This is a genomic window from Streptomyces sp. NPDC101219 (genome assembly GCF_044767675.1).
In the GTDB taxonomy this organism is placed as follows: Bacteria; Actinomycetota; Actinomycetes; order Streptomycetales; family Streptomycetaceae; genus Streptomyces.
The window spans coordinates 497,034-609,619 of the sequence record NZ_JBIWOK010000002.1; the positions used below are offsets into that span (position 1 = coordinate 497,034).

Annotated in this window: 107 protein-coding genes (2 of these 107 cut by a window edge); 30 read left to right on the forward strand and 77 right to left on the reverse strand. The window is 72.1% G+C overall.

The features are described 5' to 3' along the window. The 12 genes in view from nuoL to ACIRPP_RS05585 are tightly spaced (at most 14 nt apart) and all read right to left on the reverse strand, a layout consistent with a single transcriptional unit that may run on beyond the window. A protein-coding gene (gene nuoL / locus ACIRPP_RS05530; protein ID WP_403638162.1) for an NADH-quinone oxidoreductase subunit L crosses the window boundary here: on the reverse strand, positions 1-978 show its 5' end (the start). 987 nt of this gene lie to the left of the window's left edge; 978 of the gene's 1,965 nt are visible here — the first part of the coding sequence; its start codon is at positions 976-978; its stop codon lies beyond the left edge, outside the window. Positions 979-992: 14 nt separating this feature from the next. Beyond that, entirely contained in the window at positions 993-1,292 is a 300-nt protein-coding gene (nuoK, locus tag ACIRPP_RS05535) for an NADH-quinone oxidoreductase subunit NuoK (RefSeq protein WP_003974374.1), read from the reverse strand. Next, positions 1,289-2,128 carry an NADH-quinone oxidoreductase subunit J gene (locus ACIRPP_RS05540; protein ID WP_403638163.1) on the reverse strand — a complete coding sequence of 280 codons (840 nt, stop codon included), beginning with the start codon at positions 2,126-2,128 and terminating at the stop codon, positions 1,289-1,291. Before ACIRPP_RS05540 ends, nuoK begins: the two co-directional genes overlap by 4 nt. Next, complete coding sequence (gene nuoI / locus ACIRPP_RS05545) at positions 2,125-2,766, reverse strand: NADH-quinone oxidoreductase subunit NuoI (RefSeq protein WP_164336000.1); 642 nt, start codon at positions 2,764-2,766, stop codon at positions 2,125-2,127. The genes ACIRPP_RS05540 and nuoI overlap by 4 nt, the downstream gene beginning before the upstream one ends. Next, positions 2,759-4,135, reverse strand: a complete 1,377-nt coding sequence (gene nuoH / locus ACIRPP_RS05550) for an NADH-quinone oxidoreductase subunit NuoH (RefSeq protein ID WP_403638164.1) — start codon at positions 4,133-4,135, stop codon at positions 2,759-2,761. Before nuoH ends, nuoI begins: the two co-directional genes overlap by 8 nt. After that, the gene (locus ACIRPP_RS05555) at positions 4,132-6,663 is read right to left on the reverse strand and encodes an NADH-quinone oxidoreductase subunit G (RefSeq protein ID WP_403638165.1); all 2,532 of its coding nucleotides are present in this window, start codon (positions 6,661-6,663) and stop codon (positions 4,132-4,134) included. The genes nuoH and ACIRPP_RS05555 overlap by 4 nt, the downstream gene beginning before the upstream one ends. Continuing rightward, positions 6,660-8,006, reverse strand: a complete 1,347-nt coding sequence (nuoF, locus tag ACIRPP_RS05560; RefSeq protein WP_403638166.1) for an NADH-quinone oxidoreductase subunit NuoF — start codon at positions 8,004-8,006, stop codon at positions 6,660-6,662. Before nuoF ends, ACIRPP_RS05555 begins: the two co-directional genes overlap by 4 nt. After that, the gene (gene nuoE / locus ACIRPP_RS05565; protein ID WP_403638167.1) at positions 8,006-8,866 is read right to left on the reverse strand and encodes an NADH-quinone oxidoreductase subunit NuoE; all 861 of its coding nucleotides are present in this window, start codon (positions 8,864-8,866) and stop codon (positions 8,006-8,008) included. The genes nuoF and nuoE overlap by 1 nt, the downstream gene beginning before the upstream one ends. Continuing rightward, entirely contained in the window at positions 8,863-10,194 is a 1,332-nt protein-coding gene (locus tag ACIRPP_RS05570) for an NADH-quinone oxidoreductase subunit D (protein ID WP_403638168.1), read from the reverse strand. Before ACIRPP_RS05570 ends, nuoE begins: the two co-directional genes overlap by 4 nt. Beyond that, positions 10,191-10,940: an NADH-quinone oxidoreductase subunit C gene (locus ACIRPP_RS05575; RefSeq protein ID WP_403638169.1), complete on the reverse strand. Its 750-nt coding sequence runs from the start codon at positions 10,938-10,940 to the stop codon at positions 10,191-10,193. The genes ACIRPP_RS05570 and ACIRPP_RS05575 overlap by 4 nt, the downstream gene beginning before the upstream one ends. After that, the gene (locus tag ACIRPP_RS05580) at positions 10,937-11,491 is read right to left on the reverse strand and encodes an NADH-quinone oxidoreductase subunit B family protein (protein ID WP_030565381.1); all 555 of its coding nucleotides are present in this window, start codon (positions 11,489-11,491) and stop codon (positions 10,937-10,939) included. Before ACIRPP_RS05580 ends, ACIRPP_RS05575 begins: the two co-directional genes overlap by 4 nt. 10 nt (positions 11,492-11,501) lie before the next feature. Then, entirely contained in the window at positions 11,502-11,861 is a 360-nt protein-coding gene (locus ACIRPP_RS05585) for an NADH-quinone oxidoreductase subunit A (protein WP_164337649.1), read from the reverse strand. A 733-nt stretch (positions 11,862-12,594) separates the two neighbouring features. On the opposite strand from ACIRPP_RS05585, the gene ACIRPP_RS05590 reads away from it, so the two are divergent. After that, entirely contained in the window at positions 12,595-13,431 is an 837-nt protein-coding gene (locus tag ACIRPP_RS05590) for a C40 family peptidase (protein WP_403638170.1), read from the forward strand. 243 nt (positions 13,432-13,674) lie between these two features. Here ACIRPP_RS05590 and ACIRPP_RS05595 read toward each other — a convergent pair whose 3' ends face one another. Together ACIRPP_RS05595 and ACIRPP_RS05600 are read right to left on the reverse strand one after the other, a co-directional pair. Next, positions 13,675-15,354, reverse strand: a complete 1,680-nt coding sequence (locus ACIRPP_RS05595; protein WP_403638171.1) for a hypothetical protein — start codon at positions 15,352-15,354, stop codon at positions 13,675-13,677. 184 nt (positions 15,355-15,538) lie between these two features. Continuing rightward, complete coding sequence (locus tag ACIRPP_RS05600; RefSeq protein ID WP_403638172.1) at positions 15,539-16,873, reverse strand: geranylgeranyl reductase family protein; 1,335 nt, start codon at positions 16,871-16,873, stop codon at positions 15,539-15,541. A gap of 48 nt (positions 16,874-16,921) precedes the next feature. On the opposite strand from ACIRPP_RS05600, the gene ACIRPP_RS05605 reads away from it, so the two are divergent. Both ACIRPP_RS05605 and ACIRPP_RS05610 read left to right on the forward strand, forming a co-directional pair. Continuing rightward, on the forward strand, positions 16,922-17,428 hold the full coding sequence (locus ACIRPP_RS05605) for a GNAT family N-acetyltransferase (protein ID WP_403638173.1): 507 nt from the start codon (positions 16,922-16,924) through the stop codon (positions 17,426-17,428). Between the two features lie 185 nt (positions 17,429-17,613). After that, the gene (locus ACIRPP_RS05610; RefSeq protein WP_403638358.1) at positions 17,614-17,934 is read left to right on the forward strand and encodes a PASTA domain protein; all 321 of its coding nucleotides are present in this window, start codon (positions 17,614-17,616) and stop codon (positions 17,932-17,934) included. Here the strand turns inward: ACIRPP_RS05610 and ACIRPP_RS05615 are convergent. The 7 genes from ACIRPP_RS05615 to ACIRPP_RS05645 all read right to left on the reverse strand — a co-directional run bounded on the left by ACIRPP_RS05615 (position 17,921) and on the right by ACIRPP_RS05645 (position 24,726). Further along, a complete protein-coding gene (locus ACIRPP_RS05615) occupies positions 17,921-18,616 on the reverse strand; it encodes a demethylmenaquinone methyltransferase (RefSeq protein ID WP_164343523.1) in 696 nt (231 codons plus the stop codon). The genes ACIRPP_RS05610 and ACIRPP_RS05615 overlap by 14 nt on opposite strands. Before the next feature lie 55 nt (positions 18,617-18,671). Further along, complete coding sequence (locus ACIRPP_RS05620; protein WP_403638174.1) at positions 18,672-19,313, reverse strand: hypothetical protein; 642 nt, start codon at positions 19,311-19,313, stop codon at positions 18,672-18,674. Between the two features lie 6 nt (positions 19,314-19,319). Beyond that, entirely contained in the window at positions 19,320-20,519 is a 1,200-nt protein-coding gene (gene mqnC, locus ACIRPP_RS05625; protein WP_403638175.1) for a cyclic dehypoxanthinyl futalosine synthase, read from the reverse strand. A 69-nt stretch (positions 20,520-20,588) separates the two neighbouring features. Beyond that, on the reverse strand, positions 20,589-21,323 hold the full coding sequence (locus tag ACIRPP_RS05630) for a prepilin peptidase (protein ID WP_403638176.1): 735 nt from the start codon (positions 21,321-21,323) through the stop codon (positions 20,589-20,591). 153 nt (positions 21,324-21,476) lie between these two features. Beyond that, a complete protein-coding gene (locus ACIRPP_RS05635) occupies positions 21,477-21,707 on the reverse strand; it encodes a hypothetical protein (RefSeq protein ID WP_164351646.1) in 231 nt (76 codons plus the stop codon). A gap of 333 nt (positions 21,708-22,040) precedes the next feature. Then, a complete protein-coding gene (locus tag ACIRPP_RS05640) occupies positions 22,041-23,804 on the reverse strand; it encodes a protein kinase (RefSeq protein WP_403638177.1) in 1,764 nt (587 codons plus the stop codon). A 73-nt stretch (positions 23,805-23,877) separates the two neighbouring features. Next, positions 23,878-24,726 (reverse strand): menaquinone biosynthetic enzyme MqnA/MqnD family protein, encoded by an 849-nt coding sequence (locus tag ACIRPP_RS05645; protein ID WP_164335468.1) that lies wholly within the window; start codon positions 24,724-24,726, stop codon positions 23,878-23,880. 369 nt (positions 24,727-25,095) lie between these two features. Between ACIRPP_RS05645 and ACIRPP_RS05650 the strand changes: the two genes are divergently transcribed. Beyond that, complete coding sequence (locus ACIRPP_RS05650) at positions 25,096-25,299, forward strand: cold-shock protein (protein WP_006133199.1); 204 nt, start codon at positions 25,096-25,098, stop codon at positions 25,297-25,299. Between the two features lie 266 nt (positions 25,300-25,565). Here the strand turns inward: ACIRPP_RS05650 and ACIRPP_RS05655 are convergent, their stop codons facing one another. Further along, positions 25,566-27,527: an AMP-dependent synthetase/ligase gene (locus ACIRPP_RS05655; RefSeq protein WP_403638178.1), complete on the reverse strand. Its 1,962-nt coding sequence runs from the start codon at positions 27,525-27,527 to the stop codon at positions 25,566-25,568. Positions 27,528-27,726: 199 nt separating this feature from the next. Beyond that, on the reverse strand, positions 27,727-29,022 hold the full coding sequence (locus ACIRPP_RS05660; RefSeq protein WP_403638179.1) for an acetyl-CoA C-acetyltransferase: 1,296 nt from the start codon (positions 29,020-29,022) through the stop codon (positions 27,727-27,729). Between the two features lie 109 nt (positions 29,023-29,131). On the opposite strand from ACIRPP_RS05660, the gene ACIRPP_RS05665 reads away from it, so the two are divergent. Beyond that, on the forward strand, positions 29,132-30,475 hold the full coding sequence (locus tag ACIRPP_RS05665) for a 3-oxoacyl-ACP reductase (protein ID WP_403638180.1): 1,344 nt from the start codon (positions 29,132-29,134) through the stop codon (positions 30,473-30,475). A gap of 5 nt (positions 30,476-30,480) precedes the next feature. Further along, positions 30,481-31,353 (forward strand): MaoC family dehydratase, encoded by an 873-nt coding sequence (locus ACIRPP_RS05670; protein WP_403638181.1) that lies wholly within the window; start codon positions 30,481-30,483, stop codon positions 31,351-31,353. Here the strand turns inward: ACIRPP_RS05670 and ACIRPP_RS05675 are convergent. The 9 genes from ACIRPP_RS05675 to ACIRPP_RS05715 form a co-directional block, all read right to left on the reverse strand. Further along, positions 31,323-32,057, reverse strand: coding sequence for a TetR/AcrR family transcriptional regulator (locus tag ACIRPP_RS05675; RefSeq protein WP_403638182.1), 735 nt, complete (start codon positions 32,055-32,057; stop codon positions 31,323-31,325). The two genes, ACIRPP_RS05670 and ACIRPP_RS05675, sit on opposite strands and share 31 nt — an antisense overlap. A 133-nt stretch (positions 32,058-32,190) precedes the next feature. Then, positions 32,191-33,513 carry a dicarboxylate/amino acid:cation symporter gene (locus ACIRPP_RS05680; RefSeq protein ID WP_403638183.1) on the reverse strand — a complete coding sequence of 441 codons (1,323 nt, stop codon included), beginning with the start codon at positions 33,511-33,513 and terminating at the stop codon, positions 32,191-32,193. 56 nt (positions 33,514-33,569) lie between these two features. Continuing rightward, a complete protein-coding gene (locus tag ACIRPP_RS05685) occupies positions 33,570-33,671 on the reverse strand; it encodes a putative leader peptide (RefSeq protein WP_341483685.1) in 102 nt (33 codons plus the stop codon). A gap of 190 nt (positions 33,672-33,861) precedes the next feature. Continuing rightward, entirely contained in the window at positions 33,862-34,167 is a 306-nt protein-coding gene (locus ACIRPP_RS05690; protein WP_403638184.1) for a DUF4229 domain-containing protein, read from the reverse strand. Positions 34,168-34,275: 108 nt separating this feature from the next. Beyond that, positions 34,276-34,800, reverse strand: coding sequence for a GNAT family N-acetyltransferase (locus ACIRPP_RS05695; RefSeq protein ID WP_403638185.1), 525 nt, complete (start codon positions 34,798-34,800; stop codon positions 34,276-34,278). A gap of 16 nt (positions 34,801-34,816) precedes the next feature. Next, positions 34,817-35,455 (reverse strand): UdgX family uracil-DNA binding protein, encoded by a 639-nt coding sequence (locus ACIRPP_RS05700; protein WP_164344795.1) that lies wholly within the window; start codon positions 35,453-35,455, stop codon positions 34,817-34,819. Positions 35,456-35,835: 380 nt separating this feature from the next. Beyond that, positions 35,836-36,999: an aminofutalosine synthase MqnE gene (mqnE, locus tag ACIRPP_RS05705; protein ID WP_403638186.1), complete on the reverse strand. Its 1,164-nt coding sequence runs from the start codon at positions 36,997-36,999 to the stop codon at positions 35,836-35,838. 94 nt (positions 37,000-37,093) lie between these two features. Beyond that, entirely contained in the window at positions 37,094-37,552 is a 459-nt protein-coding gene (locus ACIRPP_RS05710; protein ID WP_164338539.1) for an Lrp/AsnC family transcriptional regulator, read from the reverse strand. A gap of 106 nt (positions 37,553-37,658) precedes the next feature. After that, entirely contained in the window at positions 37,659-38,342 is a 684-nt protein-coding gene (locus ACIRPP_RS05715; RefSeq protein ID WP_403638187.1) for a UbiX family flavin prenyltransferase, read from the reverse strand. 99 nt (positions 38,343-38,441) lie between these two features. On the opposite strand from ACIRPP_RS05715, the gene ACIRPP_RS05720 reads away from it, so the two are divergent. Then, on the forward strand, positions 38,442-39,047 hold the full coding sequence (locus ACIRPP_RS05720; RefSeq protein ID WP_403638188.1) for a rhomboid family intramembrane serine protease: 606 nt from the start codon (positions 38,442-38,444) through the stop codon (positions 39,045-39,047). An 88-nt stretch (positions 39,048-39,135) separates the two neighbouring features. On the opposite strand, the gene mqnP is transcribed toward ACIRPP_RS05720, so the two are convergent. Continuing rightward, complete coding sequence (gene mqnP / locus ACIRPP_RS05725) at positions 39,136-40,041, reverse strand: menaquinone biosynthesis prenyltransferase MqnP (protein WP_403638189.1); 906 nt, start codon at positions 40,039-40,041, stop codon at positions 39,136-39,138. Further along, positions 40,038-41,495, reverse strand: a complete 1,458-nt coding sequence (locus tag ACIRPP_RS05730) for a menaquinone biosynthesis decarboxylase (protein ID WP_403638190.1) — start codon at positions 41,493-41,495, stop codon at positions 40,038-40,040. The genes mqnP and ACIRPP_RS05730 overlap by 4 nt, the downstream gene beginning before the upstream one ends. An 86-nt stretch (positions 41,496-41,581) precedes the next feature. On the opposite strand from ACIRPP_RS05730, the gene ACIRPP_RS05735 reads away from it, so the two are divergent. Beyond that, positions 41,582-41,932, forward strand: a complete 351-nt coding sequence (locus tag ACIRPP_RS05735; protein WP_403638192.1) for a PLD nuclease N-terminal domain-containing protein — start codon at positions 41,582-41,584, stop codon at positions 41,930-41,932. A 214-nt stretch (positions 41,933-42,146) separates the two neighbouring features. Here ACIRPP_RS05735 and ACIRPP_RS05740 read toward each other — a convergent pair whose 3' ends face one another. The 8 genes from ACIRPP_RS05740 to hemL form a co-directional block, all read right to left on the reverse strand. After that, on the reverse strand, positions 42,147-42,914 hold the full coding sequence (locus ACIRPP_RS05740; protein WP_403638194.1) for a CDP-alcohol phosphatidyltransferase family protein: 768 nt from the start codon (positions 42,912-42,914) through the stop codon (positions 42,147-42,149). Positions 42,915-43,090: 176 nt separating this feature from the next. Further along, the gene (gene ccsB / locus ACIRPP_RS05745; protein ID WP_403638360.1) at positions 43,091-44,164 is read right to left on the reverse strand and encodes a c-type cytochrome biogenesis protein CcsB; all 1,074 of its coding nucleotides are present in this window, start codon (positions 44,162-44,164) and stop codon (positions 43,091-43,093) included. Positions 44,165-44,238: 74 nt separating this feature from the next. Beyond that, complete coding sequence (locus ACIRPP_RS05750; protein WP_403638196.1) at positions 44,239-46,062, reverse strand: cytochrome c biogenesis protein ResB; 1,824 nt, start codon at positions 46,060-46,062, stop codon at positions 44,239-44,241. 3 nt (positions 46,063-46,065) lie between these two features. Further along, a complete protein-coding gene (locus tag ACIRPP_RS05755) occupies positions 46,066-46,839 on the reverse strand; it encodes a cytochrome c biogenesis CcdA family protein (protein WP_403638198.1) in 774 nt (257 codons plus the stop codon). Position 46,840: 1 nt separating this feature from the next. Then, entirely contained in the window at positions 46,841-47,476 is a 636-nt protein-coding gene (locus tag ACIRPP_RS05760; protein WP_403638200.1) for a TlpA family protein disulfide reductase, read from the reverse strand. Positions 47,477-47,541: 65 nt separating this feature from the next. Continuing rightward, a complete protein-coding gene (locus tag ACIRPP_RS05765) occupies positions 47,542-48,840 on the reverse strand; it encodes a polysaccharide deacetylase family protein (protein WP_403638202.1) in 1,299 nt (432 codons plus the stop codon). A 375-nt stretch (positions 48,841-49,215) separates the two neighbouring features. Beyond that, complete coding sequence (locus ACIRPP_RS05770) at positions 49,216-49,863, reverse strand: histidine phosphatase family protein (protein ID WP_403638362.1); 648 nt, start codon at positions 49,861-49,863, stop codon at positions 49,216-49,218. Between the two features lie 53 nt (positions 49,864-49,916). After that, a complete protein-coding gene (gene hemL / locus ACIRPP_RS05775; RefSeq protein ID WP_403638204.1) occupies positions 49,917-51,233 on the reverse strand; it encodes a glutamate-1-semialdehyde 2,1-aminomutase in 1,317 nt (438 codons plus the stop codon). A gap of 327 nt (positions 51,234-51,560) precedes the next feature. Between hemL and ACIRPP_RS05780 the strand changes: the two genes are divergently transcribed. Both ACIRPP_RS05780 and ACIRPP_RS05785 read left to right on the forward strand, forming a co-directional pair. Continuing rightward, a complete protein-coding gene (locus ACIRPP_RS05780) occupies positions 51,561-52,190 on the forward strand; it encodes a hypothetical protein (protein WP_403638206.1) in 630 nt (209 codons plus the stop codon). A gap of 297 nt (positions 52,191-52,487) precedes the next feature. After that, the gene (locus ACIRPP_RS05785; protein WP_403638208.1) at positions 52,488-53,018 is read left to right on the forward strand and encodes a GNAT family N-acetyltransferase; all 531 of its coding nucleotides are present in this window, start codon (positions 52,488-52,490) and stop codon (positions 53,016-53,018) included. Positions 53,019-53,182: 164 nt separating this feature from the next. On the opposite strand, the gene ACIRPP_RS05790 is transcribed toward ACIRPP_RS05785, so the two are convergent. Further along, positions 53,183-54,580, reverse strand: coding sequence for an NAD(P)-binding domain-containing protein (locus tag ACIRPP_RS05790; RefSeq protein WP_403638209.1), 1,398 nt, complete (start codon positions 54,578-54,580; stop codon positions 53,183-53,185). A gap of 131 nt (positions 54,581-54,711) precedes the next feature. Here ACIRPP_RS05790 and ACIRPP_RS05795 point away from each other — a divergent pair, with 131 nt between their 5' ends. Then, positions 54,712-55,077 (forward strand): ArsR/SmtB family transcription factor, encoded by a 366-nt coding sequence (locus ACIRPP_RS05795; protein ID WP_403638211.1) that lies wholly within the window; start codon positions 54,712-54,714, stop codon positions 55,075-55,077. 112 nt (positions 55,078-55,189) lie between these two features. Continuing rightward, positions 55,190-56,149: a Rieske 2Fe-2S domain-containing protein gene (locus ACIRPP_RS05800; protein WP_403638213.1), complete on the forward strand. Its 960-nt coding sequence runs from the start codon at positions 55,190-55,192 to the stop codon at positions 56,147-56,149. A 28-nt stretch (positions 56,150-56,177) separates the two neighbouring features. Here ACIRPP_RS05800 and ACIRPP_RS05805 read toward each other — a convergent pair whose 3' ends face one another. Continuing rightward, positions 56,178-57,071 (reverse strand): virginiamycin B lyase, encoded by an 894-nt coding sequence (locus ACIRPP_RS05805; protein ID WP_403638215.1) that lies wholly within the window; start codon positions 57,069-57,071, stop codon positions 56,178-56,180. Between the two features lie 447 nt (positions 57,072-57,518). On the opposite strand from ACIRPP_RS05805, the gene ACIRPP_RS05810 reads away from it, so the two are divergent. After that, a complete protein-coding gene (locus ACIRPP_RS05810; protein ID WP_403638216.1) occupies positions 57,519-58,718 on the forward strand; it encodes a hypothetical protein in 1,200 nt (399 codons plus the stop codon). 9 nt (positions 58,719-58,727) lie between these two features. Further along, on the forward strand, positions 58,728-59,318 hold the full coding sequence (locus ACIRPP_RS05815) for a hemerythrin domain-containing protein (protein WP_403638218.1): 591 nt from the start codon (positions 58,728-58,730) through the stop codon (positions 59,316-59,318). Between the two features lie 131 nt (positions 59,319-59,449). Here the strand turns inward: ACIRPP_RS05815 and ACIRPP_RS05820 are convergent, their stop codons facing one another. Next, complete coding sequence (locus ACIRPP_RS05820; RefSeq protein ID WP_403638219.1) at positions 59,450-59,860, reverse strand: MerR family transcriptional regulator; 411 nt, start codon at positions 59,858-59,860, stop codon at positions 59,450-59,452. A 440-nt stretch (positions 59,861-60,300) separates the two neighbouring features. On the opposite strand from ACIRPP_RS05820, the gene ACIRPP_RS05825 reads away from it, so the two are divergent. Both ACIRPP_RS05825 and ACIRPP_RS05830 read left to right on the forward strand, forming a co-directional pair. Continuing rightward, the gene (locus ACIRPP_RS05825; protein WP_403638221.1) at positions 60,301-61,806 is read left to right on the forward strand and encodes a SulP family inorganic anion transporter; all 1,506 of its coding nucleotides are present in this window, start codon (positions 60,301-60,303) and stop codon (positions 61,804-61,806) included. Positions 61,807-62,038: 232 nt separating this feature from the next. Further along, a complete protein-coding gene (locus ACIRPP_RS05830) occupies positions 62,039-62,569 on the forward strand; it encodes a DUF4396 domain-containing protein (RefSeq protein ID WP_403638223.1) in 531 nt (176 codons plus the stop codon). Positions 62,570-62,617: 48 nt separating this feature from the next. Here ACIRPP_RS05830 and ACIRPP_RS05835 read toward each other — a convergent pair whose 3' ends face one another. Together ACIRPP_RS05835 and ACIRPP_RS05840 are read right to left on the reverse strand one after the other, a co-directional pair. Further along, complete coding sequence (locus ACIRPP_RS05835; protein WP_192232887.1) at positions 62,618-63,271, reverse strand: response regulator; 654 nt, start codon at positions 63,269-63,271, stop codon at positions 62,618-62,620. A gap of 182 nt (positions 63,272-63,453) precedes the next feature. Continuing rightward, on the reverse strand, positions 63,454-65,142 hold the full coding sequence (locus ACIRPP_RS05840) for a sensor histidine kinase (protein WP_403638364.1): 1,689 nt from the start codon (positions 65,140-65,142) through the stop codon (positions 63,454-63,456). A 346-nt stretch (positions 65,143-65,488) separates the two neighbouring features. Between ACIRPP_RS05840 and ACIRPP_RS05845 the strand changes: the two genes are divergently transcribed. Next, positions 65,489-67,303 carry a serine/threonine-protein kinase gene (locus ACIRPP_RS05845; protein ID WP_403638225.1) on the forward strand — a complete coding sequence of 605 codons (1,815 nt, stop codon included), beginning with the start codon at positions 65,489-65,491 and terminating at the stop codon, positions 67,301-67,303. Positions 67,304-67,560: 257 nt separating this feature from the next. On the opposite strand, the gene ACIRPP_RS05850 is transcribed toward ACIRPP_RS05845, so the two are convergent. The 8 genes from ACIRPP_RS05850 to ACIRPP_RS05885 all read right to left on the reverse strand — a co-directional run bounded on the left by ACIRPP_RS05850 (position 67,561) and on the right by ACIRPP_RS05885 (position 74,802). Beyond that, complete coding sequence (locus ACIRPP_RS05850) at positions 67,561-68,307, reverse strand: class I SAM-dependent DNA methyltransferase (RefSeq protein ID WP_403638227.1); 747 nt, start codon at positions 68,305-68,307, stop codon at positions 67,561-67,563. Positions 68,308-68,366: 59 nt separating this feature from the next. Then, entirely contained in the window at positions 68,367-68,822 is a 456-nt protein-coding gene (locus ACIRPP_RS05855) for an SRPBCC domain-containing protein (protein WP_403638229.1), read from the reverse strand. A gap of 265 nt (positions 68,823-69,087) precedes the next feature. After that, entirely contained in the window at positions 69,088-70,521 is a 1,434-nt protein-coding gene (locus tag ACIRPP_RS05860; protein WP_403638366.1) for a sensor histidine kinase, read from the reverse strand. Positions 70,522-70,917: 396 nt separating this feature from the next. After that, a complete protein-coding gene (locus ACIRPP_RS05865; protein WP_403638231.1) occupies positions 70,918-71,661 on the reverse strand; it encodes a response regulator transcription factor in 744 nt (247 codons plus the stop codon). 75 nt (positions 71,662-71,736) lie between these two features. Then, the gene (locus ACIRPP_RS05870) at positions 71,737-72,402 is read right to left on the reverse strand and encodes an FMN reductase (protein ID WP_403638233.1); all 666 of its coding nucleotides are present in this window, start codon (positions 72,400-72,402) and stop codon (positions 71,737-71,739) included. Further along, positions 72,399-73,484 carry an LLM class flavin-dependent oxidoreductase gene (locus ACIRPP_RS05875; protein ID WP_403638235.1) on the reverse strand — a complete coding sequence of 362 codons (1,086 nt, stop codon included), beginning with the start codon at positions 73,482-73,484 and terminating at the stop codon, positions 72,399-72,401. The genes ACIRPP_RS05870 and ACIRPP_RS05875 overlap by 4 nt, the downstream gene beginning before the upstream one ends. 260 nt (positions 73,485-73,744) lie before the next feature. Further along, on the reverse strand, positions 73,745-74,230 hold the full coding sequence (locus ACIRPP_RS05880) for a MarR family winged helix-turn-helix transcriptional regulator (RefSeq protein ID WP_403638237.1): 486 nt from the start codon (positions 74,228-74,230) through the stop codon (positions 73,745-73,747). 17 nt (positions 74,231-74,247) lie between these two features. Further along, a complete protein-coding gene (locus ACIRPP_RS05885) occupies positions 74,248-74,802 on the reverse strand; it encodes a hypothetical protein (protein ID WP_403638239.1) in 555 nt (184 codons plus the stop codon). A gap of 151 nt (positions 74,803-74,953) precedes the next feature. Between ACIRPP_RS05885 and ACIRPP_RS05890 the strand changes: the two genes are divergently transcribed. After that, entirely contained in the window at positions 74,954-75,292 is a 339-nt protein-coding gene (locus ACIRPP_RS05890; RefSeq protein WP_403638241.1) for a YnfA family protein, read from the forward strand. Positions 75,293-75,436: 144 nt separating this feature from the next. Then, positions 75,437-76,219, forward strand: coding sequence for an SDR family NAD(P)-dependent oxidoreductase (locus ACIRPP_RS05895; RefSeq protein WP_164332925.1), 783 nt, complete (start codon positions 75,437-75,439; stop codon positions 76,217-76,219). A gap of 112 nt (positions 76,220-76,331) precedes the next feature. Here ACIRPP_RS05895 and ACIRPP_RS05900 read toward each other — a convergent pair whose 3' ends face one another. Next, positions 76,332-77,525, reverse strand: a complete 1,194-nt coding sequence (locus ACIRPP_RS05900) for an RtcB family protein (RefSeq protein WP_403638243.1) — start codon at positions 77,523-77,525, stop codon at positions 76,332-76,334. 214 nt (positions 77,526-77,739) lie between these two features. On the opposite strand from ACIRPP_RS05900, the gene ACIRPP_RS05905 reads away from it, so the two are divergent. The 3 genes from ACIRPP_RS05905 (at position 77,740) to ACIRPP_RS05915 (ending at position 81,099) form a co-directional block, all read left to right on the forward strand. Next, positions 77,740-78,567, forward strand: coding sequence for a DUF3558 domain-containing protein (locus ACIRPP_RS05905; RefSeq protein ID WP_403638244.1), 828 nt, complete (start codon positions 77,740-77,742; stop codon positions 78,565-78,567). Between the two features lie 120 nt (positions 78,568-78,687). Then, positions 78,688-79,548, forward strand: coding sequence for a DUF3558 domain-containing protein (locus ACIRPP_RS05910; protein ID WP_403638246.1), 861 nt, complete (start codon positions 78,688-78,690; stop codon positions 79,546-79,548). Between the two features lie 102 nt (positions 79,549-79,650). Then, positions 79,651-81,099: a DUF2637 domain-containing protein gene (locus ACIRPP_RS05915; protein ID WP_403638248.1), complete on the forward strand. Its 1,449-nt coding sequence runs from the start codon at positions 79,651-79,653 to the stop codon at positions 81,097-81,099. Positions 81,100-81,207: 108 nt separating this feature from the next. Here the strand turns inward: ACIRPP_RS05915 and lysS are convergent, their stop codons facing one another. Beyond that, positions 81,208-82,950 (reverse strand): lysine--tRNA ligase, encoded by a 1,743-nt coding sequence (gene lysS, locus ACIRPP_RS05920; protein ID WP_403638250.1) that lies wholly within the window; start codon positions 82,948-82,950, stop codon positions 81,208-81,210. Positions 82,951-83,187: 237 nt separating this feature from the next. Between lysS and argS the strand changes: the two genes are divergently transcribed. Next, complete coding sequence (argS, locus tag ACIRPP_RS05925; protein ID WP_403638252.1) at positions 83,188-84,945, forward strand: arginine--tRNA ligase; 1,758 nt, start codon at positions 83,188-83,190, stop codon at positions 84,943-84,945. 201 nt (positions 84,946-85,146) lie between these two features. Here the strand turns inward: argS and ACIRPP_RS05930 are convergent, their stop codons facing one another. After that, a complete protein-coding gene (locus tag ACIRPP_RS05930; RefSeq protein WP_403638254.1) occupies positions 85,147-86,523 on the reverse strand; it encodes a helix-turn-helix domain-containing protein in 1,377 nt (458 codons plus the stop codon). Between the two features lie 213 nt (positions 86,524-86,736). On the opposite strand from ACIRPP_RS05930, the gene ACIRPP_RS05935 reads away from it, so the two are divergent. Beyond that, positions 86,737-87,468, forward strand: a complete 732-nt coding sequence (locus ACIRPP_RS05935; RefSeq protein WP_403638256.1) for a DUF4232 domain-containing protein — start codon at positions 86,737-86,739, stop codon at positions 87,466-87,468. A gap of 21 nt (positions 87,469-87,489) precedes the next feature. Here the strand turns inward: ACIRPP_RS05935 and hemB are convergent, their stop codons facing one another. The 5 genes from hemB to ACIRPP_RS05960 form a co-directional block, all read right to left on the reverse strand. Then, positions 87,490-88,494: a porphobilinogen synthase gene (hemB, locus tag ACIRPP_RS05940; protein WP_403638258.1), complete on the reverse strand. Its 1,005-nt coding sequence runs from the start codon at positions 88,492-88,494 to the stop codon at positions 87,490-87,492. A gap of 1,033 nt (positions 88,495-89,527) precedes the next feature. After that, complete coding sequence (locus tag ACIRPP_RS05945) at positions 89,528-90,499, reverse strand: hypothetical protein (protein ID WP_403638260.1); 972 nt, start codon at positions 90,497-90,499, stop codon at positions 89,528-89,530. A 415-nt stretch (positions 90,500-90,914) separates the two neighbouring features. Beyond that, entirely contained in the window at positions 90,915-91,160 is a 246-nt protein-coding gene (locus tag ACIRPP_RS05950) for a hypothetical protein (RefSeq protein ID WP_403638262.1), read from the reverse strand. Between the two features lie 86 nt (positions 91,161-91,246). Then, entirely contained in the window at positions 91,247-92,131 is an 885-nt protein-coding gene (locus ACIRPP_RS05955; RefSeq protein WP_403638263.1) for a DNA-processing protein DprA, read from the reverse strand. 68 nt (positions 92,132-92,199) lie between these two features. Further along, positions 92,200-93,234 carry a helix-turn-helix domain-containing protein gene (locus ACIRPP_RS05960; RefSeq protein WP_403638265.1) on the reverse strand — a complete coding sequence of 345 codons (1,035 nt, stop codon included), beginning with the start codon at positions 93,232-93,234 and terminating at the stop codon, positions 92,200-92,202. A 357-nt stretch (positions 93,235-93,591) separates the two neighbouring features. Between ACIRPP_RS05960 and ACIRPP_RS05965 the strand changes: the two genes are divergently transcribed. After that, positions 93,592-94,122: an SMI1/KNR4 family protein gene (locus tag ACIRPP_RS05965; protein WP_403638266.1), complete on the forward strand. Its 531-nt coding sequence runs from the start codon at positions 93,592-93,594 to the stop codon at positions 94,120-94,122. 2 nt (positions 94,123-94,124) lie between these two features. Here the strand turns inward: ACIRPP_RS05965 and ACIRPP_RS05970 are convergent, their stop codons facing one another. Both ACIRPP_RS05970 and tgmC read right to left on the reverse strand, forming a co-directional pair. Next, positions 94,125-94,556, reverse strand: a complete 432-nt coding sequence (locus tag ACIRPP_RS05970; protein ID WP_403638268.1) for an ATP-binding protein — start codon at positions 94,554-94,556, stop codon at positions 94,125-94,127. 87 nt (positions 94,557-94,643) lie between these two features. Continuing rightward, on the reverse strand, positions 94,644-95,843 hold the full coding sequence (gene tgmC, locus ACIRPP_RS05975; RefSeq protein WP_403638270.1) for an ATP-grasp peptide maturase system methyltransferase: 1,200 nt from the start codon (positions 95,841-95,843) through the stop codon (positions 94,644-94,646). Between the two features lie 288 nt (positions 95,844-96,131). Between tgmC and ACIRPP_RS05980 the strand changes: the two genes are divergently transcribed. Beyond that, positions 96,132-96,965, forward strand: a complete 834-nt coding sequence (locus ACIRPP_RS05980) for a helix-turn-helix domain-containing protein (protein ID WP_403638272.1) — start codon at positions 96,132-96,134, stop codon at positions 96,963-96,965. Then, positions 96,962-97,162, forward strand: coding sequence for a DUF397 domain-containing protein (locus ACIRPP_RS05985; protein ID WP_403638274.1), 201 nt, complete (start codon positions 96,962-96,964; stop codon positions 97,160-97,162). Before ACIRPP_RS05980 ends, ACIRPP_RS05985 begins: the two co-directional genes overlap by 4 nt. A 337-nt stretch (positions 97,163-97,499) precedes the next feature. On the opposite strand, the gene ACIRPP_RS05990 is transcribed toward ACIRPP_RS05985, so the two are convergent. The 6 genes from ACIRPP_RS05990 to ACIRPP_RS06015 form a co-directional block, all read right to left on the reverse strand. Further along, a complete protein-coding gene (locus ACIRPP_RS05990) occupies positions 97,500-98,207 on the reverse strand; it encodes a class I SAM-dependent methyltransferase (protein ID WP_403638276.1) in 708 nt (235 codons plus the stop codon). Between the two features lie 263 nt (positions 98,208-98,470). Next, positions 98,471-100,186 carry a uroporphyrinogen-III synthase gene (locus ACIRPP_RS05995; RefSeq protein ID WP_403638277.1) on the reverse strand — a complete coding sequence of 572 codons (1,716 nt, stop codon included), beginning with the start codon at positions 100,184-100,186 and terminating at the stop codon, positions 98,471-98,473. Continuing rightward, positions 100,183-101,142, reverse strand: a complete 960-nt coding sequence (gene hemC / locus ACIRPP_RS06000) for a hydroxymethylbilane synthase (RefSeq protein ID WP_403638279.1) — start codon at positions 101,140-101,142, stop codon at positions 100,183-100,185. Before hemC ends, ACIRPP_RS05995 begins: the two co-directional genes overlap by 4 nt. After that, on the reverse strand, positions 101,135-102,841 hold the full coding sequence (locus tag ACIRPP_RS06005) for a glutamyl-tRNA reductase (RefSeq protein ID WP_403638281.1): 1,707 nt from the start codon (positions 102,839-102,841) through the stop codon (positions 101,135-101,137). The genes hemC and ACIRPP_RS06005 overlap by 8 nt, the downstream gene beginning before the upstream one ends. Then, complete coding sequence (locus ACIRPP_RS06010) at positions 102,838-103,599, reverse strand: redox-sensing transcriptional repressor Rex (protein WP_164344849.1); 762 nt, start codon at positions 103,597-103,599, stop codon at positions 102,838-102,840. The genes ACIRPP_RS06005 and ACIRPP_RS06010 overlap by 4 nt, the downstream gene beginning before the upstream one ends. A 289-nt stretch (positions 103,600-103,888) precedes the next feature. Beyond that, complete coding sequence (locus ACIRPP_RS06015) at positions 103,889-104,167, reverse strand: glutaredoxin family protein (RefSeq protein ID WP_403638283.1); 279 nt, start codon at positions 104,165-104,167, stop codon at positions 103,889-103,891. A 117-nt stretch (positions 104,168-104,284) separates the two neighbouring features. On the opposite strand from ACIRPP_RS06015, the gene ACIRPP_RS06020 reads away from it, so the two are divergent. The 3 genes from ACIRPP_RS06020 (at position 104,285) to ACIRPP_RS06030 (ending at position 107,960) form a co-directional block, all read left to right on the forward strand. After that, a complete protein-coding gene (locus ACIRPP_RS06020; protein WP_164344846.1) occupies positions 104,285-105,196 on the forward strand; it encodes an HAD family phosphatase in 912 nt (303 codons plus the stop codon). Between the two features lie 451 nt (positions 105,197-105,647). Continuing rightward, complete coding sequence (locus tag ACIRPP_RS06025) at positions 105,648-106,478, forward strand: ECF subfamily RNA polymerase sigma factor, BldN family (RefSeq protein WP_403638285.1); 831 nt, start codon at positions 105,648-105,650, stop codon at positions 106,476-106,478. 234 nt (positions 106,479-106,712) lie between these two features. Next, entirely contained in the window at positions 106,713-107,960 is a 1,248-nt protein-coding gene (locus ACIRPP_RS06030) for a DUF5667 domain-containing protein (RefSeq protein WP_403638287.1), read from the forward strand. A 164-nt stretch (positions 107,961-108,124) separates the two neighbouring features. Here the strand turns inward: ACIRPP_RS06030 and ACIRPP_RS06035 are convergent, their stop codons facing one another. From ACIRPP_RS06035 to ACIRPP_RS06060, 6 genes are all read right to left on the reverse strand, one after another. Next, positions 108,125-109,183 carry a lysophospholipid acyltransferase family protein gene (locus ACIRPP_RS06035; RefSeq protein WP_403638288.1) on the reverse strand — a complete coding sequence of 353 codons (1,059 nt, stop codon included), beginning with the start codon at positions 109,181-109,183 and terminating at the stop codon, positions 108,125-108,127. Positions 109,184-109,197: 14 nt separating this feature from the next. Further along, complete coding sequence (locus ACIRPP_RS06040; RefSeq protein WP_403638290.1) at positions 109,198-110,259, reverse strand: NAD-dependent epimerase/dehydratase family protein; 1,062 nt, start codon at positions 110,257-110,259, stop codon at positions 109,198-109,200. Positions 110,260-110,513: 254 nt separating this feature from the next. Further along, on the reverse strand, positions 110,514-110,612 hold the full coding sequence (locus ACIRPP_RS06045; protein ID WP_003948845.1) for a 30S ribosomal protein bS22: 99 nt from the start codon (positions 110,610-110,612) through the stop codon (positions 110,514-110,516). Positions 110,613-110,766: 154 nt separating this feature from the next. After that, positions 110,767-110,979 (reverse strand): helix-turn-helix domain-containing protein, encoded by a 213-nt coding sequence (locus ACIRPP_RS06050; protein WP_157842153.1) that lies wholly within the window; start codon positions 110,977-110,979, stop codon positions 110,767-110,769. A 129-nt stretch (positions 110,980-111,108) separates the two neighbouring features. Beyond that, positions 111,109-111,924 (reverse strand): phosphatase, encoded by an 816-nt coding sequence (locus ACIRPP_RS06055; protein ID WP_403638292.1) that lies wholly within the window; start codon positions 111,922-111,924, stop codon positions 111,109-111,111. A 171-nt stretch (positions 111,925-112,095) separates the two neighbouring features. Next, a protein-coding gene (locus ACIRPP_RS06060; protein ID WP_403638293.1) for an acetoin utilization protein AcuC crosses the window boundary here: on the reverse strand, positions 112,096-112,586 show its 3' end. The gene runs 682 nt beyond the window's last position; only the last 491 of its 1,173 coding nucleotides appear in the window; its start codon lies beyond the right edge, outside the window; the stop codon is at positions 112,096-112,098.

A 112,586-nucleotide genomic window follows, 5' to 3' on the forward strand; every position in this document is an offset into this window, starting at 1 on the left:
CAGGACCATGTAGCCGATCTGCGACATGGTCGAGCCGGCCAGCGCCTTCTTGATGTCGTCCTTGGCGCAACCGACGATCGCACCGAACAGCAGCGTGACCGCGCCGACGATGGTAACGACGAGCTGCGCGTCCGGGGCGCCGTTGAAGATGGCCCCGGAGCGGACGATCAGGTAGACGCCCGCGGTCACCATGGTCGCGGCGTGGATGAGGGCGGAGACCGGGGTCGGGCCCTCCATCGCGTCGCCGAGCCAGGACTGCAGCGGCACCTGGGCGGACTTGCCGCAGGCGGCCAGCAGCAGCATCAGGCCGATCGCGGTGAGCTTGCCCTCACCGGCGGCCGAGGCGAGCCCCGGCTCCCCCTCGGAGCCGAGCACCGGCCCGAAGGCGAAGGTGTCGAACCAGGCGAACATCATCATGATCGCGATGGACAGGCCGATGTCGCCGACCCGGTTGACCAGGAAGGCCTTCTTGGCGGCGGTCGCCGCGCTGGGCTTGTGCTGCCAGAAGCCGATCAGCAGGTAGGAGGCGAGACCGACGCCCTCCCAGCCGAAGTACAGCAGCAGGTAGTTGTCGGCGAGGACCAGCAGGAGCATCGCCGCGAGGAAGAGGTTCAGGAAGCCGAAGAAGCGGCGGCGCCGCTCGTCGTGCTCCATGTACCCGACGGAGTAGAGGTGGATCAGCGAGCCGACGCCGGTGATCAGCAGGACGAACGTCATCGACAGCTGGTCGAGCCGGAAGGCGATGTCGGCCTGGAAGCCCTCCACCGGGATCCAGCTGAACAGGTGCTGGGTGACGGTGCGGTCGGCCGCGTCCCGGCCCAGCAGGTCGGTGAACAGCACCAGGCCGACCACGAAGGAGACGCCGGCCAGGGCCGTGCCGATCCAGTGGCCGACGGCGTCCAGTCTGCGGCCGCCGCACAGCAGGACCGCCGCTCCGAGCAGGGGCGCCGCCACCAGCAGCGCAATCAGGTTCTCCACGATTCAGCAGCCCCTCACAGCTTCATCAGGCTGGCGTCGTCGACCGAGGCCGAGTGGCGGGAACGGAACAGGGACACGATGATCGCCAGCCCGACCACGACCTCCGCGGCGGCGACGACCATCGTGAAGAAGGCGATGATCTGGCCGTCGAGGTTGCCGTGCATCCGGGAGAAGGCGACGAAGGCGAGGTTGCAGGCGTTGAGCATGAGCTCGATGCACATGAACACCACGATCGCGTTGCGCCTGATCAGTACGCCGGTGGCGCCGATCGTGAAGAGCAGAGCGGCGAGGTAGAGGTAGTTGACCGGGTTCACTTCTGCCCCTCCTCGGTCCCCTTGAACGGTCCGGCTTCGATCGCCGTGCGGCCCAGGCGCTCCTCCGCGCGCTGCTCCAGCGCCCGCAGGTCGTTCATCGCCTCCTGCGACACGTCACGGATCTGGCCCCGCTCGCGGAGCGTGGCGCTGACCGTGAGGTCGGAGGGCGTGCCGTCGGGCAGCAGGCCGGCGATGTCCACGGCGTTGTGCCGCGCGTACACGCCGGGGGCGGGCAGCGGCGGCAGGTACGTGCCCTCGCGGACCCGCTGCTCGGCCAGCTCCCGCTGGGTCCTGGCGCGCTCGGTGCGCTCCCGGTGGGTGAGCACCATGGCGCCGACGGCGGCCGTGATCAGCAGGGCGCCGGTGATCTCGAAGGCGAACACGTAGCGGGTGAACAGGAGGGTGGCGATGCCCTCCACGTTGCCGCCCGCGTTCGCCGCGCCGATGCCGTTGAACTCGGTGAGGGAGGCGTTGCCGATGCCGCCGACCAGCAGGATGCCGAAGCCGGCCATGCACAGCAGGGCCAGCCAGCGCTGGCCCTTGATGGTCTCCTTCAGGGAGTCCGCCGCGGTGACGCCGACCAGCATCACCACGAACAGGAACAGCATCATGACCGCGCCGGTGTAGACGACGATCTGCACGACGCCCAGGAAGTAGGCGCCGTTGGCGAGGTAGAACACCGCCAGGATGATCATCGTGCCGGCGAGGCACAGCGCGCTGTGCACGGCCCGCTTCATGAAGACGGTGCACAGGGCGCCGATCACCGCGATCGTGCCCAGGATCCAGAACTGGACGGCCTCGCCGGTGGAGGTGGTGTAGGCGGCGAGCTGGGTCATCGGCCGATCACCTGCTCCGACGCCGGTTCGTCCGGGCCGAAGGTCGAGTCGGCCTCCTGGACGACCTCCCCCTTCGAGTGGGCGACCTGGCGCTCCGTGCCGGGGGCGGCCTCGGTCACCAGGCCCCGGTAGTAGTCCTGTTCGTCGGTGCCCGGGTACATGGCGTGCGGGCTGTCCACCATGCCCTCCTCCAGACCGGCGAGCAGCTGCTCCTTGGTGTAGATGAGGTTGGCGCGGCTGGAGTCGGCCAGCTCGAACTCGTTGGTCATCGTGAGCGCGCGCGTGGGGCACGCCTCGATGCACAGCCCGCACAGGATGCAGCGGGCGTAGTTGATCTGGTAGACGCGGCCGTACCGCTCGCCGGGCGAGTAGCGCTCCTCCTCGGTGTTGTCCGCGCCCTCCACGTAGATCGCGTCGGCGGGACAGGCCCAGGCACACAGCTCGCAGCCGACGCACTTCTCCAGGCCGTCCGGATGACGGTTGAGCTGGTGCCGTCCGTGGAAGCGCGGAGCGGTGGTCTTCTGCTGCTCGGGGTACTGCTCGGTGAGCCGCTTCTTGAACATGGCCTTGAAGGTCACGCCGAAGCCGGCCACGGGGTTCAGGAAACCGGGCTTGGTCTCCTTGGGCTCCTCAGCCATCGGACGCCTCCTTTCCATCCGTAGATCCGCCCAGAGATTCGTCACTCTGAGTGTCGGGCCCACCACTGACAATCAGTTCCCGTTCCCGGCGGGGACGGCGGCGGGGCACCGGCGGCAGTTCCTGTCCGGGCAGCGGGGGCACGGGGAATCCGCCCGCCATCGGGTCGAACGCGGCCGGGGGTTCGGCGGCGGCCTGTTCCGCCCGCTTGGCCTTGTCGCGGAACAGGTCCGCGACGAAGGAGAGCAGCAGCAGGGCGAGGACCGCGCCGCCGATGTAGAGGGCGATGTCGCTGAAGCCGACGTTCTCGTTGCGCAGGGCGCGGACGGTGGCGACGAGCATCAGCCAGGCCAGGGCGACCGGGATGAGCACCTTCCAGCCCAGCTTCATCAGCTGGTCGTAGCGCACCCGCGGGAGCGTGCCGCGCAGCCAGACGAAGCAGAACAGCAGCATCTGGACCTTGAGGACGAACCAGAGCAGCGGCCACCAGCCGTGGTTGGCGCCCTCCCAGAAGGTGCTGATGGGCCAGGGGGCCCGCCAGCCGCCCAGGAAGAGCGTGGTCGCCACGGCCGAGACGGTCACCATGTTGATGTACTCGGCGAGCATGAACATCGCGAACTTGATCGACGAGTACTCGGTGTTGAAGCCGCCGACCAGGTCGCCCTCGGACTCCGGCATGTCGAACGGGGCGCGGTTGGTCTCCCCGACCATCGTGACGATGTAGATGATGAAGGAGATGGGCAGCAGCAGGATGTACCAGCGGTCGGTCTGCTGCTCCACGATCTGCGAGGTCGACATCGACCCCGAGTAGAGGAACACGGAGGCGAAGGCGAGACCCATCGCGATCTCGTAGGAGATCATCTGCGCGCACGAGCGCAGACCGCCCAGCAGCGGGTACGTGGAGCCGGAGCTCCAGCCCGCCAGCATGATGCCGTAGATGCCGATCGAGGCGACCGCGAGGATGTAGAGCATCGCGATCGGCAGGTCGGTGAGCTGCATCGTGGTGCGCTGGCCGAAGATGGAGATCTCGTTGCCGGCCGGCCCGAAGGGGATCACGGCGATCGCCATGAAGGCCGGGATGGCGGCCACGATCGGCGCCAGGATGTAGACCGCCTTGTCGGCGCGCTTGACGACGACGTCTTCCTTCAGCATCAGCTTCACGCCGTCGGCCAGCGACTGGAGCATGCCCCAGGGGCCGTTCCGGTTGGGGCCGATGCGCAGCTGCATCCAGGCGACGAACTTGCGCTCCATCACGATGGCGATCAGCACCGTCACCATCAGGAACGCGAAGCAGAACACCGCCTTGACGACGACCAGCCACCAGGGGTCGCGGCCGAACATCGAGAGGTCTTCGGCGGAGAGGTACATCATGCCTCCACCTCCTGGGGGGCCTCGCCGGCGCCGGTCGCCGGGCCGATGCGGACGAGGGATCCGGGCAGCGCCCCGGTGTCGGAGGCGACGCCGCCGCCGGCCGAGTTCAGCGGGAGCCACACCACGCGGTCCGGCATCTCGGTCACGGCCAGCGGCAGGGCGACCGTCCCGGCGGTGCCGGTGACCGCGAGCAGGTCGCCGTCCTTGACGCCCGCCTCGGCGGCCGTGGCGGCCGACACCCGGGCGAGTGCGGCGTGCCGGGTGCCGGCGAGCGCCTCGTCGCCCTGCTGGAGCAGGCCCTGGTCGAGCAGCAACCGGTGCCCGGCCAGCACCGCCTCGCCGGCGGCGGGCCGCGGCAGCGCGCTCGCGGTCTCCTCCGGGTCGGCGGCCCACGGGCCGTCCCAGGTGCCCAGCCGGTCCAGCTCCGCGCGCAAGGTGCGCAGGTCGGGCAGTCCGAGGTGGACGTCCATGGCGTCGGCCAGCATCTGCAGCACCCGTGCGTCGGTCGGCGCGGGACGGCGGGTCATCTGGTCGGGCTTGATCGACGCCTCGAACAGGCGCGCCCGGCCCTCCCAGTTGAGGAAGGTGCCGTCCTTCTCGACGACCGGGGCGACCGGCAGCACCACGTCGGCGAGCGCGGTGACCTCACCGGGACGCAGCTCCAGGGAGACCACGAAGCCCGCCTCGGCGAGCGCGGCCCGCGCGCGGGCCGGGTCGGGGAGGTCGGCGACCTCGACGCCGGCCACCAGGAGGGCCTGCAACTGGCCGCCCGCGGCGGCCTCGACGATCCCGCCGGTGTCCCGCCCGAAGCGGTGCGGGAGCTCGGCGACGCCCCAGGCGGCGGCGACCTGCTCCCGCGCGCGCGGATCGGTGGCCGGGCGCCCGCCCGGCAGCAGGGTGGGCAGGGCGCCCGCCTCGACCGCGCCCCGTTCCCCGGCGCGGCGCGGGATCCACGCCAGCCGGGCCCCGGTCGCGGTGGCGATCCGCACGGCGGCGGTGAAGCCGCCCGCGACGCCCGCGAGCCGCTCGCCGACGACGATCACCGCACCGTCGGCGCGCAGCGCCTCGGCCGCGGCGGCTCCGTCGCCCTCCAGGCCGACCCCGCTCGCGAGGGCGTCCAGCCACTCGGTCTCGGTGCCGGGTGCGGCGGGCAGCAGCGTGCCGCCCGCCTTCTCCAGCCCGCGGGTGGCGTGGGTGGCCAGCGCGAAGGTGCGCTGGCCGTGCTTGCGCCACGCCTTGCGCAGCCGCAGGAAGACGCCGGGCGCCTCCTCCTCGGACTCGAAGCCGACCAGCAGGACGGCCGGGGCCTTCTCCAGCGCCGTGTAGGTGACGCCCGTGCCTCCCCCGGACTCCGTCCGGGAGGTGCCCCCGAGGTCGTGGCCGCGGCCGGCGACCCGGGCGGCCAGGAAGTCGGCCTCCTCGCTGCTGTGCGCCCGCGCCCGGAAGTCGATGTCGTTGGTGTCCAGGGCCACGCGCGCGAACTTGCTGTACGCGTAGGCGTCCTCGACGGTGAGCCGGCCGCCGGTCAGGACACCGGTGCGGCCCCGGGAGGCGAGCAGGCCCTGGGCCGCGATCTGCAGCGCCTCGGGCCAGGAGGCGGGCTCCAGTTCGCCCTCGGCGTTGCGCACCAGCGGGGTGTCGAGCCGGTCGCGCTGCTGCGCGTACCGGAACCCGAAGCGCCCCTTGTCGCAGATCCACTCCTCGTTGACCTCGGGGTCGTTGCCCGCGAGGCGCCGCATGACCTTGCCGCGCCGGTGGTCGGTGCGGGTGGCGCAGCCGCCGGAGCAGTGCTCGCACACCGACGGCGAGGAGACCAGGTCGAAGGGGCGGGAGCGGAACCGGTAGGCGGCCGAGGTGAGCGCGCCGACCGGGCAGATCTGGATGGTGTTGCCGGAGAAGTACGACTCGAAGGGGTCGCCCTCGCCGGTGCCGACCTGCTGGAGGGCGCCCCGCTCCAGCAGTTCGATCATCGGGTCGCCCGCGACCTGCACGGAGAACCGGGTGCAGCGGGCGCACAGCACGCACCGCTCCCGGTCGAGCAGGACCTGGGTGGAGATCGGGACGGGCTTCTCGTAGGTGCGCTTGGTGCCCTCGAAGCGGGAGTCGGCGTGCCCGTGCGACATGGACTGGTTCTGCAGCGGGCACTCGCCGCCCTTGTCGCAGACCGGGCAGTCCAGGGGGTGGTTGATGAGCAGGAACTCCAGCATCCCCTTCTGCGCCTTCTCGGCGACCGGGGACGTGAGCTGGGTCTTCACCACCATCCCGTCGGTGCAGGTGATGGTGCAGGAGGCCATCGGCTTGCGCTGGCCCTCCACCTCGACGATGCACTGGCGGCAGGCGCCGACCGGGTCGAGGAGGGGGTGGTCGCAGAACCGGGGGATCTCGATGCCGAGCTGTTCGGCGGCCCGGATGACCAGGGTGCCCTTGGGCACGCTGATCTCGACGCCGTCGATGGTCAGCGTCACCAGGTCCTCGGGCGGGACCGCCGCCTCTCCCCCGCCGGAGGGAGCGTTGGTGGTCACAGTCATGCGTGCACCTCCGTACGGTCGGCCCAGGCCGTCGACTTGGCCGGGTCGAAGGGGCAGCCACGGCCCGTGATGTGCTGCTCGTACTCCTCGCGGAAGTACTTCAGCGAGGAGAAGATCGGCGAGGCGGCGCCGTCGCCGAGGGCGCAGAACGCCTTGCCGTTGATGTTGTCGGCGATGTCGTTCAGCTTGTCCAGGTCGGACATCCGGCCCTTGCCGGCCTCGATGTCCCGCATCAGCTGCACCAGCCAGTACGTGCCCTCGCGGCAGGGCGTGCACTTGCCGCAGGACTCGTGGGCGTAGAACTCCGTCCAGCGGGTCACGGCGCGGACCACGCAGGTGGTCTCGTCGAAGCACTGGAGCGCCTTGGTGCCGAGCATGGATCCCGCCGCGCCCACGCCCTCGTAGTCCAGGGGGACGTCGAGGTGTTCGTCGGTGAGCAGCGGTGTGGAGGAGCCGCCCGGGGTCCAGAACTTCAGCCGGTGGCCCGGGCGCATGCCGCCGCTCATCTCCAGCAGCTGGCGCAGGGTGATGCCGAGCGGCGCCTCGTACTGGCCGGGCTGGGCGACGTGGCCGCTGAGGGAGTAGAGCGTGAAGCCGGGGGACTTCTCGCTGCCCATGGAGCGGAACCAGTCCTTGCCCCGGTTCATGATGGCGGGAACCGAGGCGATCGATTCGACGTTGTTCACCACGGTGGGGCACGCGTACAGGCCCGCGACCGCGGGGAAGGGAGGACGCAGCCGCGGCTGGCCGCGGCGGCCCTCCAGCGAGTCGAGCAGTGCGGTCTCCTCACCGCAGATGTACGCGCCCGCTCCGGCGTGCACGGTCAGTTCGAGGTCGAGTCCGCTGCCCAGGATGTTCTCGCCGACGAAGCCGGCCTCCCGCGCCTCGCGCACGGCCTCGTGCAGCCGCCGCAGCACAGGCACGACCTCGCCCCGGAGGTAGATGAAGGCGTGCGACGACCGGATGGCGTAGCAGGCGATCACGATGCCCTCGATGAGGCTGTGCGGGTTCGCGAAGAGGAGCGGGATGTCCTTGCAGGTGCCGGGCTCCGACTCGTCGGCGTTGACCACGAGGTAGTGGGGTTTTCCGTCGCCCTGCGGGATGAACTGCCACTTCATGCCCGTGGGGAAGCCGGCGCCGCCGCGTCCGCGCAGACCGGACTCCTTGACGTAGGCGATCACCTCGTCCGGTGACATGGCGAGCGCCTTGCGGAGCCCTTCGTACCCGTCGTGTCTGCGGTAGGTGTCCAGCGTCCAGGACCTGTCCTCGTCCCAGAAGGCGGACAGCACGGGGGCGAGCAGCTTCTCCGGTCCGGTGTCCTTGAGTTCGGGTGCCATGGTCATCACTCCCCCTCCTCGGCAACGGGTCCTGCGGGATGCGCGGGGTCGGAGGCCGACGTGTCCTGCGGCGCGTCGTGCGAGCTGAGGTGTTCGGTGGGTGACGGCTCGTGCGGCGGGGTCTCGGCGGGGGCCTCCCCGCGTGGGTGGACGACGCGCGCGGGCGGTGCCTCGCCCTTGGCCAGCTTCAGGCCGGCCAGGGAGGCGGGGCCCGCTCCGCCGGTGGCCTCGACGGCGCCGTCCCGCTCGTCGGGGAAGCCGGCGAGGATCCGGGCGGTCTCCTTGAAGGTGCACAGCGGGGCCCCGCGGGTGGGCGCCACCGGGCGTCCGGCGCGCAGGTCGTCGACCATGCGCTTGGCGCTGTCGGGGGTCTGGTTGTCGAAGAACTCCCAGTTCACCATCACGACGGGCGCGAAGTCGCAGGCCGCGTTGCACTCGATGTGCTCGAGGGTGACCTTGCCGTCCTCGGTGGTCTCGCCGTTGCCGACGCCCAGGTGTTCCTGGAGTTCCTCGAAGATCTGGTCGCCGCCCATGACGGCGCACAGGGTGTTGGTGCACACCCCGACCTGGTAGTCGCCGCTCGGCTTGCGCCGGTACATGGTGTAGAAGGTCGCGACGGCGGTGACCTCGGCCGTGGTCAGGCCGAGGATGTCCGCGCAGAACCGCATCCCGGTGCGGGTCACGTGGCCCTCCTCCGACTGCACCAGGTGCAGCAGGGGCAGGAGCGCGGACCGGGAGTCCGGGTAGCGGGCGATGATCTCGCGCGCGTCGGTCTCCAGCCGGGCCTGGACGTCGTCCGGGTAGGCGGGCGCGGGCAGTTGGGGCATGCCCAGGCTCACGCCCCGCTCGGAAGAAGAGGTGGTCACCGGTCGACGCCTCCCATCACGGGGTCGATGGACGCGACGGCGACGATGACGTCGGCGACCTGGCCGCCCTCGCACATCGCCGCCATGGCCTGCAGGTTGGTGAAGGACGGGTCGCGGAAGTGGACCCGGTAGGGGCGGGTGCCGCCGTCGGAGACGACGTGCACCCCGAGCTCGCCCTTGGGCGACTCGACCGCGGTGTACGCCTGTCCCGGCGGGACGCGGAAGCCCTCGGTGACCAGCTTGAAGTGGTGGATCAGGGCCTCCATGGAGGTGCCCATGATCTGCTTGATGTGGTCGAGGGAGTTGCCCAGTCCGTCCGGTCCCAGGGCGAGCTGGGCGGGCCACGCGATCTTCTTGTCGGCGACCATGACCGGGCCGGGCCGGAGCCGGTCCAGGCACTGCTCGATGATGTTCAGCGACTGGCGCATCTCCTCCAGGCGGATCAGGAACCGCCCGTAGGAGTCGCAGGTGTCGGCGGTCGGGACCTCGAAGTCGTAGGTCTCGTAGCCGCAGTACGGCTGGGCCTTGCGCAGGTCGTGCGGCAGGCCGGTGGAGCGCAGCACCGGGCCGGTGGCGCCGAGGGCCATGCAGCCGGCCAGGTCGAGGTAGCCGACGTCCTGCAGCCGGGCCTTGAAGATGGGGTTCCCGGTGGCGAGCGCGTCGTACTCCGGGAGGTTCTTGCGCATCTTCTTCACGCACTCGCGGATCTGGTCGACCGCGCCGGGCGGCAGGTCCTGGGCGAGTCCGCCCGGGCGGATGTAGGCGTGGTTCATCCTGAGGCCCGTGATCAGCTCGAAGACGTCGAGCACGAGTTCACGGTCCCGGAACCCGTAGATCATGATCGTGGTGGCACCGAGCTCCATGCCGCCGGTGGCGATGGCCACCAGGTGGGAGGAGAGCCGGTTCAGCTCCATCAGCAGCACCCGGATGACCGAGGCGCGGTCGGGCACCTGGTCCTCGATGCCGAGCAGTTTCTCGACCGCGAGGCAGTACGCCGTCTCGTTGAAGAACGGCGTCAGGTAGTCCATGCGCGTCACGAACGTGGTGCCCTGCGTCCACGTGCGGTACTCGAGGTTCTTCTCGATGCCGGTGTGGAGATAGCCGATGCCGGCGCGGGCCTCGGTGACGGTCTCGCCGTCGATCTCCAGGATCAGCCGGAGCACTCCGTGGGTGGAGGGGTGCTGGGGGCCCATGTTGACGACGATGCGTTCGTCGTCGGCGCGGGCCGCGGCCTCGACGACCTCGTCCCAGTCGCCGCCGGTCACCGTGTAGACGGGACCTTCGGTGGTGTCGCGGGCCGATGCGGAAGAAGGGGTGTGCGTGCTCATGAGTACGACCTCCGCTGGTCCGGAGCCGGGATCTGGGCGCCCTTGTACTCGACGGGGATGCCGCCGAGGGGGTAGTCCTTGCGCTGCGGGTGGCCCTGCCAGTCGTCCGGCATCATGATCCGCGTCAGGGCCGGGTGACCGTCGAAGACGATGCCGAAGAAGTCGTACGTCTCGCGCTCGTGCCAGTCGTTGGTCGGGTAGACCGAGAACAGCGACGGGATGTGCGGGTCGCTGTCGGGCGCGCTGACCTCCAGGCGGATCACCCGGTTGTGGGTGATCGAGCGCAGGTGGTAGACGGCGTGCAGCTCGCGGCCCTTGTCGTTGGGGTAGTGCACGCCGCTGACCCCGGTGCACAGCTCGAAGCGCAGCGCGGGGTCGTCGCGCAGGGTCTTCGCGACCCGCACGAGGTGCTCGCGCTCGATGTGGAAGGTGAGTTCGCCGCGGTCGACGACCGTCTTCTCGATGGCGTTGTCGGGGAGCAGGTCCTGCTCCTCCAGCGCGCCCTCGAGTTCGTCGGCGACCTCGTCGAACCATCCTCCGTAGGGGCGGTTCGACGGCCCCGGGAGCCGGACCGAGCGGACCAGCCCGCCGTAACCGGAGGTGTCGCCGCCGTTCTGGGCGCCGAACATGCCGCGCTGGACGCGGATCTCCTCGCCGCCGTCGCCGCGCTGGCCGGGGAGGTTCTCCGCGGAGAGGTCCTTCTCGGGGTTCACGCCGTCACCCCCGGTGCGGTGTGCGTCGCTCATCGCAGCAGCCCCTTCATCTCGATCGTGGGCAGGGCCTTGAGCGCCGCCTCCTCCGCCTCGCGGGCCGCCTCCTCGGCGTTCACGCCCAGCTTGGAGCTCTGGATCTTCTGGTGCAGCTTGAGGATCGCGTCCAGGAGCATCTCGGGCCGGGGCGGGCAGCCGGGCAGATAGATGTCGACCGGGACGACGTGGTCGACGCCCTGGACGATCGCGTAGTTGTTGAACATGCCGCCCGAGGAGGCGCAGACCCCCATGGAGATCACCCACTTCGGGTTCGGCATCTGGTCGTAGACCTGCCGCAGCACCGGCGCCATCTTCTGGCTGACCCGGCCGGCCACGATCATCAGGTCCGCCTGCCGGGGCGAGCCGCGGAAGACCTCCATGCCGAAGCGCGCCAGGTCGTAGCGGCCGGCGCCGGTGGTCATCATCTCGATGGCACAGCACGCGAGGCCGAACGTGGCGGGGAAGACGGACGACTTGCGCACCCACCCCGCGGCCTGCTCGACGGTGGTCAGCAGGAAACCGCTCGGCAGCTTTTCTTCGAGTCCCATGGCTAACCCCTCAGTCCCATTCCAGGCCGCCGCGCCGCCATACGTACGCGTACGCGACGAAGACGGTGAGCACGAAGAGCAGCATCTCCACGAGCCCGAAGATCCCCAGGGCGTCGAAGCTGACGGCCCACGGGTACAGGAAGACGATCTCGATATCGAAGATGATGAAGAGCATCGCCGTCAGGTAGTACTTGATCGGGAAGCGCCCGCCGCCGGCCGGCGTGGGGGTCGGCTCGATTCCGCATTCGTAGGCCTCGAGCCTGGCGCGGTTGTAGCGCTTCGGACCGATCAGCGTGGCCATGACCACGGAGAAGATCGCAAAGCCTGCCCCGAGGGCTCCCAGTACGAGGATGGGCGCATACGCGTTCACCGCTCCTCGCTCCTCTCAGTCGGCACTGACTGCTGGCGCGTCGGGCCTCCCACCCGCCTCATCACCCCCTCGAACCACGCCCGCCCCGGCGAAGATCGAAAACATGTGAAGCAGGTCACAAGCCCAACCGCTCCGCATCCTATGCCTGGTGGTCTGTGATCTGCGACACGGGGTATCGGACTACCTTTGTGATCTCTGCCACCTGACGAACGATCATGAAGTCGGATGAGCGGTGATCTTCACACGCGAAGCGTCCGCGCGATCACGAGAAGTGACATTTTGGCACGTCAGTGCAGGTCGAGAGGGTGCGTCTCCATATCAAGAGATTTCCTCTGCATGCAAATTGGTGCTGGACCGGATCCCTTGATAGAGGCGCGTTCACACCTGAGGGGGGTCCCGCGGAGCGATGTGGACGCGCGATGGACACGTGCACGCGTTCACGAAGTCCGGGGGCCGGCCGCCCGGTCCGCGCCGCCACCCCGAGACGCCACCGACGGGGTAATCGTTCCGTGACCTCCGCCACATTCATGAGAGGGGGATGAGAAGAGGGCTTGGCCAATCGTCGCGACCGGTGGTAGGCGGCGGGCAATTCGGGCGTAACGATGAAAGACCGTGATCACGGGCCGGTTACGGGCAGTCCGCTATGTCCGTTACGGCGTCAATAAGGAACGACACGCCCGGGATTCGGGGCCCCGATTGAACAACTGTGGCGCAGCACACGTTTCTTGTGGATATGAAGGAGCCCCTGGTACCGGTTGTTCCCATGTCCCACACCGCTCACATACGCAGCCACCGGAAGCCCCGGCGCACCGCACAGACCACGATGGCGATGCGGGCCGGCGTGGCCGGTGGCGTCCTCAGCACCCTGGCAGTGGCCGGCGCATCGGGTTCGGCGAACGCAGCCGAGCCGGTGACCCAGACCCTCGAACTGCCCACCCTGACGGCCGACCTGGCCGCTCAGGTCGCCCAGTCCGCGGACGCCACGCAGCAGGCCGCCGCGAACTACCAGCTGCGGGCCGAGCGCGACGCGGCCGCCGCCGAGGCGGCCAAGGAGGCCAAGGCGGACCTCGCCGAGGCCAAGAAGAAGGCGGCGGCGAAGAAGAAGGCCGCCGAGGACGCCCGCAAGGCCGCCGCGGAGCGCGCCACGCGCACCGCCGACCGGCCGGACCTCACCGCCGGCGCGAGCACCGCCACGACCGCCTCGGCGCCCGCCAGCGGCAGCGTCGCCACGGTCATCGCCTTCCTCAAGGCGCAGGTGGGCGACGCCTACGTCATGGGCGCCACCGGTCCCAACGCCTGGGACTGCTCCAGCCTGGTGCAGGCCGCGTTCAAGCAGGTCGGCGTCGACCTGCCGCGCGTCTCCCAGGCCCAGTCGACGGTCGGCACCGACATCCCGCTCTCGCAGATCCAGGTCGGCGACATCCTGTACTGGGGCGGAAAGGGCTCCGCTTACCACACGGGTGTCTACATCGGCAACGGCCAGTACCTGGACGCGGCCAACCCCTCGAAGGGTGTCGTCATCCAGGACCTCTCCGGCTACCCCGCGTCGGGTGCCGTGCGCGTGCTCTGAGCCGCACACCGACACACTGAAGGGCCGCTGCCGCTCGGGGGCAGCGGCCCTTCGCCGCGCTCCGGTTGCACCGGAATGTCCGAATCGCCCGCCCGACGGGAGGCGTTGGCGGGCCGTTCACGCGCCCTCGGAGCCGCCGCACGGCCCTTGACGGCCCCTCACGGCGCCCCGACGGCCGCGGGCGGCCCGGGGAGCCCGTCGGGGACTCCCGGCCGCCCACAACGGCCGTGTACGCCTTCCGTGTCAGGCGGTGGCACCGCCGGACTGCTGCGCGCGCCGGCGCATGAAGACGGCGAGGCCCGTGCCGAGGCCGAGTGCCAGCAGCGCGGCACCGCCGATCAGCACCGTGCCGCCGGCGCCGGTGAACGCCAGACCGCCCCCGGTGCCCTTGTCCCCGGTGTCACCGGACGCGCCGTCCGCGGCGTTCGTGCCGTTCGTCCCGTCCGCGTCGTCCGTGCCCGGGCCGCCGTCCTCACCGGCCGCGGGCGGGGTCGTGGCGCCCGGCGTGCCGTCGCCGCCCGGCTCGTCGCTCCCGTTGAGCATGATCCAGGCGGAGTCGTTCGAGTGGTCCGAGTCCCAGGGGTTGTCCCACTCGGGCAGCGCCACCTCGGCCCGCGCGTTCTGCACGACCCGGTCGATGCGGAAGGTGAACGGGAAGGTGAGGGACGCGTCCTCCAGCAGCGGGGTGCTCACCCAGCAGAGGTAGCCCTTCTCGGCCTCGGTGAGGTCGGTCTCCCCGCAGCGGCCGGGGCTCTTGGTGACCGTGGCGCCCTCGGGCACGCGCACCGTGAAGGCGAGGGGTTCGCCGCCGGAGCGCTGCGCGCTGAGCCAGGCCGGGCCGTTGTTGCGGAAGCCGATCTCCGCGGTGACGGTGTCGCCGGCCTTCCCGTGCGCCGAGGCGCCGGTCAGCGCCAGGTCGTAGGTGTTGTTGCGGGGCAGGTCCAGGTCCACCCACCGGGTGTAGTCGGCGGCGTCGGCGCCGGGGACCTTCTTCAGCTTCAGGTCGGGCCCGGTGCCCGGACGGTGGCCGTCCGCGGCGCGCAGCTTCCTCGCCTCGGCCGGCGGCACGGCCGTGAAGGAGTAGGTGAAGATGTCGTTCAGGGCGAAGTCGGCGGTCTTCACCCGCAGCGGCTCGGCCAGGGCGTAGGCCGTCCCGGCGTCAAGGGTGTCGGGGAAGGCGCAGACGACGTCGGTGCCCTGCCGCAGCAGCGGGCCGGTGGTGGTCTCGCGGTAGGAGCAGTTGCCGTACGAGTCGGGGAAGGACACCCCGCGCGAGCCGTGGAAGCGCAGCACCGCGCCCTCGGCGGCCATGCTGCCCGCGTTGCGCAGCCCGACGGGCGCCCGGTAGGTGCCGCCCGCACGCAGGTCGTCCGGCACGGAGAGCCGGCGGTTCAGGAGTTCGGGGCCGCCCACGAGCACGTCGACGGTCAGCGGGCTGAACTCCAGGCCCTCTCCCTCACCGGTGACGGTGATGCTGCCGGCGTCCCCGGCCTCGCTGTCGTCGTCGATGTCGAGGCGGATGCCGCCCAGCCGGTTGTACTGCTCGCCCGCGTAGAGCTCGCTGCCGGTGCAGACCGCGACGAGGCCTTCGGCGTCGCAGGGCAGCTTCACCGAGGCGACGCCCTCCAGCCCGGTGGCGTCGATGCGGATCGTGTAGTCCCCCGTGAACACGGGCGGGACGACGCCGTCACCGTCGAACTCCTCGCCGGGCGCCTTCAGCCGCAGGACGACCTGGGGTTCGGACGGGTCGCCGTTGTCCGAGTGCAGCGACAGGCCGACCCGGTCCTCGCCGGTGATGGTCACGGGCAGGGGCGCCTCGGCCGCCACGGCGGTGCCGGCCGCACCGACCGCGACCAGGCTCGTGGCGGCCAGCAGCCCCAGGGCTCTCAGCGGCCCGGAGCGCCGGCTTGCCTGCTCTGTCATGGAAGACCCCTTCGTCGAACGGGACGTGCCCGGATGGGTACGTCCCGTTCGACCCGGCCCCGGCCCGCCGGTTGTCCACGGACCGGTCACACGATGATCACGTTCGCGCATCCGCTCTGGACAAGCGGGACCCATCGGACGCGCGGGGCTCCCGGCGTGCGGGCGCTGCCCGCGCACAGGGCGTTCAGGCCTTAGGGGCCACCTTGCTCAGCCCGTTGATGATGCGGTCCATGGCGTCGCCGCCCGTCGGGTCGGTCAGGTTGGCGAGCAGCTTCAGGGTGAACCGCATCAGCATCGGATGGGTGAGCCCCCGCTGGGCGGCGATCTGCATGACCTTCGGGTTGCCGATGAGCTTCACGAAGGCGCGGCCGAGCGTGTAGTAGCCGCCGTAGGTGTCCTTGAGGACCCGCGGGTAGCGCTGGAGGGCGAACTCCCGCTGGGCGGGCGTCGCCCGCGCGTGCGCCTGCACGATGACGTCGGCGGCGATCTGCGCGGACTCCATCGCGTAGGCGATGCCCTCACCGTTGAACGGGTTGACCAGGCCGCCCGCGTCGCCCACGAGCAGCAGTCCGCGCGTGTAGTGCGGCTGGCGGTTGAAGGCCATGGGGAGCGCGGCGCCGCGGATCGGGCCGGTCATGTTGTCCGGGGTGTAGCCCCAGTCCTCGGGCATCGAGGCGCACCACGCCTTGAGGACCTCGCGCCAGTCCAACTCCTTGAAGGACTCGGACGTGTTGAGGACGCCGAGACCGACGTTGCTGGTGCCGTCGCCCATGCCGAAGATCCAGCCGTAGCCGGGCAGCAGCCGGTCCTGCGCGCCGCGGCGGTCCCACAACTCCAGCCAGGACTCCAGGTAGTCGTCGTCGTGGCGGGGCGAGGTGAAGTAGGTGCGCACGGCGACGCCCATCGGGCGGTCCTCGCGCCGGTGCAGGCCCATCGCCAGCGACAGCCGGGTGGAGTTGCCGTCGGCGGCCACCACCAGCGGGGCGTGGAAGGTGACTTCGCGCTTCTCCACCCCCAGCTTGGCCTTCACGCCGGTGATGCGGCCGGTGCGGTCGTCGATGACCGGCGCGCCCACGTTGCAGCGCTCGTACAGCCGGGCGCCGGCCTTCTGGGCCTGCCGGGCGAGCTGTTCGTCGAAGTCGTCGCGCTTGCGGACCAGGCCGTAGTCGGGGAAGGAGGCGAGTTCCGGCCAGTCGAGCTGGAGGCGGACGCCGCCGCCGATGATGCGCAGGCCCTTGTTGCGCAGCCAGCCCGCCTCCTCGGAGATGTCGATCCCCATGGCGACGAGCTGTTTCGTGGCGCGCGGGGTCAGGCCGTCACCGCAGACCTTCTCCCGCGGGAACTCGGTCTTCTCCAGCAGGAGCACGTCGAGTCCGGACCTGGCCAGGTGGTAGGCGGTGGTGGAGCCTGCTGGCCCCGCGCCCACGACGATCACATCGGCGGTGTGGTCGGAGAGGGGCTCGGTCACGGCGGGTTCTCCCCAAGGCTCGAAAACTGCGTGCCGACCGGCACTGGACATGGGCAGTCTATGCAGGAGAATCGATCACCCGGCTGAAGGGCTGCCTCCGTGACCAGAGCTCTGCCCGCTGTGCGGCTCCGTGTGCCCACCCATGAGGACGCCGTCGTCTGGCACCGCATCTTCGCCGACCCCGACGTCATGGAGTTCCAGGGCGGCAGGCCCGCGGAGTTGTCGGTCTACGAGGAGCTCACCGCCCGCCAGCGCCGGCACGACGCCGAACGGGGCTTCTGCCTGTGGACGATGCTCGACGAGAGCGGTGCCGTCATCGGGTTCACCGGCGCGCAGCCCTGGGAGCGGGAGTGGGGCCCCACCGGCGAGACGGAGATCGGCTGGCGCCTCGCACGGCGGTTCTGGGGCCGGGGGTACGTCACCGCGGCGGCCCGCCTCACCCTGGAGCGGGTCCGCGCGGCGGGGGTCGAGGACGTGGTGGCGATGGTGGACGCCCGCAACACCCGTTCCATAGCGGTCACCCGGCGCCTCGGCATGCGTCTCGCCGAGACGTACACGACCCCGGTGTCCCGCCGCGAGGGCCACTGCTACCGGCTCGCCCTGTGACCGCGCGGCCCGCACCGCGCCCCCGCTCCGGCGATCACTCACGGTCATCCGGCGTCACGTAACGCGACGCGAGCCTTCCGGCGGGCACCCCGGCGGGTCTACCCTGCCGGTACCGCTGGGGGGTGACGTCCGTGCGAGTGACACCCGGGACACCCGAGGTGCGCGTGCCGCACCTGGTCGGTCTGATGGCCGTGGACGCGCAGGCGTCGGTCCGCGCGCGGGGCCTGTTCCTCCACGCGCCGGACCGGCCGGAGCTCCACCTGGCCGTCGTCGACCACGTCGTGCGCCAGTACCCGCAGCCCGGCGCCGAGGTGCCGCGCGCGTCCCTGGTCTACGTGTGGTTCGACCTCGGTGACGGCGAGGGCGGCGGGGGTGTGCGCGAGCCGCGCGTGTCCGGGCCGCCGGGCGGTGGCCTCGCGCGTGAACGGGACGAACCCCGCCCGCCGTCGGCCGGCGATCCGCTGCCGCCGTCCGGCCCGGCGCTGCTGGCGGTCAGCTCTCCTTGAAGCCGCGGTGCAGGGCCACCACGCCGCCCGTCAGGTTCCGCCAGGCCACCCGGGACCAGCCGGCCTTGCCGAGCCGCTCGGCGAGGGCGGGCTGGTCGGGCCAGGCGCGGATCGACTCGGCGAGGTAGACGTAGGCGTCCGGGTTGGTGCACACGGTGCGGGCGAGCGGCGGCAGCGCGCGCATCAGGTACTCGGTGTAGACGGTGCGGAACGGCGTCCAGGTGGGGTGCGAGAACTCGCAGATGACGATCCGGCCGCCGGGCCGGGTCACCCGGTGCATCTCGCGCAGCGCGGCGTCGAAGTCCTGCACGTTGCGCAGCCCGAAGGAGATGGTGACGGCGTCGAACACGTCGTCCTTGAAGGGCAGCCGGGTGGCGTCGCCGGCGGTGTAGGGGAGCCAGGCGCGGTTGCGCTTGCCGACCCGGAGCATGCCGAGGGAGAAGTCGCAGGGCACCACGTAGGCCCCGGTCCGGGCGAAGGGCAGCGAGGACGTGCCGGTGCCGGCCGCCAGGTCGAGGACCTTCTGCGCGGGGCGCGCGTCGACGGCCCGGGCGACCTCCTTGCGCCATCGGCGGTCCTGGCCGAGGGACAGCACGTCGTTGGTCAGGTCGTACCGTTCCGCCACGTCGTCGAACATCGAGGCGACTTCGTGCGGCTGCTTGTCCAGGGATGCGCGGGTCACGGGCCCATTGTGGCAGCCCGGGCCCCGCGGCCCCACGGCACCCGGCCGGGCCCGGTCAGCGCCGCCGGTGCACCAGCCGTCCGGCGAGGACGGTGGCCACGCAGGTGGCGGCCCCGCGCGCGGTCAGCGCCGCTTCGTCGGGCACGTCGAAGACGGCGAAGGTGGCCGGCCCCTCCCCGCCGGCCGGCGGGGGCGCGGTCACCCGGGCGAGGCTCCGTCCGGCGAGCGGGTCCAGGCCGGCCGCTTCCCCGGGGTCGTCGCAGGGCGGCCGGACGCCCAGCCCTGCCCGCTGCACGGCGTCCACCACGGCGGGCCGCCGCAGGGGACCCGCCACGGCGACGACGCCGTGGGCCAGCAGCCGCTGCACCCCGCGCCGGGCGCTCGCGCCCCAGCGGGCCTCGGTCATGCCGAGCCCGGCGAGGGCCTCGCCGGTCAGCGGTGCGGTGCCCAGCTCACCGGCCTCGCGGGGGTCCGGATGGTAGGTGTGCTCCAGCAGTTCGGGGCCGCGGGGGTGGACGAGCCCCGGGGTGAGGAGCCCCGGCCAGCGGCGGGTGCGGGCGCCCGGGTGGGCGGCGGCCAGCACCGCGTACGGGCCGGCCGCGGCCAGGGTCCGGCCGGCCACCAGGACCGCGCCGTCCGGCACGGCGGGCCGGCCGCCGCCGAGCACGACGAGGTCCGCCGCGTGCAGCGTCAGCACGGCCCGTCAGTTCGAGGTGAGGAGCTTCAGCTCCGGGTGGGCCGTGCCGCCCTCGATGGCGGTGGAGGAGATGTGCGACACCACCCGGTCGTCGGCCGGGTCGTTCGCCGGGTCGTCGTGCACGACGAGGTGTTCGTACGTCGTCGACCGCTGCGCCGGCACGCGCCCCGCCCTGCGGATCAGGTCGATGATCTCCAGCCGGTTGGAGCGGTGCTTCGCGCCGGCGGAGGAGACGACGTTCTCCTCCAGCATGATCGAGCCGAGGTCGTCCGCGCCGTAGTGCAGGGAGAGCTGGCCGACCTCCTTGCCGGTGGTCAGCCACGAGCCCTGGATGTGGGCGACGTTGTCGAGGAACAGGCGGGCGATGGCGATCATCCGCAGGTACTCGAACAGCGTGGCCTGGGTGCGGCCCTTCAGGTGGTTGTTCTCCGGCTGGTAGGTGTACGGGATGAAGGCGCGGAAGCCGCCGGTGCGGTCCTGCACGTCGCGGATCATGCGCAGGTGCTCGATGCGTTCGGCGTTGGTCTCGCCGGTGCCCATCAGCATCGTGGAGGTGGACTCCACGCCCAGGTCGTGGGCGATCTCCATGATCTCCAGCCAGCGTTCGCCGGACTCCTTCAGCGGCGCGATGGCCTTGCGGGGCCGCTCCGGGAGCAGTTCGGCGCCGGCTCCGGCGAAGGAGTCCAGTCCGGCGGCGTGGATGCGGCTGATGGCCTCCTCGACGCTCACCTTGGAGATCCGGGCCATGTGCTCGACCTCGCTGGCGCCCAGCGAGTGGATGACGAGCTGGGGGAACTCCTTCTTGATGGCGGCGAAGTGCTTCTCGTAGTACTCCACGCCGTAGTCCGGGTGGTGCCCGCCCTGGAACATGATCTGGGTGCCGCCGAGTTCGACGGTCTCCGCGCAGCGGCGCAGGATGTCGTCGAGGTCGCGGGTCCAGCCCTTGGCGGTGTCCTTGGGGGCGGCGTAGAAGGCGCAGAACCGGCACGCCGTGACGCAGACGTTGGTGTAGTTGATGTTCCGCTCGATGATGTACGTCGCGATGTGCTCGGTCCCGGCGTAGCGGCGGCGGCGCACGGCGTCGGCGGCGGCCCCCAGCGCGTGCAGCGGAGCGTCGCGGTAGAGGAGCACCGCCTCCTCCGGAGTGATCCGCCCACCGGCGGCAGCACGGTCGAGGACGGGCTGAAGGTCGGCCTTCTCGGTCACCGGCGTCCCTTTCGGAAGGGTTGTGGACGGACCGATCCAGCGTACGTCAGCAGTGGTTCCGGCCCGTCGTCAGGCCGTGTACGCGCCGATGAGCAGCCCGGTGAGGGCGCCCGTGATGAGGAAGGGGCCGAACGGGATGGCCGTCCCGCGGCCCGCCCGCCGGGCGAGGACCAGGGCGCCGCCGTACAGCGCCCCGAAGAGGAATCCGGCGAGGGTGCCGAGCAGCACGGTGGGCCAGCCGTACCAGCCGAGGACGGCGCCCGCGCCGAGGGCGAGTTTGACGTCGCCGAATCCCATCCCGCCGGGGTTGAGGAGGAACAGCAGGAGGTAGCCGGCGCCGAGGGCGAGCGAGCCCAGCACGGCGGTGGTCCAGCGGCCCGCGTGCTCCGGCAGCAGGGCGGCCGCGCCGAGCAGGGCGAGCGCGGCACCGGCGAACGGCAGGGTGAGCGGGTCGGGCAGCCGCTGCACCCGGAAGTCCACCACCCCGAGCAGCACGGCCACCGGCGCGAGCAGCAGCCAGACGGCCAGCTCGGGCCGGGTGCCGGTGGCGGCGGCCAGGACGGCGCAGACGGCGGCGGTCAGCAGGACGGCCGCGGCGCCGGGCCCGTACGGCCGGCCGGCGCATCCCGGGCACCGGGCCGGTCCCAGCCAGCCCGCGAGCACATGGCCGCGCGGGCACACCGCCCGCCAGTCCTCCTCCGCCGGGACGGACAGCCGGTAGGCGGCGCGCGGCAGCAGCGTGCCGGCCAGGGCGCCCCACAGCGCGGCGGCGACGATCAGCACGGCGTCGGTGTTCCACGGCATGAGACGTCCTGACGGGCGGATGGACGGGCGGCGGCGCCGGGGGTGCTGGGCCACGGAGATCCTAGGGATCCGCCCGGGCCGCGTCGACGGGCAGGCCGAGGGCCCCGCCCCCGGTCGTCGGGGTGCGGGGCCCTCGGCGCGGGCGCGTGGCCGTCAGTACATCGTGGTGTGGAGGTGGCCGTCGGCCGAGAAACCGGACGCGGAGACGGACGCGCCGACGCCCGCGGAGACGGCGACGTCACCGGCCTCGACGTGCAGTCCGAGGGAGCCCGGCGCGGCGTGCAGACCGAGGGCGAAGCCCGCGGAGCCGGCCTGTCCTCCGGCGAGGGCGTCCAGATCGGCGTCGGCGAGTTCGGCGGTCTCCACCTGGGGAGCGAGGTTCATGGCGCGCGTTTCCCTTCGTTGCGGCACTTCGCGACTGCGGAAGCAAAGCACGCGGGGGAAGGGGCGGCCAGCGCCCGGAGAGCCGGGGCCCGGCACCCCTTCACCGGCGTTCACGCCTGTGAAGGACGCGTCACCACCGGCGGGGGATTCTTCACCGCACCCGTCGCTCGGCCGGGTTGCGCCCGCCGCGGTGCCCCGCACTCCGGGAGCGGGCCGGCCGCCGGCCGGGGGCCGCACGGCCCGCCCCGGGGACGCTGTGCAGATCCGCGGGATGTTCGGCGACCACCCTGCCGTTCGCACCCCGGGACCGCCCTGCCGTTCGTACCCCGGCGCCTACCGCAGCTTGGACAGACGGGCCTCGGGACGGCCCGACGCCTTGCTGTCGGACTCGTAGCGGAGGTCGTCGCCGGTCGGGGTCAGGACGACGGTGTGCCGGGCCTGGTCGCACACCGAGCGGTTGGACTCGGCACCGGCCGCGCCGGCGACGAGCCGCTTGCCGGAGACCCGTTCGAGGGTGAGGACGTCCTCGCAGACCCCGCCGAGGATGTCGGTGTGCCGGACGGTGCCCACCCGCTCGCCCACCTTCGCGTCCTTGAGCGTCACCCGGAAGGTGCCCAGCGGGATGGTGATGCTGTCCCGGGAGGCGGCCTGCCCCTCCCAGGTGCCGACGTAGGCGGCGGGGACCGTCCGGGTGGGCGCCGCGGAGCGGCCGTCGCCGTCGGAACCCTGTGCTCCGCCACGGGAGCCGCCCGGCAGCAGGTCGAGGACGAAGACCGAGCCGACGGTCACCGCGGCGAGGGCGCCGGCGACCGCGAGGGCCACCGTGCAGCTCACCCGCCGGCCCCGGCCGCCGCGTTCCGGTGCGGAGGTGGCCGAGACGGAGACGGAGAGCCGTCCGGGGTGTCCGGTGGAACCGCCGGCGGGCTCGGTCGGCGGATGCGGGGACCCGGCGTGGGAGGGCTGCGGCGGCCGAGCGGGCAGCGCGGGCGACGACACCGGCGGCGCGTCACGCGGTTCGGGGACGGCTCCCGGGCCCGGCCCCTCGCCCACCGGCATGACGGGCGGCGGCCCGAAGGTCCCGGACGGGGTCCCGCCGGCCACGGCGAGCGGGCCGCCGGGTACCTCGCCGTCGGTCCCGCCGACCGAGGGCGTGCTGAAGCCGACGGGTCCGGACGCCGGCCCGCTGCCCTCCGCGGAGTGCCCCGCCTCCAGGTTGAGCAGCCGTACGGCGCCCCGGCTGACCTGCTCCACCAGCGGGCCGGGCAGCCACCCGCCCGCCACCAGCCGGGCCGCGCCGTCCGGAGCGAGCCGCCGGGCGACCTCGGCCGGGGACGGGCGGGCCGCCGGGTCCTTGGCCAGGCACGCCTCCGTCAGGGCCCGCACCTCACCGTCCAGGCCGCCGAGTTCGGGCGGTTCGTGGACCACCTTGTAGAGCAGCGCGGCGGAGGAGTCGCCGGGGAAGGGGGAGGCTCCGGTCGCCGCGTAGGCGAGGACCGCGCCCAGGGAGAACACGTCGGCCGCGCCGGTGACGCCCTTGCCGAGGATCTGCTCGGGCGCCATGTAGCCGGGCGAGCCGATCGAGACGCCGGTCGAGGTGAGGGAGGCCGTCCCCTCCGTGGCCCGGGCGATGCCGAAGTCGATCAGCAGCGGGCCGTCGAGGGTGAGGAGCACGTTGGACGGCTTCACGTCCCGGTGCACCAGGCCCAGTTCGTGCACCGCCGCCAGCGCCTCGGCCAGCCCGGCGCCGAGCGCCCGGGCCGTGGCGTCGGGCAGGGCGCCGTGCTCCGTGACGGCCCCGGCGAGGGAGGGTCCGGCCGCGTAGGCCGTGGCGACCCACGGCACCCGGGCGTCGGGGTCCGCGTCCAGGACGGGGGCCGTCCAGGCGCCGCCGACCCGGCGCGCGGCCTCCACCTCGCGCCGGAACCGGGCCCGGAACTCCTCGTCGAGCGCGAAGTGCGGGTGCACGATCTTCACCGCGACCGTGCGCCCGCCGGCGCTGCGGCCCAGGTAGACCCGGCCCATGCCGCCGGAGCCGAGCCGGCCGAGCAGCCGGTAGGGCCCCACCACCGTGGGTTCGTCGACGTCGAGCGGCCGCATGGCGTCCACCCCCTCCCCCGTCACGCCTGGTGCGCCGGAACCCTCAGCAGGGTAGTGGGCGGCCGGCCGCCGCTCACGGGTGCAGCAGGTCGACCTTCACGTCCGCCGGGAAGCCGGTCGTCGGGCCCACCCGGCGGGCGAACTCCGCGACCGCCGCCAGCTGCGGGGTGCCGAAGCTGAAGTCGAGCGTGGTGAAGTACTGCGCCAGGGTCTCCTCGTCGAAGTCCTCCCAGCGGGCGGCCTGCTCGGCGACCTTGCCGACCTCCTCCAGGGAGAGGTTGCGGGAGGAGAGGAACGCCTCGTGCACCTTCCGGGTGATGACCGGCTCGCGCTCCAGGTAGTCGCGGCGCGCCGCCCAGACCGCGAAGACGAACGGCAGTCCCGTCCACTCCTTCCACAGCCGTCCCAGGTCGTGCACGTCGAGCCCGTAGCGGGGCGCGTCGAGCATGTTGGCGCGCAGGGCCGCGTCGCCGATCAGGACGGCCGCCTCCGCCTCCTGCATCATCAGGCTCAGGTCGGGCGGGCACGTGTAGTAGTCGGGCCGGACGCCGTAGCGCTCGGCGAGCAGGAGCTGTGCCAGGCGCACGGAGGTCCGCGAGGTCGACCCCAGGGCGACCCGGGCCCCGTCCAGCCGGTCCAGGGGGACCTGCGAGACGATCACGCAGGACATCACCGGGCCGTCGCAGCCGACGGCGATGTCGGGGAAGGCGACCAGCTGGTCGGCATGCTTGAGGAACTCGACCAGGGTGATCGGCCCGATGTCGAGTTCACCCTGCACCAGCTTCTCGCTGAGCTTCTCCGGGGTGTCCTTCGTCAGCTCGAAGTCGAGGAGTGTGCCCGTTCTCGCGAGCCCCCAGTACAGGGGCAGGCAGTTCAGGAACTGGATGTGGCCGACGCGCGGCCGGGTGCGAGGATTGTCCACATCGTGAGGCTAGCCCCCGCCCGTGACGCGCGGACCGGCCGCCCCGCCCGTGACGCGCGGACCGGCCGTTCCGCCCGTCGCGGACGACCCGGAGGGAAAGGCTCCGCGGACGGGTTCCCGGGGGGCGTGACGGGAGTGACAGAGGGGGCATTCAAACATTCGGGTGACGTGATCTTGACCTCTATTGCACTGGGGCGCCCCCGTGCTAGGCTCATCGCAAGTTGCAGTTTGGTTTCCCTTGCAGTACAGAGCCTGCGGAGCATGTGACCGCGGGCTCTCGTCGTTCTCAGACGTATGCAGTTGTGCGGAATTGGTCTTCACACTTGCTGGTTCTGGAGCAGGGCAACCCTTTGAGCCCAAGGAGGGCTTATGGCTACCGGAACCGTGAAGTGGTTCAACGCCGAAAAGGGCTTTGGTTTCATCGCCCAGGAAGGCGGCGGCCCCGACGTCTTCGTCCACTACTCCGCGATCAACGCGACCGGCTTCCGGTCCCTTGAGGAGAACCAGCAGGTCACCTTCGACGTCACGCAGGGCCCGAAGGGCCCGCAGGCGGAGAACGTCACCCCGGCCTGACCCGATCCTCCGATCCGGGAACGACTAGCAGTACCCAAGGAGCCCCGCGCCGTCCGGCGACGGGGCTCCTGCCTTTCCGCTTTCCCCGCGGGCCCTCTCCCGCCGCCACCGCCCGGGTCCGGTCCGCGGACCGCGTCCATCACCCGTACGGCCTCTTCCGCGGGGTGAATTCCCGGCACATTCTTCTGCTCCCGCGCCCTCCGTCCGGAGGAATTCCCGCCGCCGGCCCGCCGTGCGGCGGAGTGCCCCTCCCGCCCGGCCGGCCGTCACGCGTACAGCGCCTCCACCTCGTCCGCGAAGTCCCGCATGATCGCCTCGCGCCGCAGCTTCATCGACGGCGTGAGATGACCGGCCGCCTCCGTGAAGTCCACGGGAAGAACGGCGAAACGGCGGATGGATTCGGGGCGGGAGAGCATCTTGTTGGCCTCGTCGACGGCGCGCTGGAGGATCGCGAGCAGTTCCGCGTCGTCGGCCAGCAGTTCCGGCGGGACCGGGTGCTTGCCGTTCATGCGCCGCCAGTGGGTGATGCCGTCCGGGTCGAGGGTGAACAGGGCCGTGACGTAGGGGCGGGCGTCGCCGAGCACCATGACCTGGGAGATCAGCGGGTGGGAGCGCAGCCAGTCCTCCAGCGGGGCCGGGGCCACGCTCTTGCCGCCCGCAGTGATCAGCAGCTCCTTCTTGCGGCCGGTGATGGTCAGGTAGCCCTCGTCGTCGAGCTGCCCGATGTCCCCGGTGGCGAGCCAGCCGTCGGGCGCGGCCGGGACGACTCCCCCGGCCCGGGGGTCCCAGTAGCCGCGCAGCACGTGCTCCCCCGCGACGAGGACCTCGCCGTCCGCCGCGATCCGCACCCGGGTGCCCGGCAGCGGCCGGCCCACGGTGCCCAGGCGGGGCCGGTCGGGGGGCGTGATGGTGGTGGCGGCGGTGGTCTCCGTCAGGCCGTAGCCCTCGAAGACGTCGATGCCCGCACCGGCGTAGAAGGCGCCGAGGCGGCGGCCGAGCGGGGAGCCCCCGCTGATGGCGTAGCGGACCCGGCCGCCCATGGCGTTGCGCAGCTTGCGGTAGACCAGCGGGTCGTAGAAGGCGCGGGCGGCCTTCAGCGCGCGGGACGGGCCGGGCCCCCGGCCGGTCTGCCGGGCGTCGGTCGCCTCGCCGTAGCGGCGGGCCACGGACACCGCGCGGTCGAAGGTGGACACCCGCCCGCCCGCCTCCGCGCGGGCCCGGGCGGAGTTGAAGACCTTCTCCAGCATGTAGGGGATGGTCAGCAGGCAGGTGGGCCGGAAGGCGGCCAGGTCCGGGAGCAGGTCCTCCGGCTTCAGGCTCGGCGCGTGCCCGAGACGCACCCGGGCGCGCACGCACGCGACGGCCACCATGCGCCCGAAGATGTGCGACATCGGCAGGAAGAGGAGGACGGACGCCTCCTCGCTGGTCCGGGCCCGGAAGACCGGGTAGAGGAGTTCGATCGCGTTGTCGACCTCGGCGAAGAAGTTGCCGTGGGTGAGGGCGCAGCCCTTGGGGCGGCCCGTGGTGCCCGAGGTGTAGACGAGCGTGGCGAGCGTGTCCGGGCCCAGCACGCCCCGGCGCACCTCCACCTCCTGGTCCGGTAGGTGTGCGCCGGACTCCGCCAGCCGCTCCACGTGGCCCTTCTCCACGATCCACACATGCCGCAGGCCGGGCAGGTGGGCGAACTCCGGGCCGAGGGCGGCGGCCTGCTCGACGCTCTCGGTGATCAGGGCGACCGCGCCGGAGTCGTGCAGGATCCAGCGGGCCTGGTACGGCGAGGAGGTGGGATAGACGGGCACGGTGACCAGGCCGGCCGCCCAGGCCGCGAAGTCCAGGACCGTCCACTCGTAGATCGTCCGGGCCATGACGGCGACCCGGTCCCCCGGCATCAGCCCCTCGGCGATCAGGCCCCGGGCGACCGCCTGCACCTGGTCGGCGAAGCCGGCGGCCGTCACGTCCGACCAGTCGCCGTCCGCCGAGCGGCGGCTGAGGACCACCTCGTCCGGTGTCGCGTACGCGTTGTCGTAGGGCAGGTCGGCGAGCGAGCCGTGGCGCACGGGCTGGGCGAGCGGCGGCACCGACGCCTCGCGGACGACGCCGTCGAGGCGACGGGTCTCGGTCTCGGCCGGGGCGGGGGCGCCGTGCGCGTCACCGGGGGCGGAGGAGAAGGACGCAGGGGACACGGGGCGGCTCCAGGGGCGTGCAGTGGGGAAACTGCGTGCTGCCATGACGTACGGGCCTCGTACGCCGGGGCGCTCAACGGCGGCGCGCGGAAAGGGGCGCGGCCACCGGTCGGATCGGGATCGTACGGCTCGGACGTGACGGGTTCGTGCGGGTTCCGGGACGGTCCGGGGCCGGGGGTGTGCAGTCTCGGGGGTTACCTGAGGGTGCCTCACATCCGCCCGGCCACACGGGCCACGGGCCCGGTCAGGGGCGTTCCAGGACCGCCGTCACCCCCTGGCCGCCGGCCGCGCAGACGGAGATCAGACCCCGGCCCGGCGCGTCCCGCTCGGCGAGCAGCTTGGCCAGGGTGGCCACGATGCGGGCGCCCGTGGCGGCGAAGGGGTGGCCGGTGGCGAGGGACGATCCGGCCACGTTGAGCCGGGCGCGGTCGACCGGGCCCAGGCCCCGCTTCTCCCAGGCGGCCAGGGTCGCCAGCACCTGGGAGGCGAACGCCTCGTGGACCTCGATCAGGTCGAAGTCGTCCAGGCCCAGCCCGGCGCGCTCCAGCATCCGCGGGACGGCGTGCGCGGGGGCCATCAGCAGGCCGTCCTCGCCGCCCGCCACGTCACCCGCGGGGAAGTCCACGGCCTCGGTCCGGTACGTGGTCAGGTAGGCCAACGGGGTCAGGCCGCGCGCCTCGGCCCACTCCTCGCTCGCCAGCAGCACGAGGGCGGCACCGTCGGTGAGCGGGGTGGAGTTGCCCGCCGTCATGGTCGGGGCGGGGCAGTCGAGACCGAAGACGGGCCCCAGCCGCGCGAGGCTCTCCACGGTCGAGCCGGGGCGCAGGTTCTGGTCGCGGTCCAGCCCGCGGAAGGGCACCACCAGGTCCTGGAAGAAGCCGCGTTCGTAAGCCGCCGCCAGCCGCTGGTGACTGGCCGCCGCCAGTTCGTCCTGGGCCTCCCGGGTGATGCCCCACGCCCGCGCGGTCACTGCGGCGTGCTCACCCATCGACAGGCCGGTGCGCGGTTCGGCGTTGCGCGGGATGTCGGGGACCAGGTGGCGCGGGCGCACCCGGGCGAGGGCCTTCAGGCGGGCACCGGCCGAGCGGGCCCGGCGGGCGGCCAGCAGCACCCGGCGCAGCTCGTCGTTGACGCCGAGGGGCGCGTCGCTCGCCGTGTCGGCGCCGCCCGCGATCGCGGCGTCGGTCTGCCCCAGGGCGATCTTGTTGGCGGCGGCGATCACGGCCTGCAGCCCGGTGCCGCACGCCTGCTGGATGTCGTAGGCCGGGGTGCGGGCGTCCAGCCGGGATCCGAGGACGCTCTCGCGGGCGAGGTTGAAGTCGCGGCTGTGCTTGAGGACGGCGCCGGCGACCAGTTCGTCCACCGCCCCCGGTCCCTCCAGGCCGTACCGCCCGACCAGGTCGTCGAGGGCGGCGGTGAGCATCTCCTGGTTGGAGGCGGTGGCGTAGGGGCCGTCGGAGCGGGCGAACGGCACGCGGCTGCCGGCCACGACCGCGACGCGCCGCACCGCGGTCGCCCGGTCCGGCTTCTGGGGACTCATCTCGACCTGCTCCTCACCCGTGACCTAGGATAACCTCCGGTAACCTTACTCCAGAGTAAGCACGGGGCGGCCCCCTGGCGAGCCCCCACGAACCCGCTGGGAGTCGCACATGGCCGACCGCTACCTGAGCTTCACCGGCACCGCCCCCGGCCGCTTCCTCACCCGCCGCCTCGGCCTGCCCCGGCCCGCGGCCCTCACGCGCCACACCCCGGGCGGGCCCGGCCTCGACGGCGGCCTGCTCCACCTCACCGCGGGCACCTCCACCCTCGACCTCGCCCCCGTCCTCGCCCGCACCGGACTCGGCGCCGACGACGACGGACGCCCCGCCGCGGTCGTCCTGGACGCCACCGGAGTACGGGACGTCGACGGCCTCGCCGACGTGCACGCCGCCCTGCACCCCGTCGTCCGCTCCGTCGCCACGAGCGGACGCATCCTCGTCCTCGGCACGCCCCCGGACCCCGACGACCACCACCAGGCAGCCGCCCAGCAGGCGTTGGAGGGCCTCACCCGCTCCCTCGGCAAGGAGACCGGCCGGGGCAGGACCGTCAACCTCGTCCGTCTCGCCGGAGCCGCCGCCGCCGCGGAATCCACCCTGCGCTTCCTGCTCTCCCCCAAGTCCGCCTACGTCAGCGGCCAGGTCATCGACATCGGCACCGCCCCGGACACCGCCCCCGGCGACGCCGACGCCGACGACACCGCCGCCGGCCCCGGCGCCGACGACCGGCCGCTGACCGGACGCACCGCCCTGGTCACCGGCGCCGCCCGCGGCATCGGCGAGGCCGTCGCCGAAACCCTGGCCCGCGACGGCGCCCGTGTCGTCGTGCTCGACGTCCCGCAGGCCGAACAGGACGCCGCCCGCGTCGCCGAACGCCTCGGCGGCACCGCGCTCACCCTCGACATCACCGCCGCCCACGCCGGCCGCCGCATCCTGGAGGCCCTCCCCGACGGCCTCGACATCCTCGTCCACAACGCGGGCATCACCCGGGACCGCCGCCTCGCCAACATGCCGGCCGACCGCTGGGCCCCCGTCCTCGACGTCAACCTGGCGAGCGTGCTGCGCACCACCGACACCCTGCTCGACGCCGGAGCCCTGCGGCCCGGCGGACGCATCGTGGCGACCTCCTCCATCGCCGGCATCGCCGGCAACGCGGGCCAGACCAACTACGGCGCCGCCAAGGCCGGCATCATCGGCCTGGTCCGCTCCCTCGCCCCCCGCGCGCTCGCCGCCCACGGCGTCACGGTCAACGCCGTCGCACCCGGCTTCATCGAGACCAGAATGACGGCCGCCGTCCCCCTCTTCATCCGCGAGGCCGGACGCCGCATGAACTCCCTCGCCCAGGGCGGCCTCCCGGCCGACGTCGCCGAGACCACCGCCTGGCTCGCCCACCCCGGCTCCGGCGCCGTCAACGGCCAGATCGTCCGCGTCTGCGGCCAGAGCCTGCTCGGAGCGTGAGAACCATGACCCCCGCCTCCGGCACCCCCGCCCGCGTCCTCGCCGGCTCCCCCGCCCTGACACCGCTGCTGCTGCGCGGCGCCCTGCTGTCACCCTTCAAACGCCCCCGCCCGGACGCCGCCTTCCCGCCCACCCGGCTCGTCCTGCCCGGCCTGCGGGTGGACCTCGCCCGGCTGGCCGCCTACGAGCGGGTCTGCGGCTTCCCCGTCGGCGCCGGCCACCTGCCCGTGACGTACCCGCACGTCCTCGGCTTCCCCACCGCCATGCGACTGATGAGCGGGCGCGCCTTCCCCCTGCCGCTGCTCGGGCTCGTCCACACCTCGGTCCGCATCACCCGGCACCACCCGGTGCCCGCCACCGCCGCACACGAACTCACCGTGTACGTCGAGGAACTGCTGCCGCACCGCCGCGGCACCGAGGCCGCCGTCGTCACCGAACTCCGCACCGACGGGGCCCTCACCTGGGAGTCACGCAGCACCTACCTCGCCCGGCACGCCACCCCCGACCGCACTCGCCGAACGCAGCACCCCCGCCCGGCGGACGACGACCACGCGGAACTGCCCGCCGTCGACACCTGGCACCTGCCCGCCGACCTCGGCCGCCGCTACGGCGCCGCCTCCGGCGACCGCAACCCCATCCACCTGCACCCGCTCACCGCCCGGCCGTTCGGCTTCCCCCGCGCCATCGCCCACGGCATGTGGACCGCCGCCCGCTGCCTCGCCGCCCACCCGCTCCCCGAAGCGGCCGCCGTACGGGCGGACTTCCGCGCACCGGTCCCGCTGCCCGGCACGGTGACCCACGCGGCCGACGGCGGGCGCTTCGCCCTGCGCGGCCCCGACGGCCGGCTTCACCTCACCGGCGACGTCCGCCCCGCCTGACCGCCCTCGTCCCCGTCCCCCGCCTGACCGCCCTCGTCCCCGTCCCCCGCGTCGCCGCCCTCCTCCTCGGGCGGCGACCACACGGCACCCGTCATCAGATTGCCCAGCCCGGCCCACGCGAAGTTCATCAGCGTCGCCGCCGCCTGCCGGGCCGTCGCCCCCGGAGTGGCGTTCGCCCAGTCGGCCAGTGACTCGGCGGCACCGACCAGGGCCTCCGCCAGCCCCGACACCTCCCGCTCGGGCAGATCCGGATCCCGGTGCGCCTCCCGCGCGGCGGCCAGGATCAACTGCGTCACGAACGCCACGATCTCCGCCCGCATCGCCGCCACCTCGGCCGCGAACACCTCACCGTGCGTACGGGCCTGCAGATGCAGCACCGCCCAGCCGTCCGGGTGCCGCGCGGTGTGCGCGAAGAAGGCCGTCAGCCCCGACCACAACTGCCGGTCCGCGGGCAGCCCCGGACGTGCCCCGGCCCGCACCGCCTCGGTGAGCGCCTTCGCCTCGCGCCGGATGCAGGCGGTGAACAGGTCCTCCTTGGAGTTCAGGTACAGATAGACCAACGGCTTGGACACGCCCGCCAGTTCTGCGATCTCGTCCATCGACGCGGCCATGTACCCCCGCTGGCCGAAGGTCCGCACGGCGGCGTCCAGCATCTGCTGTTCACGGACCGCACGCGGCATCCGCTTGGTCTTCACGGCACCCATGCGGATCAGCGTACGGGTCCCCCGCCCCAGCCCCGTCCGGCACCGGGGCGTCCCGGACACGCCGGTGCCCGTGGACCCCCCTCGTCGGGGAGCCCACGGGCACGGGACGGGAACGGGCGCGGCGCGCCGGCGGTCAGGCCGGGACCGGCACCTGCCGGGACGCGTCGGCCGGGGTGTCCTCGTCCACCGGGGACGAGTGGACCGAGTCGTAGGCGTCGCGGTCGAGCAGGCCCTCGCGGGCGGAGACGAGGACCGGTACCAACGCTTGGCCGGCCACGTTCGTGGCCGTGCGGATCATGTCCAGGATCGGGTCGATCGCGAGGAGCAGGCCGACGCCCTCCATCGGCAGGCCGAGGGTGGACAGCGTCAGCGTCAGCATGACGGTCGCGCCGGTCAGGCCCGCCGTGGCGGCGGAGCCGACCACCGAGACGAACGCGATCAGCAGGTAGTCGCCTATGCCGAGCGGGACGTCGAAGATCTGCGCGACGAAGATCGCGGCGATGGCCGGGTAGATCGCGGCGCAGCCGTCCATCTTCGTGGTCGCGCCGAACGGCACGGCGAAGGAGGCGTACTCGCGGGGTACGCCCAGACGCTCGGTGACCTTCTGGGTCAGCGGCATGGTGCCCACGGAGGAGCGGGAGACGAAGGCCAGCTGGATGGCAGGCCAGGCGCCCTTGAAGAACTGCAGCGGGTTGATCTTCGCGACACCGGCGAGCAGGGCGGGGTAGACGCCGAACATCACGATGAGGCAGCCGATGTAGATGTCGGCGGTGAAGGTCGCGTACTGGCCGATCAGGTCCCAGCCGTAGGTGGCGATGGCGTTGCCGATGAGGCCGGCGGTGCCGATCGGGGCGAGGCGGATGACCCACCACAGGGCCTTCTGGAGCAGCGTGAGGACCGACTCGCTGAGGGTGAGGATGGGCTCCGCCTTCTCGCCGAGCTGGAGGGCGGCGATACCGGCGACGGCGGCCATGAAGACGATCTGCAGCACGTTCAGTTCGGTGAACGGCGTGATGACGTCGGGGGGCACGATGCCGGTGAGGAAGTCGATCCAGGAGCCGGTCTTCTCGGGCTTCGCCCCGTCGGCGGGGGTCAGGCCGGTGCCCGCGCCCGGGTTGGTGACCAGGCCGATGACGAGGCCGATGGCGACCGCGATCAGCGACGTGATCATGAACCAGAGGAGGGTGCGGGAGGCCAGGCGGGCCGCGTTGTTGACCTTCCGCAGGTTGGTGATGGAGACCAGGATCGCGAAGAAGACCAGGGGGGCGACGGCCAGCTTCAGCAGGCCGATGAAGGTGCCGCCGACCTTCTCCAGGGTGGTGACCAGCCAGGAGACGTCCTGGCTGCGGGCGAGCCAGCCCAGCAGGACGCCGAGGACGAGGCCGGCGAGTATCTGGGCCCAGAACGGCGCCTTGAAGGGCAGCCGGAAGGACTTCGTGTTCGTGGACACGGACATGCTCCGATGGGGGGACGCGGTGGGGGAAGAGGACGTGGAACCGGTGAGGCCGAACGTCAGGGTCGACAGTTCGCGGTGGTCACCCGGCAGAGGTCCACGTGCAGGCGCGCCACGAGCGGAACTCTCCGGGGCGTGGGGAACACGGCTGCTGACTTCACCCGGAGACCGTAACACCTGAACTTTGAGAGCCCCAAAGCCTCACTTTGAGAGGCGGGGGACGAATGCTGACCACACAACGCAAAGCGCCCCGGTGTCCAGGCGTTTCGGAGACCGGGGCGCGGCGCGACCGGGGCCCGCCTGTGACGGACGCAACGCGTCCGGCGGGGGCGGGAGTCGGTGCGGGGAAGGTCAGGAGGTCTGTGCGCGGCCCTCGCTGCGGGCGGCGTCGTCGGCCACGTCCTCCTGGTTGCGGTTGGCCTCCAGGTTGGCCTTGACCCGGTCGACCTTGCGCACGATGCCCTCGGAGGCGACGTCGCGCTGCTTGCGCAGGGCGACGAAGCTGATCGGGGCGGAGAGCACCATGGCGAGCAGGATGATCCACAGGCCGTTGGAGTCGCCCAGGCCGCGCGGGGCGAGGCCCGAGTAGACGAGGCCCCAGACGACCACGAGGCAGCCCGCGAAGATCCCGAGGCGCATCAGTGTGTAGCGGAGCATCAGATCCACTCTTCCGTGTCGGACGGCCGGAACGTCCCTTTATGGAACGTCCTCCAGTGAAGCACGGGCCGCGGGGGATCTTGCACGGGGGTGGGCGCGGGCCGGCGCTCAGACGAGGGGCAGCAGCATGATGACGTCGTCCCGGTCGTCGTCCGGGCCGACCCGGATCGCGCCGGGGACGCGGCCGACCTCCTTGTATCCGCAGGAGGCGTAGAAGCGCTCCAGGCCCAGGCCGCCGCGGCAGGTGAGGCGGACGGCCTCGATGCCGTCGATGCCGCGGGCGGCGCGCTCGGCGGCGGCCATGAGGTCCCGGCCGTAGCCCTTGCCCTGGTGGCGGGGGTGGACCATCACGGTGTACAGCCACAGCCAGTGGGTCATCAGGCGGTGGCTGTTGAGGGTCAGGAAGGCCGTCGCGGCCACCCGGCCGCCCTCGTCGTGCCCGACGAGCAGCCGGGAGCGTTCCTCCGCCATGGCCACGAACTGGCGGACCAGTTCGGGCCGGATCCGCTCCCGGTCCGCGGGGGGTACGAAGCCGACGGCTCCGCCCGCGTTCGTCACGTCGGCCCACAGGTCGAGGATGCCGTCGCGCAGGGCGGGGGTCACCGGGGGGTCGAGGGTGAAGGTAAGTGGCATGAGGCGATGGTAGCCCTTACCTCAAAGTGTCTGCGGCGACGGTCAGGTCGGCCACGAGTCCCCGGAACGCCGCCTCACGGTCGTCGGCGCGGAGCACCGCCGAGGGGTGGACGGTGGGCACCAGCCGCTCCGGGCGCCCGTGGATCCGTTCGTGCAGGACCGTGCCCCGCACCTGTGTGACCCGGAACGACGAACCGAGCAGCGCCTTACCCGCGGTCGCGCCCAGCACCACGATCAGCTCCGGCTCCACCACCGCCAGTTCGGCGGCCAGCCACGGCCCGCAGGCAGCCGCCTCGCGCAGGGTGGGTGCCTTGTGGATGCGGCGCTTGCGGGGCTCGGAGCGGGTGAACTTGAAGTGCTTGACCGCGTTGGTGACGTACGTCTCACCGGGGTCGATGCCCGCTTCCGCGAGCGCCCGGTCGAGCAGCTTCCCGGCGGGCCCGACGAACGGCTCGCCCTGCCGGTCCTCCTGGTCACCGGGCTGCTCGCCGACGAGCATCACCCGGGCGTCGGCGGTCCCCGCCCCGAAGACGGTCCGGGTGGCGTCCCGGTGCAGCGGGCAGCCCCGGCAGTCGGCGGCGGCCCGGCGCAGGGCGGTCAGACCGCCGCGAGCCGGCACGAAGGGTTCTGCCGTGTAGGCGTCTTCTGTCGCCATGGGGTGCGGGTACCCGCGGTGGGGCGCCGGACGCGGGTCCGCGCACACCGGTCGCACAGTTCCCCGCGCCCCTGAAATGCGGCCTCGCCGCAGGGGTCGGCCATCCGGGCCGGGTGCGGGTGCGTGGGGGGCTGAGGTCGTCGCGCAGTTCCCCGCGCCCCTGAGGCGGCACCCCGCCGTGCGGGCCGCCCGGTCGTGCCGGGTCCGGGTGCGTGCGGGGCTGGGCGCGCAGTTCCCCGCGCCCCCGGGTGGGGTGGGGTGGTCCTTGGCTTGTGAGGGGGCGAGTCGGGTGGTGGGTGGGCGAGGGCCGGGGGTCCAGGGGGCGGGAGCCCCCTGGCCGGGGCCACCGGGGGCGGGAGCCCCCGGACGGGGCCGTCGGCTCAGACCCGCATCGGCTGCGGGGATTCGCGGCGGGCCGGGTCGGGGCCGTCGTACTCGCGGATGATCTCGTAGCGGGTGTTCCGCTCCACCGGGCGGAACCCCGCGTCCCGGATCAGCTCCAGCAGGTCCTCCCGCGTCAGCTTGTCCGGCGTGCCGAAGTTGTCCGCGTCGTGCGTGATCTTGTACTCGACGACCGAGCCGTCCATGTCGTCCGCCCCGTGCTGCAGGGCGAGCTGGGCGGTGTTGACGCCGTGCATCACCCAGAAGACCTTCACGTGCGGCACGTTGTCGAACAGCAGCCGGGAGACGGCGAACGTCTTCAGCGCCTCCGCACCGGTGGCCATGGAGGTGCGGGCCTGGAGCCGGTTGCGGACCTTGCCGTCCTTCATGTCGACGAAGTCGTGCTGGTAGCGCAGCGGGATGAAGACCTGGAAGCCGCCGGTCTCGTCCTGGAGTTCACGCAGCCGCAGCACGTGGTCGACGCGGTGGCGCGGCTCCTCGATGTGGCCGTAGAGCATGGTGCACGGGGTCTTCAGACCCTTCTCGTGCGCCAGCCGGTGGATGCGGGACCAGTCCTCCCAGTGGGTGCGGTGGTCCACGATGTGCTGCCGGACCTCCCAGTCGAAGATCTCCGCGCCGCCGCCGGTCAGGGACTCCAGCCCGGCGTCGATCAGCTCGTCGAGGATCTCCGAGGCGGACAGGCCCGAGATGGTCTCGAAGTGGTGGATCTCGGTGGCGGTGAACGCCTTCAGCGACACGTGCGGCAGCGCCGCCTTCAGCTCCCGCAGGGAGCGGGGGTAGTACCGCCAGGGGAGGTTGGGGTGGAGGCCGTTGACGATGTGCAGCTCGGTGAGGTTGTCGGCCTCCATCTCCTTGGCGAGCTTGACCGCTTCCTCGATGCGCATCGTGTAGGCGTCCTTCTCGCCCGGCTTGCGCTGGAAGGAGCAGTAGGCGCAGGAGGCGGTGCACACGTTCGTCATGTTGAGGTGCCGGTTGACGTTGAAGTGCACGACGTCGCCGTTCAGCTTCGTCCGCACCTCATGCGCCAGGCCGCCCAGCCAGGCCAGGTCGTCCGACTCGTACAGCGCGATGCCGTCCTCGCGGGTGAGGCGGACTCCCGCCCTCACCTTCTCCTCCAGCTCACGCTTGAGCCCGACGTCCATGCCGACACCTCTCTCCTGAGACAGACTCCGACCAACCGTACGCCCCCGCCCTCCGGGCGGCGGGGGACCCCCGCAGGGCGCTGCGCGCCCCCGGCTACGCCTCTTCCTCGGGCAGCTCGCCGACGCGGTTCTCCCACTTCGTGGAGAGCACGATGGTGGTCCGGGTGCGGGAGACGCCGTTGGTGCCGGACAGCCGGCGGATGATCCGTTCCAGGCCGTCCACGTCGGCCGCCCGCACCTTGATCATGAAGGAGTCGTCCCCGGCGATGAACCAGCAGTCCTCGATCTCCTGGAGGTCCTTCAGCCGCTGCGCCACGTCCTCGTGGTCGGCGGCGTCGGAGAGCGAGATGCCGATCAGGGCGGTGACGCCGAGGCCGAGCGAGGCGGAGTTCACGGTGGCGCGGTAGCCGGTGATGACACCGGCCGCCTCCAGCCGGTTGATGCGGTCGGTGACGCTGGGTCCCGACAGGCCGACGAGACGCCCCAGCTCCGCGTAGGAGGCCCGGCCGTTCTCTCTCAGGGCCTGGATGAGCTGCCTGTCCACCGCGTCCATGCGATCGAAGCCTTCCGATGAGGTCGAGAAGTTGTGGAGGTTCCTGAGAAGGGGTGGGGGGAGGGTCGGCGGGAGGGCGCCGGCCGCGGGGCGGGGCGGGGTGCGGTCAGTGCGTCCGGGAGCCCCCGCCGAGTTCGCCCTCCCAGCGGCGGTAGAGCCTGTGTTCGACGCCCACGGCGTCCAGGACGCGTCCGGCGACGAAGTCCACCAGGTCCTGGATGTGCGTCGCGCCCGCGTAGAACGCCGGGGAGGCCGGGAGCACGGTCGCGCCCGCGTCGTCCAGGGCGACCAGCTGACGCAGGGTCGGGCCGCCCAGCGGGGTCTCCCGTACGGTCACGACCAGGGGGCGCCCCTCCTTGAGGGTCACACTCGCCGCCCGCTGGAGCAGGTCCTTGGACAGTCCGAGCGCGACCCCGGCCACACAGGCCGTGGAGGCGGGCACGATGAGCATGCCCTTGCTCGGGTACGACCCCGAGGACGGCCCCGCCGCGAGGTCGCCGGCGGGCCAGTACCGCACGCCGTCGAGGTCCACGGCGAACGTGTCCGGCTTGCCGTCCGCCCCGCGGGACAGCCATTGCCGCAGGTCGTCGCGCCAGTGGGCGTCCCTGAAGGAGACGCCGGTCTCGTCCAGCAGGGTGAGCCGCGAGGCCCGGCTGACGACGAGGTCGACGCTCTCCCCGGCCAGGAGGAGCGCACGCAGAACGGCGGCCGCATAAGGCGTGCCGGAGGCCCCGGACACCCCCACGATCCAAGGTGTTCGCGTCGTCTCTCCTGGCTTGAGATGGTTCACGACACCGAGCCTATCCGGCGGCGCGGCGGGGGAACCGCCCAAGGGGGCCCGTGCGTTCTCCGGACGGGAGCGGGTACGGCGATCGGGCGGGGGGTGACCATGTCCGGGACGGTCAGGCAGTGGTCCAGGGGCGAGCGAGCGAGGACGGCCGCCGTGGTGATGGTGGCCTGGGTCGCCCTGCTGTGGCTGCTGGAGGTGGTCGACGCCGCCTCGGGGCACCGGCTGGACGGCTTCGGCGTGCGCCCGCGGATCCCGGGTGAGCTGGTCGACGTGGTGCCCAGTGCCTTCGTCCACTTCGGCTTCGGGCACGTCGCCTCCAACAGCGTGCCGCTGCTGGTGCTCGGTTTCCTCGCGGCCCTCGGCGGCCTGCGCCGGTTCGCCGCCGTGTGCGCGCTGATCATCGTGTGCGACGGTCTGGGCGTGTGGCTGATCGCCCCGGCCGGCACCAACACGGCGGGCGCCTCCGGGGTCGTTTTCGGCCTCTTCGGCTTCCTGGTGTGCAGCGGCTTCGTCGAGCGCCGCCCGCTGGGCGTGGTGGTCGGCGTGCTGGTCGCGGCGGTCTGGGGCGGTTCCGTCCTCGCGGGCATCGCCCCCGGCCAGAGCGGGATCAGCTGGCAGGGCCACCTCATAGGCTTGCTGGCGGGTGTCGCCTCGGCGTTCCTGTTCCGGCGCCGGCCGGGACGCGGACCAGGGACCGCCGTCTGACACCGCCGCCCGGGACGCGGGCCCGGGACCGCCGTCTGACACCGCCGCCCGCCCGGTGCTCCTGACCGGGCGGGACGTCCGGGGCGCGTTACGGGGTGAGGCCGCGCACCAACAGGTCCAGCAGCGCGCACACGAACAGGGCGATCCCGATGAAGCCGTTGACGCTGAAGAACGCCCGGTTCAGCCGGGTCAGGTCGTGGGGCCGCACGATGGTGTGCTCGTAGACGAAGGCGCCGGCGACGATCAGCAGGCCCAGCCAGAAGAACACCCCGGCGCCGGTGAGGACCGCGTACCAGGCGAAGAGGGCGGTCGTCACGACGTGGCAGGCGCGGGCGCCCCATATGGCGGCCGGGATGCCGAAGCGGGCCGGCACCGACCGCACGCCGATCTCGCGGTCGGCGTCGACGTCCTGGCAGGCGTAGATCAGGTCGAAGCCGCCGATCCAGATGCCGACCGCGAGACCCAGGACGACCGCCTCCCAGGACCAGGAACCGGTGACGGCCAGCCAGCCGCCGATGGGCCCCATCGCCTGGGCGATCCCCAGGATGGCCTGCGGGAAGTCGGTGAACCGCTTCCCGTACGGATAGACCACCATGGGGACGATCGCGACGGGCGCCAGAGCCAGGCACAGCGGGTTCAGCAGGGCCGCCGCGCCCAGGAACACGGCCAGCGCGATGAGCGCGCCCGTCCAGGCGTGCTTGACGGACATCGCGCCGGTGACCAGCTCGCGGTGGGCGGTGCGCGGATTGCGGGCGTCGATCTCGCGGTCGATGATCCGGTTGGCGGCCATCGCGAAGGTGCGCAGGCCCACCATCGCGAGGGTGACCAGCAGCAGGCGGCCCCAGTGGATGTTGCGGTCCCACTCGTACATCGCCGTCAGGGCGGCGATGTAGGCGAAGGGCAGCGCGAACACCGAGTGCTCGATCATGACCAGGCGCAGGAACGCCTTGGTGCGCCCCGGTTGCCGTGGCAGTGCGGCGGAGGCCGAGGTCACAGTCCGTACTCCTTCCAGCGGCGGTCCACCTTGGCGGCGGTCTCGGGGTCGGACTCGACCATGTCCGGCCAGCCCCCGTCACGCGTGTACCCCTCCTCGGGCCACTTCTTCGTCGCGTCGATGCCCGCCTTGCCGCCCCAGAACTGCTGGTACGAGGCGTGGTCGAGGTGGTCGACGGGGCCCTCGACGAGGCTGAGGTCACGGGCGTAGTCGGTGTTGCCCAGGGCCCGCCAGGCGACCTCGTGCAGGTCGTGCACGTCGCAGTCGGCGTCGACGACCACGATCAGCTTGGTCAGCGACATCATGTGGGCGCCCCACACGGCGTGCATGACCTTCTGCGCGTGCTTGGGGTACTTCTTGTCGATCGAGATGATCGCGCAGTTGTGGAAGCCGCCGGCCTCGGGCAGGTGGTAGTCCACGATGTCCGGAATGATGATCTTCAGCAGGGGGAGGAAGAAGCGCTCCGTGGCGCGGCCCAGCGGGCCGTCCTCCGTCGGCGGGCGGCCGACGACGATGGACTGCAGCAGCGGACGCTTGCGCATCGTCACGCAGTCGATCTTCAGTGCGGGGAACGGTTCCTGCGGGGTGTAGAAGCCGGTGTGGTCGCCGAAGGGCCCCTCGGGGAGCATCTCCCCCGGCTCCAGCCAGCCCTCGATGACGACCTCCGCCTGCGCGGGCACCTGGAGCGGGACCGTCTTGCAGTCGACCATCTCGATCCGCTTGCCCTGGAGGAAGCCCGCGAACAGGTACTCGTCGATGTCGCCGGGCAGCGGCGCGGTGGAGGCGTAGGTGACGGCCGGCGGGCAGCCGAAGGCGATGGCGACGGGCAGCCGCTCGCCGCGCCGGGCGGCCACCTGGTAGTGGTTGCGGCTGTCCTTGTGGATCTGCCAGTGCATGCCGATGGTGCGCTTGTCGTGCCGCTGGAGGCGGTACAGGCCGAGGTTGCGGATGCCCGTCTCCGGGTCCTTGGTGTGGGTGAGCCCCAAGTTGAAGAAGGAGCCGCCGTCCTTGGGCCAGGTGAACAGCGCGGGGAGCTGGTCCAGGTCCACGTCCTCGCCGGTGAGGACGACCTCGTGCACCGGCGCGTCGCCGGACTTCACCTTCTTCGGCGGGACGTGCGTCATCGCGCCCAGCTTGCCGAACGCCTCGCGCACGCCGACGAAGCCCTGTGGCAGCTCCGGCTTGAGCAGCCCGCCGATCTTGTCGCTGATCTCGCTGTACGACTTCAGGCCGAGCGCCTTGAGCAGCCGCCGGTCGGTGCCGTACACGTTCATCGCGAGCGGCATGCTGGAGCCGCGCACGTTCTCGAAGAGGAGGGCGGGACCGCCGGCCTTCTGCACCCGGTCGACGATCTCACCGACCTCCAGATGCGGGTCGACCTCTGCCTTGATCCGCTTGAGGTCGCCCTCGCGCTCCAGCGCCCTGAGCAGGGAACGAAGATCGTCGTAAGCCATGGGGTCAAGTATCCCCGAGCGGTTACCCTGGCCCTGTACCTGGGGGCTGTGCCGATGTCCCCACGACCCCTTCTCTGGAGAGGCCCATGCTCCGGGTGCTGATGTTCCTCGTCCCGCTGGCTCTGAGCGTCTACGCGTTCATCGACTGCATCAGCACGAAGGACGAGGACATCCGTCACATGCCCAAGCCGCTGTGGGCCATCCTCGTGCTGCTGTTCCCGCTGGTCGGCTCCATCTCGTGGATCATCGCCGGCAAGAAGCGGCACCCCGCGGGCACGCCCGGCGCCGCTGGTTCCCCCTGGAGCTCCGGCGGGGGCCGTCGGCAGTGGGTGGCCCCGGACGACAACCCGGAGTTCCTGAAGTCCCTCAACGAGGACAAGCCGGCGGAGGACCGCGACGAGGACGGCGACAAGGGCAAGCAGGACCGCGGCGACTGACTCCGCCGTCCGGGGCGGGCCCACGCCTCCCCCGGCACCCTGCGCCCCACTGCCGGCCCGCGGACGCCCCCTGCCCATGACCACGGTGCCGGGCCCCGGAAGGGCCCGGCCGTTCTTTGCGGTGGGGTTCCGCAGCGCCCCTCGCCGCACCCCCCGGCCGCCGGACGGCCGTGGGGCCGGGTACGGGTGACGTCCGTGCCCGGCGGGCCGGGGGTCAGCGCAGGCGGGAGGACGACAGGATCGACAGCAGGTGGGCCGGGACCATGACCCAGGTGATGACGGCCAGGGCGCCCAGCGCCCAGCGGGTCGGCTCGATGCCGCCGGTGACGGCGTCGGCGACGGCCGCCACGAGGAGGACCAGGGACGCCTCGATGCCGTTGGTGACCCGGTGGATCTTGAACGCGGCGGCGATGCGGCGGACGGTGGCGACGCCCTGGGAGCGGGGGCGGGTCGACTCGTCGTCGGCGACGGCCAGGCCGCGGCGGGCGCGGGCCACGTCGACCAGGTCGGTGGACGCCTTCAGCAGCACGACACCGAGGGCGGTGGCGATGCCGACGGACAGCCAGCCGCCGACGCCGGACTCGGCGGCCCGGTAGCCCGCGCCCGCCAGCAGCGCCGCGTCGGCGAGGTAGGCGCCGAGCCGGTCGACGTAGATGCCGGCCGCGCTGTTCTGGCCCTTCCAGCGGGCCACTTCGCCGTCCACGCAGTCGAACAGCAGGAACAGCTGCATGAGGACGACGGCGAGGATCGCACCGGTCAGGCCGGGGATCATCAGCGCGGCTCCCGCGGCGACCCCGCAGACGACCATCGTCCAGGTCAGCTGGTCCGGAGTGACCGGGGTGCGCACCAGCTGACGGGTCGTGTGCAGGGATATCTTCCGCATGTACAGGCGGCCGGCCCAGTGTTCGCCGTTGCGGCTCGCCAGCTTGGCCTGCGGCTGGCAGACCTCCCGCAGCTCCTCAAGTGCTGGTGCGGCACCCATGACGTTCCTCTCACCCGGGCCCAACTGCCGCCTGCGCGGCGATGATCGAGCCAGGCTACAGAGGGGGTCCGGCGGCCCCGACAGGGGTCACCGCGGCCGGTCACGGCGAAGGCCGGTCCGCGGTGACGGGTGTCACGGCGGAACGGCCTTCGCCGGGCGCGGGGGTCGGTCGGGGGTCAGAATCCGACGGCCGCCAGCGCGCCCAGGCCGACGTCGGCGTAGGAGTGCTTGCCGGAGACGAAGATGTTCACGCCGTAGTAGTTGAACAGCCAGCAGGCGAACGCGGCCAGGGCCAGGTAGGCGGCCTTGCGGCCCTTCCAGCCGGCGGTGGCGCGGGCGTGCAGGTAACCGGCGTAGGCGACCCAGGTGATGAAGGACCAGGTCTCCTTGGGGTCCCAGCCCCAGTAGCGGCCCCAGGCGTCGCCGGCCCAGATGGCGCCCGCGATGATCGTGAACGTCCACAGCGGGAACACGGCCGCGTTGACGCGGTAGGCGAACTTGTCCAGCGAGGAGGCGGCCGGCAGCCGTTCCATCACGGAGGTCGCGAAGGCGCCCGGCTTGCCGCCGTTCACCAGCTTGTTCTCGTACGAGTCCTTGAACAGGTACATGATCGTGCCCATGGCGCCGACGTAGAAGACCGCGCCGCACAGGATCGCCGTGGAGACGTGGATGTACAGCCAGTACGAGTGGAGCGCCGGGACCAGCTGGTCGCTCTCGGTGTAGAGGACGGTGACGGCGAGCCCGAGGTCGAGCAGGACGGCGGTGGTCAGGAACAGGCCGATCCAGCGCACGTTCTTCTTCAGCGCGAGCAGCGCGAGGTAGACGCCGACCGCGGTGGTGGAGAACGTGATGTTGAACTCGTACATGTTGCCCCACGGCGCCCGCTCCACGGACAGCGCGCGGGTGATGACGCCGCCGACCGCGAGGAGGAACGCGAGCACCGTGAGCGAGACGGCGATCCGGCCGTAGAGGTCGCCCTGCTCGTCGCCGCCGTGGGCGCCGGGCCCGTCGGGCACGTCGCGCGTCCCGGCCGTGGCCCGGACGGCGACCTTCGGCCGCTCCAGGACGGCGGTGCCGCCGCCCTGCCGCACGGTGACGGCGGGGCCGCCCTTGGCCTCCTGCGCCTTCGGGGTGAGCGCGGCGGCGGTGCGGGCGACCTTGCTGCGACTGCCGAAGATCCACTCGGCGATGTACGCGAAGAAGGCCAGGGTGTAGACCGCCATCGCCGAGTAGATGAGCACGTTGCTCATCTCGGCGAGGCTCTCGTTGGTCGCGGCGGCCAGCTGGGTGGCGGCACCGGCCAGGTCGGTTGCGGCGGCGAGAGTCACTGCTTCTCAGCCCCTTCGGCAGGTTCGACGTCGGACTCGGTAGCGGAGTCGGAGGCGGGGGGATCCGCGGCGGCCGCGGATGCTTCGGTCGGGTCGTCCGGATCGTCCCGGTCGTCCGGGCCGTCCTGATCATCCGGGTCGTCCGGGCCGTCCGGTCCATCCGGTCCGGGAGCGCCGGGGGCCCGGTCGTAGAGGATCTCCGCGAGGTCGCCGAGTTCCTCGGGCACCTTGGCGGACTCGCTGCGGCCGAGGCCGCCCATCTCGACGACGGTGACGCCGTCGGCGCCCTGCACCGCGCGCACCCACACGCGGCGGCGCTGGATGAACAGGGAGCCGGCGAGGCCGCCGATGGCGACGACGGCACCGCCCAGGGCCCAGCCGCCGCCCGGCTCCTGGACGATCTGGAAGCCGGCCCACTCCCTGACGTCCTTCTCGAAGGTGACCGAACCGGCGCCGTCGGGGAGGGTCATGGTCTCGCCGGGCGTCAGCATCTGCTTGAACAGCTCGCCGTCGGCGTCCTTGAACTCCTCCATCTTCGTCTTGTCCATCTGGTACACGCTCTGCGGGATGCCCGAGTCGGCCTTCAGATCGCCGTGGTACGCGGACAGCGCGAGCACCGGATAGTCCAGGGCGGGGAACTGCGACAGCATCGTGCCGCTGGCCGAGCCGCCGAAGGTGGGCACGAAGAAGGCGTTGAAGCCGAGCTGCTCCTTCTTGCCCTCGGGGTTGCGGTAGCCGTCGAGGACCTTGACGACGCCGGAGGAAGTGACGTTGCCGTCCAGCGGCAGCAGCGGCACGGCGTTGCGGTACACGACCTCGCCCTTGCCGTCGCGGACGGTCACCACGGGGGCGTAGCCGTGGCTGACGAGGTAGACCTTGGCGTCGCCGATCTCCAGCGGCTTGTTGACCTTGACGGTGGTCTTCTTCTCCTCGCCGTAGGCGCCCTCGCTGTAGGTGAGCTCGGCCTCGTAGGTGCGCGGGGTGCCCTTGTTGGGGCCGCTGCGCTCGTACGTGCCCCGGAAGTCCTTCACGGTGAAGCTGAACGGCTCCAGGTCGCCGACGTCGAAGAGGTTGCCGGACTTGAAGTCGTCGTACTGCGGGAGCGTGTTGGAGAAGCCGTCGCCCTCGACGATCAGCTTGTTGCCCTCGGACTTGAACAGCTGGCCCCAGGCGAACGCGATCAGCATCACGATCAGCGCGATGTGGAAGGCCAGGTTGCCGACCTCGCGCAGGTAGCCCTTTTCCGCGGCGACGGCGTCACCAGTGAGGTGGGCGCGGAAGCGGCGCTTCTTCAGCAGGGCCAGGGCGGCCTCGTGGACCTCCTCGGGCTCGGTCGCGGTGCGCCAGGTGGTGTGCGCGGGCAGCCGGTCCAGCCGCCGGGGCGCGGCCGGCGGACGGCCGCGCAGCTGGCCGACGAACTGCCAGGTGCGGGGCACGATGCAGCCGATGAGGGAGACGAACAGCAGGATGTAGATCGCGGAGAACCACACCGAGCTGTAGACGTTGAACAGACCCAGCTTGTCGTAGAGGGGCGCCAGGACCTCGTGCTGCTCGCGGAAGTCGGCGACCCGGGTCTCGTCGATGCCGGTCTGCGGGATGAGCGAGCCGGGGATCGCGGCGAGCGACAGCAGCAGGAGCAGCAGCAGCGCGACCCGCATGGAGGTCAGCTGCCGCCAGAACCAGCGGGCCCAGCCGATGACGCCCAGGGAGGGCAGATGGGGCTGTTCCTCGCGGGGGGCGGTGGACAGCTGGGAGCCGGCGGCGCCGATCCCCTGCTCGTCACCGGCCTTCGCGGTGGTGTCGGTCGTGGTGTCGCTCATCGGTCAGATCCCCACCGTGAAGCCGTTGGACCAGGTCTGCATCTCCGCCACCAGGCTGTCCCACACCCCGGTCAGCAGCAGCACGCCGGTCAGGATCATCATGGTGCCGCCGATGCGCATGACCCACACGTAGTGCCGCTTGATCCAGGCGAACGCACCGAGCGCCTTGCGGAAGGCGATCGCGGTGAGGACGAACGGCACGCCCAGTCCCAGACAGTACGCGACGGTCAGTATGGCGCCGCGTCCGGCGCTCTCCTGCTGGGCCGACAGGGTCAGGACGGACGCGAGGGCGGGGCCGGTGCAGGGGGCCCAGCCGATCCCGAACAGCGCGCCCAGGACGGGCGCTCCGACGAGTCCGGTCGCGGGGCGCTTGGTGAGACGGAACTCCCGCTGGGTGATCCACGGCATCAGGCCCATGAAGAAGGCGCCCATGAGGATCATGAGGACGCCGAGGACCTTGGTGAGGACGCCCTTCTGCTCCTGGAGCGTGTACCCGAAGTACCCGAAGAAGGCCCCGCCGGAGACGAACACGGCGGTGAATCCGAGGACGAACAGGGAGGCACCGGCGACCATCCGGCCGCGCCGGGCCTCGCCCAGGTCGGTGCCGGACGCACCGGTGACGTAGGAGAGGTAGCCGGGGACGAGGGGGAGCACGCAGGGCGAGAAGAAGGACACCAGGCCCGCGAGCAGGGCGATGGGCAACGCCACCAGCAGCGCACCGTTGAGCACGGTGGTGTTCGGGTCCACGCCGGCGGCGAGCGTGTGCAGGGCCGTCACGTCACTTCTCCGCGACGACCGGCTTGAGCATCTTCAGCAGCCGCTCCTCGCTGAGCGGGGACAGCGAGCGGGCCGCGATCTTGCCGTCGCGGTCCAGGACAAGGGTGGAGGGGACAGTCTGCGGGTTGAGCGTTCCCTTCTTGAAGCGGAGCAGCAGCTTGCCCGTCGGGTCGTACAGACTGGGGTACGGGACGTCGAAGTCCTCCTCGAACGCCCGGGCGGCCCGGATGTTGGTGTCGCGGGTGTTGATGCCGACGAACTGCACGCCCTGGTCGGCGTACTCCCGCGAGACCTTGGCGAAGTACTTGGCCTCGGCGCGGCAGGGGTTGCACCAGGAGCCCCAGACGTTGAGGACCACGACCTTGCCCTTGTAGTCCGCGACATCGACGTCCTTACCGTCGACGGTGTCGCCGGACAGCTCGGGCGCGGCGGCGCGCTCGCCCTTCGCAGCAGTCGAAATGCCGTCTGTGCCGGTGACGAAGTTGGTGTGATCGCCGCCTCCGGATGTCCCGCCCGATCCGCATCCGGAAACGAGCAGTGCGGCCACGGCAGCACCGGCGGTCAAAGCGACACGACGGCGGACAGTCACACGGGCGGTCCGGTTCGGACGCTGGGGGGCGCGGCTGACGGCACTCATGTGAAAAGTTTCGCATGCCCGTTCTGGGGATCTTGCCCACCCCCCTGGTGGGCATCCCGGCCTCGTCAGGAGGCGTCCGGGCCCCCGGTCGCGGAGCTGCCCGCACCGCCCTTGAGGAAGTCGTTCCAGCCTCCGGCCGGTTCCTGGCCGACGTCCAGGGTACGCAACCGCTCCAGCACCTCGGGCTTCTGCACGTCCAGCCAGTCGGTGAACTGGCGGAAGGAGACGAGCCTCACGTCGCCGCCCTTCTCCTTCTCCCGGGCGATGTGCGTGAGGGCCTTCTCCACGGCGTCCATGTAGATGCCGCCGTTCCACTGCTCGAAGTGGTTGCCGACGAAAAACGGCGCCCGATTCGACTCATATGCCCGCTTGAAGCCCGATATGTAGGCACCGGCGGCCTGTTCACGCCAGCCCGGGTAGTTGTGGGCCGGCGCCTTGGTCGTGTTGAGGGACTGGTTGGCCAGCATGTTGTAGTCCATCGACAGGACCTCGAAAGAGCGTCCGGGGAAAGGTATCTGCTGGAGCGGAAGGTCCCATATGCCCTGTTTCTTCGTGGGCCAGACCTGCCGTCCCCCCGGCGACGACGCGTCGTAGCGCCAGCCCAGCTCCCGGGCGGTGGGCAGCAGGTTGTCCTGGCCGAGCAGGCAGGGCGTGCGGCCGCCGACGAGCTCCTTGTCGTAGTCGAAGGGCAGGGACTCCAGGTCGGTCCAGCCGGAGTGGGTCCGCCACTGCTTCACGAACGACTTCGCCTGCTCGATCTCGCTGCGCCACTGCTTCGGCGTCCAGTTGGCGACGCTGCCGGAACCGGCGCAGAAGTGGCCGTTGAAGTGGGTGCCGATCTCGTGCCCTTCGAGCCAGGCCCGGCGGACGTTCTTCAGCGTGTCCTTGACGTGGTCGTCGGTCAGGTAGCCGATGTCCGAGGCGCCGCGCGGGTTGTTCGGCGGGTCGTACAGGCGCTTCTTCGACTCCGGGAGCAGATACAGCCCCGAGAGGAAGAAGGTCATGTGCGCGCCGTGCTCCTTGGCGAGGTCCAGGAAGCGCGGGAACAGCCCGTTGCCGACCTCACCGGCCCCGTCCCAGGAGAAGACGACGAACTGCGGCGGGGTCTGACCCGGCTCCAGCGGCACCGGCTTCGCGGGCTGGTGGGGCTGCCTGCCGGTGAAGGAGGTGGAACCGTCACCGATCGGCCGGACGGTCCGGCTCGGTTTGGGATCAGGCCTTGCGGAACGGCCGCCGCCGGAACCGCCGGCCCGGTCCGAGCCGTCCGATCCCGTGAGGCCGCCGCAGCCGGCCAGCGAGACGGCTGCCGCGGCGCCGGCGCCGGCACCGAGCCCGAGCATTCCCCTGCGGGTGAGACTGCGCATGGCATCCCCGATCGTCACGCGTGAAGGTGTTCACTCAGTCAGAGGAGCCCCGGGACGGGCAGGTTCCCCGCCAAATGCGGAGATTTCGCAACGAACACCGCGGACCGGTCACGGGAGCGCGGCGCGGCCCCCGCACGTTCCGGTACGCGCGACGCCGCCCGGACGTTCACGTCGGACGCCGCCGAGCTGTCACGGAGGGGAACCCGGACGCCCGCGGCCCCCGGCTGCGGGGACCGCGGGCGGACCGACGGCGAACGGGCCGCGCGACCTGCTGTCTGCTGCCTGCTGCTTCTGCCTGCTGCCCGCTGCGTGCTGCTTCTGCCCGCTGCCCGCTGCTTGCAGGCTTCTGCCTGCTGCCTGCTGCCGTGCGACGGCTCAGGCGCCGAACGCCTTGCCCTTGCCCTTCACCGGCTTGGCACCGGCGAGCAGATGGGCGGGCACGAGGTCACGGGCCGGCTCGTTGTAGCCGACCGAGACGATCCGGTCGCCCTGGTAGGTGAAGGTGGTCAGCGAGGCCAGCGTGCACTCCCGCCGGCGCGGGTCGTGCCACAGCCGACGGCGCTCGACGAAGGACCGCACGATCCAGATCGGCAGCTGATGGCTGACCAGCACCGCCTCGTGGCCGCGCGCCGCGTCCCGGGCAGCGTCCAGCGCGCCCTTCATCCGGACCACCTGCTCGACGTAGGGCTCCCCCCACGACGGCTTGAACGGGTTGACGACGTGCCGCCAGTTGCCCGGCCGGCGCAGCGCCCCGTCCCCGACGCCGAAGGTCTTGCCCTGGAAGACGTTGCCCGCCTCGATCAGCCGCTCGTCGGTGGCGATGTCCAGGCCGTGCGACTTGGCGATCGGCTCGGCCGTCTCCTGCGCCCGCTCCAGCGGCGAGGCGCCGACGTGGGTGATGTCCCGGCCGGTGAGGTGCTCCGCGACCCTGTCGGCCATCCGCCGGCCCAGTTCGGACAGGTGGTAGCCGGGCAGCCGGCCGTAGAGGATGCCCTCCGGGTTCTCCACCTCGCCGTGCCGCATCAGGTGGACGACGGTGATGTCGTCGTTCTTCTTCACGGACCCCTCCCCCGTGCTCACGCGGTCGCCTCCGCCGCCGCGCGGGCCGCCGCCGGCAGGGCGTCGGCGATCCGCTGGACGGCCCGCTCGTCGTGCGCGGTGGACACGAACCAGGACTCGAAGGACGACGGCGGCAGGTAGACGCCGTCGGCGAGCAGCGAGTGGAAGAACGCGGTGAAGCGGAAGGACTCCTGCGCCTTGGCGTCCTCGTAGTCGCGCACCGGGCGGTCGGTGAAGAAGACGGAGAACATGTTGGACGCGCTCTGCAGCGTGTGCGCGACGCCCTCCTTGGTCAGCGCCTCGGCGACCAGCGCCTGGATCTGCGCCGACACGGCGTCGACCTTGCGGTACGCGTCGTCGTCGAGCAGCCGCAGCTGGGCGAGCCCGGCGGCGGTGGCGACGGGGTTCCCGGAGAGGGTGCCGGCCTGGTAGACCGGCCCGGCGGGCGCGAGGTGGGCCATGACGTCGGCCCGGCCGCCGAAGGCCGCGGCCGGGAAGCCGCCGCCCATGACCTTGCCGAAGGTCATCAGGTCGGGCCGCACCCCGTCGATCCCGAACCAGCCGGCGCGGCTGGTGCGGAAGCCGGTCATCACCTCGTCGGAGACGAACAGGGCGCCGTTGGCGGCGCAGGCATCCTTCAGCCCCTGGTTGAAGCCCGGCAGCGGCGGCACGACGCCCATGTTGCCCGGGGACGCCTCGGTGATCACGCAGGCGATCTCACCGGGGTGCGCGGCGAAGGCCGCGTGCACGGCCTCCAGGTCGTTGTACGGCAGCACGATCGTGTCGCCCGCCTGGGCGCCGGTGACGCCGGGGGTGTCGGGCAGCGCGAACGTGGCCACCCCGGACCCGGCGGAGGCGAGCAGCGAGTCGACGTGCCCGTGGTAGCAGCCGGCGAACTTGATCACCTTGGTGCGCTGGGTGAAGCCGCGGGCGAGGCGGATCGCCGACATGGTGGCCTCGGTCCCGCTGGACACCAGCCGGACCTGCTCCAGGGGCTCGATCCGGGCGACCATCTCCTCGGCGAGCGCCACCTCGCCCTCACCGGGGGTGCCGAAGGACGTGCCGCGCGCGACGGCGTCCTGCACGGCGGCGATCACCTCGGGGTGCGCGTGCCCGAGGATCATCGGCCCCCAGGAGCACACCAGGTCGACGTACTCGCGCCCGTCGGCGTCGGTGAGGTACGGGCCGTTGCCGGACACCATGAACCGGGGGGTGCCGCCGACGGCGCGGAAGGCACGCACCGGTGAGTTGACGCCACCGGGAGTGACGGCCGCGGCACGATCGAACAGCGCCTGCGAGGCAGGGGCTTCGTATGAATATGGCAGTGCGCTCATGACCTGCGACTTCTCCGACCTTCTCCGACGAACCGGACTCCGGGTGCGAGTGACGTGTTCAGGGTAGGCCAGGACCGCCGGCACCCCGGTGAGCCCGCCCCCGCCCGGCCCCCTCCTGCGGCATCCGGCCCGGGATCCGCTGTGATCTGCGAAACTGTCCTCTGATACACACAGCTCGCACGGCCCGGACGGCCGGAGGCTGCCAAGAACCCGCGGACATATGTCTCACCGCACGTTTCGGCGCGCGGCCGTGGGGGAGGTCACTGACACGATGATCGGGTTGCGCGGCGGGGGCCACGCGTCCTAGAAAAGCAGTCGGGTGGAGATATGCATCGCGGTGGCGGACTGGGCGAGGGGACCGACGACCTGGGTCCTCGTCGTGCCAGGCGGGGAAGGCACCGGCGCGAGGCGGAAGACGCGGAAGCGGCACGTCAGGCCCACGGGGTACCGAACGAGCCGGACCGGATCGAGCAGCAGCGCCACGACCGGCCGGGAGCGGGGAGCAGAAATGGTGGTCGGGTGGGGGTGACGTACAAGTACTTCGGCGCGCCCGACGGCGCCACCGCGGCCCGCGTCCCGATCTCGATGCGCCCCGAGGAACTCGGCGGCGATGAGCTCGGCATGGGCGGCATGTTCACCAAGATCAAGCCGGAGACCATGGCCGCCATGGTCCTCACCGGCATAGAGGGCGTCCCCCTGCACAAGGTCCCGCCCCTGGAACTGGTCGTCCTGCACCCCGACTACGCGGTCGTGAAGCTCCCGATGACGGTCGTGGACCCGCTGCGCGGCATAGGCGAGGAAGCGGTCGGCGCGGCAGCCTTCATATGGTCCACGGTCCCGGACCGCGGCGGCCCCCGGGACGCCTTCAACGTCTACCAACTCCTGCACGAGTGGCAGGACTTCAGCCACCGGCTGCACGAGGCGGGGCACCAGCCGTATTGCTTGGTGTGGCCCTGACCCCGGGGGTTCCACTGGTTTCGGGCGGGGCGGGGCCTTCGGGCCCCGCCCTCGTCACGTGAAGCCGGCCGGTCCTCGCTTCGGTGGCGGGGTGTCTCAGGTGGGTAGTACCGCCCAACTGCACCAGGGCGACGCAGAACACGCCACGGTGACAGCCGCCGACGTCTTCGCGATCATGGGCGGCGATCCCTTGCCCGGCCCAATGCGCACGCTCATCGGCGACTTCCACCGGGGCCTGTTCGCCCCGTCCCCCTCCGTCTCCTACGCACGAGACTGGGCAGACCGTGTGCGGACCGAATGGAGTCGAGCGTGACCGACCTGCGTCACTTCCGGCACGGAAGCCTCCCTGAAGGCTTCCGGCAGATGCTCATCGACGTACACGCCGACGCCTACGCCGACCAGATGGACGACCCCTTCCACCAGCGCTTCGCCTGGTTCGTCGACCACTGGTCGGGCACGAAGGGCTTCACGTGCGTCGTGGCGTACGACGGCGACGAGCCGACAGGCTTCGCCTACGGGGCTCCGGCCACGCCAGGCCGGGAATGGTGGCGCGACTGCGGCTACACACCGGAGAACGGCCGTACCGCCACGTATGCGGTGTCCGAGGTCATGGTGCGGCCCCGGTGGCGCAAGCAGGGCATCTCAGAACGGCTGCACGAGGCCCTGCTGAAGGAGCGCGCCGAAGACCTGGCCGTCCTCCTCGTCGATGTGGACCACCCCAGAGTGCAGGCACTGTATGAGTCATGGGGGTACGAAAGGGTCGGCGACCGCCGGCCCTTCGCCGACTCGCCGTTGTTCGCGGTCATGGTCAAAGACCTTCGGGACTGAGTTGCTGTCTGGGCGGTCGCCAAGGATCTCTTCTGATCACGGACCCTGATGCGTGCGTGCGCCTCTGCCGGGACAGACGAAGACGACTGCAGCTCACTGCGACGAACAGCCACGGGGACGTCGCGTGATCGGCTGCACAAGCCCTGGCCGCCGAGGTACGCCGGTCACGAGCCGCAGCAGCCGCCCGCCGGTGTTTCCCCGGTGGGCGTGTCCGCCGCCGTGGGGGCGGCGAGTGGCAGGAGGTGGGGTTCCGGGGCTGCGCAGCAGCCGCCGCCGTCGGTCTGCTGGGCGTCGGGGGTGTCGAACAGGCCCGCGCCGCCGCAGACTCCGGTCTCCGGGAGGGTGAGGTCCACGCGGTCGGCGGAGTCGAGGTCCCCGGCGATAGCGGCGGCGACGGAGCGGACCTGCTCGTACCCGGTCATGGCCAGGAAGGTGGGGGCGCGGCCGTAGGACTTCATCCCGGCCAGGTAGACGCCCTGTTCGGGGTGGGAGAGCTCGCGGTGGCCGTGCGGGGGGACGGTGCCGCAGGAGTGCTGGTTGGGGTCGATCAGCGGGGCCAGCGCGGCCGGGGCCTGGAGACGCTCGTCCAGGCTCAGGCGCAGTTCGTCCAGGAAGGACAGGTCGGGGCGGAAGCCGGTCAGCACGATCACCTCGTCCACCGGGTCGAGGCGGCGGCCGTCCTCGGCCACCAAGATGAGACGGCCGTCGGCGGCGCGTTCGACCGCCTCGGTGCGGAAGCCGGTGACCGCGTCGGCGTGCCCCTGGTCGACGGCGGCCTTCGCGGCGAGGCCGAGGGCGCCGCGGGCGGGGAGCTGGTCGGCGGTGCCGCCGCCGAAGGTGGCGCCGGAGATGCCGCGGCGCAGGATCCACACCGCGTGTGTGCCTGTGCCGTCCTCGGACCCGGCCAGCTCGGCGAGCTGGGCGAGCGCGGTGAAGGCGGAGGCGCCCGAGCCGATCACGGCCGTGCGCCCGCCCGCGTACCGGGCACGCACGGCCGGGTCCCGCAGGTCCGGCACGCGGTAGGTGATCCGGTCGGCCGCCGCCTTCTCGCCGAGCGCGGGCAGGCCGCTGCCGCCGGCCGGGCCGGCCGTGGCCCACGTACCGGACGCGTCGATCACGGCACGGGCGAGGAGGCGCTCCTCCCGGCCGTCGGCGTACTCGACGTGCACGGCGAACGGCTGCTGCTCCCGGTCGGCGTCGACGATCCGGTCGCGTCCGGTCCGGGAGACACCGGTGACGGTGGCCCCGGTGCGGACCCGGTCGCCGAGGGCGTCGGCGAGGGGCTGCAGGTACTGCTCGGCCCAGTCTCCGCCGGTCGGATACGCCACCGGGTCGGGGCGGGTCCAGCCCGTGGGGGCGAGGAGCTTCTCGGCGGCCGGGTCGACGACCTCGCCCCAGGGGGAGAAGAGGCGCACGTGGCTCCACTCGCGCACGGCCGCTCCGGCCCGGTCCCCCGTTTCCAGGACGAGCGGCTCGATGCCGCGTCCGACGAGGTGGGCGGCGGCCGCGAGCCCGACGGGGCCGGCTCCGACGACGACAACGGGGAGGTGCTGGGTGCTCATGATGCTGGTCTCCTCGACGGGCGGAGGGAGGGGTCGCCGTGGGTGCGGGACGACCCTTGTTTCGATATCTGTCGATGTCTTGCCCTGCCTCGGAGCTTGGCACCCGTATCGATGAGTGTCAACATAGGCACATGTCGAAGCCAGAGGTCGTGGAACTCCCCCTCGCGCAGGGTGGTGACGTCGTGCCGTGCTGCCCGCCGATCACCTCCGGTGAGCTGTCGCAGGCGGACGCGGAGAAGATGGCCGCCATGTTCAAGGCGCTGTCGGACCCCGTGCGCCTGCGCCTGTTCGCCAACATCGCCTCGCATCCGGGCGGGGAGGCGTGCGTGTGCGACATCGCGGACGTCGGGGTCTCGCAGCCGACCGTCTCCCACCACCTGAAGAAGCTCCGCGAGGCCGGCCTGCTGACCTCCGAGCGCCGCGGCACCTGGGTCTACTACCGGATCGCCCCGTCCGTGGTGGCGGCGATGGCCTCCATGCTCGACCTGGGCGGCTGACGCGTCGGCGTCGGAACGTGAGCGGCGGCCGGCGCAGGCCGGGCGGCGGCTGCCCCGCGGAGGCTTCCGGGAGCCGCTGTTTGTCTTCCGCCTCACCGGGGACTCAGCGCCCATGAGCGAGAAGCCAGGCCGCCGCCGTATGGGCCAGAACCGGATGCTGTGGCTGCTCGACGCCCTGGAACGCGACTCCAGGGCGGACGCGGCGATCGACGCGCTGACCGGAGCGGTGCGCGCCCTCCCGCTGGGCCGCGCCCGGGACGCGCTGCACGGCCTGTGGCTGGGTCATCCCCTGCATCCGTTGATGGTGCAGGTGCCGGTCGGCAGCTGGATGTCCGCGGCCGTGCTCGACCTGTGGCCCGGCCGGTCCCGCGAGGCCGGTGTCCTCGTCGGCGTCGGCCTGGCGGCGGCCGGTCCCGCCGCGCTGGCCGGCGCGGTCGACTGGGCGGAGCTGCGCCGGCAGCAGACCCGGGTGGGGCTGGTGCACGCCGTGGCGAACGCGGCGGCCGTGGGACTGTACGGCGCCTCGCTCGTGTCCCGCCTCCGCGGCCGGTCCCGCGCGGGCCGCGCGTACGGCTTCCTCGGCCTGACGGCGGTCGGCGTGGGCGGCATGCTGGGCGGCCACCTGGCCTACCGGCAGGCGTCCGGCGCCAACCACGCCGAGGAGGTGCCGCACGTCGTCCGCGAGGGCTGGCACCGGGTCGGCACCGTGGACGAATTCCCCGCCGGCGTGCCCGTGCGGCGTGCCGTCGACGACGTGCCGGTCCTGGTGGTGCGCGAGACCGGCGGGACGTTCCACGCCCTGGCCGAACGGTGCAGCCACCAGGCGGGCCCCCTGTCCGAGGGCACCGTCGCCGACGGGTGCGTCCGCTGCCCCTGGCACGGCAGTGTCTTCCGTCTGTCGGACGGCTGGAACGTCCGCGGCCCCGCCACCGCGCCCCAGCCCGCCTTCGACACCCGCGTCCTCGACGGGCACGTGGAGATCAGGCTGCGCGTCGACGGCATCGACGGCATCGACGGCGCGGACGAGGGCGGCGAGGGCGGCGAGGACGAGGGTCCTGGGGACGGGGCCTGACGGCCGCTTCGCGGAAGGTCCGCCCCGGCTACGGCGCCACCCGCGCCACCCCGCCCGTCTCGAGCGCCGCCCAGAGGGCACCGTCCGGGCCCACCGTGATGCCGTGCGGTTCGCTGGACGGGGTCGGCAGGTCGTACCCGGTGATCTCGCCGTCGGCGGTCACGCGGCCCACGCGGTTGCCTCCCCACTCGGTGAACCAGCACTCTCCGGCTGACGCCGCGACGACGGCGTGCGGCCGGGCCCCGGGGTCGGGGAGCGGGTACTCGGTGATCTCGCCGTCCACCGAGATCCTGCCGATGTGACCCGCCGCGATCTCGACGAACCACAGGGCGGTGCCGTCACTGGTGATCCCCACGGGTGCGGCGCCCGGGGTGGGCAACGGGTACAGGCCGAAGTCGCCGCCGGTGGTGAGGCGGCCGATCGCGTTCGCCCGGTTGAGGGTGAACCACAGCGCCCCGTCGGGGCCCGCGGCGATCACCGAGGGAAAGGCGTCCCGGACGGGCAGCGGGTGCTCGGTGACCTCGCCGTCCGTGGTGATGCGGCCGATCCGGTCGGTGTTCATCGCCGTGAACCACAGCGCGTCGTCCGGCCCCGCGGTGATGCCGAAGGGGCCGCTGCCGGGGGTCGGCACGGGAAAGGACGCGGTCTCGCCCCGCGGGGTGATGCGGCCGATGCGGTGGTCCTGGGACCGCGTGAACCACAGGGCCCCGTCGGGCCCCGGGGTGATGACCGCGGGACGGCACCCGGGCGCGTCGAGGGGGAACCGGCTGAGTTCGCCGTCGAGGGTGAGCCGCGCGATGCAGCCGCTGTGGGTGAGGGTGAGCCACAGGGCACCGTCCGGCCCGGCCGTGATGCCGTAGGGACCGGCGTCCTCGTCCGCCACGACGATCTCCGTGACGGACGGGGTGGCGGCAGGGCTCACGACGACTCCTTGCAGGTGAGGGGATCGGATCCCCGGTCCACGGATCCCGGGCCCGGTGACCACCGCACCCTGCCCGGGTCGCGGCGGCGGGCGCAACTGCTTTGCCGGCGGTGCGTGGAGCACGGCCGGCGGCCGAAGGATGCGACGGGGCAGCGCATACCGGGAGCGCGCGTCCCCCGCAACCGTGGACGACCGGGGACTGCGGTCGCCCGCACGAGAGGGCGCGGGAAGGACGCGAGAAGGGCACGAGGCGCAAGCGCCCCCTCCGGCCCGGGGGCCTGCTCGGCCCTCGTTGGCCCACCCGGGCGAACCCTGTGACCGACGGGTGTGAGCGGTGGCTCGAAAGCGACGAAGGTGAACCAATTGTGGTGCGGAATCGTGCGCGTCGCCCGAAACGGGGTACTCCGGCGGCGCGCGAGTCCCCCCTCGTCCTCAGGAGGCACCCCCATGACGTTCAATCCGCTGGAGCAGCGGGGCATCCCGCTGGACCGCCAGCTACGCAGCTGGCGTGAGCTGAACGTGGAGCCGATCGACCCGGACCACTGCGATCCGTACACCCGTTGCCGCGTCATCACGATGAACGGCATCGAGGTGGAAGCGATCATGTTCAGCCACCACCTGGCCCGCAACACCGTGGACCCCGAGGTGAAGCGGCAGCTGGCACGGGTCCGCTACATCGAGGCGCAGCAGCAGAAGGCCGTCAACTGGCTGCTGCCGGGGGTGTCTTCGGTGCTGGAGACGACGATCGCCTACGAGCAGGTCGCCGTGGACCTCACCGCGTGGGTCGCGCGGATGGAGCCGGACCCGTATCTGAAGCAGGCGTACCAGTTCGGCGTGCTGGAGGACTTCGACCACCTGTACCGGTACGCGAACCTGTACGAGATGATCGAGCACCGCAAGGCGGAGTCGATCGTCGACAACCTGACCGAGGTCATGCCCGGCCGGCCCACCCGGTTCCACCACCGGGACGCGTACGACAACGTCCGTGACCCGTACGCGAAGGACGAGACGAACCCGCTGTCGAAGCTGCACGCGCTGACGATCATGTCGGCGGAGCAGCAGACGATGAACTTCTACATGAACACCGGCCCCACCTACATGGAGCCGATCGCCCGTCAGCTCTACCAGGAGATCGGGCTGATCGAGGAGGAGCACGTCACGCACTACGAGTCCCTGGTGGACCCGGGTGAGACGTGGTGGGAGCAGCTCGTCAACCACGAGTACAACGAGTGCTACCTGTACTACTCCTTCATGGAGCAGGAGAGCGACCCCCGGGTCAAGGCGATCTGGGAGCTGCACCTGAACATGGAGCTGGAGCACCTGCACCTGGCGTGCGACCTGATGCGCCGGCACGACGGCCGGGACCCGGCCTCGGTCCTGGCCCCGGAGCTGCCCAACGTGCTCACCTTCGAGCCGAACAAGGGCTACATCCGCGAGCTGCTGGACACCCAGATGGATCTGACCACGCTCGGCGCCGGATACGTGCGGGAGGCGCACGAGCGGTTCGAGACGATGCAGGAGCAGATCCACGGGGGCGAGGCACCGCCCAGCGACCGGGTGATGACCGAGCACGACGAGATGTTCGGCCGCGAGTACCGCGTGCAGTCCGAGGGCGAGCACCCCGACCCCGCGATGCGGGAGAAGTGAGGGTCCGCCATGTCCGAGCTTTCCACCCCGCACGCCGGGGACGACCGCGCGGCCGACGACGACGTGGTGGCGCTGCTGATGCGCCAGCACGGCGACATCCGCAACCTCTTCGACGAGGTCGAGGCGACGCAGGGCGAGGAGCGGCGGGACGCCTTCCGCCGGCTGGTGCGGCTGCTGGCCGTGCACGAGACGGCCGAGGAGGAGGTCGTGCACCCCTTCGCCCGGAAGGGCTTCCCCGGCGGTGAGCAGATCGTGAAGGACCGTCTCGCCGAGGAGAAGGCCGCCAAGGAGACCCTGTCGGCGCTCGACGAGATGGACACCGACGACCCGAAGTTCATGCCGCAGCTGCTGAAGCTGCGCAAGGACGTGCAGGAGCACGCGCGGGCCGAGGAGCGGTACGAGTTCACGCACATCCGGCGCAGCAGCGACACCGCCGGGCTGGCGTCGATGGCCAAGGCGATCAAGGCGGCCGAGGCGATGGCGCCGACCCGGCCGCACCCCGGAGTGGAGTCGGGCGCGGCCAACATGGCGCTGGGACCGGTGGCGGCGCTGATGGACCGCACCAAGGACGCCGTCCGCAAGGCGATGGGGAAGGACTGAGCAGCCGCGGGCGGCTGGGCGCGCAGATCATGTACTACGGCGGGGACGCGGTGGAGGTCGCCCTCGCGTGTGTGCTCGCCGTGCAGTGGTACACGGTCACCGGCCGCCGCCGCGCCCGCGCCGCGGCCCGGTCAGGGGGCGGGCACCCGCGTCAGGCGAGCGGCCAGGGTGGCGGCGAACTCCTCCGCCCGGGACAGCTGGGTCCGTAGGTCCTCGACCCGCTTCTTCGCGGCCCGGTCGAAGTCGCGGAGCCGCTTGAGCAGTTCCTCGCGCCGGTCGGCGGTGAGGCCGTCACCGGCGGCCGCGTCCAGGCGGTCGGTGATGTCGAGCAGGTCGCGCATCTCGTCGAGGGTGAAGCCGAGGGGTTTCATGCGGCGGATGACCATCAGGCGGGCGACGTCGGCCTCCGTGTAGAGGCGGAAGCCGCCCTGGGAGCGGGCGGAGGGGATGACCAGACCGGTCTCCTCGTAGTGCCGGATGGTGCGCAGCGACAGCTCGGTCCGTGCGGCGACCTCGCCGATCTGCATGTGCTCGCTGCTCACGCGGGATGCCTTCCTCGTCTGTCGCCGGCCGCGGACGGCCGCCGCCGAAACCTACCCTAACGTTAGGGTAGAGTTGGCCCGGCGTCGGGCCGGCCGTGTGCCGTGCCCGTTCCATGGTGCGGGATGCGGTCCCGTGACCGTCAGCCGTGTCGGGGCCGATGGCGCCCCCGGCGACGGACCGTCGCACCCCCCAGAGCATCGAGCATCCCAGGAGAGAGCGTGCGCGTGCCGACCTGTGTCGCCGCCGTCTGTCCGCCGTGACCCCGCGCCGTCCGGTCGGGTCCGGACCCCGCCGGGGTTCTCCGGCGGCCGCCCCCTGACGCCGGTCCGCGCCGCTCGCAGACCCCGGGGCTCGCCCGGGCTCCCCCTCCGCACCCTCATGCCTTCCCGCGCGCCCGCCGTCCCGGCCGGGTGCCCCGAGCACGACAGGTTCCCCTCCCTTGTCCACTCCCGTCCTGTCCCCGACCGCCTGGTTGCGCGGCCCCCGACGTCCCGCCTGGCTGTCCGACCCGAAGGTGCTGCGCACCGAGGTCCTGGCCGGCCTCGTGGTCGCCCTCGCGCTGATCCCGGAGGCGATCTCGTTCTCGATCATCGCCGGGGTCGACCCGGCCGTCGGGCTGTTCGCCTCGTTCACCATGGCCGTCACCATCGCCGTCGTCGGCGGCCGGCCGGCGATGATCTCCGCGGCCACGGGTGCCGTCGCCCTCGTCATCGCTCCGCTGAACCGCGAGCACGGCTTCGGCTACCTCGTCGCGGCCGTCGTCCTGGCCGGCGTCTTCCAGATCGTCCTGGGGGCGCTCGGGGTGGCCCGGCTGATGCGGTTCGTGCCGCGCAGCGTGATGGTCGGCTTCGTCAACTCCCTCGCCGTGCTGATCTTCATGGCGCAGGTGCCGGAGATGACGGACGTGCCGTGGCCGGTGTATCCGCTGATCGCCGCCGGACTGGCGCTGATGGTGTTCTTCCCGAAGGTCACCACGGTGGTCCCGGCGCCCCTGGTGTCGATCGTCGTCCTGACCGTGATCACCGTCGCGGCCGGGATCGCCGTACCGACGGTCGGCGACAAGGGCGAGCTGCCCTCCGCGCTCCCCGTGCCGGGCCTGCCGGACGTGCCGTACACCCTGGACACGCTGACCACCGTCGCGCCGTACGCGCTGGCCATGGCGCTGGTCGGCCTGATGGAGTCGCTGATGACGGCCAAGCTGGTCGACGACATCACCGACACCCGCTCCAGCAAGACCCGCGAGTCCGTCGGGCAGGGCGTCGCCAACATCGTGACCGGCTTCTTCGGCGGCATGGGCGGCTGCGCCATGATCGGCCAGACGATGATCAACGTGCGGGTGTCCGGCGCCCGGACCCGGCTGTCGACGTTCCTCGCCGGGGCGTTCCTGATGGTGCTGTGCATCGTCTTCGGGCCGGTCGTCTCCGGCATCCCCATGGCGGCGCTGGTGGCGGTGATGGTGATGGTGTCCTTCGCGACGTTCGACTGGCACTCCGTCGCGCCGCGGACGCTGCGCCGCATGCCCGTCGGCGAGACCACCGTCATGCTGGTCACCGTCGCCTGCGTGGTCGCCACCCACAACCTCGCCGTCGGTGTCGTCGTCGGCTCGGTCACCGCGATGGTCGTCTTCGCCCGGCGCGTGGCCCGCGTCGCGGACGTCACCGCGGTCACCGATCCCGACGGCTCCACGGTCGTCTACCGGGTGACGGGCGAGCTGTTCTTCGCGTCCTCCAACGACCTCGTCGGCCGCTTCGACTACGCGACCGACCCCGACCGGGTCGTCATCGACCTGTCCGCCGCCCACGTCTGGGACGCCTCGTCCGTCGCCGCCCTCGACGCCATCGAGACGAAGTACGCGCGCCGCGGGAAGACCGTCGAGATCGTCGGCCTGAACGAGCCGAGCGCCAGGATCCATACGACGCTGAGCGGGGAACTCGCCGGACACTGACCGGACCGCTCCGGGACGGAAGGGAGCCCGCCGGGACGGAAGGGAACCCGCGCCGGGACGGAAGGGGACCCGCGCCGGGACGGGAGGGTACGGACCGCCGGGAGACGGAACAGCGGGAGACGGACGACCGGGATGCGGAATACCCCCCCGGGGTATAGTGTTGTGCGTGCCCGAACGGACGGACGCACCCGCCGGGGCGGCCCGGCGGGGGAGCCGATTGGGGATGAGGACCATGGACCACCACACGCGCCATGTCCACCACGAGGGACCCCAGGCGCAGCCCGGCGGACCTCCGGCACCCCACGCGCCCGACACCCCGCGGGCGGCCGGCGCCGACTGGGCGACGGCCGTGCGGGCCACCCTGCACTGCCTCACCGGGTGTGCCGTCGGCGAGATCCTCGGCATGGTCATCGGCACCGCGCTGCTGTGGGGGAACGTGCCGACCATGGTCCTCGCGATCGCCCTGGCATTCGTCTTCGGCTACTCCCTGACCCTCGTCGCGGTGCTCCGCGCGGGCCTGTCCCTCAAGGCCGCGGTCAAGGTCGCGCTGGCCGCCGACACGGTCTCCATCGCGGTGATGGAACTGGTCGACAACGGCATCATCGCCCTCACCCCCGGTGCGATGGACGCGGGCCTGTCGGACGGGCTGTTCTGGTCGGCGCTGCTCGGCGGCTTCGTCGTGGCGTTCCTCGTCACCACGCCGGTCAACAAGTGGATGATCGGCCGCGGCAAGGGCCACGCCGTGGTCCACGCCCACCACTGACCCGGCCCGCGGGCGGCAGACCCGCGGGCGGCCGGCGGGAGACGTCCGTCAGGCGTCCAGGCCGGCGTCCCGGGCCAGGAGGGCGGCCTGGACACGGTTCTCGCACTGCAGCTTGGCGAGGATGCGGCTCACGTACGTCTTGACCGTCGCCTCGCTCATGTGGATCCGCTGACCGGCGTCCGCGTTGGACAGGCCCTCCCCCAGCAGGGCCAGGACCTCCCGCTCCCGCTCGGTGAGTATCTCCAGTCGCCGGCGGGCCCGTTCGGCGCGCTGGGCCGCTCCGCCGGACGCCAGCGAGTCCACGACGTGCCGGGTCGCCCCCGGGGACAGGTACGCCTCGCCGGCCGCCGCAGCCCGTACCGCGCCCATGAGTTCCGCGGGCGCCGAGTCCTTCAGCAGGAACCCGGCGCTCCCCTCGGTCAGGGCGCGCAGGACGTTCTGCCGTTCGCCGAACGTCGTCAGGATCAGCACCCGGGCGCGGGGGACGGCCCGGTGCAGTTCGGCCAGGGCGGTCAGCCCGTCCATGACCGGCATCTGCAGGTCGAGCAGCACCACGTCGACGCCGTGGGTGCGGGCGAGGTCGACCGCCTCGCGGCCGTTCGCCGCCTCGGCGACGACCTCGATGTCGTCGGCGGAGGAGAGGATCATCCTGATGCCCGCCCGGATGAGCGGTTCGTCATCGGTCACGAGAACCCTGATCACGACTCTCCCGTGCGGTCCTGGACGGCCATTCCTGCGAGCACCGGGACATCATCCACGATCCGGGGCCCGCCGTCCCGGCCGGTACCGGTCCCGGCGGCGCGGACCGTGCGGCGCGGACCGTGCGGCGCGGACCGTGCGGCCCGGACCGTGCGGCGCGGTCGCGCCGGTGTCACCGGCGCCCACTACACCGTGACCTCGAAGGACTTCTTCTCGATGAGCCTGCCGTCCTTGAAGCAGAACCGGAACACCGGCTCCTTGTCCCAGTCGTCGGCGACCTCGGTGGAGCGGTAGGTGACGCACTCGGCCCCCGCGGGCTCGGGCGGGGCGCCCTTGTCCAGACCGTCCATCAGGAACGAGTTCCCGCTGGGCAGCTGGGCGCGGACATGGGCCTCGGACCGGCCCACCTCGACCGCCCGGTACTCGTGCGGCTCGATCATGGACTTCTCCGCCTCGCGGAACAGCATGACGGCCCCCACGACCAGTCCGGCCAGCAGCAGCACACCGGCCAGCACGGCCACTCCGCAGCCGATGGCCACACCCTTGCGTCTCTTGTCCCTGTTCATTGCTCTGGCCAACTCCTTCGGGAGAGCGATCCGTTCGAGAACGCGATCACTCTGGCCGAGGGCGCCGGCCGGGCTCTGCCCCCGAAGGTCGCTCACCGGCGCGACGAATGTCGCCGCCGCGCCGGGAGACGGCTGCTGCGCGGGGCCGTCGCCCGGCGAGGTGTACGGCAGGACGCCCGCGAGGCGGAACCCGCCGTCCTCCGTGGGGCCCGCGTGCACCATGCCGCCGACCAGCCGGGCCCGCTCCGCCAGCCCGGTCAGCCCCTGCCCGCCGCTCGTCACCCCGTGCGGCGCGGGCCCCGTCCCCGGCCCGTTGGCGACCTCGACGACCAGGGAGTCGGGCTCGTAGCGCAGACCGACGCCGATGGAGGCGCCGGGCGCGTGCTTGTGCGCGTTGGTCAGGCCCTCCTGGACCATCCGGTACGCCGCGTGGCCCGCCGCGGGGGCGAGGGGACGCGGCTCGCCGGTGGACCGCAGCTCCACGGTCGTGCCCGCCTTGCGGCAGGACTCCACCAGGCCCTCGATGCCGGCCACCCCGCGCGAACGCTGCCCGGCCCCCGCGTCGTCCGGGCCCGGGCCGCCCGCGGGACCGGACGGCGCCTCGACCCCGTCGCGCAGCACGCCGACCACGTCCCGCAGTTCGTGCATCGCCGCCACCGACGCCTCGCGCAGCACCCCGACCGCCTCGCGCTGCCGGTCCGTCAGCTCGCGGTCCACCTCCAGCGCCCCGGTGTGCACGGCGATCAGCGCGAGCTGGTGTCCGAGGCTGTCGTGCATGTCCTGCGCGATGCGCTGCCGCTCTCGTATCCGGGCGTGCTCGGCGACGATCTCGCGCTCGCGCAGGAGCTGGGCGTGGTACTCGCCGAGGATGTCGGTCAGGGTCCGGCGCTGCGACAGGTACCGGCCGCCGAGCCCCGGCACCATGATGAAGAAGAGCTGGAGCAGCGCGCCGAACGCCATGAGCGCCAGGGACAGGTGGGGCAGTTCCCACAGCCCGGACAGCAGGGCGAGCAGATAGGCGAGGGCGAAGGTCCCGAAGGTCCGGCGGGCCCCGTCGATGCGCCGCCCGGCCGACCATGCGGCGACGAACACCACCGCCGTCATCGGGGCGAGCGCCGACGCGGCGGCGGCGACGACCAGCACGGTCGCGGGCAGCACCCGGCGCATCGGGGTGAGCAGCACGACGAGCAGCGCGGTCCCGGCCGTGCGCAGCGCCCCCGCGTCGCTCACCAGGTCGATGCCGAGCGACTGCCCGGCCAGGACGAGGACGAGCAGCGATTCCCCGACGATGCGCCGGACGGGCCACATCCCGGGGGCGAAGAGTGCCCTCACCGGTGCGGTCGGGCGGAAGGCCCGGCGCGCGCCCGCCTCCGGCGCCCGGACGGCGGGGGCGGCCGGGGGCATGGATTCCATGGTTTCCGCGTGAGTCACGGCAGCACGCTACGGCCTGCCGGACGTCCGGCGCTGTGACCTTTGGTCGCGGCCGGCGGCGACGAAAGTCGCACCCGCCCTACGGGACCTGTGCCCTCGGCCCCCGTGGGCGCAAGGCCGGGGCGCCGTACATGGGTTCTCCTACTCAGGCGCTCCGCCCGGCCGGGGGTTAGGCTGCGGCCACTATCGGGGAGGGCCCGGCGCACGGGGAGGGGGACGGCGGATGCGGCAGGTCGGTGACGGGGGCGGCCTGGAGCCACTCGGGCCCGGAGACCCGCGGGAGATCAGCGGCTACCCGCTGGAGGCCCGGATCGGCGAGGGCGGCATGGGCACCGTCTACCTGTCCCGCACGCGCGGGAACCGTCCGCTCGCGCTGAAGGTGATCCGCCGGGAGCACGCCAGGGACCCGCAGTACCGCCGGCGCTTCGCCCTGGAGGCGCAGGCCGCCCGCAAGGTGGCCGGGTACCACCTGGTGCCGGTCCTCGACTTCGACACCGACGCCGAGCAGCCCTGGATCGCCTCCGCCTACCAGCCGGGGCTGCCCCTGGACGCCCTGCTCGACCGGTACGGACCGCTGCCTCTCCCGGCCGCCCTGCAGGTCACCGGTTGTCTGGCCCGGGCACTGCACGCCGTGCACTCCGCCGGGTACGTGCACCGGGACGTCAAGCCCAGCAACGCCCTGATCGGCACCGACGGGCCCTGGCTGATCGACTTCGGGATCGCCCGCTCCGCCGACACCACCAACCTGACCGTGACCGGCGGCATCGTGGGCACGCCCCGCTACATGTCGCCGGAGCACGCCCTCGGCCGGGAACCCGGCCCGGCCAGTGACGTGTTCGCCCTCGGCCTGCTGGCCGCGGTCACCGGCACCGGCCGCCACCCCTACGGGGACGGCACCGGTCTCGGGGTGGCCGCACAGATCGCCGCCACGGACACCAGCCCGCCCGTGCTCGACGACTACCCCGAGCCGCTGCGGCGGATCCTGCGGGCCGCTCTGTCCGCCGACCCCGGCCGCAGACCCGGGGCGGACGAACTGGCGGCGCTGTGCGAGGAGTCGGCGGGCCGGCCGCTGACCGACTTCGCGGCGTGGCTGCCCGCGCCCGTCGCCTCGGCGGTGGCCGCGGCGGAGGAGGCGGCGACCGTCGTGGTGCGCCGCCCGCCGGCCCCGCCCGTGCCGCCCCTGCCGCCGGCGCCCGCCGGTCCGGCGCCGGGGGCGGCGCAGCCCCCGGCCCCGACACCGACGCCGACACCGACACCCACACCTGTCCTGTCCCCGGCTGCCGGTTTCGGGCCGCCGCCGCGCATGGGGACGACGGTCGGTGCCGACCGCCCGGCGCGCTCCCCGCGGCGCGGGCGGATCCTGACCGCCCTGGCCACCGCCCTCGCCGTGGCCGGCCTGACCGTCGCCGGGACGCTGGCGTGGCAGGCCGGCAACGGGCGGCCGGACGACGACCGGGCGGGCAGCGGCACCGACGCGGGCACCGGGCGGAACAAGGGCACCGGCCCCGCCTCCCCGTCCACCGGCCCCGCCCACGACGAGGACGGCGACCAGGGCGGCACCGGGGACGGCGGAGACGGCGGACGCCCGGTGCCGTCGGCCCCGGCCGGCTACACCCTGCTGTTCGCCAACAAGCCCTTCACCTTCGCACCACCGCCCGGCGACGACCGGGCCAACCACCTGGACCTCGACGTCCCCCGGTCCACCACCATGGAACGCGGGGCGCTCGCCGGACCGGCCGAGCTGGTCTACAACTCCGACGGCTGGCTCGGCAGCATGCTGGTGGTCGTCGGGAAGCGGACGACCGTGTGCACGGAGGAGCAGGAGACCGCCGTGCTGTCCCACCCGCTGCCCGCCGCCGAACTGCGGCTCGGGCGGCAGGTGAAGGTCGGCACCGTCCTGTGCTCGATCACCAGCAACGACCACGTGGCCGAGGCGGAGATCACCGAAATCGTGCCGGGCGAGGGCACCGACGGCCTGCCGACGTACAAGGGTTTCGTCACCGCGTGGAAGCGCCCCGCCACGGGCACGGCGGGCTGACCGGGACGGACGCGGACGCCACCCGGCCGGGTCACCGGCAGCGGGCCGGGTCACCGGCAGCGGGCCGGGTCACCGGCAGCGGGCCGGGTCACCGGCAGCAGGCCAGGTCACCGGCCACGGGCCGGCGTTACGGGCCGGCGTTACGGGCCGGCGTTACGGGCCGGCGTTACGGGCCGGCGTTACGGGCCGGCGTTACGGGCCGGCGCTACGGGCCGGCGCCACGGGCCGGCGCCACGGGCCGGCGCCACGGGCCGGCGCTACGGGCCGGCCGGGAGCCGGTAGACGGAGACATGGGAGCCCGAGGCGGCGGTGAACTCGGTGCCGGACCAGTCCGCGTGCCGGGACTCCAGCTCGAACCCTGCCAGGCGGGCCATGAGGTCGAGTTCGGCCGGCCAGATGTAGCGGTGCGGGCTGCGGAACAGCCGCGCCTCCTCGCTGCCGTCCTCGAACCGGAAGTGGTGGGACACGAGGTGCTGGCGGACCACGTCGTAGGTGTCCAGGCCGATGTACCCGGGGTCGTTGTGCCAGACCGTCGCCCGCTGCCCCGGCGGCAGGGCGCGCAGGTCGGGCACGCTCAGCTCGATCACGAACCGGCCGCCGGGGTGGAGATGGCGGGCGGCGTTGTGGAAGCAGGCGACCTGCTCGTCCTGGGTGAGCAGGTTGGAGATCGTGTTGTAGACGAGGTACACGAGCGCGTACACGCCGGGAGCGCGCGTGGTCGCCATGTCGCCGACGACGACGGGCAGGGTTGACTCGTCGGCCTTGGTGCGCAGTTGGGCGACCATCGGGCGGGAGAGCTCGATCCCGGTCACGGGCACGCCGCGCTCCGCGAGGGGCACCGCCACCCGGCCGGTGCCGACGGCGAACTCCAGTGCCCGCCCGTCACCGGCGAGTTCGGCCAGCCGGTCCACGGTGGGGCCGAGGACGTCGGGGGCGAACATGCCGGTACCGGGGGTGTCGTAGCGGCGGGCGGCGGCTTCGTTCCAGATCTCTTCCTGGTCCACTCCGCCAACCCTCCTCGCGGATACGGGCGTTGTCCAACACATTTCCCGCACGGCGCCGGTCAGGACCGCGTCGCGTTCTGGTCCAGGTAGGTGGTGAGGCTGTCCAGGAGCAGGGTGCTGCCCTGCTCGGCCATGTCGCGTTCCTCGGCCGTGTCGCAGGTCTGGCGGAGGACGATCGTCGTGCGGTAGTCGTCCCGCGCGTCCAGTTCCATGGCCATGGTGCTGGGGTCGGCGCCCCCGGGCCGGTCCATGCCGAGGACCAGCAGGCGGGGCTCGGCGACCTCCTGGTAGGAGCCGGTCAGCGGGACCCGGTCGCCGTCGGGAGTGGCCACGGTGGCCTTCCAGGCGCCGCCCGGCCGGACGTCCATCTCCACGGATCCCGGCACGGCGTACGCCCACCGGGCGTACTCGTCGGGGGTGGTCCAGGCCCGCCACACGGTCTCCGCGGGAGCGTCCAGCGTGCGCGTCAGGGCGTAGGAAAAGGGGCCGGTGCGGGGGGTCTGCTCGGTGCTCATGGTGCGTCCTCTCGGAGGTCGTCCACGGTGGGTGTCGTCCGCGGTGGTGTTGCTGTCAAATGGGTAGACACCCGCGGGGCCGCGGACTCATCGGTCGCCCGCGCATCCCTCTGCTCCCCGCGGGGCACCCCGGCCCGCCTGCTTCGTCCCCGCCGGCCCCGCCGGCCCAGCCGGCCCAGCCGGCCCCGCCGGCCCCGCCGGCCCAGCCGGCCCCGCCGTCCGCGCCGTCCGCGCCGTCCGCGGCGCCGGCGTGCGTGCCGCCCGGTCACGGCGCCTCGTGCGCCCGCGTCTCCTCCTCGGCCACGCCGCCCACCGTGAAGCCGATCACCGTCCCGCCGCCCTCCCGCCGGGCCGCGTGCGGCACACCGCTGTGGGCGAGGGCCACCTCGCGGACGATGGACAGGCCGAGGCCGGAGCCGGGCAGCGAACGGGCGTCGGCGGCGCGGTAGAAGCGGTCGAAGACGTGCAGCAGGTCCTGGTCGGTGATGCCCGGCCCCCGGTCGCGCACCTCCACCCGGACCGTGCCCGGGCGGGCGGTCGCGGCCACGTCGATCTCGACGGGCGCGCGGCCGTTCCGGTCGAACTTGACGGCGTTCTCCACCAGGTTGGACACCGCCCGGGTGAGCATGCCGGGCCGCCCCTCGGTGGTGGTGTCCCCGCTCGCCGCGACCAGGATCCGCCGCCCGCTGCGCCGGCGGGCGTGGGCCGCCACCTCCTGCGCGACGTCGGCGAGGTCGACCCGGCGGGGCGGCTCCGTGTCGGACTGTCCCGCCGCCAGCTCGACGAGCTCGTTGACCAGGTCGGTCAGCTCGCGGGCCTCCTGCGTGAGGTCGGCGACCAGTTCCTCGCGGGTGCCGGGCGGGAGTTCGTCGATCCGGCGCAGCAGGGTGATGTTGGTGCGCAGCGAGGTGAGCGGGGTGCGCAGCTCGTGGCCGGCATCCTGGACGAGCCGCCGCTGGTCCTCCTCGGACTGCGCGAGCCGCCCGAGCATCCGGTCGAAGGCGCGGCCGAGGCGGCCCACCTCGTCGTGTCCGGCGACGGGCACCTGGATGCCGAGCCGGCGGGTGCGGGCGACGTCCTCGGCGGCGCGGGTGAGGACGACGAGCCGGCGGGTGATGCGCCGGGCCAGCCACCAGCCGAACAGTCCGGCGCCGACCACCACGGCGGTCATGAGGACGAGGGTGCGGCGCTGGAGGGTGCGGAGCAGGTCCTCGGTGTTGCTGAACTCCTGGGCCACCTGCACCGCGCCCCGGCCGCCGCCCAGGGAGACGGTCGCGACCCGGTAGATGTCGTCGCCGACGTCCACGTCGGCGTGCTCGACCGCCTGCCCGGCCGTGGCGGCCCCGGCGATCCGGCGGTCGGCGGCTTCCACCGGCAGGCCCGGACTGCCCGGGTCGTAGACGTCCCCGTCGGGGCCGAGGACCTGGACGTCGGTCCGCGCGGGACGGACCAGGTCGTGGCCGGGGGCGGTGGAGGAGAAGTCCAGCGGGGTCATGCGGTTGTCCCGCACCTCGTTGCGCAGGTCCTGCACGACCTCCCGGAACACGGACTGCTGGTCCACGCGGACCAGCCGGGCGGCGGCGGTGTAGGAGAGGAAGCCGATCAGGAGGGTGACGGTGGCGGTCACGGCGGCGAAGGCGACCGCGAAGGTGGTCCCCAGCGACAGCAGCCGCGGCCGGAGCGGACGCCCGCACCGCAGCCAGGGCCTGAGCCGCGAGCGGCTCCGGGACGCGGGACGTGGACGTTGTCCGGTCCGGCTGCCGGGGGCGGGACGTGGTTCGGTTCCGCTCCCGGACGGGGGACGCGGTTCCGGCCGGCCGGGCGACAGGGGACGCGGCTCCGGCCCGATACCGGACGGGGGAGGTGGTTCCGGCCGGCCGCCCGACAGGGGACGCGGCTCCGGCCGGATACCGGGCGCGGGACGCGGCTCCGGCCGGCCGCCCGACGGTGTGCGTGGTTCCGGCCCGGCCTCGGGGCTGCTGTGGGGGTCCGGTCCGACCCCGGCCCCGGTGTGCGGTTCCGGTCGCCGTCTGTGCGGTTCCGGTCGCGGTCCGGTGGGGGGTCGCTGCGCCCGGCCATCGTCCGGAGCCGTCACTCAGTCCTCCCGCAGCACGTACCCCACCCCGCGCACCGTGTGGATGAGCTGCGGGGCGTCCGGCTCATCCAGTTTGCGGCGCAGGTAGCCCACGTAGACGGCGAGGTTCTTGGAGCCGGGGCCGAAATCGTAGCCCCAGATGCGGTCGTAGATCGTGGAGTGGTCCAGGACGGTGCCCGCGTTGCGGACCAGCAGTTCCAGCAGTTCGAACTCGGTGCGGGTGAGTTCCAGCTCGCGTCGGCCGCGCCAGGCCCGGCGGGCCTGCGGGTCCATGCGCACCCCGGCCGCCTCCACGGTCCGTCCGGCGGGCACCGGCTCCCGCGGGGTCTCGCGCTCCGCTTCCCGGGGGCCGCCGCTCACGGCGTCGGACACGGGGGCAGCGGCCCGGCGCAGCAGGGCGCGGAGGCGGGCGAAGACCTCGTCGACGTCGAACGGCTTGACGACGTAGTCGTCGGCACCGGCGTCCAGACCGGCGATCCGGTCGGCGGTCTCCACGAGCGCCGTCAGCATCAGCACCGGGGTCCGGTCGCCCTCGGAGCGCAGCGCCCGGCAGACCTGGAGGCCGTCGATGCCGGGCATCATCACGTCCAGCACGAGCACGTCGGGACGGCTGCGGTGGGCCTGGGCGAGCGCTTCGACGCCGTCGGCGACCGCGGTGACCCGGTAGCCCTCCAGGGTCAGGGCCCGCTCCAGGGCGTGGCGGATCGCGCGGTCGTCTTCGGCGAGCAGGACGGTGTGCGGCACGAGGTCCAGTGTGCCAACCGTGACAGCCGTCCGGCCCCGGCTGGAGGGAACCGGGGCCGGGGTCTGAGGGGGATCTCACCCGGTGGGGCGCAGTGCGGCGAGCCGTTCCTCGAACGGCACGACCTCCTCGAAGGAGTCCCGCTCGGGCGTCGCCCGGCCGCCGGGCACCACGGCCGGCCCGTCCGGGGCACCGGACGTCGCCGCCCGGCCGGCGGGGGCCGTGAGCGCCACCAGCTGGCCGGCCGCGCGCTCGATGCGCCCGTCCAGGCCCTCGGCGCCCCAGTCCTCGGAGGCCGCGTAGACGCCGGTGGGCACGACGACGGCCTTGAGGTAGGAGAAGAGCGGCCGCAGGGCGTGGTCCAGCACCAGCGAGTGCCGGGCCGTGCCGCCGGTCGCCGCGATCAGGACCGGCTTCCCTGCGAGGGCATCGGGGTCGGTGACGCTCAGCCCGTCGAAGAACGACTTGAACAGGCCGCTGTATGACGCCGAGAACACCGGGGTGACCACGATCAGGGCGTCCGCCCGCGTCACCGCCTCGTACGCCTCGGACAGGGCCCGGCCGGCGAAGCCGTTGGTGAAGGTGTGCGCGATCTCCACGGCGAGGTCGCGCAGCTCGATCACCCGGACGTCCTCGCCGGGGCCGTCTCCGGCAGCGGCCCGCGCGGCGGCGGCCAGCCGGTCGCCGAGCAGCCGGGTGGACGACGGCACGCTCAGTCCCGCCGATACGACGACGAGCCTCATGCGGGGGTCACCTCCTTGCGGGCGAGCAGCGACGCGTGGGTCGGGGCCTCGGGAGCGTCGGTCGAACGGTTCTTGGCGAACTCCTTGCGGAGCACGGGCACGACCTCCTCGCCCAGCAGGTCGAGCTGCTCCAGCACGGTCTTCAGGGGCAGCCCGGCGTGGTCCATCAGGAAGAGCTGGCGCTGGTAGTCGCCCGCGTAGTCGCGGAAGGACAGCGTCTTCTCGATGACCTGCTGGGGCGAACCCACGGTGAGCGGGGTCTGCGCGGTGAACTCCTCCAGCGACGGGCCGTGGCCGTAGACGGGGGCGACGTCGAAGTAGGGGCGGAACTCGCGCACCGCGTCCTGCGAGTTCTTCCGCATGAACACCTGGCCGCCGAGGCCGACGATCGCCTGCTCGGGGGTGCCGTGCCCGTAGTGCGCGAACCGCGTGCGGTACAGCTCGACCATGCGCTTGGTGTGGTCGGCGGGCCAGAAGATGTTGTTGTGGAAGAAGCCGTCGCCGTAGTACGCGGCCTGCTCGGCGATCTCCGGCGAGCGGATGGAGCCGTGCCAGACGAACGGCGGCACGCCGTCCAGCGGGCGGGGCGTGGAGGTGAAGCCCTGCAACGGGGTGCGGAACTTGCCCTCCCAGTTGACGACGTCCTCGCGCCACAGCCGGTGCAGCAGGGCGTAGTTCTCGATGGCGAGGTTGATGCCCTGGCGGATGTCCTGCCCGAACCAGGGGTAGACCGGGCCGGTGTTGCCGCGCCCCATCATCACGTCCACCCGGCCGTCGGCCAGGTGCTGGAGCATCGCGAAGTCCTCGGCGATCTTCACCGGGTCGTTCGTGGTGATCAGCGTGGTGGAGGTGGACAGGACGAGCCGCTGGGTGCGGGCGGCTATGTAGCCGAGCATGGTCGTCGGCGAGGACGGCACGAACGGCGGGTTGTGGTGCTCACCCGTCGCGAACACGTCCAGGCCCACTTCCTCGGCCTTCAGCGCGATGGCGACCATGGCCTTGATCCGCTCGCGCTCGGTCGGTGTACGCCCCGTCGTGGGATCGGGGGTCACGTCCCCGACGCTGAAGATTCCGAACTGCATCCCGCTCACCCTCCAGGTTGTTTACGGTTCAACTATATCCGTGGAACGGTGCGCCCGCACCTCCTATTCCCGCTGCGCCCACCCGTCCGCCCGAGTACCCGTGTCCGGGCCGACGGCACGCCCTGCGCCTGCCCCGGAAAGGGCGCGTGACCTGGGACTTCGGCATGCGAAGGCCGGAGCGGCCGACGCCCCGCCCGTCCCCGAGCCGACCGAGACGGATCAGCCGACGCCCCACCCGCCCCCGAGCCAACCGAGACGGATCAGCCGGCGCCCCGCCCGTCCCCCGACCGCAGCCGGGCGGCCTGTGTGGCGGCGAAGGCGGTGGTGCGGCGCAGGAGGCCGACGAAGGCGGCCAGCCCGTCGTCGTCGAGATCGTCGAACAGGCCGGCCCAGTCCCCGCCGACCCCCTCCCACACCCGGCGGAACTCGGCCGCCCGCTCCGGCACCGCCGACACCAGCACCCTCCGCCGGTCGTCCGGGTCGCCCTCGCGCACCACGTACCCCGCCCGCTCCAGCCGGTCCACGAGCCGCGTCGCCGAGCCCGTCGTCAGTCCGGTCAGCTCGCCGATCCGGCCGGTCGTCACCGGCCGCCCCTCCAGCGTCAGCAGGTTCAGGCACTGCAGATCGGTGGGGTGCAGGCCGAGCCGGTCGGCGACGGCCTGGTTGAACAGCACGTAGGCGGCCATCTGGCGCCGGGACACCACGGCCAGCTCCGCCAGCAGCCGCTCCCGCTCGGGCCCGGACATCCCCTGCCCCGCCCGGCTCAGAAGTAGTACTCGTCCCCGGTGTCCAGCACCAGGACCCGTTGCCGGTCGTTGAGCCGGTTGCGGTCCAGCGCGCCGCCGCTCCACACCGTGTCCAGGTCCACGACGACCTCGGACGGCGCGCCCTCCAGCCGCACCCGCAGATCGATCCGCTCCCCCACGCCGTCGACGGCCAGCGCGCCCGTGCGGCACAGCACCGCCTGCCCGCCCGAACGGGCACAGCCCGCCGGCAGCTGCGGCTGCTCGTCCGCGAGCGGCTCCGACCACCGCAGCCGCACCGTCGCGTCGGCGACGGCGGACGGCCCGTGGTTCACCGGCACCAGCCGCACGTCGGTCTCCCCCGCGATCAGCGTCGCCACCCCGTGGTACCCCAGGTCGGCCTCGGCCCTCTCCACCGCCCCCGCCCTCTCCACCGCCCCCGCCCCGGAGACCGCCCCACCGGACAGTCCCAGGACCACCGCGCCCGCCGCGAGCACCCGGCCGGCCCGCCGCCCCGCTCCCGGGGCCCGCCCGGTCCGCGCCCGCCGCCGTTCCCGCCCGACCGGATTCCGCATGCCGCCACCCACTCCACATCGCACCGACTGACCGTGGTCGAGTGCATGTATCCCCCGCGCGGGCCCGGGCAGGCGCCGTCCAACAGGTGACGCCGGGCCGGACTGCGGGGACCCCGGCGGGCCGCTCCGGGCCGCGTGCGAGGCTGCGGGCATGCTGATCCTGCGCTCCGCCGTCCTGTTCGTCCTCGCCGCGATCCTGGAGATCGGCGGCGCCTGGCTGGTCTGGCAGGGCGTGCGGGAGCAGCGCGGGTGGATGTGGGCCACCGGCGGCGTACTCGCCCTCGGCGCCTACGGCTTCGTCGCCACCTTCCAGCCCGACGCCCACTTCGGCCGCGTCCTCGCCGCCTACGGCGGCATCTTCGTCGCCGGTTCGCTCCTGTGGGGTGCGGTCGCCGACGGCTACCGGCCGGACCGCTGGGACGTCACGGGCGCGCTGGTCTGCCTCGCCGGGATGGCCGTCATCATGTGGGCGCCCCGCAACGGGGGCTGAACCCCCGCAGCCGCCAGGAGCCGCCCGCGGCACCCCGGCCGCCCCGGCCGCCCCACCGCCCGCCCCGCAGGTGCCCGCCCCCGCCACCGCCGGCGCCCGTCTACGCTGGGCGGCAGCCGTCCGCCCCAGCCCGAGGAGCAGCCCATGCCCAGCGCCGCCGCACCGTCCGCCGCCTCGCGGATCGCCGTCGTCACCGGGGCGAGCAGCGGCATCGGCGCCGCCACGGCGCGCGGGCTGGCCGAGGCCGGGTACCGCGTCGTGCTCACCGCGCGCCGCAAGGACCGCGTCGAGGCGCTCGCCGAGGAACTGACGGCGGCCGGCCACTCGGCGACCGCCTACCCGCTGGACGTCACCGACCGCGCGGCGGTCGACGAGTTCGCCACCGCCTTCCGGACGGTCGGCGTGCTGGTCAACAACGCCGGCGGCGCGCTGGGCGCCGACCCGGTGGCGACCGGCGACCCGGACGACTGGCGGCGGATGTACGAGACGAACGTCATCGGCACCCTCCATCTCACCCAGGCGCTGCTGCCCAAGCTGGAGGCGAGCGGCGACGGCACCGTGGTGATCGTGTCGTCCACGGCGGGCTTCGCCACGTACGAGGGCGGTGCGGGCTACGTGGCCGCCAAGCACGCCGAACACGTCCTCGCGGAGACGCTGCGGCTGGAGATCGTCGGCCGTCCGGTGCGCGTCGTCGAGATCGCGCCCGGCATGGTGAAGACCGACGAGTTCGCGCTCACCCGCTTCGGCGGCGACACGGAGAAGGCCGCCAAGGTCTACGAGGGCGTCGCCGAGCCCCTGACCGCCGCCGACGTCGCCGACACCATCACCTGGGCGGTGACCCGGCCCAGCCACGTCAACATCGACCTGCTGGTGGTCCGCCCGCGCGCCCAGGCGTCCAACACGAAGGTCCACCGCGAGCGGACCTGACCCGGCGGACCGGCCGCCCCGGCCGACCCCGGCCCGTGCGAGCGCGCGGAAGGGCCGGGCGGCCCCCCGCGCCGCCCGGCCCCCCGGAGGTGCTCAACCGTGCCCACACCCGTCAGCCCTTCACGCACACCACCTGCTTGAGCTTGGCCACGACCTCGACCAGGTCCCGCTGCTGGTCGATGACCTGCTCGATCGGCTTGTACGCACCCGGGATCTCGTCGACGACGCCGGAGTCCTTGCGGCACTCCACGCCCTGCGTCTGCTCCTCCAGGTCCTTGGTGGAGAAGCGCCGCTTGGCCGCGTTGCGGCTCATCCGGCGGCCGGCGCCGTGCGACGCCGAGTTGAAGGACCGGGCGTTGCCGAGGCCCTTGACGATGTACGAGCCCGTGCCCATGGAGCCCGGGATGATCCCGTACTCGCCGGAGCCCGCGCGGATCGCGCCCTTGCGGGTGACGAGCAGGTCCATGCCGTCGTAGCGCTCCTCGGCCACGTAGTTGTGGTGGGCGCTGATCTCCTGCTCGAAGACCGGCTTGGCCTTCTTGAACTCCTTGCGGACCACGTCCTTCAGGAGCGCCATCATGATCGAGCGGTTGCGGCGCGCGTACTCCTGCGCCCAGAACAGGTCGTTGCGGTAGGCCGCCATCTGCGGGGTGTCCGCCACGAAGACGGCGAGGTCCCGGTCGACCAGGCCCTGGTTGTGCGGGAGCTTCTGCGCGACCCCGATGTGGTGCTCGGCGAGTTCCTTGCCGATGTTGCGGGAACCGGAGTGCAGCATCAGCCAGACCGCGCCGTCGGTGTCCGTGCAGACCTCGACGAAGTGGTTGCCGCCGCCGAGCGTCCCCATCTGCTTGGTGGCACGGTCCTGGCGGAACTTCACCGCGTCCGCGACACCGCCGAAGCGCTCCCAGAAGTCGTCCCACCCGCCGGTCGGGAAGCCGTGCAGCCGGCCCGGGTCGACGGCCTCGTCGTGCATGCCGCGGCCCACCGGGATGGCCTGCTCGATCCGCGACCGCAGCCGGGACAGGTCGCCCGGCAGGTCGTTGGCGGTGAGGGACGTCTTCACCGCCGACATGCCGCAGCCGATGTCGACGCCGACCGCCGCCGGGCAGACCGCGCCGCGCATGGCGATGACCGAGCCGACCGTCGCGCCCTTGCCGTAGTGCACGTCGGGCATCACGGCCAGGCCCTTGATCCAGGGCAGGGTGGCCACGTTCCGCAGCTGCTGCAGCGCGACCTCCTCCACCGTCGCGGGATCGGTCCACATCCGGATCGGCACCTTCGCGCCCGGCAGCTCCACGTACGACATATCGCCCTCATTCCCCCGGAAAACATCAGAAGTCTCGAAACGCAAAACCGGCGCCAAGGTCACGGAAAACGGATGACGGACCGGCGTCCACGGCAGTGCGTGCGATACACATTGTCTCCAGCGGGCGCCCCCGCGCGGCAAGCGATTAACCGGCGGGGACACTGCGAGACCACGCGGGCCCGGGCCCGCGTCCCCACCCGAGAGGAGCCCGACCGTGCAGCGCAGGGCCTACGTTTCCGGCGTCGCCGCACTGCTCGCGGCACTGCTGGCCGGGTGCACCGGCAGCTCGGGCGACGGGGCGCAGTCCGACAATTCCAACCCCGGTGAGCCGGGCACGGCGTCGCAGGCGGCCCAGCCCGGCAAGTACGCCACGCTGCCGGAGCCGTGCGGCGCGGTCGGCGACAAGGCCCTCGAGGAACTGCTGCCGGGCCTGGCCGAGTTGACCGACGAAGGCCGGCGCCGGAAGGCGTACGCGGGCGAGGCGACCCTGACCTACGACACCGACCGCAAGGTGGGCTGCCGTTGGAAGGTGGAGTCCGCCGACGCCACGGACCACCTGATGGTCGACTTCGAGCGGATCGTCTCCTACGACAACAGCGTCAGCGACGACAGCCAGGCCGAGACGCTGTTCGCGGCGAAGCGGGAGGCGGCCCAGCTGCCGGAGCCGACGGCCACCGGTTCCGGCACGGCCGGCACCGGCTCCTCCTCGGACCCCGGTTCGTCCCCCTCCTCCTCTTCCTCCCCTTCGTCCTCCTCTTCCCCGTCCTCGTCCGCTTCGTCCTCCTCGGCGCCGGACGCCGCCCTGCAGCCGCGGGTGCTGGACGACCTGGGCGAGGAGGCGTTCCTCGACGACCAGCTGAGCAGCTCCGGTTCGACGGCCAAGGAGCGGACGGTGACTGTGGCGTTCCGCACGTCCAACGTCATCGTGACCATCCAGTACGCGGAGCAGCCGGCCGCCGTCGGCGTGGTGCCGGACAGCGAGGAAATGCAGGACAGGGCCAGGGAACTGGCCTCCCGGCTGGCCGATTCCCTGGGCGGCTGACCCCCGTTCGGGCTCCCCTCACCGCGTCCAGCGAACCGCGTGAAGCAGGACCACGCCAGGGGCGCACCGCGTACCGTGACCCCTCGGACCCCGATCCGGACCGCAGGGAACACGAGCGTCATGAGTGAAGGAACCATGCAGCGACGAGTACAGCGAGACCAGCGCGACCTGGGAGGAGCACCCACGGCGTCCAGGCGGACCGCGAGAGCGCGGCGCCTGCCCCGGGTCCTGGTGGCCGCCGCGGCCGTCCCCGTGATGCTGGTCGCCGCCGGCTGTTCCTCGGACTCCGGCTCCGACGGCGGCAAGGACCAGAAGGCGTCGGACGCCTCCGCGTCGGCGTCCGCCGCCCCGTCCCCGACGGTGCGGGCGGCGGCGTTCGAGCGGCTTCCTCCGGAGGCGTGCGAGGTCCTGTCGAAGAAGACCCTCGACGACCTGGTCCCGAAGGCGAAGTCGGGCAAGGAGGGCACCTCCGACGACATCGAGCGGCGCGCCGGCTGCTCCTGGAGCAGCCTCGACAACAACGGCGTCAAGGGCTCGCAGTTCCGCTGGCTGAACGTGTCGCTGCTGCGCTTCGAGTCGGACGTCGCGCGCGGCGCGGGCGACGAACTGGCCAAGGAGTACTACGACAAGCAGGTCGGCGACGCGCAGTCCGCCGAGGGCGCGAAGGGCACCAAGTCCGAGCCGGTGAAGAGCGCGGGCGACGAGGCGACCGCCGTGCGCTACGAGCTGAAGAAGAAGGAAGGCACCTTCGCGCAGCAGACGATCGTGGTCCGCGCCGAGAACGTGGTGGTCACGCTCGACTACAACGGTGCCGGTCTCGCCGGGGAGAAGACCCCGGACGCCGACGGCCTGATGAAGAAGGCGCAGAAGGCGGCCGCGGAAGCGGTCGACTCGGTGGTCGAGGCCAACGGCAAGGACGCGCCCGCGCCGGACTCCCCGTCCGCGTCCGCGTCCCCCTCGAAGGCGTCCGGCAAGGACTGATCCGGGGACGGATCCCGCGATGAAGCGGAACCGGCCACCCGTCTCCCGCACACATGTGCCACTCTGTTGCGCGCAACAAGACGCAAAGGGAGGGGAGTACGGGTGGCCGCGCCAATGCAGCTGACACGGACGCACCGCATACTCATCGGCGTGGTCGTCACCGGTGCGGTCGTCATCGCCGGGATCGGCTTCGCCGGTTCGTACGCGGCGGTCCGTGAGCTGGCCCTGAAAAAGGGCTTCGGGGACTTCAGTTACGTCTTCCCGATCGGCATCGACGCCGGTATCTGCGTCCTGCTCGCCCTGGACCTGCTGCTGACGTGGATCCGCATCCCGTTCCCGCTGCTGCGGCAGACGGCGTGGCTGCTGACGGCCGCGACCATCGCCTTCAACGGCGCGGCGGCCTGGCCGGATCCGCTCGGTGTGGGGATGCACGGCGTCATCCCGGTGCTGTTCGTCGTCTCGGTGGAGGCGGCACGGCACGCGATCGGCCGGATCGCCGACATCACCGCCGACAAGCACATGGAGGGCGTCCGCCTCACCCGGTGGATGCTCTCGCCGGTGCCCACCTTCCTGCTGTGGCGCCGGATGAAGCTGTGGGAGCTGCGCTCCTACGAGCAGGTGATCAAGCTGGAGCAGGAGCGGCTGGTCTACCAGGCCCGGCTGCGGTCCCGCTTCGGCCGCGCCTGGCGACGCAAGGCCCCGGTGGAGTCCCTGATGCCGCTGCGGCTCGCCAAGTACGGCGTCCCGCTCGCCGAGACCGCCCCGGCGGGCCTCGCGGCGGCCGGTATCGAGCCGGTGCTGATCCCGCCGGCGCCCCAGCCGGAGGTGACCGCGGTGGGCCGGACGGCGGGCCCGGCGCAGGTGGGCGCCGCCCCGTCGGCCCCCGCCGAACAGCGCCTGGAGCTGGAGGGCCACCGCGCGGGCCCGGGACCGGACGGCGCGACGGCGGCGGGCCACCCCGGGCAGCCCGCGCGGGGCGGCAACGGCCGTACGTACCCGGGCGGGCCCGGCGGCCCCGCGTACCCCGGCGGCCCGCAGGGGCCTCAGGGGCCCGACGGCGAGGACCAGAGCCCGTGGTTCAACACCCCCCGGCACATCGAGTACCAGGGCGGCTACGACCCGACGTACGACCCGGCCGAGCAGTACGCCTCGTGGTACGAGGAGCAGCAGCAGGCCGACCAGTACCGGGACCAGTACGAGGAGGAGCCCCCGCTCCAGGAGCCCTCGCCGGAGGAGACGGGCAGCTTCCCGATCCCGGTCGTGCCGGGCGGGCGCACCCGTGAGCTGGGCGAGGGCGGCGCTCCCCAGGAGGCCCCGGAACCGCATACGGTTCCCGGGCCCCGGCAGCCGCAGGAGCAGGCGCCGGACGAGGAGGCCCTGTACCAGGTCTTCAAGCAGTCGATCCACGACAGCTTCCCCACCCCGCGCGAGTTCGGCGAGAACATCGAGGCGACCTACGGAACGCCGCTGAAGGACGCCGAGGCCAAGCGCATGGTGACCCGCTTCTCCAACCGCTTCAACGCGGAGCTGGAGGAGAACCACATCGCCTGACCCGCACCGCGACGGCACGAGGAGGGGGCGCCCGGTTCGGCACCGGACGCCCCCTCCTCGTCGTACGCGGACCCGCGGGGGACGGCCGTCCCCCGCCCGCTCCCCGGCCTACTCGCCGAGCAGCGCCCGCACCCGCTCCTGGCCCACCGCCAGCAGCAGCGTGGGCAGACGCGGGCCGGTGTCGCGGCCCACGAGCAGGTGGTAGAGCAGCGCGAAGAACGACCGCTGGGCGGTCTTGATCTCCGGCGGCAGCTCCTTCGGCGTGGCGTCGGCGGAGAACCCGGCCTGGACCTTGGGCACCCCGTACACGAGGTGGGTCAGCCCGTCCAGGGACCAGTGGTCGGCGAGGCCGTCCAGCAGCAGCCGCAGGGACTGCCGGGCCTGCTCGTCGAGCGACTTCAGCAGCTCGCCGTCGGGCTCCGAGCGGACGATGGTGCGCTGGTCGGCGGACACGTGGGTGTTGATCCACTCCTCGGCCCGGTCGTAGCGCGGACGGGCCTCGTCGAGCGAGGCCAGCGGGCGGGCCGGGTCGAGGTCGTTCAGGATGCGCAGCGCCTGGTCCTCGTGGCCGGCGGTGATGTCGGCGACGGAGGCCAGCGTGCGGTACGGCAGGGGCCGGGGCGTGCGGGGCAGCTCGCCGGCGGCGGTGCCGACGGCGCGGGCGTGCGCGGCGACGTCACCGGGCAGCGCGGCACCCTCGGCGACCTTGGCGTCGAGCCGGTCCCACTCGTCGTACAGCCGCTGGATCTCCTGGTCGAAGGCGATCTTGAAGGACTGGTTGGGCTTGCGCCGGGCGTACAGCCAGCGCAGCAGCTGCGGCTCCATGATCCTCAGCGCGTCGGCCGGGGTGGGCACGCCGCCCTTGGACGACGACATCTTGGCCATGCCGCTGATGCCGACGAAGGCGTACATCGGGCCGATCGGCTGCTCGGCGCCGAAGATCCCGACGATCTGGCCGCCCACCTGGAACGACGAGCCCGGCGAGGAGTGGTCGACACCGCTCGGCTCGAAGATCACGCCCTCGTAGGCCCAGCGCATCGGCCAGTCGACCTTCCACACCAGCTTGCCGCGGTTGAACTCGCTGAGCCGGACCGTCTCCGAGAAGCCGCACGCGGTGCAGGCGTAGGTCAGCTCGGTGGAGTCGTCGTCGTAGGCGGTGACGGTGGTGAAGTCCTTCTCGCAGTTGCCGCAGTACGGCTTGTACGGGAAGTAGCCCGCGGAGCCGGAGCTGCCGTCGTCCTCGGCGGCGGCGCCGGAGCCCTCGGCGGCCTCCAGCTCGGCCTCGTCGACCGGCTTCTGCTGCTGCTTCTTCGGCGGCGCCTTCTTGGTGCGGTACTGGGCGAGGATGGCGTCGATGTCGCCGCGGTGCTTCATGGCGTGCAGGATCTGCTCGCGGTAGGCGCCCGAGGTGTACTGCTCCGTCTGGCTGATGCCGTCGAACTCCACGCCCAGCGCGGCGAGCGACTCGACCATGGCGGCCTTGAAGTGCTCCGCCCAGTTCGGGTGCGGGGAGCCCTTCGGCGCGGGCACGGAGGTCAGCGGCTTGCCGATGTGCTCCGCCCACGTCTCGTCGACACCGGGGACCCCGGCCGGGACCTTGCGGTACCGGTCGTAGTCGTCCCAGGAGATCAGGTGCCGGACCTCGCGGCCCCGGCGGCGGATCTCGTCGGCGACGAGGTGCGGGGTCATGACCTCCCGCAGGTTGCCCAGGTGGATGGGGCCCGACGGGGAGAGCCCGGACGCGACGACGACCGGTTTGCCCGGGGCCCGACGCTCCGACTCGGCGATGACGTCATCCGCGAAGCGGGAGACCCAGTCGGTGGTCTCGGTGCTCTGAGCCACGATCGGCACGTCCTCTTTCCTAGGTTTCTGAGGTGTCTCGGGATTCTCCGGGAGTTCTCGGGGTTCGCTCGCGTGTGCGGGTGTTGCCCGACGTCGCCCCGGTCCTCGCCTGAGCCGGCCGCCGCTTCCGCGCGCCCGGCCGCCCCATTCTCCCAGGACGGCCCGCATCCGCGAAAACCGCTTTTCACCGCGTGGGATACTCGGCTTCCATAGAAGTCACAGAACCCGAGCAGAACGGCAGCCTCCATGGCCTCGGTCACGTCCCTCACCGACTCCGTCCAGCAGCAGCTCGCGTCCGCCCTCCAGGCCACCCGGCCGGAGGCCGCCGGCGCGGACCCGCTGCTGCGCCGAAGCGACCGGGCGGACTTCCAGGCCAACGGCATCCTGGCGCTCGCCAAGAAGGCGAAGGCGAACCCGCGGGAGCTGGCGGCCGAGGTCGTCGGCCGGATCACGACCGGCGACCTGATCAAGGACGTCGAGGTGTCCGGGCCCGGCTTCCTCAACATCACGCTCGCCGACCGGGCGATCACCGAGAACCTCGCCGCGCGGCACGCGGACGGCGAGCGTCTCGGCGTGCCGCTGAAGGAGAACCCGGGCGTCACCGTCATCGACTACGCCCAGCCGAACGTGGCGAAGGAGATGCACGTCGGCCACCTGCGCTCCGCGGTCATCGGCGACGCCCTGCGCAGCATGCTCGACTTCACCGGCGAGAAGACCATCGGCCGGCACCACATCGGCGACTGGGGCACCCAGTTCGGCATGCTCATCCAGTACCTGTTCGAGCACCCCGGCGAGCTGGCCCCCGCGGGCGAGGTCGACGGCGAGCAGGCCATGAGCAACCTGGACCGCGTGTACAAGGCGTCGCGTGCGCTGTTCGACGCGGACGACGCGTTCAAGGAGCGGGCCCGCAAGCGGGTCGTCGCCCTCCAGTCCGGCGACAGGGAGACCCTCGACCTGTGGCAGCAGTTCGTGGACGAGTCGAAGGTCTACTTCTACTCCGTCTTCGAGAAGCTGGACATGGAGGTCCGCGACGAGGAGATCGTCGGCGAGTCCGCATACAACGAGGGCATGCCGGAGACGGCCCGGCTCCTGGAGGAGATGGGCGTCGCGGTCCGCTCCGAGGGCGCCCTGGTGGTGTTCTTCGACGACATCCGCGGCAAGGACGACCAGCCCGTGCCGCTGATCGTGCAGAAGGCCGACGGCGGCTTCGGCTACGCGGCCTCCGACCTGACCGCGATCCGCAACCGCGTCCAGGACCTGCACGCGACGACCCTGCTGTACGTCGTCGACGTGCGCCAGTCGCTGCACTTCAAGATGGTCTTCGAGACCGCCCGCCGGGCCGGCTGGCTCAGCGACGGCGTCACCGCCCACAACATGGGCTACGGCACGGTGCTCGGCGCGGACGGCAAGCCCTTCAAGACCCGTGAGGGCGAGACGGTGCGGCTGGAGGACCTGCTGGACGAGGCCGTCCAGCGGGCCGCCGAGGTCGTCCGGGAGAAGGCGCGGGACCTCACCGAGGACGAGATCCAGGAGCGGGCCGCGCAGGTCGGCATCGGCGCCGTGAAGTACGCCGACCTGTCGACGTCCCCGAACCGCGACTACAAGTTCGACCTCGACCAGATGGTCTCGCTCAACGGCGACACGTCCGTCTACCTCCAGTACGCCTACGCCCGCATCCAGTCCATCCTCCGCAAGGCCGGCGACGTCCGCCCGGCCGCCCACCCGGAGCTGGAGCTGCACGAGGCCGAGCGCGCACTGGGCCTGCACCTGGACGCCTTCGGCGACACGGTCTTCGAGGCCGCCGCGGAGTACGCCCCGCACAAGCTGGCCGCGTACCTGTACCAGTTGGCCTCGCTGTACACGGCCTTCTACGACAAGTGCCCGGTGCTGAAGGCCGATTCGCCGGAACAGGTCGCCAACCGCCTGTTCCTGTGCGACCTCACGGCCCGCACGCTCCACCGGGGCATGGCCCTGCTGGGCATCCGCACGCCGGAACGCCTCTGACCCCTCCGCCGGACCACGGCGCACGAGCGGCCCGCACCCCCCGGGAGTGCGGGCCGCCCGCCGTCAGGCCACCGGCGCGGGCGGCACCCGGTCCGGCCGCGTCTACACGCTCACGGCCACCGCTGACATCCGTTCCGGCTGCCCGCCCCTCCCGGGGGCACGAGGGCCGGCGGCCGGACGGCCGGGTACCGCGCCCGGCACCTATCCGAGGTCGGTCGTGCCCTCCGGCACCCACCCGTCCCCACCCAGCGGGAACTCGTACGCCGGACGCCCGTTGTTGCCGCTGGTGCGGAAGGGGCGCCCCTTGTCGTTCACGACGAGCGTGCCGCTGCGGGAGCCGCTGGACCACTTCAACTCCAGGTACCAGCTCACGTCGTAGGCGGACGCGTCGGCGGTGATGTAGTACACCTCGGGGTCGGACTCGCTGACCTTGAAGGGGAAGTCCCGTTGCCCGGACTCGGGCGTCAGGGACGGCCGCGCGGCGTCCAGGGCCACCGTGAAGGACCGCGTCGCCACGTTGCCGCCGCAGCCGACGCCGGGATAGCCCATCGCGTAGTCATTCCAGGCCAGCGGCGCCCGCTTCCCCGCGACGCGCACGGCGACGCCCTCCACGACCACCGTCTCCGGGCCGGTCCCCTGCACACTGAGCCGCACGAGCTGCTCCCCCGACGACACGGCACCCTCCGCGGCGACCCAGGCCGTCGCGTCCTGCTCGACCGGCGGCGGGTGAACCTTGCCCGGCGGCGCGGCGATCAGGTACCGCTGCGAGCAGGGGCTCTCCCAGGCGCACGGTTCGGTGCGCACGGTGAGCGGCACGGCGTCGTCCGCGGCCGGGCCGCCCGGCCGCGCGGCCGGCTCGGAGGCGGGCGGACTGCTCGCCTCCTCGTCCGTCGCGCCCGGGGAACCCGACGGGGAGGCGGAGGCGGACGCGGACGGCGTACCGGCCGTCGGCGAGGTGGACGTGCCGTCCGGGCCGCCGGTCCCCGCGGCCCCGACCTGCTCCCGACGGCCGTCACCGTCCGTCCCGCCGCCCGGCGGACCCACCACGGCCACGACCCCGACCAGCACGGCCGCCACGGCGGCCCCGGCCAGAACGGCCGTACGGGTCCGGCGCCGGGGGCGGGGTCCGGGACCGGACCGGGAGGAGACGGCACCGCCCGCCACTGAGGGCTCGGAGGACTCCGCGGACTCGGAGTCCTCGGCGGGCCCGACGGCCCCGACGGCCCCGGCAGTCCCGCTCCGCCCCTCCGGCTGCGCCGGCCCCTCCGGCTGTCCCGGCCCCTTCTGCTCCCCTGCCTGCACCTCCGTCGCCTGCTCGGTCCGACGCCCACGTGTGGCGTCCGCCAGCACCCACCGCCGGTGCAGCTCGACCAGTTCGGCGGGAGCGGCCTTGCACAACCGGGCCATCCGCTCCACCGGCGCGTAGTCGGTCGGCACGGCGTCCCCGTTGCAGTACCGGTGCAGGGTCGACGTGCTCATGTGGAGCCGCTTGGCGAGCACCCCGTAGCTCAGCCCCGACCGGTCCTTCAACTCCCGCAGAAGCGCGGCGAACTCCACCGCGGGCGTGGCCTCCGGCACCGTTCCTCCCTCCCCCGTGTCCCGTTCCACCGTTCCAGGGGACGGTCGTTTCCCCAGGTCACGGCGGTGCCGGCGTTCCAGCGTCCCGGATCCTCCCGCAGCGGTGGCGGCCGGGACGGAGCACGCCGCACGCTCTGGTCATCCAAGCACGCCGCTCCCGCCGACCGGAGGAGCGGCCACGCCGAACCTCCGTCTGACGACAAGGAATTCGCCATGCGTACGTCCCGCATCCGCCTGCTCGCCGCCGCCGGAATCACCCTCGCCACCCTGTCCCTGACGGCCTGCCAGGACGGGACGGGCGCGAAGGACGAGGGCGCGGCCCGCCCGTCCACGGCCCCGGCGGCGAGCACGGACAGCAGCGACGGCCCCGCTGCCGGGTCCGAGGCCACCACCCCGGACCAGCCCGCCCAGGCCGGCACGGACAAGGGCGGCGACAAGACCCCCGCGGCCGACCGCACGAAGGGCTCCGACCGCTCGGCGGGCGGGGACCGGCCCACGGACCCCTTCGACCCGAAGGCCCGCGTCGCCTGCAACGGCTCCAACACCGCCGTCACCGCCCAGCCGGTCCCGCGCCCCCTCAACCACCTGCTGATCACGGTCCGGAACACCGGCTCGAAGGTCTGCGACCTGACCTACTACCCGGTCCTCCGCTTCGACGAGATGCAGTGGGTGCCGCGCCCGATCGAGGAGTCGAAGCCGCAGGCCGTGGTGACCCTCGCCCCGGGCGAGGCGGCGTACGCGGGCGTCCTCCTGTCGGCCGCCGACGGCAGCGGCGACGGCGGCACGACCGGACACCGGCTGACCGTCGGCTTCCAGGGCCGCACCCCGAACAGCGACGGTGGGCCGGCGGCGACCCCGTCCCTCCCGGCCAAGGGCGTGTACTACGACAGCTCGCTGACCGTGACGTACTGGCAGCAGTCGAAGGAGGACGCCCTGACCTACTGACCGCTTTTTCCCGCGCTGCGGCTACTGCCGACCGCGCTCCAGCATCCGGGCCGCCTCGGTGGCCCAGTACGTGAGGATGTTCTGCGCCCCGGCCCGCTTGATGCCGGTCAGCGCCTCCAGGACGGCCCGGTCGCGGTCGATCCAGCCCTTCTCGGCGGCGGCCTCGATCATCGAGTACTCCCCCGAGATCTGGTAGGCGGCGACCGGCACGTCCACCGTGTCGGCGACCCGGGCCAGGATGTCGAGGTAGGGCCCGGCCGGCTTCACCATCACCATGTCGGCGCCCTCTTCGAGGTCCAGCGCCAGCTCGCGCATCGACTCCCGCACATTGGCCGGGTCCTGCTGGTACGTCTTGCGGTCGCCCTTGAGGGACGACCCGACGGCCTCACGGAACGGCCCGTAGAACGCGGACGCGTACTTCGCGGTGTAGGCGAGGATCGCGACGTCCTCGCGGCCGATCTGGTCGAGGGCGTCGCGGATGACGCCGATCTGCCCGTCCATCATCCCGCTCGGCCCCACCACATGGGCGCCGGCGTCGGCCTGGACCTGCGCCATCTCGGCGTACCGCTCGAGCGTGGCGTCGTTGTCGACCCGCCCCTGCTCGTCCAGCACCCCGCAGTGCCCGTGGTCGGTGGTCTCGTCGAGACACAGGTCGGACATGACGAGCAGCTCGTCCCCGACCTCCGCCCGCACGTCCCGCAGGGCCACCTGGAGAATCCCGTCCGGGTCGGTCCCGGGCGTGCCCACGGCGTCCTTCTTCGCCTCCTCCGGCACCCCGAACAGCATGATCCCGGACACCCCGGCCGCCACGGCCTCCGCCGCCGCCTTCTTCAGGCTGTCCCGCGTGTGCTGCACGACCCCCGGCATCGCCGCGATCGGCACCGGCTCACTCACGCCCTCGCGCACGAAGGCCGGGAGGATGAAGTCGGCGGGGTGCAGCCGGGTCTCGGCGACCATCCGACGCATCGCCGGAGTGGTCCGCAGACGCCGGGGCCGAGTACCGGGAAAGGATCCGTACGTCGTCATACCACCTACGCTACGCCCGCCAAGACGGTGCCTTTGCCGACGGCCGGTCGGCGGCCGGGCCTCACCGGGGCGACGTCGCCCGGGCCACGGCGACGGACGGCGGCAGAGCCTCCCGGCACAGCTCGCAGCGGGGATCAGCACCCCCGAGCCGGCGGGAGGCCCTGCCTTCACCCGCGTACCGCCGGGTGATCACCCACCCGCTGGAACAGACGCCCGTTGACCACGGTTCGGCAACGTCTCCAAGCGCCACAGCTATCCGGGACTGCTGCATGGACAGGTGACACCTGACCTGGCTTGCTGAGAGGTGGCCTGGAAGGATGTGTCAGTGCCCAAGCCGTATCCCCCATGATCAATGCGGGTGAGTGGGATTCTTCCCGGGGCCCTGCCCCCAAGCTTCAAAAGGACGGTGCGCACCCGTCGCGATGGCGCGGGTTTGAGTACTTGGGCTCAAACCCGCGCTCGCGGGGCAGCACCGCCGAGGGAAGCTACCTGCACTCAGATTTGGGCAGCAGCTTACTGTCCTCGCCCAGCGGCGAGTCACCAAGACCCCAACCAGACCAGTACACCCCCAGAGAGGCCACCGGTTTACCGCTCGGTGCAGTCACGAGGAACTCTGATACGTACTTTTGCCCGCCGGCCGTTTTCCCCTCGACCAGGAGAACGCGCCCGCCGTCCGTATTCTTGGTGTGCGGAAGAACAGCACTGCGCACAACCCGTGGCGCACCTTGTGGCTCGAGGCAGCGACCCCGGACCGACTCTTCCCACGCGTCTTCACACGCCTGACGCTGCAGAGATAACTTCCCGCAGAACTCGTGAGCACTGCTCGCTGGGGCTTGGGCAGAAACGTTTTGGAGCACCTGCCGCGCCTCTTCCTCAGTGACCACTCGCGTTCCGGCACTCTTTTCAGCTGCCGATGGCGAGCCGTTTGAACCTGAGCACCCGACTAGGAAGGATAGAAGCGCGACAACCGCTGCCGTTATGTACTTGGGTCGAATCATCCCTCACCTCAGATTGGCGGTCAAGCCGACGGGGTTTAAACCGGGTTCGCGTTAGAATTAGTCCAATGCGTCCATTTCGGACGCCCAGCCTTTTGCCCCACATACACAGAAACCTGGTGCGCAGTTCCACGGGTGGACGTTGCGGTCCCCCTCCAGTAACTGCTCATCTTACCGGCTTCGGCATACTTGTAGATGAGCTGCTTCTCGCACACGTCATAGCTTTGACTAACCGTGATATTCTTCAGCGACACGGAGGCGCTGCGTGAGCGGCAATCGTTTCGATCCTGACTTGCATTTGGTGCCCAGTCCAGCCAGTGCACGGCAGGGCCGCTCGTGTTTCTCTTCACCCCGTGCCCGCAGGACTTGAGGCGCCACTTCCCAACTCCGCCGCAGGTGCTCTTCGCGAACTTGGAGTAGTAGTTCCATTTCGGGTTTCCGTCGTATCTTTCTACGTAATTCTTGTAGCAGCTGTCGTTCCAGCTGGTGTAGTAAGAGTTGCCGGCGAATTTCTTGCGCTGCTTCTTTCGGGTGAAACAGTCACCAGCGATCATCTGTGCGTACGGGCGGTTGGCGGCCCGGGCGGACGCTCCTTCCTGGGGCGGGTCGTCCTGCTCGGTGTCGCTACCGTACGTCGGCTCGTCCCATAGGAGGTCCGGTTCGCAATCCGCCTCCGCAGCCACTTGCGTTGACGCGGCTTCTGGGTCCGTGGGCTGCTGATGCAGATCTTCATTTGCGGCATATCTGATCTTCATCGCATTTCCCGGCAGGATGAGTGTTTCGGTATCTTTTCCGCAAGCGCCGGAACCCCCCAGTGCCTGCTCGATTTTTTCCAGATCCACCCTGTATACGCGATACTTTTTCTTGAGATCGTTGGTGGTGCTTCGAGCCGTTGTGGCAGCCAGGTCGGCGCTATTCCGGTCGACAAACTGTGTCAGCTCAGCCTCTGCGGCGACGGTCATTGTTAAGTCGGTAGAGTTTTCCGCCGAAATCAAAACCTCGCCGGACATCGGTTCCACCTCGGCCGCATGAGCTGACGTACCTGCGGACACGCTCGCCACGACTAGTGAAAGAGCAGCGGATGAGAAAAGAGATCGTCGGATCGAGAATTTCACAGACCCCCCCGGGTCTAGAAACCGGCAATTGGTTGCGCCATGAATCTTTTTCGAGTGCGCATTCCCTCTTCGGGAGTGATGTGATCCTACGAAGAGTCGTGCCCACCTGTACAGCGCTCGCGCTCATGATTGAGGAAAACCTGAGGTTCTTGTTAGTGATTTTTAGTAGAACGCAAAACCAGCTGGCCGGTGTTCTATTTCGAGCCAATGGCTTGTTCTCGGGGAGTAGTCGATAAACAGACCCCAAGTGTTGTCCCGTAAAGCTCGTAGCACGATCATGATCGGGCTTTCTTGAGACGTCTCCAGCAGATCAGGCTGCAGGCCAGGGAGACGAGGGCATCGTGGAGTTCGGTGCGGCGTTCCCAGCGGACCGCGAGGCCTTGAACTGGCGGAGCAGGGCGAAGGTCTGCTCGACGACGTACCGGAGCTTGCCCAGGCCCTTGTTGTCCCGGGCGCCCTTGCGGGAGACGACCGGGAGGATCCGCCGCTCGCGCAGCTCTTCGCGGTTCGGGTTGGAGTCGTAGCCGGTTCCGGCCAGCCCTCGCATACCTGGCATGCGCCGGGGCCGGGCAGCAGCGTGTGGACGAGGAAGCTGCTGAGCGGGCGGGCAGCCCGATGACGGCTGCTATCCGGGTCGCCCGATTACGCCCAAGTGAGCTCGCCCGTGACGGGGACGAGGGAGTCGAGCCGGTCGAAGACGTCCTCAGGGCCGTCGATGACGGTGGTGTTGGGCCTGGCGGCGTATTCCCTCGCCCACTCGTGGGTCAGGAGCGACCGCATGAGAAAGACCGGGCGGCCGTGTTCCAGGGCCAGGCGGGCCTGCATGCGGGCACCGCTGCGGTAAGCGGCCTCGATCACGACGGTGGCCAGGCTGTAGCCGCTCATCACGGCGTTGCGCAGAGGGAAAGAGATCTTTGAGGGTGGTGAGTCCGGCCAGAACTGGGAGATCAGCAGGCCGCGCTCGGCGATCTCCTGTTGGAGCCGTGCGTTCTGGGCCGGGTAGGCGTGGTGCAGACCTGTCCCGACCACCGCGACCGTACGGCCGCCGACGGCCAGGGCAGCCCCGTGGGCTGCGGTGTCGATACCGGCGGCGAGACCGCTCACCACGGTGACGCCGCGCTGGGCGAGGCCCCCTGCGATCGCGCGGGCATGGGCGACGCCGTCGGGGCTCGGGGTCCGGGTCCCCACAACAGCGATGCGGGGGTCGTCCTCGACGGACGTTCCCTGGAGGAACAGGAACGGCGGACGCTGGTGGACCAGCCTCAGCAGGAGGGGATAGTCCTCGTCGAGGACCGTGACCAGTCGCAGCCCCTCCTGCTCCCAGGCAGCGATTTCAGCAGCGATTCCGCTGAGGTCGGCCGAAGGGCCGGTGTCGAAGAGCGCACCCTGTCCGGAAGCGTCGAGCGCGTTCTCCAGGACGTCGTACGCACTGCCCACGGCTTCGATCTGGTCCGTGAGGTCCGCCCAGGAGCGATCACCGCGTCGCAACAGCGCGACGAGTGCTGCTCGCTCCCGTGCTCGGTCCATGCGGCAAGTACAGGAACGGCGCCCGGAACACCGCCCTGCCGCGTGACGCGTCACCGGAACGCGCCCGCTCAGGCCGCGCACGCGATCCCGTCCCCCTCCCTCACCCCGTACCGGCAGTCACGGCACCGCCCCGGTTCCGCCGACCGGAAGACCCGCTCGCAGCCGTCGCAGTCCTGGAAGGGGTCCGGGCGGCGGACCCCTGCCGCCACCGTCACGCGTGGGGCGGCGGGCGCCGGGGGCAGTGGGGGCGGCAGCAGTTCCCGCAACCGGTAGGCGATGACGCCCGCCGGGTGTTTGAGGTTGAGGGGAAGGTCTGCGGTCAGTGTGCGGTGCACGGCGGCCGGGCTGGCCCCTCGTTCGAGCCAGGCGACGACACTCGGGGCCAGTCTGTTCACGTCCCGCGCGGACAGCGTGAGACGTTCGTCGGTCCGGCGCAGCCCGGAGAGCAGGCAGGCCGCCTCCTCGTGCCGCGGATCCGGCTCCGGCTGTGGCTCGGGCACCGGAGTCTCCGATGCACCGGACCCGACCGGAGCAGGGGGCTCGACCGGAGCAGGGGGCTCGACCGGAGCAGGGGGCTCGACCGGAGCAGGGGCCGCAACCGGAACGTCCGCCGGCCGCTCCGCGGGCTGATCACCCTCCGGGGAGGGTTCCTGCACCTCGTCGGCAGCGTGCACCACCGCGGAAGGCACGGCCCTCGGGCGCACCGCCCCGGACACGGAGGCGGCCTTCTGCGGCTGCTGGCACGGCAGATGATGGGCGTACGTCCGCGTCACCAGGCGCCCCTCGCGGGTGTGCTCCCGCACCCGCCGCAGGTAGCCGTGCTCCTCCAACTCCCGCAGCGCGACGGCGATCCGGTCCCGCCCCTCGGGGAAGCGCAGGGTGAGGCTGCGGATGTCGACGAGGGTGCCCTCGGGCACCGACAGGATGTGGGCGGCCAGTCCGATCGCGGTCAGCGACAACGCGTGGTGCTGGGCGAGGTGGTTGCCGATCAGCACGTACTGGCCGGACTGGTACGTGCGTACGTGGATGACACCGGAGTGGGTGGTGGATCGGCGAAGGCCCTGATTCGGGCGCGGGGCAGGGTTAGGCTTCTGTTCAGCCATGGGGAAGGGCCTTCTTCCTTGTTGGTTAGGCCCTCGCCTTGGGAGTGCTAGTCCCTGCGGGGGCCGATTCATGTACGGGCTTGTGGGAGCGCTGAGTTGGGTCGGCGCCGCTCGTGCCGAGACTGCCCGCCCGACCCGCCGCCGCGCCAGCCACTTCGGCCGGTTTCACCCAGCCGAGTGATCTACGCGAGGTTTGGTTGGGTTGGTTGGTTATTTCCCTGGGTTCTTAAGTCTTTTACCGCCCGCGGCCCCGGCCGCCCGTCCTGCCGGAGCCCGGATCTCCGGGCACCGGTGCCGAGTCGGCCGAACAGGTGTCCGCGACGACCGGATGTCAGTGCGGCCGGTTACGGTGCCGACGTGACCGAGATCCACGGCGACGACCGCCGCTTCCCGCCCGCCCTCGCGGACCTGGCCCGCGTCGGCGTCGACTACGCCGACGGCGAGGGCATCGACTTCGAGCCCTACGACGCCTTCAGCTCCGCCGAGGAGACCACGCACTGGCTCCGCCAGTGGACCGGCAACCCCGAACTCGACGGTGACGCCTACCGGTTCTTCGGCCAGGACGGCACCGGCGGCACCGCCGCCCTCTGGTACGCGCGTCCCGGCCGGCCCCTCGCCGAGCAGCCGGTGGTCTTCCTCGGCTCGGAGGGCGAGCGCGGCGTCATCGCCGGCAGCCTGTCCGACTTCCTCTGGGTCCTCGCCGACGGCGTCGGCCCCCTGGAGGTCGTCCAGTTCGGCGACACCGGCCCCCGCCCCAACGCCGCCCCCCTCACGGACCTCGCCACCCGCCACGCCACCACCCCGCGCCGCCCGGCCACCACGATCGTCACCGAGGCCCAGGCCGAGTTCCCGGACTTCTCCGAACACATCGACTCACTCTGCCGCTGAGGTCACCGAAGGGGGCCGAGCCTCAGCTCGGCCCACACCGTCTTGCACGGGAACGGCCCCGGCAGCACGCCCCAGTCCTCGGCCTCCTCCTCGACCAGCAACAGCCCGTAACCCGACTCACCGGGCTGCGGTACGGCGCCCCCGCGTACCGGCACGCTCTCGCCCCGAGGGTCGGTCACCTCGATGCGCAGCACCCCGCACGCGGTCACGGTGAGCGCCAGCCGGAAGCCTCGCCCCGGTACGCGTCCGTGCCGGGCCGCGTTCGCCGCGAGTTCGGCGACGATCAGCCGCGCCGGGTCCAACGGAAGCCCCCAGCACTCCAGTCGCTCGGCGGCAAGCAGGCGGGCCAGGCGAGCACCCCGACGGGTGGCGGAGAGGGGCACGGAGTAGTGCAGGTGCGGGACGGATGACGCTGCGGTGATCTCTCGCTTCATGTCACTCACCGTGCCCAGACACGCGCCCGCTGTGAAGGTGATCAGCCCGGGCGGGCGGACGCTGCCCGGCCGCGTCCCGAGCGCCCCTCAGGGGGACAAGGGAAGGCAGGGCATGTCCGGGTGACGCACGCGCTGTTGACGATCGCGCACGCACAGGGTGAAGGTCTCCAGCCCCGGCCGCCCCGCCGTGTCATGGGCATCGAGCATCGACTCGACCCGTTCCCACAACCGGACGCGCCCTCCCTCCCGCACCCGCCAACCACCGTCTCCGTCCGACGCCAGCTCAGCGGCCGACCCGCTCACCACGTCGACGAGCTGCACGACATCACCGCGAGCGGACAACTGGGCGTCGGGCACTGCGCACTGCGCGAGGAATCGCAAGGAGAAGGCTTCCTCGGTCGCGGTGGTGATCCGCTCGGGGGCATGCCGGGCGACGCGAGACTCCTCCGGCAGTTCTGCGGCCCAGTGGGCGGGGTTGCCGAAGGCCGGCGCCGCGTGCGTGCGCGCCGCCATGAAGGAGACCGTGCCGCCGAGCAGGTGCCCCTCGGCGGTGCCGTCCCCGGCGACGGCGAGCAGGACGCGGGCGTACCCGTACAGCCAGCCGGAGAGTGTCAGCAGGATCTTCCCGCCCGGCCGGGTCTGGGCGAGCAGAGCCGGGGGCACGGCGCGGAAGGAGCAGGCGGCGACGATCCGGTCGAACGGGGCCTCGGGCCAGTACCCGTACAGTCCGTCGGCGACCGCGAGGGTGGGCGCGTAACCGCAGCCGTGCAGCGCGCTCGCGGCGCGTTCCAGCCGGCGCGGATCCACCTCGATGCTCGTCACACCGGCCGACCCGAGCCGTTCGCAGGCGAGCGCGGTCGAGTACCCGGTCCCCGTGCCGATCTCCAGCACCGTGTGCCCCTCCCGGACTTCGGCGTCGGCCCACATCCGCACCACGAGCGACGGGAGCGTGGAGGACGAGGTCGGGGCTCCGCCGTGCCGGTCGGCCGGATGCTCCCAGTCGGGTTCGTCGCCGTCGAACTGCGTGATAAGCGTGGTGTCGGAGTACGCGGCGGCCAGCCAGCGCCCGCGATCGAGCGCGGCGGTGACCGGCTGCCACCGGGTCAGCCCCTGCCCGTCGCACTCCTCACCGGGCAGGTAGAAACCGGGCACGAACCGGTGCCGGGGCACCGTCTCGACGGCCGCCCGCCAGGCCGGATCGTCCAGCGACCCGCCTACGGCGAGGTCCTCCGCCATGACCGCACGCAGGCGTGCGGCATCGGTTTCGAGGTCGGCGGGCAGCGTCACGAACGGCCCTTCCTTTCCACGGTGAGAAGGTCGGCGAACGCCTCAGTGATGTCCTCGGCGTCGGGGAGCCAGCCCCATTGGCCGTTCGGGTCGCCCTCGATCGCCGTCCAGTGTTCCGGAGCGCCACTCAGTGTGTCCGCACGCCTGCACACTGTGTAGGCGACCAGCCCGTACAAACAACGGCTGTATGCCCAGTGGCCCGCGTTCTGTCCGGCCCGCCCGGGGTGACGGGGCGCGGGCGATCGGAGTTGGTCCGGAGAAGGACGCGCGCGACGGGAGGCGGCGGACATGAGCGGGTGGGAAGCAGGGCTGGACGACGAAGAGGCCGGTGCCGTGATGCGCACCGTCACGCGGCAGTTGAAGCTATGGCGGGAGGCGGCCGACCTCACCCAGGCGGAACTCGGGGCGGCCATCGGGTACGGAGAGGAGTTGGTCTCCTGCGTGGAGCGGGGTCGGCGGATTCCCCGGCCGGAGTACCTGGACGCGGCGGACGAGGTGCTGGGCGCGGGCGGAAAGATCGCCGCGATGAAGAAGGACGTGGCAGAGATCCGGTACCCGAAGAAGGTAAGGGATCTGAAGAACCTGGAGGCGGAGGCTGTCGAGCTGTGCGCGTACAACAACTCAGTCGTTCACGGGCTGTTGCAGACCAGCAGCTACGCACGAGCAGTGTTCAGCGCTCGTCGGCCGACCTTTACGGCTGAGGAGCTCGAACAGCGGTTGTCAGCGCGTGTGGCGCGTCAGGAGATCGTCAGCGACACGACTTCTCGTCCCCTTTTCAATTTCGTCCAGTGTGAGTCGACGCTCCGTCGGCCCATCGGGGGCGGGATGGTCATGCGGGAACAGCTCGAACGACTGCTGGAGGTCGCCAGGTTCCCCAACGTCGACCTCCAGGTGCTTCCTCTGAGCCACGAAGAGAACTCAGGCCTCGCTGGGTCGTTCAGACTGCTCAGGCTCAAGGACGGCACCACAGTTGGACATGTAGAGGTGCAGCACATCAGCCGCGTGATCACTGATCCAAAGGAAGTACAGCTCCTCGACATTCGTTATGGGACCATCCGGGCGCAGGCTCTCAGCCCACGGGAGTCGATGGCCCTCATCGAGAGAGTGCTTGGAGAGACATGACCCTCAAGCCCTACGCCGAAGCCAACTTCGTTTGGATAAAGAGTAGCTACAGCACAGACGAAGGCCCCGACTGCATCGAGGTGGCCACGGCCGCTGCCCACATCCTCGTCCGCGACTCCAAGGACCCGAACGGCCCCCGCCTCACCGTCGCCCCCGCCACCTGGACGGCCTTCCTGCCGTACGCAGTCGAGCGCTGACGGAGTAGACGGACGTGGCCCGCGTCCTTGATCTTGGGCGCGGGCCACGTCTGCGCATCAGTCGGCGACCGGAGCCGCCCCCGTCACCGGTCCTTCTCCCCGACCTGCTGCAACGTCTGCGGCGAACTCCTCCATCGCGGCGTGAAGATCCTCGACGATCTCCGCGGCCAGTACCTCGGGCGCGGGCAGGTTGTCTGGCTCGTGGAGCCTGGCAGGACGACACGCGCTGGCGGACCGCAGGGCATTTGGAAATATCGGAACACCCAGTCGAAGTAGCAGGGCACCCCCAGTCGCACGGGCAGGCCCATCGCCGGCGCGGTGGCCTCCCCCACGTCATCTACGACAGCGGACCACGCCATGCGGTGAGCACCAGCGTGTCCGCCGCTCGCGGCCCCGGTCCGGCGGGAAGGAGGTCGCTGCTGGTCCGGGTGAATCCGGCCTCGTCCAGGAGTTCGGTCCACACGTGCTCCTGAAGCACCCAGCGGCGCATCGTGGCCGGCTCCCCGTCCGGGGTCCTGGCCGGAATGTCGGCGTGCTCCACGTCGGGCTGAGCGGGCGCCCCGCCGAGGTAGTGGGCGAGTGTGGAGAACACCAGCCGTCCGCCCCGCCGCAGCGCGGACGCCGCCACCGGCAGCAGCTGACGCGGCCTGGTGAAGTCGACGGCGCCGAACACGCTGTAGAGCACGTCATACGTGCCGGACGCCGCCCGCAAGTGCTCCACGACGTCCGACCGCACCAGTTGCAGGCGCGGCGCGAGGTGGCCGTACAGGTCCGTGGCCATGGCGTGCTGAGCGGGTGAGGCGTCGACGGCGACAACCCGGGCGGCGCAATGGTGGACGGCCAAGTGGGCGGCGTGCCGGGCGGCGCCCGCGCCGAGGTCGGCGACGCACAGTCCGGACAGGTCACCGAGGATGTCCACCCCGGGCCCGCAGTCCTGGCCCCAGGCCCACCGGAACGTGTCGGGCACGGTCCGGTCGGTAGCGTGGCGCGTGCGTCCGTAGTGGTGCCACAGGTCTGCCGAGATAGGAGCTGTCACTCGCCCCATGGTGGCGGGCGCAACCTCCGGGCGGGCCGATTCCCGGGAAACCCCCAGCCGGACGTGTGCCGGGAAACCAACAGGACGCGCCCTGGCCTCCGGCGGCGGGCCGGAGGCCGTCGCCGATCGCCGATCCCCCGGACCCGGTGCACCACAGACCCGACGCACCACAGACCCGACGCACCACACACCCGGTGCACCCACTGACGTCCAGGCAGCACGACGAAGGGCGCCCCCGAAAGGGCGCCCCTCCTCACGTCACGCGGACGACCTCAGGTCGTCGACCGCCGCCGCCGTGCCCCCGGCCGGCGCTCGCTCGGACGGGTGACCGGGTCGCCCGCCTCGATGGCGGCCAGCCGGCGCCGCGCGCCGAAGTCGGCGAGGACTTCGGCCAGCTTGTGGACCGACGGCTCGGGAGCCATCACGTCGACGCGCAGACCGTGCTCCTCGGCCGTCTTGGCGGTCGCCGGGCCGATACAGGCGATCACCGTGACGTTGTGCGGCTTGCCCGCGATGCCGACGAGGTTGCGGACCGTGGACGACGACGTGAACATCACCGCGTCGAAGCCGCCGCCCTTGATCGCCTCGCGGGTCTCCGCGGGCGGCGGCGAGGCGCGCACGGTGCGGTAGGCCGTGACGTCGTCGACCTCCCAGCCCAGCTCGATCAGCCCGGCGACCAGCGTCTCCGTGGCGATGTCGGCGCGGGGCAGGAACACGCGGTCGATCGGGTCGAAGACCGGGTCGTACGGCGGCCAGTCCTCGACGAGGCCGCGGGCGGACTGCTCCCCGCTGGGCACCAGGTCGGGACGGACCCCGAAGTCGATCAGGGCCTGGGCGGTCTGGTCGCCGACCGCGGCGACCTTGATGCCGGCGAACGCGCGGGCGTCGAGCCCGTACTCCTCGAACTTCTCGCGCACCGCCTTGACCGCGTTGACCGAGGTGAAGGCGATCCACTCGTAGCGGCCCGTGACCAGGCCCTTGACCGCGCGCTCCATCTGCTGCGGGGTGCGCGGCGGCTCGACGGCGATGGTCGGCACCTCGTGGGGCACCGCGCCGTAGGACCGCAACTGGTCGGAGAGCGACGCGGCCTGCTCCCTGGTGCGCGGCACGAGCACCTTCCAGCCGAACAGCGGCTTGGACTCGAACCACGCCAGCCGGTCCCGCTGCGCGGGCGCCGAACGCTCACCGACCACGGATATCACCGGCCTCCCGCCGTCCGGCGAAGGCAGCACCTTCGCCTGCTTCAGGGTCTGCGCGATCGTGCCGAGCGTCGCCGTCCACGTGCGCTGCCGGGTCGTCGTCCCGGCGACGGTCACCGTCATGGGGGTGTCGGGCTTGCGACCGGCGGACACCAGTTCGCCCGCGGTCGCGGCCACGGAGTCCAGCGTGGTGGAGACGACCACGGTGGCGTCCGACGCCCCGACCTCCGTCCAGCACCGGTCGGACGCGGTACGGGCGTCCACGAACCGCACGTCGGCGCCCTCGGCGTCCCGCAGCGGCACCCCGGCGTACGCGGGCACCCCGACCGCGGTCGCGATACCGGGGACGACCTCGAAGGTCACCCCGGCCGCGGCGCAGGCCAGCATCTCCTCGGCGGCGTAGGCGTCGAGCCCGGGATCACCGGACACCGCACGCACGACCCGCCTGCCGCCCCGCGCGGCCTCCATGACAAGATGTGCGGCATCCCGCATCGCGGGCGCACCGGCGGTTGTTGACGCGCCGTCAACGACCGTCAGCTGGGGCGTGCCCGTGCCCGGAACGGATGCCGCGGAGGAACCCGAAGCGTCCGTGTCCGTGAGCACCTCGGCAACGCCCTGCCTGGCATGCCGGCGCACCACGTCGAGGACCTCGTGCTCGGCGACCAGAACATCCGCGTTGGCCAGCGCCTCCACGGCGCGCAGCGTCAGCAGTCCCGGATCCCCGGGTCCGGCACCGAGGAAGGTGACGTGCCCGTGTTCCGGAGGGGCGGGAAGGGTGGTGGGGCTCAATGTGCTCGCTCCCCCATCAGACCGGCCGCGCCCTGCGCGAGCATCTCGGTGGCGAGTTCGCGACCGAGCGCCATCGCCGCCTCGTGCGTCTCGGGCACGGGACCGGTGGTGGACAACTGCACCAGCCGGGAGCCGTCGGTCGTGCCGACGACGCCCCGCAGGCGCATTTCCTTGACAATCTGCCCGTCTGCCAAGAGGTCGGCCAGTGCGCCCACAGGAGCACTGCACCCGGCCTCCAGGGTGGCGAGCAGTGACCGCTCGGCCGTGACGGCGGCCCGGGTGAACGGGTCGTCGAGCTCGGCGAGCGCGGCGATCAGCTCCGCGTTGTCGGCGGCGCATTCGATCGCCAGGGCCCCCTGGCCGGGGGCGGGCAAAACCGTGTCGACCGAGATGAAGTCGGTCACCTCGTCGCTGCGGCCCACGCGGTTCAGTCCGGCCGCGGCCAGCACCACCGCGTCCAGCTCACCGCTGCGCACGAAGCCCAGCCGGGTGTCGACGTTGCCGCGGATCGGCACCGTCTCGACGGCCGTGCCCCGGGCGCGGGCGTACGCGTTGAGCTGCGCCATGCGGCGCGGCGAGCCGGTGCCGATGCGGGCGCCGTCCGGCAGGTCCGTCAGCTTCAGGTCGTCGCGCGCGACGATGACGTCCCGCGGGTCCTCGCGCACCGGAACCGCCGCGAGCGTCAGGCGGGGGTGCGGAGTGGTGGGCAGGTCCTTCAGCGAGTGCACCGCGAAATCGACCTCGCCGCGCACCAGCGCCTCGCGCAGCGCGGCCACGAACACACCGGTGCCGCCGATCTGCGCGAGATGCTCGCGCGAGGTGTCGCCGTACGTGGTGACGCCGACGAGCTCGACGGGCCGTCCGGTCACCTGGCTCACGGCTTCCGCCACCTGCCCGGACTGGGCCATGGCCAGCTTGCTGCGCCTGGTCCCGAGCCTCAGTGCCTTCTCAGTCATGCCGGCCCTCGGTTTCTGCGTTTTCGGTGCTTTCCTCGGCGCGGGAGACGGAGGCCACCGTCTCGGGGTCGAGGTTGAACAGGGTGCGCAGCGCGTCGGCGTACCCGGCGCCGCCGGGCTCGGCCGCGAGCTGCTTGACCCGTACGGTCGGTGCGTGCAGCAGCTTGTCGACCACCCGCCGCACGGTCTGCGTGATCTCCGCGCGGTGCTTGTCGTCCAGGCCGGGCAACCGCCCCTCGAGACGGGCGATCTCGCCGGCCACCACATCCGCGGCCATGGTGCGCAGGGCGACCACGGTCGGCGTGATGTGCGCCGCCCGCTGCGCCGCCCCGAAGGCCGCGACCTCGTCGGAGACGATACGCCGGACCTGGTCCACATCGGCAGCCATCGGAGCATCCGCGGACGCGTCGGCGAGCGACTCGATGTCGACCAGCCGTACGCCGGCCAGCCGGTGCACCGCCGGGTCGACGTCCCGCGGCATCGCCAGATCCAGCAGGTACTGCACGGGTTCCGGGCGCGGCGGCTCCGCGACCGGCTCCGGACGGCGCCGTTCGGGGATACGGCCCGCGCTCGCCGCGGTCGCGGCCAGCGCGCCGATCAGTTCGGCGTCCGCCTCGACGCCCCGTCGGCCCTCCCGGCGCTCGACGGCGCTGCCGGCGGCCCAGGCGGCGTGCTGCTCCAGGGTGGCGGCGTCCATGCCGGCCACGGCGGCCTCTCCCATGACGGAGAAGCCGGGCTGCACGGCGGACAGGTCCAGCGGGCAGTTGTCCTCGGCGCCCGGGGAGGCGGGCGGCAGAGTCGTTCCGCCGGCGGGGGCGTCCGTCTCGGCGGCCGGGCGGGTGGCCGGCGGTTCACCGGTGCGGCCCTCGATGCCGGCCGCGATCGCGTCGGCGGTCAGGACGATGCCGGTGGCTCCGGTGCAGGACACGACGATGTCGGCACGTGTCAGCTCGAACGGCACCGACCCCATCGGTACGGCACGAGCCCGCACGCCGGTCTCGTCGCCCTCGGTCAGGATCTGGGCGAGCCGCTCGGCCCGGTCGGACGTGCGGTTGGCGACGACGATCTCGGCGACACCGGCCCGCGCGAGCGTGGCCGCCGCCAGCGACGACATCGAACCGGCGCCCACGACCAGGGCCTTCTTGCCGCGCGCCCAGGTGCCGACGTCCGCACCGCGGGCCAGCTGCTCCAGGCCGAAGGTGACCAGGGACTGCCCGGCGCGGTCGATGCCGGTCTCGGAGTGGGCGCGCTTGCCGACCCGCAGCGACTGCTGGAACAGGTCGTTCAGCAGCCGTCCGGCGGTGTGCAGTTCCTGCGAGCGCGCCAGCGAGTCCTTGATCTGGCCGAGGATCTGCCCCTCGCCCACGACCATCGAGTCCAGCCCGCAGGCGACCGAGAACAGGTGGTGGACGGCCCGGTCCTCGTAGTGCACGTAGAGATAGGGAGTGAGCTCCTCCAGGCCGACCCCGCTGTGCTGGGCGAGCAGCGTGGACAGCTCGGCGACACCGGCGTGGAACTTGTCCACGTCGGCGTACAGCTCGATGCGGTTGCAGGTGGCCAGCACCGAGGCCTCGGTGGCCGGTTCGGCGGCGACCGTGTCCTGCAGCAGCTTGACCTGCGCGTCCGCGCTCAGGGAGGCCCGCTCCAGCACGCTGACCGGCGCGCTGCGGTGGCTCAGGCCGACGACCAGCAGACTCATGTCGGCATCACGGCGGGTACGTCCCCGTCGGGCCCCTGATCGGTGGCGATGTCCTGGCGGGCGGTGCGCGGCACGGCGGCGGTGGCCGCGGCCTCCTCACCGGCCTTGCGCTGCTCGTGGAAGGCGAGGATCTGCAGCTCGATGGAGAGGTCCACCTTGCGCACGTCGACGCCGTCCGGCACGGACAGCACGGTCGGCGCGAAGTTCAGGATGGAGGTGACACCGGCGGCCACGAGCCGGTCGCAGACCTGCTGGGCGGCACCGGCGGGGGTCGCGATCACGCCGATCGAGACACCGTCGTCCTGGATGATCTTCTCCAGTTCGTCGGTGTGCTGCACCGGGATCCCGGCGACGGGCTTCCCGGCCATCGCGGGGTCGGCGTCGATGAGGGCGGCGACCCGGAAACCACGGGAGGCGAACCCGCCGTAATTGGCGAGCGCGGCACCGAGGTTACCGATCCCGACGATCACAACCGGCCAGTCCTGGGTGAGGCCGAGTTCACGGGAGATCTGGTACACGAGATACTCGACGTCGTAGCCGACGCCCCGGGTGCCGTAGGAACCCAGGTAGGAGAAGTCCTTGCGCAGCTTCGCGGAGTTGACGCCCGCGGCAGCCGCCAGCTCCTCCGAGGAGACCGTGGGCACGGAACGCTCGGACAGCGCGGTCAGGGCGCGGAGGTACAGCGGAAGCCTGGCGACGGTGGCCTCGGGAATCCCTCGGCTACGGGTCGCCGGTCGGTGAGTTCGGCCAGTTGCCACGGTGCTCCTGCGGGTAGAGCGGGGCTTCAGGCGGTCATACGTCCCCGGACCGCCCCGTCGCATGCAGGCTATGCCTTTGTGAACGCGTGCACAAAGATGGTGTCCGATTTGCCCGGCCAACGTGACCGGGGTCACGCAACCGCGACGCATCAGCGCGGAACCGGCACGTGAGGACCGCCGCACCTTTACTTCCGGGGGCAAAACAGCACACCTTCCTCTGTCTATCCCGCCCCCGAGACCCAGTCGCCATCAATCCTAAGCGAATCTCCGCCAAGTTTGGACTGGTCGGTCAGTCGTTGAGCGCCTTACGAAGTCGGCCCTCGTCGACCCTCCAGAACGTGTGCTGCTCCCCGTCGACGAGAACGACGGGAATCTGTTCCCAGTACTGCTCGTGCAGGTCCGGATCCTGCGTGATGTCCCGCTGCTCCCAGCGGACGCCGAGGTCGCCGCACACCCTCTCCACCACCGCCTGCGCGTCGTCGCACAGGTGACAGCCGGGCTTGCGGACGAGGGTGACGAGACGGTCCTGCGGTGCCTTGCGGCGGAAGATCGGGCTCATGCCGGCCATTCTCGCGCGCCGCGCCACGACCCGGACGCACGCATTCACGACACCGACGCGCGGAGTTCACGGCCTTTGAACCGTCGTGACTCCGGAACGGCCGAACGGACTGGCTATGCTCACGCCATGGCCGCTCTCGGATGGCTCACCCCCCGTAGGCGCTCCGCCACGGCGCGGAGCGTGTTGGCAGGCGAGGCCTCGGCGGAGGCCGCCCGCAAATCCACCCAGGACCTCGCCGACCGCGAACCGCAGTTCCCGGTGCACGGCGACGAGCAGGCCGCCGCTTTCTTCGACCTCGACAACACCGTGATGCAGGGCGCCGCCCTCTTCCACTTCGGCCGGGGCCTGTACAAGCGGAAGTTCTTCGAGACGCGTGAACTCGTCCGGTTCGCCTGGCAGCAGGCCTGGTTCCGGCTGGCCGGCGTGGAGGACCCCGAGCACATGCAGGAGGCCCGGGACTCCGCGCTCTCCATCGTGCAGGGCCACCGGGTCTCCGAACTGCAGTCCATCGGCGAGGAGATCTACGACGAGTACATGGCCGAGCGGATCTGGCCCGGCACCCGCGCCCTGGCCGAGGCGCACCTCGACGCCGGACAGCGGGTGTGGCTGGTCACGGCGGCGCCGGTGGAGATCGCCCAGGTCATCGCACGGCGGCTGGGACTGACCGGGGCCCTCGGCACCGTGGCCGAGTCCATCGACGGCGTGTACACCGGCAAGCTCGTCGGCGAACCGCTGCACGGCCCGGCGAAGGCGGAGGCGGTACGCGCCCTGGCGGCGGCGGAGGGCCTCGACCTCTCGCGCTGCGCCGCCTACAGCGACTCCCACAACGACATCCCGATGCTGTCCCTGGTGGGCCACCCGTACGCGATCAACCCGGACGCCAAGCTGCGCAAGCACGCCCGGGAGAAGGACTGGCGCCTGCGGGACTACCGCACCGGCCGCAAGGCCGCCAAGGTCGGCATCCCCGCCGCGGCCGGCGTGGGCGCGGTCGCGGGCGGCACCGCGGCGGCCATCGCCATCCACCGCCGCCGCCGCTGACCCCGGCGGCCGGCCGGGGCGCCCGGCCGCGGCGCCCTCGGCGGTGTCCGCACGAACCCCTGTACCGCGGTCAACCTCGCGACACCCGCCCACGCCGGCCGTTCCCGTGACCGCCCCGGAACACATACGGCGCCCCGCCCGTGCACGTGGCCAATCCAACTGCCGTACCCCGCAACCCGCCTGTCCAGTCACGTTGGCTGCACACGGCCAGAACTCGTACTGCACCGACCCGGAACTCGAAGCCAATTGATCCAGGATCGGTCACTCTGCGGCACGAGAACGAACATCAATCGGTTACGGAAGCGACGTAATCGATGATTTGAGCAACTGGGTGTAGCAGCGCCTGTACGAAGCGTTATTCTCCTCAGACGCAAACCGGCACCTTCCCGTCGCTACGACGGGTGAAAGGTTCCGACCTGCACGTGATGGAAGCTCTGCCTCTGGGAGTCCCGTGTACCCACACGTCGGGGTTGACGCCTCGGGCCTGGCTACGCTGCGCGCAGCGGTCGCATCGGCCCGGGACACGCTGCGCGGCTTTGTCCCCCCCGCGTACGCCGTCCCCGCATTCGCCACCGCACCCGTCGGACCCTGCTACGCCCTCGCCGACGGCCTCGAGCGGGGACCGGCGCGCAGCGCCGTCGCCGAGGGGCGGCGGGCGGGCGACGGACGGGCGGTCGCCCGACGAGGGCGTGCCGGGGGTTCCACCACCGTCCGCCGGCCCGCCGCGGACAGCGACAGCGCCCGGATGATGGACCTCGTCGAGCGGGCCCAGGCCGGCGAGGCCGACGCCTTCGGACGCCTCTACGACCAGTACAGCGACACCGTGTACCGGTACATCTACTACCGGGTGGGAGGGAAGGCGACCGCCGAGGACCTCACGAGCGAGACGTTCCTGCGTGCCCTGCGCCGCATCGGCACCTTCACCTGGCAGGGCCGGGACTTCGGCGCCTGGCTGGTGACGATCGCCCGCAACCTCGTCGCCGACCACTTCAAGTCGAGCCGCTTCCGCCTGGAGGTCACCACCGGGGAGATGCTCGACGCCAACGAGGTCGAGCGGTCCCCCGAGGACTCCGTCCTGGAGTCCCTGTCCAACGCCGCCCTGCTCGACGCGGTGCGCCGGCTCAACCCCCAGCAGCAGGAGTGCGTCACGCTCCGCTTCCTCCAGGGCCTCTCCGTGGCCGAGACCGCCCGCGTGATGGGCAAGAACGAAGGGGCGATCAAGACCCTCCAGTACCGGGCCGTGCGCACCCTGGCCCGGCTCCTGCCGGAAGACGCCCGCTGAGCGGCACACGCTCGGCGACCCTCAACTCACGGTCAGTGAAAGTCCGTTGACTTCCTCATCCGATCCTTCTTCGTCCGTAACCGAAGTGCCGCGCCACTCGTTGTGCGGGATGCAGGCTCCCTGTGGTCACCCCCTGGCCCACTCCGATCACCCGATCGTGTGTATGCGGCCGGGGAGTGGAACCCTCAGGAACCCCTGGGGAGTCGACCGTCATGACGAGAGGAGGTGCCGCCAGTGATCGCGAACGTATCGGCGCACCGGCGGGCGAACGCCTTCGCCCAGGCCCTGGAGGAGCAGTCCGAGCGGGGCCCGGCGGCCGAGCAGCCCGAAGGACCCGCTCCGGCCCCGGCCGCAGCGGAGACCGAGCAGGCCCGCCTGCTCGCGCTGACTTCCGGCCTCGGCGCGCTGCCCAAGCCGGAGCTCGACCCCGAGGTCAAGGTCGTCCAACGGGCCCAGTTGGTGGCCGCGTTCGAGGCCATGCTCCAGGAAGGCACCGCTGCGGGCGAGGCGACGGAACCGGCCGTGCCGGAGCAGCGCTCGCGGCGCGCCAAGGGCGCCCACCGGGCGACCCCCCTGGGCAGACTGCGTCCGCGCACCCGGCTCGCCAAGGGCCTCACCGCGGGCGGACTCAGCGTGGGCGTGGCCGCCGGCGCCCTCGGCGGAGTGGCCGCCGCGAGCTCCGACGCCCTGCCCGGCGATTCCCTGTACGGCCTGAAGCGGGGCATCGAGGACGTCAAACTCGGCCTCGCCGACGGCAACGACGAGCGCGGACGCGTCTACCTCGACCACGCCTCCACCCGGCTCAGCGAAGCACGCCGCCTCATGGAACGCGGACGCAGCGGCCCCCTCGACCACGAGTCCCTGGGCGAGATCCGCCGCGCCCTGTCCGGCATGCGCCACGACGCCTCCGAGGGCCACCGGCTGCTGCGCGAGGCCTACAAGCGCCACCCCGACTCCCTCGGCCCCATGCAGGCCCTGTCGTCGTTCTCCCAGTCGCACCGCGACGCCTGGGGCACCCTGCGCGATCAGCTGCCCGTGCAGCTCGGAGACGTCAGCGAGCAGGTCTCCTCGGTGTTCGACGCCATGGACGAGGACGTCGCCCCGCTCCGGTCCCTCCTCCCTCAGCCCCCCTCCCGCGAGGGCGCGGACAGCGGGCGCAAGGGCAGCGGCGGCTCGACCCCCGGCCACCCGTCCGGGACCGGCCCGTCGCAGACCCCCGGCACGGGTCCCGGCGGCACGGCCGACGACGACGGCCCCGGCAGCCAGGCCCCCAGCCGCTCCGCCGACTCCGGCTCCGAGAGCGACGGCCTGCTCGGCGGCAACACCGGCGGCCTCCTCGACCCGCCGAAGGGCAGCGACGCCAGCCCCTCCCTGCCGTCCACCGGCGACATCGCCCCGCCCAAGAGGCCCGACGTCACGCTCCCGCCGCTCCTGCCCGGCCTGCTCCCGGGCCTGGGCATCGACGCCGAGGACGCGGACTAGGGCCGGACCAGGGCCTCTCGTTTGGATCACGCCGGGCTCGTCCGAACGAAAGACCCTGGGACGCCGCACCGGCACACGGATCAGGACACGGCACGGACGGCGGGGCGCGCCCGCGCCCCTCTGCGGAGGGGAAATCCCGGGCGCGCCCCGCCGTGCGGCTGCTCCTAGAAGAACACCGACCTGCGCTGCACCAGCAACTTGTACAGCGTGTGCTGGATCTGCTCCCGCACCTGATCGGTCAGATTGAACATCAGCATCGGGTCCTCCGCCGCCTCCGGCGGATAGCCGTCCGTCGGGATCGGCTCCCCGAACTGGATCGTCCACTTCGTCGGCAGCGGCACGAGACCCAGCGGCCCCAGCCAGGGGAAGGTCGGTGTCAACGGGAAGTACGGGAAGCCGAGCAGCCGCGCCACGGTCCGCGCGTTGCCGATCATCGGGTAGATCTCCTCCGCCCCCACGACGGAGCACGGAATGATCGGCGCCCGCGCCCGCAGTGCCGTGGACACGAAGCCGCCCCGGCCGAACCGCTGCAGCTTGTAGCGGTCCGCGAAGGGCTTCCCGAGGCCCTTGAACCCCTCCGGCATCACCCCGACCACCTCGCCCTGCTCCAGCAGCCGGGCCGCGTCCTCCGCACATGCCAGGGTGTGCCCCAGCTTGCGGGCCAGCTCGTTGACCACCGGCAGCATGAACACCAGGTCCGCCGCCAGCAGCCGCAGGTGACGGTCCGCCGGATGGTTGTCGTGCACCGCGACCTGCATCATCAGGCCGTCCATCGGCAGCGTCCCCGAGTGGTTGGCGACGATCAGCGCGCCACCCTCCGACGGGATGTTCTCGACGCCCTTCACCTCGACCCGGAAGTACTTCTCGTACACCGGCCGCAGCAGCGACATCAGGACCTGGTCGGTGAGCTCCTCGTCGTAGCCGAAGTCGTCGACCTCGTAGTCCCCCGTGAGCCGGCGGCGCAGGAAGGCCAGACCGCTCGCGAGACGCTGCTCCAGGCCGCCGGTGCCGTCACCCGGCCGGTCCGCCCCGGGCGGCTCCTCAGCGGGCTCCTGGGCGTCGTCCCGCGCCGGACCCCGGCCGGGCAGCGACTGGACCTCGCCGACCGCCGGGGGCCGCGGGTCCTGGCGCCGGCTCCCCGCGCCCCGGCGGCGTGACGCGCGCTGCGCGGAGTTCCCGCGGGAGCGGTCGTCGTCGAACGGAATGACCTTGGCGTCCGCCATCGTTGCTGCGCTCCTCAGTTGGCGCTCTGCTTCGGGGGGTGACCGCTGCCCGGCAGGGGCAGCGCGGCGATCCGGTCCACGGCCTCCGCCAGGGCCTCCGGCGGAAGCAGCCCCGGGCCGCGGCCGCGCGCGAAGTCCGCGAACGTTTCTGCGGTCGTGTACTTCGGCGAGAAGCCCAACGTGTCGCGCATCTGGTCCGTCGCCACCACCCGGCCGTGGGTCAGCAGCCGGATCTGCTCCGGCGAGAAGTCCGTCATCCCCAGCGTACGCATCACGGAACCCGCCCACGTGACGGCGGGCAGCAGCAACGGCACGGTGGGCCGGCCGAGCCGCCGCGAGCACTGCGACAGCAGCAGGACACCGTCCCCGGCGATGTTGAACGTGCCGCTGTTCAGGGTGCCGCGCCGCGCCTCGTGCGCACCGATCCGCAGGGCCTCGATCACGTCGTCCTCGTGCACGAACTGCAGCCGCGGGTCGTAGCCGAACACGGTCGGCAGCACCGGCAGCGAGAAGTACGAGGCGAGCGGGCTGTCCGCGGCGGGCCCCAGGATGTTGGCGAACCTCAGCACGCACACGGCGACGTCCGGCCGGCGGCGCGCGAAGCCCCGCACGTACCCCTCGACCTCCACCGTGTCCTTGGCGAAGCCGCCGCTCGGCAGGGACTTGGGCGTCGTCGTCTCGTAGAACACCGCCGGATCGCGGGGCGCGGAGCCGTAGACGTTGGTGCTGGACTTCACCACGAGCCGCGTGATGTTCGGGGACTTCTGGCAGGCACCGAGCAGCTGCATGGTGCCGATGACGTTGGTCTCCTTGAGGCCGGCCCGCCCGCCGCTGCCGAGCGGGGTGCCCGTCACGTCGAGGTGGACGACCGTGTCGGCGCCCGTCTCGGCGAGCACCCGCGCGATCGTGGGCTGCCGGATGTCCGCCTGCACGAAGTCCGCGCCGCCGAGGTGGTGCTCGGGCGGGACCGCGTCCACGGCGACGACCCGGTCCACGTCCGGGTCCCGCTGGATCCGGCGGACGAAGCGGCCCCCCAACGGCCGGGCCACTCCGGTCACGAGCACGACCTTTCCCAAGATCAGCGCCTTCCTTCTCGCTCCGCCCTCGTCCTGACGGTCAACCTAGCGGGTCACCGTCGCTCTGGGGCGTCTGCCCGATACATGAAGTGACGACTACCCCTTCAGGGGCGAACGGACCCGGCCACACGGCGAAGGATCCGAGGCAAGGTCCGAGACAGGGTCCGAGGCAGGGTCCGAGGCAGCAGAAGACAGTGGCCCCCCACCGCAACGGATGCGGTGGGGGGCCACTGGACACGCTCTCGCGCTGCCGCTTACTTCTTGTTGCGGCGCTGAACGCGCGTGCGCTTGAGCAGCTTGCGGTGCTTCTTCTTGGCCATCCGCTTGCGCCGCTTCTTGATAACAGAGCCCACGACTACCCTCGCTCACTTCTCATCACTCGGTGTTTGGGCGCCATGGGCCCACACGACCTACGAGGGGCCAGCCTACCCGCCCGAGAGCTGAGGTCGTAATCGAAGGGTCGGGGAGATCCCCATGAGTGCCCTGTACGAATCTCCCCGGCCGCCGTCAGGCCGTGTCCACCCCCACATAACTCTCGCGGAGGTACTCGTGAACCGCTTGCTCGGGGACGCGGAAGGACCGCCCCACCCGGATCGCGGGCAGATGACCACTGTGCACCAGACGGTACACGGTCATCTTCGACACTCGCATCACCGAGGCGACTTCCGCCACGGTAAGGAACTGAACCTCGTTCAGAGGCCTTTCGCCAGCTGCAGCCATGACACACCTGAACCTTCCGCACTCGACGGCCACCGGCTTCCCCTTCCGGTGACTCTTCGTCGCTGCGTGCTCACTCCCCAATGTAGGGGCGGGTGATGCGAGTGGGGAAGAGGTGTATCCATCCGCGGCCTAATGTGACAGACACGCCCGATCGAGTACGTAGCGGGCCAGTGGCAGGTAGTGAGCGCCCCGCACACCGTCATCAAGTGGAACGACGACCGACACGCGCCCCTCGGCCTCCCCCACGAACGGCGCGGGGTCGTTGACATCGGCCAGCGCCAGCACCTCGAACCCCAGCTGACCTGCTCCGCAGGCCCATCCGTGGTCGCCGATCACCAATTCCGGGAGGGGCTCGCCGGCCTCCGCGGCCCCCGCGAGTGCGGTTCGAACCGGGAGAGGGGAGTGGGTGTGCGCGCCGGGCTCACAACCGGAGCGTTCCGGGTCGGCCGCGCGGACGAGCCCGACTCCCCGGTGGTAGTGGAGGTTGTGCGTGCGTAGACCGAACCGGGTCGTTATGTCGACACAGCGACCCTGCGCGGGGGTGAGAACGGCACATCCCGCCGCCGACAGCGCGTCTGCGAGCTCGGCGTAGAAGCCGAGCAGCCGCCCGGGATGCCCGGTGCCCAGCAGCACCGGCGAACGGCGCCGCACCGCGAGCGCCAGCCGCGCCGCGTACTCGTCCAGGGCGGCCAGCGTCCGGTCCGGGTCGATCACATCATGGCCGGAGACGCACCTGGGATCGGCCGAAACCCCACATCTGGCCGCCATCAACGCAAGCAACTCCCGCTGCCCCCACGAGCACGCGGGTTCGGTCCCGATCAGCGCGCGCGGATCCCGGGCCGCGAACAACCGGTAGCTGAGCAGACTCGCCTCACGCGTCGTCGCCACCACGCCGGCGAGCCGGACGGCCAGCAGATGCGCGCGAAGGTCCGCGGGAGTCAGCACCCAGCGATGGTGCGCCCACCCCGGCGCCGCCCGCCCGGAGAACCGGGAAACACCGCACAGTTGGCGTAACGGCCCCGCCGCTCCCTGGGGTGCCGTACGGGAGCTGCGGGACAGGGGTCTGCGAGCCTTAGAGGTCTGCGGGTCTTACGGGTCTTACGGGTCTTACGGGTCTTACGGCAGCATGCCCCGCAGGGGGAACACCGCACGGCGGGTGGAGCGGACCGCCTGGTCGAGGCGGTCCGCCGGGTCGTAGCCCGCCTCCCACGAGGACCACTCGACCGGCCACCGCCCGTCCGTCATCCGCTGCGGCCCCAGCTGCCGGGTCCGCGCGTACACCTCCTGGCGCCAGCCCTCGGGGATCACCGTCGCCGGGTCCACCGGCCGCTCGGCCGCGATCCCCACCAGGTGCGTCCAGGACCGGGGCACCACTTCGACCACCGCGTAACCGCCGCCGCCCAGCGCGACCCACCGCCCGTCGGCGTGCTCGTGCGCCAGCTCGTGGCAGGCCACCTGCACCGCCCGCTGCGCGTCCAACGACACCGCCAGATGCGCCAGCGGATCCTCGAAGTGCGTGTCGGCACCGTGCTGCGTCACCAGCACCTGCGGCCGGAACTCCGCGAGCAGCTCGGGCACCACCGCGTGGAACGCCCGCACCCACCCGG

Coding starts and splice junctions, on each gene's coding strand:
- ACIRPP_RS05540 (WP_403638163.1), bottom strand. CDS start 2,128: ATGACCCAGCTCGCCGCCTACACCACCTCCACCGGCGAGGCCGTCCAG.
- nuoI (WP_164336000.1), bottom strand. CDS start 2,766: ATGGCTGAGGAGCCCAAGGAGACCAAGCCCGGTTTCCTGAACCCCGTG.
- nuoH (WP_403638164.1), bottom strand. CDS start 4,135: ATGATGTACCTCTCCGCCGAAGACCTCTCGATGTTCGGCCGCGACCCC.
- ACIRPP_RS05555 (WP_403638165.1), bottom strand. CDS start 6,663: ATGACTGTGACCACCAACGCTCCCTCCGGCGGGGGAGAGGCGGCGGTC.
- nuoF (WP_403638166.1), bottom strand. CDS start 8,006: ATGACCATGGCACCCGAACTCAAGGACACCGGACCGGAGAAGCTGCTC.
- ACIRPP_RS05570 (WP_403638168.1), bottom strand. CDS start 10,194: ATGAGCACGCACACCCCTTCTTCCGCATCGGCCCGCGACACCACCGAA.
- ACIRPP_RS05575 (WP_403638169.1), bottom strand. CDS start 10,940: ATGAGCGACGCACACCGCACCGGGGGTGACGGCGTGAACCCCGAGAAG.
- ACIRPP_RS05580 (WP_030565381.1), bottom strand. CDS start 11,491: ATGGGACTCGAAGAAAAGCTGCCGAGCGGTTTCCTGCTGACCACCGTC.
- ACIRPP_RS05590 (WP_403638170.1), top strand. CDS start 12,595: ATGAAGGAGCCCCTGGTACCGGTTGTTCCCATGTCCCACACCGCTCAC.
- ACIRPP_RS05595 (WP_403638171.1), bottom strand. CDS start 15,354: ATGACAGAGCAGGCAAGCCGGCGCTCCGGGCCGCTGAGAGCCCTGGGG.
- ACIRPP_RS05600 (WP_403638172.1), bottom strand. CDS start 16,873: ATGTCCAGTGCCGGTCGGCACGCAGTTTTCGAGCCTTGGGGAGAACCC.
- ACIRPP_RS05610 (WP_403638358.1), top strand. CDS start 17,614: ATGGCCGTGGACGCGCAGGCGTCGGTCCGCGCGCGGGGCCTGTTCCTC.
- ACIRPP_RS05630 (WP_403638176.1), bottom strand. CDS start 21,323: ATGCCGTGGAACACCGACGCCGTGCTGATCGTCGCCGCCGCGCTGTGG.
- ACIRPP_RS05635 (WP_164351646.1), bottom strand. CDS start 21,707: ATGAACCTCGCTCCCCAGGTGGAGACCGCCGAACTCGCCGACGCCGAT.
- ACIRPP_RS05640 (WP_403638177.1), bottom strand. CDS start 23,804: ATGCGGCCGCTCGACGTCGACGAACCCACGGTGGTGGGGCCCTACCGG.
- ACIRPP_RS05650 (WP_006133199.1), top strand. CDS start 25,096: ATGGCTACCGGAACCGTGAAGTGGTTCAACGCCGAAAAGGGCTTTGGT.
- ACIRPP_RS05655 (WP_403638178.1), bottom strand. CDS start 27,527: ATGGCAGCACGCAGTTTCCCCACTGCACGCCCCTGGAGCCGCCCCGTG.
- ACIRPP_RS05660 (WP_403638179.1), bottom strand. CDS start 29,022: ATGAGTCCCCAGAAGCCGGACCGGGCGACCGCGGTGCGGCGCGTCGCG.
- ACIRPP_RS05665 (WP_403638180.1), top strand. CDS start 29,132: ATGGCCGACCGCTACCTGAGCTTCACCGGCACCGCCCCCGGCCGCTTC.
- ACIRPP_RS05670 (WP_403638181.1), top strand. CDS start 30,481: ATGACCCCCGCCTCCGGCACCCCCGCCCGCGTCCTCGCCGGCTCCCCC.
- ACIRPP_RS05675 (WP_403638182.1), bottom strand. CDS start 32,057: ATGGGTGCCGTGAAGACCAAGCGGATGCCGCGTGCGGTCCGTGAACAG.
- ACIRPP_RS05680 (WP_403638183.1), bottom strand. CDS start 33,513: ATGTCCGTGTCCACGAACACGAAGTCCTTCCGGCTGCCCTTCAAGGCG.
- ACIRPP_RS05690 (WP_403638184.1), bottom strand. CDS start 34,167: ATGCTCCGCTACACACTGATGCGCCTCGGGATCTTCGCGGGCTGCCTC.
- ACIRPP_RS05695 (WP_403638185.1), bottom strand. CDS start 34,800: ATGCCACTTACCTTCACCCTCGACCCCCCGGTGACCCCCGCCCTGCGC.
- ACIRPP_RS05700 (WP_164344795.1), bottom strand. CDS start 35,455: ATGGCGACAGAAGACGCCTACACGGCAGAACCCTTCGTGCCGGCTCGC.
- mqnE (WP_403638186.1), bottom strand. CDS start 36,999: ATGGACGTCGGGCTCAAGCGTGAGCTGGAGGAGAAGGTGAGGGCGGGA.
- ACIRPP_RS05710 (WP_164338539.1), bottom strand. CDS start 37,552: ATGGACGCGGTGGACAGGCAGCTCATCCAGGCCCTGAGAGAGAACGGC.
- ACIRPP_RS05720 (WP_403638188.1), top strand. CDS start 38,442: ATGTCCGGGACGGTCAGGCAGTGGTCCAGGGGCGAGCGAGCGAGGACG.
- ACIRPP_RS05730 (WP_403638190.1), bottom strand. CDS start 41,495: ATGGCTTACGACGATCTTCGTTCCCTGCTCAGGGCGCTGGAGCGCGAG.
- ACIRPP_RS05735 (WP_403638192.1), top strand. CDS start 41,582: ATGCTCCGGGTGCTGATGTTCCTCGTCCCGCTGGCTCTGAGCGTCTAC.
- ACIRPP_RS05740 (WP_403638194.1), bottom strand. CDS start 42,914: ATGGGTGCCGCACCAGCACTTGAGGAGCTGCGGGAGGTCTGCCAGCCG.
- ccsB (WP_403638360.1), bottom strand. CDS start 44,164: ATGAGCAACGTGCTCATCTACTCGGCGATGGCGGTCTACACCCTGGCC.
- ACIRPP_RS05750 (WP_403638196.1), bottom strand. CDS start 46,062: ATGAGCGACACCACGACCGACACCACCGCGAAGGCCGGTGACGAGCAG.
- ACIRPP_RS05760 (WP_403638200.1), bottom strand. CDS start 47,476: ATGAGTGCCGTCAGCCGCGCCCCCCAGCGTCCGAACCGGACCGCCCGT.
- ACIRPP_RS05765 (WP_403638202.1), bottom strand. CDS start 48,840: ATGCGCAGTCTCACCCGCAGGGGAATGCTCGGGCTCGGTGCCGGCGCC.
- ACIRPP_RS05770 (WP_403638362.1), bottom strand. CDS start 49,863: ATGCGGCACGGCGAGGTGGAGAACCCGGAGGGCATCCTCTACGGCCGG.
- hemL (WP_403638204.1), bottom strand. CDS start 51,233: ATGAGCGCACTGCCATATTCATACGAAGCCCCTGCCTCGCAGGCGCTG.
- ACIRPP_RS05780 (WP_403638206.1), top strand. CDS start 51,561: ATGCATCGCGGTGGCGGACTGGGCGAGGGGACCGACGACCTGGGTCCT.
- ACIRPP_RS05785 (WP_403638208.1), top strand. CDS start 52,488: ATGGAGTCGAGCGTGACCGACCTGCGTCACTTCCGGCACGGAAGCCTC.
- ACIRPP_RS05790 (WP_403638209.1), bottom strand. CDS start 54,580: ATGAGCACCCAGCACCTCCCCGTTGTCGTCGTCGGAGCCGGCCCCGTC.
- ACIRPP_RS05795 (WP_403638211.1), top strand. CDS start 54,712: ATGTCGAAGCCAGAGGTCGTGGAACTCCCCCTCGCGCAGGGTGGTGAC.
- ACIRPP_RS05800 (WP_403638213.1), top strand. CDS start 55,190: ATGAGCGAGAAGCCAGGCCGCCGCCGTATGGGCCAGAACCGGATGCTG.
- ACIRPP_RS05810 (WP_403638216.1), top strand. CDS start 57,519: ATGACGTTCAATCCGCTGGAGCAGCGGGGCATCCCGCTGGACCGCCAG.
- ACIRPP_RS05815 (WP_403638218.1), top strand. CDS start 58,728: ATGTCCGAGCTTTCCACCCCGCACGCCGGGGACGACCGCGCGGCCGAC.
- ACIRPP_RS05830 (WP_403638223.1), top strand. CDS start 62,039: ATGGACCACCACACGCGCCATGTCCACCACGAGGGACCCCAGGCGCAG.
- ACIRPP_RS05840 (WP_403638364.1), bottom strand. CDS start 65,142: ATGTGGCCCGTCCGGCGCATCGTCGGGGAATCGCTGCTCGTCCTCGTC.
- ACIRPP_RS05845 (WP_403638225.1), top strand. CDS start 65,489: ATGCGGCAGGTCGGTGACGGGGGCGGCCTGGAGCCACTCGGGCCCGGA.
- ACIRPP_RS05855 (WP_403638229.1), bottom strand. CDS start 68,822: ATGAGCACCGAGCAGACCCCCCGCACCGGCCCCTTTTCCTACGCCCTG.
- ACIRPP_RS05870 (WP_403638233.1), bottom strand. CDS start 72,402: ATGAGGCTCGTCGTCGTATCGGCGGGACTGAGCGTGCCGTCGTCCACC.
- ACIRPP_RS05875 (WP_403638235.1), bottom strand. CDS start 73,484: ATGCAGTTCGGAATCTTCAGCGTCGGGGACGTGACCCCCGATCCCACG.
- ACIRPP_RS05880 (WP_403638237.1), bottom strand. CDS start 74,230: ATGTCCGGGCCCGAGCGGGAGCGGCTGCTGGCGGAGCTGGCCGTGGTG.
- ACIRPP_RS05885 (WP_403638239.1), bottom strand. CDS start 74,802: ATGCGGAATCCGGTCGGGCGGGAACGGCGGCGGGCGCGGACCGGGCGG.
- ACIRPP_RS05890 (WP_403638241.1), top strand. CDS start 74,954: ATGCTGATCCTGCGCTCCGCCGTCCTGTTCGTCCTCGCCGCGATCCTG.
- ACIRPP_RS05895 (WP_164332925.1), top strand. CDS start 75,437: ATGCCCAGCGCCGCCGCACCGTCCGCCGCCTCGCGGATCGCCGTCGTC.
- ACIRPP_RS05900 (WP_403638243.1), bottom strand. CDS start 77,525: ATGTCGTACGTGGAGCTGCCGGGCGCGAAGGTGCCGATCCGGATGTGG.
- ACIRPP_RS05910 (WP_403638246.1), top strand. CDS start 78,688: ATGAGTGAAGGAACCATGCAGCGACGAGTACAGCGAGACCAGCGCGAC.
- argS (WP_403638252.1), top strand. CDS start 83,188: ATGGCCTCGGTCACGTCCCTCACCGACTCCGTCCAGCAGCAGCTCGCG.
- ACIRPP_RS05935 (WP_403638256.1), top strand. CDS start 86,737: ATGCGTACGTCCCGCATCCGCCTGCTCGCCGCCGCCGGAATCACCCTC.
- hemB (WP_403638258.1), bottom strand. CDS start 88,494: ATGACGACGTACGGATCCTTTCCCGGTACTCGGCCCCGGCGTCTGCGG.
- ACIRPP_RS05945 (WP_403638260.1), bottom strand. CDS start 90,499: ATGTCCGGCGAGGTTTTGATTTCGGCGGAAAACTCTACCGACTTAACA.
- ACIRPP_RS05950 (WP_403638262.1), bottom strand. CDS start 91,160: ATGCCAGGTATGCGAGGGCTGGCCGGAACCGGCTACGACTCCAACCCG.
- ACIRPP_RS05955 (WP_403638263.1), bottom strand. CDS start 92,131: ATGGACCGAGCACGGGAGCGAGCAGCACTCGTCGCGCTGTTGCGACGC.
- ACIRPP_RS05960 (WP_403638265.1), bottom strand. CDS start 93,234: ATGGCTGAACAGAAGCCTAACCCTGCCCCGCGCCCGAATCAGGGCCTT.
- ACIRPP_RS05970 (WP_403638268.1), bottom strand. CDS start 94,556: ATGAAGCGAGAGATCACCGCAGCGTCATCCGTCCCGCACCTGCACTAC.
- ACIRPP_RS05980 (WP_403638272.1), top strand. CDS start 96,132: ATGAGCGGGTGGGAAGCAGGGCTGGACGACGAAGAGGCCGGTGCCGTG.
- ACIRPP_RS05985 (WP_403638274.1), top strand. CDS start 96,962: ATGACCCTCAAGCCCTACGCCGAAGCCAACTTCGTTTGGATAAAGAGT.
- ACIRPP_RS05990 (WP_403638276.1), bottom strand. CDS start 98,207: ATGGGGCGAGTGACAGCTCCTATCTCGGCAGACCTGTGGCACCACTAC.
- hemC (WP_403638279.1), bottom strand. CDS start 101,142: ATGACTGAGAAGGCACTGAGGCTCGGGACCAGGCGCAGCAAGCTGGCC.
- ACIRPP_RS06005 (WP_403638281.1), bottom strand. CDS start 102,841: ATGAGTCTGCTGGTCGTCGGCCTGAGCCACCGCAGCGCGCCGGTCAGC.
- ACIRPP_RS06015 (WP_403638283.1), bottom strand. CDS start 104,167: ATGGCCGGCATGAGCCCGATCTTCCGCCGCAAGGCACCGCAGGACCGT.
- ACIRPP_RS06020 (WP_164344846.1), top strand. CDS start 104,285: ATGGCCGCTCTCGGATGGCTCACCCCCCGTAGGCGCTCCGCCACGGCG.
- ACIRPP_RS06035 (WP_403638288.1), bottom strand. CDS start 109,183: ATGGCGGACGCCAAGGTCATTCCGTTCGACGACGACCGCTCCCGCGGG.
- ACIRPP_RS06050 (WP_157842153.1), bottom strand. CDS start 110,979: ATGGCTGCAGCTGGCGAAAGGCCTCTGAACGAGGTTCAGTTCCTTACC.